The organism is Microbacterium sp. NPDC055357 (assembly GCF_053644835.1).
Genome location: NZ_JBSHLZ010000006.1, coordinates 54,788 through 166,566, shown reverse-complemented (window position 1 = coordinate 166,566; position 111,779 = coordinate 54,788). Strand labels below are relative to the sequence as shown.

Here is a 111,779-nt window from a genome sequence, read left to right as displayed (position 1 = left end):
AGACCGCGCAGGCCGGAGCGCTTGTTCAGCAGGGTGTCGAGATCGTCGATCGACATGCCCGCGCGACGCCCCAGCTGCAGCAGCACCGCCGGGTCGATGTCACCCGATCGCGTGCCCATCACGAGGCCTTCGAGCGGCGTCATGCCCATCGACGTGTCGACGGAGCGTCCGCCGTCGATCGCCGTGACGGATGCACCGTTGCCGAGGTGGAACACGATCTGGGTGAGATCGCCGAGCGGGCGACCGACGAAGGCCGCCGCGGCTTCGGAGGCGAACTTGTGCGACGTGCCGTGGAAGCCGTAGCGGCGGATGCGGTGCTCGGCGGCCAGTTCGCGATCGATCGCGTAGGTGTAGGCGGCGGGCGCGAGGGTCTGATGGAACGCCGTGTCGAAGACCGCGACGTGCGGGATGTCGGCGAACGCGAGTCTGGCGGCGCGGATGCCCTGCAGCGCCCCGGGGTTGTGCAGCGGCGCGAGCATGGACAGCTCGTCGATGTTGATCTCGACGAGCGGCGTGATGATGGTCGGCTCGAAGAAGCGCGCGCCCCCGTGCACGACCCGGTGACCGACGGCGACCGGCGCCCGCTCGTCGAGCGAGGGCCCGTGCTCGGCGAACGCGTCGAGCATGACGGCGAAGCCGGCGGTGTGGTCGGGGATGGCGAGTTCGCGTTCGTACGTCGCCTCGACGACGGTCGGTGCGGGACCGCGAGGGTCGGCCAGCGCGGCGGCTTCGACCGTGTGCACCGCGCGGCCGACGGCCTCGCCGATCCGCTCGACGAGGCCCGAGGCGAGAACCGACTCGGTCTGCATGTCGATCAGCTGGTACTTGAACGACGAGGACCCGCTGTTGACGACGAGCACCGTGCTCATACGGCATCCTCTCCCTGCGCCTGGATCGCCGTGATCGCGATCGTGTTGACGATGTCCTCGACGAGCGCGCCGCGCGAGAGGTCGTTGATGGGCTTGTTGAGCCCCTGCAGCACGGGGCCGATCGCGATCGCCCCCGCGGAGCGCTGCACGGCCTTATAGGTGTTGTTGCCCGTGTTCAGGTCGGGGAAGACGAAGACCGTCGCACGGCCGGCGACCTGCGAGCCGGGCATCTTGGCCGCCGCGACGGCGACGTCGGCCGCGGCATCGTACTGGATGGGGCCCTCGACGAGCAGCTGGGGCGCGCGTTCGCGCACGAGTCGCGTCGCGCCGCGCACCTTCTCGACGTCGGCTCCCGAACCGGACTCCCCCGTCGAGTACGACAGCATCGCGATGCGCGGGTCGATCCCGAACTGCGACGCGGTGGCGGCCGACGACACCGCGATGTCGGCGAGCTGCTCCATCGTCGGATCGGGGATGACGGCGCAGTCGCCGTAGACGAGCACGCGGTCGGCGAGCGCCATGAGGAACACGCTCGAGACGACCGAGACGTCGGGCCGCGTCTTGATGATCTCGAACGCCGGCCGGATCGTGTGCGCCGTCGTGTGGGCGGCGCCCGAGACCATGCCGTCAGCGAGGCCCAGATGCACCATGAGCGTGCCGAAGTACGACACGTCGGTCACCGTGTCGGCAGCTTTCGCGTACGTCACGCCCTTGTGCGCGCGCAGGCGCTCGTATTCGCGCGCGAACATGTCCACGTGGCCCGGGTCGAAGGGCGACAGGACGTGCGCCTGCTCGATGTCGACCCCGAGCTCGATGGCCCGCGAGCGCACCTCGGTCTCGTCGCCGAGGATCGTGAGGTCTGCGATGCCTCTCGAGAGCACGCGCGCCGCCGCTCGCAGCACGCGGTCGTCGCCGCCTTCGGGCAGCACGATGCGCTTGCGGTGACTGCGAGCGCGTTGGACGAGCTCGTACCCGAACATGAGCGGCGTCACGACCGTGGATCGCGCGAGGCCGAGCGATTCGGTCAGTTCGGCCGTGTCGACGTGCGTCTCGAACATCGCCAGCGCCGTGTCGTAACGCCGCTGCGAGTCGGCGGCGAGCCGCCCGCGCGTGCGCATGACGCGAAGCGCGGTCTCGTACGTCCCGAGGTCGGTCGTGATGATCGGCAGCGACGAGGCGAGGCCGTCGATGAGCCGGTTGATCGGGTCGGGCAGCGGGAACGGGCCGTTCAGCACGATGCCGGCGAGCGAGGGGAAGGTGCCCGAGGCGTTCGCGAGCAGCGTCGCCAGCAGCACCTCGGTGCGGTCGGCGGCGACCACGACGATCGCGCCCTCTTCCAGGCGCGGCAGCACGTTGACCATCGACATGCCCGCCACGACGACGCTCAGCACTTCGCGCGTCAGCAGGTCGGGGTCGCCCTTGACGAACCGGCCCGCGACCGACCGGAGCACGCCGCGCACCGACGGCGCGATGAGGAACCGGTCCTCGGGCAGCGCCCAGACGGCGGCGGGGTGCTCGGCGCTGGCGCGTCCGGCGTGCGGCGCCGTCTCGACGACGGCCTTCACGGCCTCGACGGTCTCGGCGAGGCGGTCGGGGTCGACGCGGTTCGCGATCACGGCGAGCAGACCCGCTCGCCCGTGCGCGAGCTCGGTGAGCGCGAGCGACGCGATCTGCCCGACCTGCTCGGGTGTCCGCGCCGTCGACGCGCCGAGTTGCTCGCCCTGGCCGGCGCGGCCGCTCAGCACGAGCAGCACGGGTGCGCCGAGGTTCGCGGCGATGCGCGCGTTGTAGGCGAGCTCGGCGGGACTGGCGACATCGGTGTAATCCGACCCGACGATGACGACCGCATCGCACCGCGCCTCGACGGCCTTGAACCGCTCGACGATCGTGGCGAGGGCGGCATCCGGATCGAGTCGCACGTCGTCGTACGTCACGCCGACGCAGTCCTCATAGGGCAGATCGACGCCGTCGTGATCGAGCAGCATCTGCAGCACGTAGTCCGGTTCGTCCGTCGAGCGGGCGATCGCGCGGAAGACTCCGACCCGGGGAGTCGCCCGGCTCATGGCATCCAGAACGCCCAAGGCGATCGTGGATTTACCCGAGTGACCTTCGGCCGACGTGATGTAGATGCTCTGCGCCACTCGTCCACCCTAGGCGCGCACCGGATCCACCGGGGAAAAGTAAGACTCTCCGCGAACCCGGCAGAGCCTGGTTACCCTTGCTACGTTTCCGTCCTGGGGGAGTTGGCCTGGATGCCGCCTCGCGGAGAGCTGGCTCCAGTGTACCCGCCTCGGGCGCTCACTCCGCCAACGGGATGATCCGCGGGCCCGCGGCATCCGCGATGACGAGCACACGCGGCGCGACGATGCCGCGGAGCGACTGCACGAGCTCGGACAGCGCGTCATGGGAGAACGCGGCCGGGTGCTCCGACGGGGCCGCATCGGCGGTGCGCCACAGTGTGACGGGCACCCCCAGACCGGTTCGGATCCCGGCCGCCAGCGACTCCCCTTCCGGACCGCCCGCGACGAGGAGGATCCTCCCGATCGTCGCTTTCGCAGTGTCGGCGGCGGTGCCGCGCGTGCGCCGCCACACGGCGAAGTGGTAGGCGAAGACCATTCCCGTCGCGACGAGCACGCCCAGCGGTGCGCGCAGGGCGTCGATGGCGCCGCCGGCAGAAGACGCGTCGAAGACGAGCGCGAGCAGCCGCGAGCCGATCATCAGCAGCGCGATGATCGCGACGATCGCGCTCGTGCCGAACACGATGACGAGATAGACGCGGCGCGCGCGATCGTCGACGGGTGCGTCGGCGGGCGGAGCGACAGCCGGTGGGCTCGGATGGGCGGGCCGCCACGCCAGCCACCACACCGGGGCGCCGATGACGAGGGCGCTGAGTCCGCCGAGCAGCAGGGTGAGGGGCGCGGTCGCCACGATCGGCGCCGTCAGCGAGGCCAGAAGGGCGTTCACCACGACACCGAATCCGCTCGCGGCGCCGATGACGGCGATCCCCGCCACGGCAAGCCTCGTCGCCTGTCGGACCCTCGATGAGGCCCGATGCGCGATACCCCCGTAGTAGGTGCTGATGATGCCGGCGACGAGCGCCGCGGCGAGGGCGACATCGACCGACGTCAGCACGCCGCGTGCATCCCCGTCTCCGAACAGGAGGCGCAGGATGCTCTGCAGCAGCACCCCCGCGCCGACGAGCGCGAGGGCCGCGAAGCCGGCGGTGACGGCCACGAGGACGATCTCGGCGAAGCCGCCTCCCGCCGTACGTGCACCCTCACCGTAGGTGTGCCATGCCCACGCCGCGGCGCCGAGGAACGCCCAGACGAGTCCCTGCAGCACGGCGACGGCGGTTCCGTTGGTCGCCACGAGCACCGACGCGCCATCGAGCGCGTCGGAAACGAGCGCCGCGATCGCCGCGATCGCCCCGGAGGCCCCCACGGCCAGCCCCCACACCGCCGACAGCGACACGATCGGGATCCCGAGCCGCATCGGCGACACCGACGGGCTGCGATGGAGGGCACGGTGGAGCACCCACACCGCCGCCCAGACGACGCCGGTCGCGAACGCCCCCGGACGCCACTGACCGGCGAGTGCGGCGGCCGCGGCATCCCCCATCCCCACCGTGGCGACGACGAGCGAGGTCAGCGTGACGACGAGCAGGTACAGGCCCCACCCGATGGAGGAGCGTTCCTCGGGATCGGTGCGCAGCCGACGTGCTTCCCACCACCACAGCGCCACGGCGAGCGGGGTGGCGATGAGGGTGAAGGCGAGCGAGCGGGCGATGTCGCCGCCGCCGACGTCGACGACGACCGTGCCCACGTCGAGCAGCCGGGCGAGAAGGCCGCTCAGGCCGATCGCGGCGACGGTGACGAGCGAGAACAGGACGAAGAAGACGATGACGCGGCGAACCACCGTCTGACCTCTCATTGCGCGCTCCGCATGCACTCGACGAAGGGCCAGGGCGCGGACACGATGAGCCAGTCCCCGTCGGCGCGCGTGAGTCGGAAGAGCTCCTCGGACTGCGACTCGCCCCCGCCGAAGAGGCCGCCGCTGTACGAGTAGGTGACCACGACGCGCACTCGGGCCGTGTCGCCGTCGACGGTGGTTCCCGCCAGAGTGACGCGGTACTCCGTTCCGTCGGGCATGAAGTAGCCGCAGTCGTCGTCGCCCGGAGCGAGCAGCTCGACGGCGGCCTCGACGTCGCCGTCGATGAGCGCCTGCGTGTAGCGCTGCGCCACGCCCTCGGGCGAGGTCTCGTCCAGCGCCGTGGGACCGCCGCGCAGCAGCACGGTGACGAGGGCGATCACCACGACGACCCCGACGAGCACGAGGAGGGTGATGAGGGCGGCACGCGGGCCGCGGCCCGGCGTCGGGGCCGGTGCGCTTTCTTCGCTCATGCGCTCATGGTGCCGCAAAATCCGGCGTTCGCCGCGCAGGCCCGCCCCCGGGTCTGCGCGGTTACCATCGTTGTGCGGGCGCCGCGGCCCGCTTCACCGCATCCCAGGGGGTCGCATGCCCGATGCCGAGGTCCTCACGGGCGACGAGTTCACGCGCATCACCGACGCCGTCGTGTCGTCGGTGACGACCGTGATCGACGGCAAGCCCGAGGCCGTGCGCTCGGCGCTGGTGTGCCTGCTCGCCGAGGGGCACCTGCTCATCGAGGACGTGCCCGGCGTCGGCAAGACGATGCTCGCCCGCGCCCTCGCGGCATCCGTCGACGCGAGCGTGCGCCGCATCCAGTTCACGCCCGATCTGCTCCCCGGAGACGTCACCGGCGTGAGCGTCTTCAACCCGATCGAGCGCGAGTTCGAGTTCAAGCAGGGCGCGATCTTCGCCAACATCGTCATCGCCGACGAGATCAACCGGTCCTCCCCCAAGACGCAGTCGGCGCTGCTCGAGGCGATGGAGGAGCGCCAGGTCACCGTCGACGGTCGCACGCACCTCGTCCCCCACCCGTTCCTCGTCGTCGCGACGCAGAACCCGCTCGAGATGGAGGGCACGTATGCGCTCCCCGAAGCGCAGCGCGACCGCTTCATGATGCGCATCTCGATGGGCTACCCCGATGCCCGCGCCGAAGCGCTCATGCTGCGCCAGAGAGAGACGGCCAACCCGCTCGACGCGCTCGCTCCGGTCACCTCGAGCGCGACCGTCGCACAGCTCATCGCGTCGGCGCGGGCCGTGCACGTCGCCCCCGCGATGGAGGAGTACGCCGTCGGGCTCGCCCACGCAACCCGTGGCCACGCCGACCTCCGCCTCGGCGCGAGCCCGCGCGCGACGCTGCAGCTCGTGCGCGCCGCCAAGGTGTGGGCGGCGCTGGATTCACGCAGCTATGTCATCCCCGACGATCTCACCGACCTCCTCGCTCCCGTCTTCGCGCACCGCCTCATCCCGGCGCGGTCGGCCGGACGAGCGCGCAACGCGACCGAGACCGTGACCGCCGTGCTCGAGCGCATCGCGGCGACCGTGCGGGTGCCGATCGCGGCGCGGCAGTGACGGCGAGACCATGAGACGCCTGTGGCCGCTCACCCCTCGGGGAACGGGCGCGCTCGTGCTCGCGATCGCGTGCTTCGTGCTCGCGAGCGAACTGGGCGTGACCGAGCTGCAGTACTTCGGGATGCTGCTCATCGCGGTGCTCGTCGCGAGCGTCGGCAGCCTGCACCTGCTGCGCCGCACCGACGCCGTCGCGCGCTCGCTGCACCCCGACGTCGTGACGGTGGGCACCCAGACGCACGTCGACGTGCGCGTCGGGCTGCGCAGCGTCGTCCCGACGCCGGCGGGAACCTGGCGCGACGAGCTTCCGGCCGGGCTCACGGGTCCCGCAGAGGGGGCTTTCGCGGCGCTCGGCTCGGGACTCATCGGCGGCGTGCACGGCGGCAACCGCACCCTGGAGCTGACGTATGTCGCGACGGGCGCGCGGCGCGGCATCCATTCGATCGGACCGCTGACGCTGCGCTGCAGCGACCCGTTCGGGCTGGCCCGGCGCAGCATCCGTCTGCGCGAGCGCACCGTCGTGACGGTGGCACCGGCCCTCGTCGATCTGCCGGCGCTGACCGACCTCGCCGGTGAATCGGGCGGGATGCTGCACACCGCGGTCGACCAGCTCGGGCAGGGCGCCGACAACCTCATCGCGCGGCCCTACGCGCCGGGCGATTCGATGCGGCGCATCCACTGGCGTGCGACGGCCCACCGCGACGAGCTCATGGTGCGGCAGGAGGAGCAGGAATCGACCCCCGAGGCGACCGTCGTGCTCGACCGGAGCGTGCTGCGCTGGTCGGCAGATGCGCTCGTCGAGACGGGAGCGGACCCGGGCTTCGAGACCGGCGTGTCGGCGTGCGTCTCGGTCGTCGCCCGACTCGTGCGCGACGGTTATGCCGTCGATGTGCTCGATTCCGACGGCGCCGTGCTCATCGAGCGGCTCGATGATGCGGACCCCTCCGACATCGAGGAACTGCTCACGCGCTTCGCGACGATCATGGCCCGGCGCGACGACCATCTCCCGCGCGTCGCGCAGCTGTTCGCGGGGGTCATGACGGGGCCCGTCGTCGTCATCGTCGGACGCCTCGATCCCGCGGATGCCACGGCCCTGGCCGCCGTCGCCCACCACAGCGCGCTTCCCGTGCTGCTCACGACGGCGCCGGTCGGAGACGCCCTCGAGCGGACCGCCGACGCGGGCTGGCACACGGGCGCGCTCGAGGCGGGTGGAGACGTCACCGACCCGTGGCGCGCCGCCGTCGGACGAGGAGCCGGCCGTGTCGGCTGAGGCACGACCCGTCGGCCGCGGCGACCTGCTCACCACGGTCGCGCTGCTCACCGCGCTCACCGCCGCGCTCGTGCCCGTGCTGCCCATGGTGCAGGGCAGCTGGTGGCTCGCGGCATCCGTCGGGGTCGCCGTCATCGTGCTCGGCGCGGGGCACGTCGCACGGCGACGTGGCCTGCCCGCCGTCGCCGTGTCGCTCATCGAGGCCGTTGTCTGGGTGCTCTGCCTCACGGGACTCTTCCTGCGCGACACGGCCTTCCTGTGGGTCATCCCCACGCCCGACACGATCGGGGTCGTGCCCTCGCTCGTCGCGCAGGCGTTCGAGGAGATCGCCGTCGGTGCCGCTCCGCTCCCGGCGACGCCTGCGCTCTCGTTCCTCATCGTGGGCGCCCTGGGGCTGCTCACGGTGCTCGTGGATCACGTCGTGCTCACGGCGCGTATGCCGCTGCTGGCATCCATCGGGATCATCGCGGTCTCGCTCATTCCGGCGATCGCCGTGCCGGGCCGCATCGATGTCACGGCCTTCGTGCTGCTGGGGGCGGCGGTGCTGTTCCTGCTGCGCGCCGAAACCCGTTCGCGCGAGGCGCCGGCCGAGCGCGTCGTCGAGCGACGGGCCGGTGTGCCCGCGACGGCGTTCAGCATCGCCGCCGTGGCCCTCGTCGTCGCCGTCGTCGCGGCTCCCCTGCTGCCGACGCCCGCGGTGCAGACCGGCGGCGGCCTGGGCGGCGGACCGGGCATCGACGCGAGCCTGCAGCTGGGCGACGACCTGCGCCGGCCGCAGGAGATCGAGGTGCTGCGGATGCGTTCGACGGAATCCACCGCGCCGTACCTGCGCGCCACGACGCTGTCCCGCTTCGACGGCGACGTGTGGCTGCCCGACCGCGTGCGGACCGTGCCGCTGGACAGTGCGTTCGGTCTGGGCGCACTCGGCGTCGGGGAGGACATCCGCATGGTCGAGACGACGGCGAATGTCGAGGTCGTGAACCTCGCGTCGGTGTGGGCGCCGATCACGTTCCCCGCGGTCGAGGTGAACGGGCTCGAGGGCGAGTGGGCGGCCGTGCCCTACAACCGCACCGTCGTGGCGCAGACCGGGTCGACGCAGGGGCAGCGGTATGAGGTCGTCGCGAGCGTGCCGCGCCCCACGCTCGAGCAGATCCGCGCGCGGTCGACGGGGTCGGGCGAAGCCTTCGAGGACGCCCAGGCGCTGCCGGGCGACGTGCCCCCCGTCGTCGCCGAACTCGCCGCCGAGATCACGGCGGGCGCGACGAACGACTACGACGCGCTCATCGCCCTGCAGCGCTGGTTCCGCGGACCCGACTTCCGCTACTCGCTCGATGCTCCCGTCGAGGACGGCTTCGACGGCACGGGGGTCGAGGCCGTCGAGCGGTTCCTCGAGGTGCGGCGGGGCTACTGCATCCACTTCTCGTCGGCGTTCGCCCTGATGGCACGCACGCTCGACATGCCGAGCCGCATCGTCGTCGGCTACCTGCCGGGCGCCGCGACCGATGACGCCGAGGACGACGAGACGGTGTATTCCGTGTCGAGTTCGTTGCTGCACGCGTGGCCCGAGGTGTACTTCGACGGCATCGGGTGGATCGGGTTCGAGCCGACGAGCGGTCTCGGCTCCCCCACGGCGTTCCTGTCGTCCGCGTCGAGTCCGACCGATGTCGACGCCGACGACGAGGCGGAGCCGCGGCCGTCGGCGTCGGCGAGCGCGTCGACGACACCCGCCCCCGATTCGCGCTTGGACCCGCGCGACGAAGCGCTGCCCGGGGCGGGCACCGGGGCGGCCGGCACCATCCCGACGGTCGTCGTCGTGTTCGGCGTGCTGCTCCTCCTCGCGATGCCCGCCCTCGCACGCGAAGTGCGCCGTCGTCGGCTGGTCGCCGCCTCGCGCGCGGGTGACACCGCCGCGGCGTGGGCGATGATGCAGGATGCCGCGATCGACGTCGGCGCGCCCGTTCCGGCGAGCGAGTCGCCGCGCGCGTTCGCCGCGCGACTCGTCGCGGAGTACGGCGCCCCCGCCGATGCCATCGAGGTGCTCGTGCGTGCGATCGAGCGGGCGAGCTACGCGCCCGCTCGCGTCGCCGGCTATTGGCACGGCGATGAGGTGACCGAGGCCGCCGCCGCCGTCCGCGCGGCACTGCTCGCGGCTGCGCCCCCGTCGCGGCGGCTGCTCGCCGTCGTGGCCCCACGGTCCCTCGTCGTGCGGCCGGGGAGCGTGTACGCATCAGGGGTCGCGCGCGCAGGGTAGGATAGCCCGTGGCCCTCCGGGGCCCTGGAGGATTCGCCTAGTGGCCTATGGCGCACGCTTGGAAAGCGTGTTGGGTGCAAGCCCTCAGGGGTTCGAATCCCCTATCCTCCGCCAGTGTGATGAGTCGCGACGCAGGCCTCAGTAGTGGTATCGGGCCTGCAAGATCGTGACGTGCTGCTCGTCGGCGACGTAAACGAGCCGATTGCTTTCATCGATTCGTCGCGACCAAGCGCCGGCCAGCGCGTACTTGAGGGGTTCGGGCTTACCGATCCCCTCGAAGGGGTCGTCTCGAAGGATGTCGCCGATCAGTGTGTTTATGCGTCTCAGCGTCTTTCGGTCCTGAGTCTGCCAGTAGAGATAGTCCTCCCAGCCTTCGGACGTCCAGACGAGTTTGCGCTCGGTCACGGCTCGAGCAGCTCGCGCTCTGCCACCTCACCCGAGCGAGCGCTCTCCATCGCGTTCAGCAGTCGGCGGGCGTTCTCCGGTGAACGCAGCAGGTAGCTGGTTTCCACCAGCGAGTCGTACTGATCTTTGGAGATCAGTACCGCGGAGCCGCGCTTCGAGATGATCTCCACCTCGCTGTGGTCCAGGTTGACGCGTTCAATGAGGCCGAACAGGTCCCGCCGCGCTTCGCTCGTCGTGATTGCCATGGCGCCTCCTCAAAGCCGTACCGGATATGGTACCACTCGGTCGATAGCGCACGCCCCGCCGTCGCTCCGGCCGGATAGCTTGACGGTAGAGTCCATTCGGCCGCACCGAGCCGGCCGCCATCTGCCCCTCAGCAGAACCACCCAGAACATGCGCAAGGGTGCGCTCCACCCAGTGAATCTCGTCTCGCACGCCCGAACGGAGCCCGCATGACTGCTGTCACGCCCGCGCAGGACCCGCCGAGCCGCTACCGGATCGAACCGACCGTGCTGCAGGCCCTGCGCAGCCCCCGCATCCTCACCCGCGAGGTGCTGGCCGGCCTCGTCGTCGCGATCGCACTGATCCCCGAGGCCATCGCGTTCTCGATCATCGCGGGCGTCGACCCTCGCCTGGGCCTGTTCTCCTCGTTCGTGATGGCCGTGGCGATCGCGTTCCTCGGTGGCCGGCCCGCCATGATCACTGCGGCGACGGGCGCGGTCGCCCTCGTCATCGCGCCCGTCGCGCGCGAGTACGGCATGGACTACTTCATCGCGACGGTCATCTTCGGCGGCGTCATCCAGATCGTCCTGGCCGTCCTCGGCGTCGCGAAGCTCATGCGGTTCATCCCGCGCAGCGTCATGGTGGGCTTCGTCAACGCGCTCGCCATCCTGGTCTTCGCGGCGCAGTTCCCGCAGCTCATCGACGTGCCGTGGCTCGTCTACCCCCTCGTCGTGGCGGGCCTGCTCATCATGTACCTGATGCCGCTCGTGACGAAGGTGATCCCCGCACCTCTCGTCGCGATCGTCCTTCTCACGGGCGCGACCGTCGTCTTCGGGCTCAACGTGCCGACTGTCGGTGATCAGGGCGAACTCCCCCAGAGTCTGCCCGAGCTCTTCATCCCGAACGTTCCTCTCACGTGGGAGACGCTCAGCATCATCTTCCCCTTCTCCGCCGCGATGGCCGTGGTCGGCCTGCTCGAGTCGCTCATGACGGCGAAGCTCGTCGACGACATCACCGACACGCACTCCCGCAAGACGCGCGAGGCGTGGGGCCAGGGTGTCGCGAACGTCCTCTCCGGTGCGTTCGGCGGCATGGGCGGCTGCGCCATGATCGGCCAGACGATGATCAACGTGAAGGCATCCGGCGCCCGCACCCGCATCTCGACGTTCCTCGCGGGTGTCTTCCTGCTGATCCTCGTGCTCGTCCTCGGCGACATCGTCGCCATCATCCCGATGGCCGCGCTGGTCGCGGTGATGATCGTCGTCTCGGTCGCGACGTTCGATTGGCACAGCATCCGCCTCGCCACCCTCAGACGGATGCCGAAGAGCGAGACCCTCGTCATGCTCATCACGGTCGCCATGACGGTCTGGACCGAGAATCTCGCGATCGGCGTCGGGGCGGGCGTCGTCGCCGCGATGATCCTCTTCGCTCGCCGCGTGGCGCACTTCGTCACGGTGACGAGGCGCGTCGCCGAGACGGACGGCTCCCCCGTGGCCCACTACACGGTCGACGGCGAGCTCTTCTTCGCCTCGAGCAACGATCTGACGACGCAGTTCGAGTACTCGCGCGATCCGGACCGCGTCGTCATCGACATGGCGCGCTCGCACGTGTGGGACGCTTCGACGGTCGCCGCGCTGGATGCCATCCAGACCAAGTACACCCACCTCGGAAAGACGGTCGTGTTCGAGGGCATGAACGAGGCGACGGCGCGCCTGCACCGCCGGCTCAGCAGCGGACCCGAGGCCTGAGCCCTCAGCGAGCGGGAAGCAACGTCGCCAACAGCGCTTCGATGCGAGCGCGGATGTCGTCGCGGATCGGGCGGACCGCCTCGATCCCCTGCCCCGCCGGATCGTCCAGTTCCCAGTCCTCGTACCGCTTGCCGGGGAAGATCGGGCACGCATCACCGCAGCCCATCGTGATCACGACGTCGGATTCCCGAACCGCGTCCACCGTCAGGATCTTCGGGATGCCGCCGGCGATGTCGATTCCTTCCTCGGCCATCGCCCGCACCGCGACGGGGTTGACGGCGTCCTTGGGCGCGGAACCCGCCGAGAGCACCTCGACGTCATCGCCGCCCAGGGCCCGAAGGTAGCCCGCGGCCATCTGGGATCGTCCGGCGTTGTGCACGCAGACGAAGAGGACGGTGGGCTTGCGTGTCATGAGGTCGTTCCTTCTCGTCGCGGACGGTTGACGGAGGGCTGCCCCCGACCGGTGGCGCGCACGCGCGATCCGTTCACGCGCAGCATCCGCCATCGATACCGGGGTCCGTCGAGCACACGCCGGTGGCCGGAAGCACCAGATCGACCTTCGCCGCGGAGGCCATGTCGCCGGCGAGCCACGCCGCGACGGATCGGACCTGCTCGTACCCCGTCGAGAGGAGGAATGTCGGCGCGCGTCCGTAGGATTTCATGCCGACGATGAAGAAGCCGTGCTCGGGGTGCGTGAGCTCGCCGAAGCCGTGCGGCTCGACCGTGCCGCAGGAGTGCATGTTCGGATCGATGAGCGGGGCGAGGCGCCGGGGAGCCTCGACGACCTCATCGAGGTCGAGTCGGATCTCGCGAAGCATGCCCAGGTCGGGACGAAAGCCCGTCGCGTTGACGACGACGTCGGCCTCGTGCACGGCGAGATCCCCGTGTCGACGGCCCCCCAGTTCGACGGTGTCCGCGACCCGTCGGGCCGTCATGATCTCGAAGCCGTCGAGCAACGCGATCTCCGAGCGCTCGACGGCCCGATCGACGCGGCGGCCGAGGTGCGCGCGTCCGATCAGCTCGTCATCGGGCGAGGAGGAGACCCGCACCGCTCGAGCCGTGCGGATGAGCCAGGTCACGCTGGTGTCCGGCTCCTCCCGCGCGAGGTCGATCAGGGCGAGGAGCGTGTTCGCGGCCGAGTGCCCCGCACCGACGACCGTGACCCGACGCCCGGCGAACTGCGCACGATCACGGCCGAGCACGTCGGGGAGCGCGGGGGTCACGAGGTCGGCGATCTCCGGCATCCCGAGCAGGTCGAGGCCGTTCGACGACAGCGGATTGGGCGACCGGTACGTGCCGGATGCGTCGATCACGGCGCGCGCAGGGACATCCTCGATGCCGCCGCCTCCCGTTCGGATGCGCACGTTGAACGGCGCATCCGCTCGTGCCGCACTGCGGGTGCGGTCCATTCCCTCACGTGTCACGCCCACGACTTCGACGCCCGTGCGCACACGCGCTGCGATCTCGTCGACCTCCGCGAGCGGGGCGACATAGCGCTCGACGAGCTCGGCGCCCGTCGGGGCGCGCTCGGGATCGGGAAGCTCCCACCCGCGCGCTTCGAGAAGTCGGCGGGATACCGGGTCGACGAGGTGCTTCCACGGAGAGAAGAGCCGCGTGTGCCCCCATTCGAGAATGCTGGATGCCGCGTGCTCCCCCGCCTCGAGGACGACGAAGTCGATCCCGCGCTCGAGCAGGTTCGCCGCGGCCGCCAGTCCGATCGGTCCCGCACCGATGATGGCCACGGGCAGCGTCGAGAGCCGACTCGTCTCGGTGACACGCGGCGTCAGGTCGAGCAGGGTCACGATGGCCTCCAGATATCGATGAGCGTCGATGCTGTCCGATTCTGGTCGCTCTATCGACGCCTGTCAATATCGATTACCCTCGATACATGACCACGATGCTCGAGCCGACCGACGTCCGCGCCGACGCGTGCTGCGCCCCTCTCGTACGCGAGCCGCTCACGGCGGCGGAAGCGGAACGGCTGGCGACGACGATGAAGGCGCTGGCCGATCCGACGCGGTTGCGACTGCTGTCGATCGTCGCCGCTTCGGAGGACTTCGAGGCGTGTGTCTGCGACCTCATCGAGCCGGTGGGTCTCAGCCAGCCGACCGTCTCGCACCACCTGAAGATCCTCACGACCGCGGGCTTCCTCACGCGGAGCAAGCGCGGAACCTGGGCGTATTTCCGGCTCGTCCCCGGAGCGCTCGATCGCGTGTCGCAGCTCCTCGTGGGGTCCTGAACGCGTGTCGCGCACACATCATCGCGAAGGGTCGGCGCGGAGCACGATGACACACGCCGTCGCGCCGGCGAGACTGTCCCGTCTCGATCAGCTTCTGCCGCTGTGGATCCTTCTCGCCATGGCCGCAGGACTCGCCCTGGCGGTATTCGCTCCCGCCTTCGGCGACCTGCTGCATGCAGCATCCATCGGATCGGTCAGCGTGCCGATCGCGCTCGGTCTGCTCGTGATGATGTACCCGGTGCTGGCGAAGGTGCGCTACTCCGATGTCGCCGTCGTCGCGCGGGACAGGCGCCTGCTCGTCTCGTCGCTGATCCTCAATTGGCTGGTCGGCCCCGCACTCATGTTCGCGCTGGCCTGGCTTCTGCTTCCCGACCTGCCGGAGTACCGCACCGGGCTGATCATCGTCGGACTCGCGCGGTGCATTGCGATGGTGCTCATCTGGAACGACCTCGCGTGCGGGGACCGCGAGGCGGCCGCCTTCCTCGTGGCCGTCAACTCCGTGTTCCAAGTGGTCGCGTTCGCGGGCCTCGGATGGTTCTATCTGCAGGTGCTGCCGACGTGGCTCGGCCTGTCGACGACGAGCGCCGAGTTCTCGGTCTGGGCGATCACGGTCAGCGTCCTGGTGTTCCTCGGCGTCCCGCTCATCGCGGGGTACCTGTCGCGCGTCATCGGCGAGCGGCGCCGGGGACGCCAGTGGTACGAGTCCGTCTTCCTCCCGAAAGTCGGCCCGTTCGCGCTCGGCGGGCTGCTCTTCACGATCGTGATGCTCTTCGCCCTGCAGGGCCAGCACGTCATCGACAGGCCGTTCGACGTGGCGCGGATCGCGCTCCCGCTCCTGGCCTATTTCGTCCTGATGTTCCTCATCGGCTTCCTGACGGGCAGGCTGATCGCCCTCTCGTACGAGCGCACCGTGTCACTGGCGTTCACCGCGTCCGGCAACAACTTCGAGCTGGCCATCGCGGTCGCCATCGGCACGTTCGGCGCCACGAGCGGACAGGCACTGGCGGGCATCGTCGGGCCGCTCATCGAGGTGCCCGTTCTGGTCGCTCTCGTCTACGTCGCGCTGTGGCTGCGCCCGCGGTACTCCGCGGCGAGATCGTATCCGCAGACCGGCAGTCCGCCGCAGGAGCGTGCTCCATCGGATGTGCGCCAGCTCAGTCCGTGAGGGCAGCGGTGTCCGCGCGGGACACCACGACCGGCGGCGGCGTTCGGGCTACTCCCGGCTTCGCCGGCCCGTGCCCGCGACCGCCTCGGGGATCGGCACGTCACCGGAGTTGAATCGGATCGTGCGCCCGATCGTCGAATCGTCGGCGAGCGCGGCCGCGACGACGGCCGCGACGTCCGCACGGGACACCGTGCCCGACTCGTCGGCTTCGACGTCGATGCGCCCCGTCGGCTCGTCGAGCGTCAGACCGCTCGGCGCGACGATCGTCCAGTCCAGTCCGCTCGCGCGCAGATGCGCATCGGCGGCGGCTTTGGCCTCGGCGTAGGCGAAGAACGAGTTGTCGGGGTCGACACCGTGATCAGCGCCCGCGCCGAAGTACGACACCATGACGTAGCGCCGGACGCCGGCGGCGACCGCCGCCTCGATCGATCGGATCGCGGCATCCCGATCCACAGCGTAGGTGCGGGCCGCGTCGCCGCCGCCCGCTCCCGCCGACCAGACGACCACGTCGTTGCCGCTCACGAGGTTCGTCAGCTGCTCGGTGTCGAACTCCTCGATGTCCGCGACGAGCGGCTGCGCACCGGTCGCGGCGACGTCGGCCTCATGATCGGGATTGCGAATGACCGCCGTGACGGTGTCGCCGCGATCGGCGAGGATCGGTTCGAGCAGGAGCGCGACCTTGCCGTGGCCGCCGATGAGCAGAATGCGAGTCGACATACCGCGAGCCTATGTCCCGGCACCGACGAACGGGGCGGGGTTGACACGCACCACCACCGACGTGCATTCACCGGAATGGATACCGCACAGGTGCGGTTGCATCCGTCATGCAGCGCTTCGGAACCCTCTCGTTCGGTCATTACGGTCCCCTCGGCGGCGGACGCCAGCTCACCGCCGCCGACTCGATGCACCAGGCCATCGATCTCGCCCAGGGGATGGACGACCTCGGTGTCAACGGCACCTACTTCCGCGTGCACCACTTCGCACGTCAGCAGTCCTCGCCGATGCCGCTCCTCGCCGCGATCGCGGCACGAACGGAGCGCATCGAGGTCGGCACCGGCGTCATCGACATGCGCTACGAAAACCCGCTGTACCTCGCTGAAGAAGCCGCGGCGGTCGATCTCATCTCACGCGGACGGCTGGCGCTGGGCGTGAGTCGCGGATCACCCGAGACCGTGGTTCGCGGATACGAGGCGTTCGGATACACGGGCTCGGCCGATCCGCGCGGCGCCGATATCGCGCGCGAGCACTTCGACCTGTTCCTGCGCGCGATCGACGGCGAAGGACTCGCCGAACGCGACGCGAACTCGCCGTTCGGCGGCGGCACGGGCATGCAGCGGATCGAGCCGCACTCCCCCGGGCTGCGTTCTCGGGTGTGGTGGGGTGCCGGCACGCGCGAGACGGCCGAGTGGGCGGGCAGCATCGGGGTGAACCTGATGTCCTCCACGCTGCTGACCGAAGACCGCGGCCTGCCGTTCGACGAGCTGCAGGCACAGCAGATCGACGCGTTCCGTGCCGCGTGGCGCACGGCCGGGCACGGCGGTGAGCCGCGCGTCTCGGTGAGCCGCTCGATCTTCCCCATCACGACGGCGGAGGATGCGCTCTACTTCGGGCGCACCCGAGAAGGAGATCAGGTCGGCGTCATCGACGGCATGCGGTCGACGTTCGGGCAGAGCTATGCGGCCGAGCCGGATGTGCTCGTGGAGCAGCTGCTCGACGATGCCGCGATCCGCTCGGCGGACACCCTCATGCTCACGATCCCCAGCCAGCTCGGGGTCGAGTTCAACCTGCGCATCGTCGAGTCGTTCGCGACGCACGTCGCCCCCGCCCTCAGCTGGGAGCCGGCCACCGCGGGCCGGACGCCGTCCACTCAGGACTGACCGGCCGTCACGCCGGGGTCGCGACGCGTCCGACGGCCTCGCGGTGGAGCCTCAGCCGCGGAAGTCGTCGGGGTCGACGTCGTTGAGGAACCTCTTGAACTCGTCCACGCTCTCTTCGGCATCGACCTCGTCGCTCATCAGATCGGGCACGCCCGCCTCCTCCATGACGGCGTCGGCGACCCACAGCGCCGCTCCGGCACGGGATGCCAGAGCGACGGCATCCGAGGGTCTCGCGTCGATGATGCGGATGCCGCCGGGCGTGACGAGCGTGATCTCGGCATAGTACGTGCCATCGTCGATGCGGGTGATCTCGGTGCGCTCGACGCTCGCGTCGACGGACTCGATCACGCCCTTCATGAGGTCGTGTGCGAGCGGCCTCGGCACGCTCGCGCCCTCGACCGCGATGAGGATCGAGGTCGCCTCGAGCGCCCCGATCCAGATCGGGAGCATGCGCCCGGCGCCGGGCAGCTGGTCGATCGGCTTCAGCAGCAAGACGTGCTGCCCCGACTCGTCGAGCGCGATGCCGGCAACGCGGACCTGGACCACGGGCGGCTCCTTCCGGTCGAGGTGCTCCTGCCATGGTAGGCAGACTGCGCGCGCGTGGGACGCGCAACGCAGTGGCAGACTCACCTGCATGTGGATCGGCTGGATGGAGTTCGATGTGCTGCTGGGCGACGTGCGGTCGCTCAAGGAGAAGCGCAGCATCCTGCGGCCGCTTCTGGCCGATCTGGGCCGGCGCACCGAGGTCGCCGTCGCCGAGGTCGGTGCGCACGACCTGCACCGCCGCACCGCGATCGGCGTGTCCATCATCGCGGCGGACGCGTCCCACGTGCGCGACGTGCTCGATCGCGCAGAGCACCTCCTCGCCGACGAGCACCCCGAGGTCACGGTGCTGTCATCGCGCCGCGGGCTGCACTCGAGCGACGACTGAATAGCACCGGGATGCGGCATCCGCAATCCCCGGGCGCACGTGCCGGCGAGCTCGTACCGTCGAAGGACAGCTCGAAGGAGACGACATCATGGCGACCACCACGAAGAACGGTTCGAAGAGCAAGACCGCGGGCGACGCGTCGAAGAAGTCCGCGACGAAGAACAAGCGGCGCCCCGCCCGCAGCGGCGCGATGCTCACGAGCGAGCAGAATGCCGAGAGCGGTTTCCGCGCCTCGGAGTCGCTGAGCGAGAACCTTCAGCGCGTGCTCGTCGATCTGCTCGAGCTCGCGAGCCAGGGCAAGCAGGCCCACTGGAACGTCGTGGGCAAGAACTTCCGTGACATGCACCGGCAGCTCGACGAGATCATCGAGGCCGCGCGCGGCTTCAGCGACACGATCGCCGAGCGGATGCGGGCGCTGCACGCTCTCCCCGATGGCCGCAGCGACACGGTGACCGAGACGACGACGCTGCCGGAGTTCCCCCAGGGCGAGATCGACACGGCCGACGTCGTCGACCTCATGACCGAGCGCCTCGACGCCGCGGTCGCGACCTGCCGCGACGTGCATGACGACGTCGATGAGGAGGACCCGACGAGCGCCGACATCCTGCACGCCATCCTCGAGTCTCTCGAGCAGTTCGCGTGGATGGTCAGCGCCGAGAACCGCACCGCGACCCGCTGAGGACGCTGTCATGACGAGGTTCGGCTACACGCTCATGACCGAACAGAGCGGACCGCGCGAGCTCGTGCGCTACGCACAGGCCGCGGAGGACGCGGGATTCGACTTCGAAGTGTCGAGCGACCATTTCTCACCGTGGCTGACCAGTCAGGGACACTCGCCCTACGCCTGGACCGTGCTCGGCGCGGTAGCCCAGGCGACCTCGCGCGTCGAGCTGATGACCTACGTCACGTGCCCCACGATGCGCTACCACCCGGCGGTCGTCGCGCAGAAGGCCGCGACGATGCAGATCCTCAGCGAAGGCCGGTTCCTGCTCGGAATCGGATCGGGCGAGAGCCTCAACGAGCACGTCGTCGGCGACGGGTGGCCGAGCGTCGACACGCGTCAGTCGATGCTCGTCGAAGCGCTGGAGATCATCCGTGAGCTGCAGACCGGTGACCTCGTCACCTACGACGGCACGTTCTTCCGCGTCGACTCCGCGCGCATCTGGGACGTGCCCGACACGGCGCTCGAGGTCGGTGTCGCCGTCTCGGGCGAGCAGTCGGTCGAGGCGTTCGCGCCCCTGGGCGACCATCTCATCGCCGTGCAACCCGAAGCGTCGCTGATCGAGGCGTGGGATGCCGCCCACGACGGGCCGTCGCGAAAGATCGGTCAGGTGCCCATCTCGTGGGATCCGGATCGGAACGCCGCGATCGAGCGCGCGCACGACCAGTTCCGCTGGTTCGGCGGCGGATGGGCCGTCAACGCCGACCTGCCGACTCCGGCCGGGTTCGAGGCGGCGAGCCGCTTCGTACGCCGTGAGGACATCGCGGAATCGATCGCGTGCGGACCCGACCTCGATGAACTCGCCCAGAGCGTGGTTCCCTACACCGAAGCCGGGTTCACCGACATCGCGGTGGTCCAGATCGGCGATGAGCGTCAGGACGATTTCCTCGCCGATGTCGCCGAGCCGCTGCTCGAGAAGATGCGCGCTCTCTCCTCGGGCGTTCGACGCGATTCCGGCGCGACCGGCCGATGACTCTCTGATCGCGCCTGATCGGGGCTGAAGCCTGCTGTGCGCCCGCCGGCGCGCTGATGGATCGGCGGCGGTCTGACCACGCGACACGACGACGCCGGATTCACAGCGGATGCTGAGAAATCGCTTGACCCCCGTGCATCCGAGCGATAGACATTGCGCAACGCGATGACCCGCTCGCGGATGAGTTCGGTACTCGCCGACGGGGTGGTGCACCGTTCGACCCGCACCACCTCGCTTCGTTGCCCGATGCTGTCTACGCACCCGAGGAGGGATGCTCGATGTTGTCTGTCAAAAAACGGAGGAAGGCGGTCGGAGGTGTCGCGGTCACCGCCGCGCTCGCCGGCCTGCTCCTGACCACCCTGACGCCGATCGGCGCAGTCGGATCCGAGGATGAGCTCGATCTGCTGCGTGAAGCCGACGAGGAAGTCAGCGTCATCGAGGTGACGGTCTCCGACCGTGACGAGCTCGACCGCCTGATCGCCACCGGGATCGACCTCGACCACGGCGTCGAGCAGCACGACAACGGGTCGCTCACCGTCGAAGCGATCCTCACGCCCGGCCAGGTGACCGCGCTGGAAGCACGCGGTTTCACGATGGGCGATGTGCTCTATACCGAGGAGGACACCGAGAACGTGCTCGCCGAGCGGGAAGCTTTCCGCACGCAGGCACTCGCTGAGAACCGGGCCTTCCGCATGGCCGTCCAAGAGGAAGGTGCCGACGATCTCGAAGTCCTGCGCGCCGACTATTACACGTCGTTCGGTGTGGGGTATCTCTCGGTCGAGGCGCGCTTCGCCGACGGACAGACGAACACGGCACCCATCGTCGTCCGGCGTGACAGCGGCCCCGGCACCGAGATCGGCAGCGGCGGATCGCAGAACATGACCCGCTTCGTCGACGCCGGCGTCTACATCAAGCACCGTGGTGCGACAGCAGTCACCACGCGTCCCGACATGATCAGCCTGACGAGCCCGAGCGGGAACGTCGTGACCGCAAAGGTCGACGACTGGCTGCCGATCGACGGCGACGATGTCTTCGGCCCGCACTACGAGACGGACTTCATCACGTCCTATCTCACCCCGACCGAGCTCTACGACCGCATCAAGGGTCTCGCCGCCGACTTCCCGCAGATCTCGGAAATCGTCGAGATGCCGTACCAGACCAATGGCTATCGTCGTCATGCCCAGGCGATCCTGGGAACGGCGACCCCCAGCCGTGTCGGCATCGACTCGCGGGCGTGGGGTCACGAGGGCGGCAACGGCGTCGTCGTCTCCATCGCCGCACCCACCGGTCCTGACGCCGCTCTCGCGGTGAACGTCTCGGGCACGGCGATCACGGTCACGCCGGCCACGAACGCCGAGGGCGCCATCACGAGTACGGCGGCACAGGTCGTCGCCGCGATCAACGGCTCCGAGCGCGCAGCCGAACTGGTCACGGCCTACACCTACCGCGGCAACGCGGGTGGTGGCGTCGTCGCCGCGGCGTCGGCCACGCTGACGGACGGGCTGTCGGCACCGGCATCCGTCTCGCGCGAGCCGCAGACCGTCTACGCGATCCGCATCGGCGCCGTCCGCGACGGATCGAAGATGGGTGTCCTGGCGTACGCACAGGAGCACGCCCGCGAGTGGGTCCCGCCGCTGGTCACGATCGAGACGGCCGAGCGTCTGCTGCGCAACTACGAGCACAACGACGCGGTCAAGGAGATCGTCGACAACCTCGACATGTGGATCATCCCGTCGATCAACCCGGACGGCGGCAACTACTCCTTCTACGACTTCGCCTCGCAGCGCCGCAACATGGTGAACTACTGCCCGACGACCGGCACCGGTGACTTCCTCGCCCGCAATTCGTGGGGTGTCGATGTCAACCGGAACTACGACACCTACAGCCTGTTCGACGGCTACAGCGGCGCCTCGACGTCGTGCAGCAGCGACACGCACGCCGGTCCGTCGGAGCTGAGTGAGCCCGAGTCACGCAACATCGACTGGCTCGCGGCGAACTACCCGAAGATCCGCTTCTCGATGAACCTGCACAGCTCGGGCGACTACTTCATGTGGTCCCCCGGTGCGTACAAGCTGCCCGGTCGCGAGACCGCGCCGCGTCCGAGCGCAGAGGACGAGGCGTACTTCTGGGAGGCATCCTCGCGCATCCTCACCGAGATCAAGCGGTACCGCGGACTGTCCGTGACGCCGGCCCGCACGGGACCGATCGTCGACGTGCTGTACTCGGCGGCCGGCAACTCCGGTGACATGTTCTGGTACAAGTACGGCATCTACGCGTGGAACTTCGAGGTCGGCCGGTCGTTCCAACCTCCGTTCACGAGCGCGAACCCGACCGCTGCGGCAGCTCACCCCGAGTCGCAGGAGTACGCGAATGGGCTCATGGAGCTGATGCGCGTCGCTCTCGACCGCAGCAGGGTCGGTCTCGACGCGGAGGTCGCCACGCGCTGCCTCGCCGGCAAGGTCTACACGTCGGTGTCGGTCACGAACAACGACACCGTCCCGGCGGACATCAGGGTCACCAGCGACCACGGCGGCAAGTCGTTCACGGCGGTGCAGCCGGGCAAGACCGTCTCGGTCTCGATCAACACCCGCACCGCGACGCTGACGGCAGGAGAGATCGGCATCACCGGCACCGCCGGTGACCGGACCGACCTGGAGACGAGCGTCACGTACGCCGCGACCAACTGCGGCTGACCCTTCGGAAGCCTGAGGCCCGTGACCGGTTCGGTCGCGGGCCTCACGCTTGTGTCCTCCTGCGCAGGATGCTGATGCAGGACGATATCTCGCCGCCAGTCTGACGGGTCTGGCTGCATCTCGCTGTGCGATCCGTTTACGCCGATTCACAGCGGATACTTAGAAATAGCTTGACCCCCGGTGCATACAACCGATAGACATTGGACAACGCGATGACCCCCGCTCGCGGATGAGCTTGGGACTCGCCCTCGGGGTGATGCACCGTTCGACCCGCACCACCCCGCTTCGCTGCACGATGCTGTTCACGCACCCAAGGAGGGGATGCTTGATGTTGTCCGCTGTGAGAAGAAGAAAAGCAGTCGGAGGTGTCGCGGTCAGTGCCGCGCTCGCCGGCCTGCTCCTGACAACCCTGACACCCATCGGTGCAGTCGGGTCCGAGGACGACCTCGATCTGCACCTCGAAGCCGACGACGCGGTCAATGTCGTCGAAGTGACGGTTCCCGACCGTGACGAACTCGACCGTCTGATCGCGACCGGCGTCGACCTCGACCACGGCGTGGATCAGCACGACAACGGCTCGTTGACCGTGCAGGCCGTGGTCTCCGACAGCCAGGTCGCAGCCCTCGAGGCACGCGGCTTCACCATCGGCTCGGTGCTGTACACCGAGCAGGACACCGAGGACGTGCTCGCCGAGCGCGAGGCGTTCCGCACGCAGACACTCGCCGAGAACCGGTCCTTCAGTCGGGCTGCCCAGGCGGACGACGTGTCGTCCATCGAGATCCTGCGCGTCGACTACTACACGTCGTTCGGTGTCGGCTACCTCTCGGTCGAGGCCCGCTTCGCCGATGGCCAGACCAACACCGCACCGATGGTCGTGCGTCGCGACAGCGGCCCCGGCACCGAGATCGGCTCGGGCGGACAGCAGAACATCACGCGCTTCGTGGACGCCAGCGTCTACATCAAGCACCGTGGCGCTGCCGCTGTCCAGACCCGTCCGGAGATGATCAGCATCACGAGCCCGACCGGTGAGGTCGTCACCGCAGAGGTGAACGACTGGCTGGCCATCGATGACGAGGACCCGTTCGGCCCCCTCGAGAAGGACTTCATCACGTCCTACCTCACCCCGACCGAGCTCTACACTCGCATCCACAGCCTCGCGGCTGAGTTCCCGGAGATCTCCGAGATCGTCGAGATGCCCTACCAGACCAACGGTTACCGTCGCCTCGCTCAGGGCATCGTCGGCACGGGCAACGCCAGCATCGTCGGTGTCGACTCGAAGGCGTGGGGCCACGAAGGTGGCAACGGCATCGTCGTCTCGATCGCCGCACCCACCGGCGCGAACGCCGCGCTCGGTGTCGCCGTCGACGGCACCACCGTCACGGTGACGCCCGCAACCGACGCCGAGGGCGCGATCACGACCACGGCCGCACAGGTCGTCGCCGCGATCAACGGCTCGGAGGCTGCATCCGCGCTCGTCAACGCGTACACCTACCGCGGCAACGCGGGCCTGGGCACGGTCGCCGCGGCGACCGCGACGCTCACCGACGGCCTGTCGGCACCGGCATCCGTCTCGCGCGAGCCGCAGACGGTCTACGGCATCCGCATCGGCACCACCCGCGACGGCTCGAAGATGGGCGTCATGGCGTACGCCCAGGAGCACGCTCGTGAGTGGGTCCCGCCGCTGGTCACGATCGAGACGGCCGAGCGTCTGCTGCGCAACTACGAGTCCAACGCCGAGGTCCGCAAGCTCGTCGAGAACCTCGACATCTGGATCCTGCCGTCCGTCAACCCCGATGGTGGTCACTACTCGTTCTACGACTTTGCGTCGCAGCGCAAGAACATGACGAACCACTGTGAGATCACGGGCACCGCGGACTACAACTCGCGCAACTCGTGGGGTGTCGACAACAACCGCAACTACGACACGTACAGCCTGTTCGACGGCTACAGCGGCGCCTCGCACTCCTGCACCAGTGGCTCGTATGCGGGTCCGGCGGAGCTGAGCGAGCCCGAGTCGGCCAACATCGACTGGCTCGCGACCAACCACCAGAACATCACGTTCTCGATGAACCTGCACAGCTCGGGTGACTACTTCATGTGGTCGCCGGGTGCGTACAAGGTCCCCGGCCGCGAGCCCGCCCCGCGTCCGAGCGCCGAGGACGAGGCGTACTTCTGGGAAGCCTCGGAGCGCATCCTCGGTGAGATCAAGCGCCACCGCGGCCTGTCGGTGACCCCGGCCCGCACCGGCCCGATCATCGACGTGCTCTACTCGGCCGCCGGTAACTCGGGTGACATGCTGTGGTACAAGCACGGCATCTACGCGTGGAACTTCGAGGTCGGTCGTTCCTTCCAGCCCCCGTTCACGAGCGAGAACCCGACGGCTGCCGCGGCTCACCCCGAGTCGCAGGAGTACTCGAACGGTCTCATGGAGATGATGCGCGTCGCTTACGACCGCAGCCTGGTCGACCTGGATGCTCAGGTCACCACGCGCTGCCTCGCAGGCAAGGTGTACACCTCGGTCACCGTCAAGAACAACGACTCCGTCCCGGCGGACATCACGGTCACCAGTGACCACGGTGGCAAGTCGTTCACGGCGGTGCAGCCGGGCAAGACCGTTTCGGTCTCGATCAACACCCGCACCGCGACGCTGACGGCAGGCGACATCGGAATCACCGGCACCGCCGGTGACCGTAACGACCTGACGACGAGCGTCACCTACGCCGCAACCAACTGCGGCTGACCCTCTGAAAGCGGAAGCCCGTGACCGATTCGGTCACGGGCTTCCGTGTTTTCATCGAGCGCGGGTTACTGCTTCGTCGAGCGTTCGATCGACATGACGAGGATCACGCGGTCGGCCTTGTCCGGCGGGGGCGTCGTGCTGGGGTTGCCGTACCGGTTCTGCAGCTGCACGTAGAACGCCCCCTCGGGGTCGGGCACGACCTCGACGAGACGCCCGGCCACCTCGAGATAGCGGAACGGGCTGTCCGGATCGAGGATGGACAGAGCCATCGACGGGTTGTGCTGCAGGTTGCGGTACTTCTGGCGGTAGTTCGTGTGCGTGAATCGGACATGTTCACCGTCGAACTCGAACCACATCGGAGTGACCTGCACGGTGTCGTTCGGTCGAATCGTGCCGAGGTGCCCGTACAGCGGCAACTCGAGCAGACGGCGGTATTCAGCGGGGACGATCTCGTCGACATGGGGCATGGTCATAGTCTGCCCCGAAGATTTCGGCAGCATGTCGATTCCGCGGCCGCCCGTTCGACGTCATAGTGAGAGGGGATGACCGATCCCCGCCGAACAGGGAGCACCCCATGAAGCACATGCTGATCATGCGCGCGACGTCGCAGGCCGCCGACGCGTACGCCGAGATGGATTTCGAAGCGGTCATCAACGCGATGGGCGCGTACAACGAGTCGATGATCTCCGCCGGGGTCCTCGTCGCCGGCGACGGGCTCGCACCCGAGCCGGGCTACGTCGTGGATTTCGACGGCGAAGCCCCCGTCGTGAGCGATGGGCCCTACGGCGAGGTGCACGAGCTGTTCAACGGGTTCTGGATCGTGCAGACCGCGACCGCCGAAGAGGCGCTCGAGTGGGCCAAGCGCTGTCCGCTCGGTCCCGGAGCGAAGCTCGAGGTGCGGCGCGTGACCGACGAGAGCGACTTCGCCGACTACTCCGACAACGAGTTCATCCGCAAAGAGAAGGAGTGGCGTGCCGAGCTCGGCACCGAATGACGTCCGCCGCACGGTCGAGGCCGTCTGGCGCATCGAAGGCGTGCGGATCGTCGCCTCCCTCGCCAAGATGACCGGCGACCTCGGCCTCGCCGAGGACGTCGCGCAGGAAGCCGTCGTCGAAGCGCTCGGGTCGTGGCCCGCAGACGGCGTGCCGTCGAACCCCGGCGCATGGCTCACGGCCGTGGCGAAGCGCCGAGCCATCGACTCCTGGCGCAGGCGAGAGCGCCGCGACGAGCGCTACGCCCGGATCGCGGTCACCCTCGACGAGGCGGCGGATGCCGAATGGGAGCCGATCGACGACGACATCGTGCGCCTCGTCTTCACCGCATGCCACCCTGTGCTCTCGCGGCAGTCGCAGGTCGCGCTCACGCTCCGCGTCGTCGCGGGCCTGTCGACCGACGAGATCGCACGGATGCTGCTGACGACCGTGCCGACCGTGCAAGCCCGCATCACCCGCGCGAAGAAGACCCTCAGCGCCGCCCGCATCCCGTTCGAGACTCCGGACCCCGCGGAATGGAAAGCGCGCCTGGGCACCGTGCTCGGCGTCGTCTACCTCGTCTTCACCGAGGGCTACGCCGCGACGACGGGAGACCGATGGCTGCGCCCCGATCTCGCCGACGAAGCCCTGCGTCTCGGACGTGTCGTGAGCGGATTGCTCCCCCGCGAGGCCGAGCCCCTCGCCCTCGTCGCCCTCATGGAGTTCCAGCGCTCGCGCTTCGCCGCGCGCGAGACCTCGTCGGGCGCCCCGGTGCTCCTGGCCGACCAGGATCGTGCACGCTGGGACCACGGCCAGATCGCCCGCGCGCGTGGGCTCCTGGAGAGAGCGGATGCCGCGGCCGCAGCGCGCCGATCCGGTCGCGGCCCGTACGCGCTGCAGGCGGCGATCGCCGAGTGTCATGCCGTCGCGCCGAGCGTCGACACGACCGACTGGTCGCGGATCGTCGTGCTGTACGAGGCCCTTGGCCGTGTCGCGCCGAGCCCGGTCGTCGAGCTCAACCGCGCAGTCGCGGTGTCGATGGCGACCGGTCCCGCGCAGGCCCTGCCGATACTGGACGAGCTGGAGGCCCGCGGCGCGCTGAACGGCTCGCACCTCCTGCCGAGTGTGCGCGGAGAACTGCTCGCCCGGCTCGGGCGCGTCGACGAGGCGCGTTCCGAGCTGCGAACCGCGGCATCCCTCGCACGGAACGCCGCCCAGCGCTCTGTCCTCGAAGCCAAGGCGGAGACGCTGGCGTGACGCGACGGGTCAGCGCCCGTTGTCGTCGCCGAGAGGCGGAAGAGGCAGTTCGCGGGCGGCATCCCAGGGCTCTGTCCACCCGAGCCTGTCGAACAATCCGTCCAGCAGCGCTCCCGTGAAGCCCCAGACCAGATGAGCGCCGGGCCGATCGGCGCGCGGCACGAGGAACCCGGGGCTGCGGAACCGCTGCTCACCCCGCGTGACCACGATCGACCCGCGATTCGCGGGGTCGAGGAGATCCGCGACGGGAGCGCGGAAGACGTCGGCGGATTCCCGCTCATCGACCACGCGGACCGCGCTGGGATGCCGCCACCAGCCCAGGACAGGCGTGACGAGATGACGCGAGAAGGTGAGCGGCACCGCCTCCAGCGTGCCGAGCACGTCGACGCCGTCGGGATCGAGCCCGGTCTCCTCCTGTGCTTCGCGCAGGGCCGCGCCGACCGGCCCGTCGTCGTGCGGATCGAGGCGCCCACCGGGGAACGCGATCTGACCGGGGTGAGCGCGCAGCGTCTCGGCGCGCGCGAGCAGCAGCACGTCGAGATCGCGGCTGACCGCCGACGCCTGCGCATCGTGATCGCTCGGAAGATCGTCGAGCACGCCGAAGAGGATGAGCACCGCCGCCGATCGGGCGTCCCGCAGTACAGGCTCGTCCGCGAAGGCGGTGAATCCTGACCCGCCACGCCCCGTCGCGACCGCGTCGGCCAGCGCTGCGAGCTGCATCCGCGCGCTCTGCGGATCGAGGTCGGTGGGCATCGATCCAGGCTATCGCCGTCCGGTGACGCCGCGGCGGACAGCCGCTTGCCGACGCTGCGCGAAGCTCCCGGCATCCATGTAACGCTCAGGTAACGCACCCGAATCGTCCAGAAACGGGGAGCAGACTCGCTGACTTGTGCCTGCGGAGACGGGCACCACGCGTCTGCCCGATGGCGCGAATACCCCGATACGGAACCAGAATTCATGCGCTCGAACACGTCTTTCTCTCCTGCCCGCCGCCTGCGCCGCCTCGCCGAACAGCGAGCGCGCCGCCGCCCCACCGTCATCGCCGCGACACTCGCCCTGGGCCTGGTCGCCACCGCGAGCATGACCGCCGCGAGTCCCGTGGCACAGGCCGAAGCCGCGGGACCCTTCGGGAGCTTCGTGCTCGCGTCAGCGGTCACTGCGCTCCACGACGCGACGACGACCGACGACACCCACGGCGACGTGCTGACCGAGGCGAACGACGCCCTCGCCGCCGCTGAGGCGACGATCGCCGCGGCTGAGACGGTGACCGCCGATATCGCCGCATCCGGTCTCGAGATCGATGCCCCCGTCACCGTCGTCGACACGACCGAGCTCGTCGAGGCCGTCGAGCGCCTCGACGCCGGCACCGAGGCGAGCGCGGTCGTGTTCCTGCCGACCGTGACCGACGAAGTGACCACGCTCATCGACCCCATCGAGGCCGAGGTCGCAGCGCTGCGCGGCAGCCTCGACGCCGCCATCGCGCTGAAGGCCGAGCAGGAGGCCGCCGAGCAGGCCCGCCTCGAAGCCGAAGCCGCAGCCGCGGCGGCGGCCGCTGCTGCTGCCGCTCCCGCCCGGCCCGCGGCATCCGCCCCCGTCTTCGCGACCGGCGGTGCCGTCGGCGACAACAGCCCGGCCGGCGCGCAGGCATCCGCGCGGGCGATGCTCGGCAACTACGGCTGGGGCGACGACCAGTTCGGATGCCTCGTCTCGCTGTGGAACAAGGAGTCGGGCTGGAACTACCAGGCCTACAACGCCTCGAGCGGTGCCACCGGCATCCCCCAGGCGCTCCCCGGCAGCAAGATGGCCAGCGCCGGTGCCGACTGGCAGACCAACGCCAGCACGCAGGTCGCGTGGGGCCTCGGGTACATCGCGGGGCGCTACGGCTCGCCGTGCAACGCGTGGGGCCATTCGCAGTCGGTCGGCTGGTACTGAGTCAGCGCTCACACCGCGATCGCCGCTTCACCGAGGTAGTCGTCGGGGGTCAGAATCCGCACACCGTCGTCGTGCAGACGGAACTGCCCGCGCAGCGGCACCTCGGCGTGGCGACACGCGTCTGACATGGCACGTGCCCATCTGAGCTCGTCGGAGCCGAACTCGGGCGGACCGGGCCGCTCCCAGACGAGCACGACGCTCGCGGCATCCGTCCACGTGCAGAGATCCCCCAGGTGCGCCGCGAGGACGCTCGCGTTCGTGACATGCCCGAGATCGGGTACTCGGACGATCTCGTCGGGGTCCTGCGGGTAGTTGTCGCACGGCATGATCGAGTCGGTCAATCGATCGCCCGCGTCGAGGAACAGCAGCCACAGCTGCCGTGGATTGATCGCCCGCTCGAGCAGCAGGCCGAGTTGATCGGTGAGGGCTTCGTCGCTCGTGAGGATCCGGTTGCGGTCGAGGTCTCGTCTGGTCGGTGTCATGCGTCCACCCTGACGGCGCCCCAGCGCCCCGCGACGTGCAGATCCCGGTCGGTGGAGAACGTCGGCGATCGCCCCGCCTGGGGAGGAAGCTCGCTACGAGATGACGAGCGCGACCGACGCGCTCTGCGCGCGACGGAGCTTCTGCGCCGCACGGAGCATCTTGTATTTCACGCCGTACTTGGCCGCGAGCGCGCGATCGAGACGACCCAGTGTCGCCGCGTCATCCCGCACGACGGCGGTCGCTTCGACGGAGTCCGCGTCGTCGGCGGGATTGCCGCGCGCATCGCACGGGGTCAGGGTGACACGCGGAGTGTGCCGGAGGCGCTTGACCTTGCCGGAACCGCCTCCGGTCGTGACGAGCAGCTCATCGCCGTCGCGGACGATCCACACGGGGGTGCCCACCGGCACGCCGGTCTTGCGGTAGGTCGTGAGCAAGACGTACTCGTGATCGGCGATCGGACTCGAAGGTTCGGGCATCCGTCCATTGTCGCCCGGTCAGCGCGGGGCGCCGACCCTCAGCGCGCGCGGGTCACGAGTCCGGCGATGAGCCGCCAGCCGACGAGCATGACCAGAAGCACGGATGCCGCGACGATGACGAATGCGAACTGCGTGCCCTGACCGCTCAGGATCCGAAGCAGCATGGCGCCCGCGACCGTGATGGCCCACACCGGCAGCCCCGTGCGCACCGGCGCCATCGGTGCTCGCCACGCCAGGCTCACGCCCCAGGCGATCACGAGGGCGAGGAGAAACGTCCACGCGGTGTCCCACAGACCGATGAGCGGATGGTCGTCGTGGCTCGCGCGCCCGATCGCCGCGAAGATCGTGACGAGTACGGCGTCGATCAGGAACGACAGGATGAGCGGCTTCGCGGGATAGCTCGGTGCCGCGTCGACGGCGCCGCCCGACTGGTTCGAGGTCACGGATCGAGGGTATCGCTCGTGCCTCGGGGCGACGTCGGGATGGCGTGGGAGTTCGCGCGCGTCGAAACCGCGCACGCGCACGTCAGCGGCATCCGCGACCGCAGGTTTCGTGCGCGCGAACGGCCAGGGCCGCCGGGCCTCGGGCCACCGGGCCGCCCGCCACCGGGCCGCGATCAGCCGGCGGCGAGCAGCGCGGCGGCGTCCTCGGCGATCGCGAAGAACGCCGTCGGGTCGGCGACGGCGGCCGGGTCGTCCGAGCGCGCGAACGCCGTCAGCACGACGGGTTCGGCGCCGTCGCGCTCGAGGTACCACGACCCGGCGAGCACGCCGATCGAGCTGCCGCCCTTGTAGCCGACGTACGACCACTCCTCGCCGAGGTCGAGCCCGGGATTGGCCGAGAGGATGCCGCGCACCGGCGCCCCGGCATCCGTCGATGCCCGCTCCTGCAGGGCGATGTGCGCCCGCGCGATGTCGTCGGGCGTCGCGAACCAGTCGACGCCCGACTGCCAGGCCGTCACCGCCCAGTCGCCGCTCGCGATGTCGGGCACGCCCGCGGGCACGTCGGCGAGGATCGCTTCGCGCTCGGCCGGGGTCGCGGCATCCGCCCACCGCTCGCGCAGCGACGGGTCTGCCCATCCGAGCCAGAAAAGCTCGCGCGTCGTCACGAAGGGCGTGTTGATCGCGGGGTCGTGGTGCCCCATCTCGGCGAGCGCCGCCTCGGCGGCCTCGCGGCCGACCGCACGGATGAGGGCGTCGGTCGCCGTGTTGTCGCTGATCGCGATCATCTTCTCGGCCGCTTCGAGCGCCGTCACGGTCGAGCCGTCGGGCAGATCCTGCAGCTCGCCGCTGGGCAGGCTCCGCACCTCGCCGTCGATCGTGAGCGGGGTCTCCCACGCGAGATCGCCGCGCTCGACGGCGTCGACGACCGCGCCGAGCACGTAGAGTTTGAAGATCGATCCGATCGGAGCGGCCGACGCATCGCCGATGAGCTCGTCGGGCGCGTCGGAGCCGACGGTCCGCACCTGCAGCGAGGCGTCGTACGGCAGGGCCTCGATCTCGGCGCGCAGTTCGTCCCAGCTCGCCGCGGGGACGCGGTCGGGCTGCGGCATCCCGAAGAAGAGCCCGTTCATGCGCCCGTCCGAGCCGACCGAGACGGTCATGTCGTACTCGGCCGCCGACGAGGCGATGCGCACGCGCGCCTGCTCGTCGCCGCCGTCGTACGTCTCGACGCGCCACGGCTTGGCGTCCTGCATCTGGCCGAGGATGGACCGCAGATCCTCGACGGAGACCTCCTCGAGCATGACGGGGTCGAAGCGCTCCTCGATCTCGGCCGCGTCGCTCACCGCGTCGGCGTTGATCTCGTCGAGCACCCACTGCGCCTGACTCCCCACGGCGGTGTCCGGGATCTCGAACGTCTCGGTCGGCGCGTCGGGCGTCACGGCGCACGCGGCGAGCGCGAGGGCGAGCACGGCGGCTGCGAAGCCGGCCGCCGCGCGGCGGATCGGTCGTTTGTCGGTGAAAGTGACCATCGTTCCAGCCTGCCTCATGTCGGGTCCGGCCCTCCTCCCCCCGTGGGCTGAGATACTGCTGGAGGACGCCCGCGCACCGCTCAGGAGAAGCCATGACCGACGACACCGGCACGATCACGCAGACCCCCGGCACCGAGACCGCCGTCCTCGCGGGCGGATGCTTCTGGGGCATGGAAGACCTCATCCGCCGGCAGCCCGGCGTGCTCGCGACGCGCGTCGGATACACGGGCGGCGAGAACGCCCACCCGACCTACCGCAACCACCCCGGGCACGCCGAGGCCATCGAGGTCGTCTTCGACCCGGCGCAGACGTCGTATCGCGACATCCTGGCGTTCTTCTTCCAGATCCACGACCCGTCGACGCTCAATCGCCAGGGCAACGACATCGGCACGAGCTACCGGTCCGCGATCTTCCCCGTGACGCCCGAGCAGGAGCAGGTCGCGCGCGACACGATCGCCGACGTCGACGCCTCGGGCCTCTGGCCGGGTGCCGTCGTCACGACGATCGAGCCGTCCGGCCCTTTCTGGGAGGCCGAGCCCGAGCACCAGGACTACCTGATCACGTACCCGAACGGGTACACCTGCCACTTCCCCCGCGCCGGGTGGGTGCTGCCCCGCCGCGACGCCGCCGCCTCGGCGTGACGCTGTGAGATGAGCGGATGCCGCCACCCGGCCGGCATCCCCGCCGCCGGCGGTGCCGGTCAGCGCCGGTCGGTCACGCCCGCGAGCAGGGCGTGCAGCAGCGGCAACGCGGACGCCACCATCAGCACGGTGCCGACCACCGGGACGACCGGGAGCAGGATCGCGCCGCCGATCAGCAGTCCCACGAACAGGATCGCCGAGACGGCCCGTCGCCCGACTTTCTCGATGCGACGGAGGCGCTGCTCGAGTTTCGAGGTGTCGACGGTGAGCCTGCCGCTCTCGAGCCGCGTCGTGAGCGCGTCCAGGCGGCGCGGGAGCCCTGCCGCCACCGACAGCGTCGACACGGCTTCTTGGGCGAACGCCTGCACGACGTTGCCGCTCTCGTCGCGGACGATCCGGGCAGCGTAGGGCTCGACGGCATCCCAGATGTTGAAGGCGGGATCGAGCGAGCTGCACATGCCCGATGTGAGGGACATCGCTCGGATGATGAGCAGGAAATTCTCGGGCAGCTGGAACGGCAGCGAGCGCACGACATCACCGAATTCGGTGGCGAACTCGCGGAATTCGCGAGGGTCGACCTCTTGCAGCTGTGCGAAGCCCATCCCGCCGAAACGCGCGAAGAGCTTGGTCATCGCCCGTTCGAGCTCTGCGGTGTCGGCCGTCGGCAGAAGCACCCCCACGTCGCGGATCCCATCGACCAGACCCGCTCCGTCCCGTGACGCGGCTGCGACGAGGATCCGACGGAGGCCCCGGCGCAGATCCTGGGGAACCTCGCCCATCATTCCGAAATCGATGAAGGTGAAGCACCACGAACGCCTCCCCTCAGGCGTCGGCGTGACGAAGACGTTGCCGGGATGCGGATCGGCGTGGAAGTACCCGTTGACGAAGAGCTGGTCGAACATCACGGCCGCGAACTCGGCCGCCACCTCGGCCGGGTCGATTCCCGCCGCCCGAAGCGCAGCGACGTCGTTGACCTTGATCGCCGTGACGTCCTCAAGAGTCAGCACGCGCCGCGTCGTGCGCTCCCACACGATCTCGGGCGAGCTCACACGATCGTCGCCCGAGAAGTCGTTCGCGAACCGCTCCGCGCCGGCGGCCTCGTGGACGTAGTCGATCTCCTCGAGGCTCGTGTGCGCGAACTCCTCCACGAGGGCGGGCGCATCCACGCGGTTCGCCACGACGCGCACACGGCTCAGCCACTGCGCGACGCGCCGCAGCGCGGTCAGGTCGACGTCGACCACCTGGTCGATGCCGGGGCGCTGGACCTTCACGACGACGTCGCGGATCCCCGCTTGGGCGGCATCCGCGTCCGAGAGCACGGCGCGATGGGCCTGCCCGAGGGATGCGGCCGCGAGCGGAACCTCGTCCACGAACGCGAAAGCCGTGCCGAGCGACACGCCCAGCTCCGCCTCGGCGAGCGCGCGGATCGCCGGGAACGGCACGGCGGGAACCTCGTCCTGCAGTCCTTCGAGCACCTTCGTGATCTCCGGCGGCAGCACGTCCAGGCGCGACGACATGAACTGCCCGACCTTGATCATGAGGCCGCCGAGCTCGACCGCCAGCACGTGGAACCGCTGTGCGATGCGTGTCATGCGCGCGGCGCGCGTGCGTTCCGCGATCCTGCCGAGCCCCACCCGGGGAAGCAGCAGCTCGAACCACCACGTCTGCACGAGGTAGCGCGCCGCGAACCGCAGGATCCTCCCCGCCGCGAACGCAGATCACCGGCGGCGGTCATCGAGCCTCCCCGGAGCCGACGTGCCGAGCCGCATCCGGTCAGTCCTGAGCGAGGATGGCGTAGAGCTTGCGGCGCGCCTCGTCGAGCACGGCGACCGCCTGCTGCACCTGCTCGGACGATCCGGTCCGCCCCACCTGGGCGGTCACCTGCGCGAGCTCGATGCCCGCCTTCGGCAGCGCCATGATCCGTGCGCTGTCCGCAGCGCCGGGGGTCTCCCACGGCGCCGTGCGCTCACCCGCGGCATCCGCGGCCTCTCGGCCCTCCTCGGTGAGCGAATAGGTCTTGCGGCCGCTGGACTCCTCGGCGCTCACGAGGCCCTCGTCGGTGAGCAGCTGCAGGGTCGGATACACCGAGCCCGGACTCGGCTTCCACGTTCCACCGCTGCGCTCGCTGATCTCCTGAATGATCTGGTAGCCGTGCATCGGCTGCTCGGCGAGCAACGCCAGAACCGCCGCGCGGACGTCGCCGCGGCCCATCCGCGGGCCCGCCTTCTGCTCGAAAGCACCGCGCAGCTGCTCCATCGCCTCCCAGATGCCGGCCGTCGGCCAGCCCTGACCTCGTCCGCGACCGCCGACCCCGTCGCCCATGAATGATCCGCTCATGACACTCCTCCTCGCGATTGCCCTACCGATACATGACGATATATCGCTGAACATCGGATGCCCGTCGATTCGGTCATCGCACGGTGGCATCCATGGCAAAGACTCAGGAGCGCTCGACGGGCTGGCGCAGGATGGTCCGCAGCTTGGCGGGGGCGACGCGACGCGGGTCGCTGAGATAGATCTCGTGGTGGCGGCCTGTCATCCGCAGGCCTTCGTCGGGGATGAACTCGTCGTGCATCGCGGCGAGGACGGGAGACTCGTCGTCGTACGAGCCGACGTGCAGCGTCTGGACACACAGCCCCTCATCGAGCACGGCGAAACGCAGCCGCTCACCGAGGGGCGCGTCGGCGGCATCGCGGGCCCGATCGACGAGGCCGGGCTCCACCCAGTCGGGCACGAGGTTCAGCAGGGTCCAGTGCCACCGCGACTTGTCGCGCGTCGCGGTGAAGCTGTCCATGTCGTCGGCCCACCACAGGGCCTCGAGCGGTGGCACGACGTAATCGCGATCGAGTTCGCGTTTGCTGAGGAACTTCAGCTTGTAGGCGACGCTGTAGATCGAGCGGACGGCATCCGCGTATTCGGGTGCGCTGTTCGGGTCGCCCTCCCCGTCGATCATGAGGTACGACATCGGGGGCACCTCGATGATCGCGAACGCGCCCGCGCGCGCCGAGTAGGTGGGCACCGTCTTCTTCAGGTCGATCTTCATGCTCTCGCCATCGTGGCCGATGCCGGCCCGCGGCGCCAGACCGGGGGGTCGCGCCGCCCTCCCGCCCGCCCCCTCGCCCGCCCTACCCCTGACCGCGAGACTGCACGTGCGTGCCGAGACTGCGGGTGTCACCCGCTGTCTCGGCGCGCCGTTGCAGTCTCGCGGTCAAAGGTCAGGCGTTGATGATCGTGCTGAAGGCGAGGACGATGATGAGCGCGTTGAGGAAGAAGCTCAGCGTCGTGTGCCAGACGACCGTCCAGCGCATGCGGCTCGAGGTCACCTGCACGTCCGAGACCGAGAAGGCGGTCGCGTTCGTGAACGAGAAGTACACGAAGTCGACCAGGCGCGGAGACGGCGTGCCCGGGAACACGAGCGGCGGATCGGCGGCACGTCGGTACCGGCGGTCGTAGATGCGCGCGAACCCCCAGTGGAACAGCGCCCACGAGACGAGCATCGCCCAGACGGCCACCGGCTCGACCCACCCGGCCCATTCGGGGTCGTTGCGCAGCAGCAGGATCGTCGCGACGGCGACGAGACCCACGACACTCGTGAGGAACGTCGCCGTGGTCGAGATCGCCGCGACGACCGGGTGCAGTTCCAGCCGGCGGAACCGATCGGATGCCGCCGGCCTGAGCCGCACGCTGATCCCGACCGCGATGGCCGAGGCGGCCCAGTACGCCGTCCCGAGCAGACACCACAGCAGGAGCAGAACGACCGTGAGCCCGTCGTCGCTCGGCTCGATGAGAAGCACCCCGATGGCGATGAGCGCCAGCTGCACGATGAGATCGACGACACGGACGATCACGCCTCCGACCACGCGCACCCCTTTCGACACGCGACCACGCTATCGCCGCGACGTCGGATGCCGCGTGCACGGCGGCGTGTCAAGCCCTGGGACCGACGCCGATCGCACCCGTAGCGTGCCAGGCAGACAGGAAGGATGCACCATGCTTCGCGCCCTCGCGCTCAACTGCACTCTCAAACCCTCCCCCGCAGCCTCGAGCTGCGACCTGCTCGCCCAGCAGATGCTCGATGCGCTCGCGGGGCACGACGTGCACGGCGAACAGCTGCGTGTCGTGGACTTCTCCGTGGCGCCGGGGGTCGACAAGGACATGGGGGAAGGTGACGAGTGGCCGCGCATCCGCGAGAAGGTGCTCGCTGCCGACATCCTCGTGTTCACCACGCCCACCTGGATGGGGCACATGTCGAGCGTCGCGCAGCGCGTGCTGGAGCGCCTGGACGCCGAGCTGTCCGAGACCGACGCGCAGGGCCGCCCGATCCTCTCGGACAAGGTCGCGCTCACGGTCGTGCTCGGCAATGAGGACGGCGCGCACGCCATCATGGCCGACGCGCACCAGGCGCTGGCCGACCTGAGCTTCACGATCCCGCCGCTCGGCGGCGTGTACTGGAACGGCGAGGCGATGCACACGACGGACTACAAGGATCTCGCCGAGACGCCCGAGAAGGTCGCGCAGACGACCGCGGACGCCGCGCGCAACGCGGCGCACCTCGCGACGCTGCTGAAGGAACGCCCCTACCCTGCCGGCTGAGGCCGCCCGTACTGCTCGAGCCAGCGCAACCACACTTCGCTCACGGTCGGGAACGCCGGCACGGCATGCCACAGACGGTCGAGGGGAACCTCGCCGACGACCGCGATCGTCGCGGCATGCAGCAGCTCGGCGATGTCGGGTCCCGTGAAGGTCGCGCCGACGATCGTTCCGCGATCGAGATCGACGATCACCCGCGCGTGCCCCGCGAAGTGGTCGGCGTGCGCCGTCGCGCCCGCGATCGCCGCGAGGTCCTCATCGAGCACCCGGATGCGCAGACCCGCCTCGATCGCGGAGGCCTCGGTGTGGCCGACCGATGCGACCTCGGGGTCGGCGAAGACGACCTGGGGCACGGCCGAGTGGTCGGCCGTCGCGACGTGGCGCCCCCACGGGTCGTCATCGAGCGTCTCGCCGCGGGACCGCGCCGCGATCGCGTCGCCCGCCGCGCGCGCCTGGTACTTGCCCTGGTGGGTGAGGAGCGCGCGGTGGGTGACGTCGCCGACGGCATAGAGCCCGTCGCGGTCGACGACCCGCATCGTGTCGTCGACCTTGATCCATTCGCCGGGCTCGAGGCCGACCGTCTCGAGGCCGATGTCGTCGGTGCGCGGCACGCGGCCCGTGGCGACGAGGATCTCCGCCGCCCGCACTTCGGCGCCGTCGGACAGCGTCAACACGACGTCGTCGCCGACGCGGGCGACGCGCTCGAGCTCGACCTGCGTGCGCACGTCGACCCCCGCGTCCTCGAGTGCCTTCTGCACCGTCTCGCCGACGAACGGCTCCCACGCGCCGAGCAGCCCGGATCGGGCGACGAGCGTGACGGCGCACCCGAGCGACGCGAAGGCCGTCGCCATCTCGGCCCCGACGACTCCCCCGCCGAGGATCGCGAGCGACGTCGGCACGTCGCGGACGGCCGTCGCCTCCCGGCTCGTCCAGGGCGCCGCATCGGCGAGCCCCGGGATGTCGGGAAGCAGCGCCGCCGAGCCCGTGCAGACGGCGACGGCGTGCCGAGCGACGAGCGTCGTGCTCTCGCCCGCGGCATCCGTCACGATCACCTCGCGCTCGCCGCCCAGCCGACCGTGCCCGCGCACGAGGTCGATCCCGGCGCTCTGGAGCCATTCGACCTGCGACGCGTCGTCCCAGTGACTCGCCATCTCGTCGCGCCGGCGAAGCACGCCCGGGACGTCGACGGAGCCCGACACGGCCTGCCGCGCGCCGTCGACATCGCGCGCCGCGCGCAGCGCGCTGCCGGCGCGCAGGAGGGCCTTGGACGGCATGCACGCCCAGTACGAGCACTCCCCGCCGACGAGCTCGCGCTCGACGATCGCCACCGACAGTCCTCCTTGCGCGGCTCGATCGGCGACGTTCTCACCGACGGGCCCTGCCCCGATCACGACGAGGTCGTATTCGCTTGTTCGCATGGCCGCCACGGTAGCCCCCGTCACCGACAGGGGCGAGGTCTTGACAGGCGCCGCGATCGCCCAGCACACGGAGCGCATCGCGTCAACCCCGCGCCCGGTACCACGCGATGTCCGAGGCGTGTGGTTTTCTGGAACCGGCCGAAAGGACCCCATGGCGATCGAGTTCCGCTCCGTCACGAAACGGTTCGCCGACGGCACGCTCGCCGTCGACGATTTCAGTCTCGTGATCCCCGCGCACCGCACGACCGTGCTCGTCGGCTCGTCGGGGTGCGGCAAGACGACCCTGCTGCGCATGATCAACCGCCTCGTCGAGCCCACGAGCGGTGAGATCACGATCGACGACGAGCCGATCAGAGACAGGGATGCCGTCACCCTGCGCCGCGGAATCGGCTATGTCCTGCAGAACGCGGGCCTGCTGCCCCATTTCTCGGTCCTCGACAACATCGCGACGGTCCCCGTGCTGACCGGCGTGCGCCGTCGGCGCGCGCACGAACGGGCCCTCGAGCTGATGGACGTGGTCGGCCTCGACCGCGCCCTCGCCGAGCGCTACCCGAGTCAGCTGTCCGGCGGTCAGCAGCAGCGCGTCGGCGTCGCGCGCGCTCTCGCGGTCGACCCCAACATCCTGCTGATGGACGAGCCGTTCGGCGCGGTCGACCCGATCGTGCGTCGCGAGCTGCAGAGCGAGACGTCCCGGCTGCAGCGCGAACTCGACAAGACGATCGTCTTCGTGACGCACGACATCGACGAGGCGTTCCTGCTGGGCGATCAGGTCGTGATCCTCGAGAAAGGAGCCCGGATCGCGCAGCAGGGCAGCCCGAGCGAGATCATCGAGAACCCCGCGAGCGACTTCGTCGCCGACTTCATCGGCGTCGAGCGCGGCGCCCGTGCCCTGCGCGCCAAGCGCACACCGCGCGGCATCGTGCTCGTCGACGGCGCGGGGCGCACGCAGGGCGTCCTCGTCGATGACCCCTCCGCAGAGGACCCGCCGTGAACTGGGTGATCGACAACCTCGACCTCATCGGACGGCTGACGATCGACCACCTGCGGCAGAGCGTCATCGCGATCGTCGCCGGCAGCATCCTGTCGCTCCCGCTCGGGTGGGCGGCGTTCCGCTACTCGCGCCTGCGGGGCGCCGTGCTCACGGCGGTGTCGCTGCTGTACACCATCCCCTCGTTCGCCCTGTTCGCGGTTCTGGCCGCCGTCTTCGGCGTACCCATGCTGTCCGAGATCAACCTCGTCGTCGCCCTCACGATCTATGCCGTCGCAATAATGACGCGCTCGGTGGCCGACGGGCTGGCGTCGGTCGATCCGATCACACGCAACGCAGCGGTCGCCGTCGGCTTCGGCTCCTGGCGGCGGTTCTGGACGGTCGACGTGCCGCTCGCCGGCCCCGTGTTCCTCGCGGGCCTGCGGGTGACGTCGGTCTCGACGATCTCGCTCGCGACCGTCGGAATCCTGATCGGCGTCACCAACCTCGGCTACCTGTTCACGAACGGCGCGCAGCGGCGCATCATCGCCGAGGTCGTCGCGGGGGTCGTCGCCGTCGTCCTGATCGCGCTCGTCATCGACATGCTGCTCCTGCTGCTGGGCCGCCTGCTCATGCCGTGGTCACGACGCACGACGGTCAGGCCCATGGCGACGGGACGGGCGGTCGCGGCATGAACCTCTTCTTCGACGCGTTCGCGTGGATCTTCTCCCCCGACCGGCTGACCGGCTCGCTCCCCCTTCCGACGGCGATCGCGCAGCACCTGGGGTTCACCTTCATCTCGGTGCTCATCGCGGCGGCTATCGCGATCCCCGCCGGCTGGGCGATCGGTCACACGGGCAGGGGGCGTGAGATCGCCGTCTTCCTGTCCGGCGGTGCACGCGCCCTGCCCTCCCTCGGGCTCGTGGTGCTGCTGTGGCTCGTGCTCGGCGTCGCGTTCAAGACCGAGGCCGCGATCGTGGCGTTCGTCGTGCTCGCGATCCCCTCGATCCTCGCGGGCGCCTATGCCGGCATCGAGGCGATCGACAGATCCGTCATCGACGCCGGGCGTGCCATGGGGATGACGCCGTGGCAGGTGCTGTGGAAGATCGAGGTGCCCCTCGGTCTCGCCCTGCTCATCGGCGGTCTGCGCTCGGCGACGCTCCAGGTCGTCGCGACCGTCACGATCGCGACCTACATCGGCCTCGGCGGTCTCGGGTTCTACATCCTGCAGGGCATCCCCCTGCAGCGCTTCGATCAGATCCTGGGCGCTTCGCTCGTCGTCGTGGCCCTCGCGCTCGTGCTCGACGCGGTCTTCGCCCTGCTCGCCCGATTCGCCGTACCGCGCACAGCCCTGCCCGTGCGCGCCGCGTCGAGACCCCGCACACCTGCATTCACCCCCTCACCCTGAGCCCCCACACAGGAGGAATCCCATGCTCACTTCACGAACTCGCGCCGCGCTCGCCCTCGGCAGCGCTGTGCTGGCCACCGTCGCGTTCGTCGGCTGCGCCTCGAGCGACCCGCTCGGCGGCGACACGGGCGATTCCGGCGGGTCCGGTGACACGTCGACGATCGTGATCGGCTCGCAGGCGTACTACTCGAACGAGATCATCGCAGAGATCTACGCGCAGGCCCTCGAGAACGCCGGCTTCGAGGTCGACCGCCAGTTCAGCATCGGCCAGCGCGACGCGTACATGCCGTCGCTCGAGAGCGGTTCGATCGATCTGTTCCCCGAGTACACCGGAAACCTGCTGCAGTACTACGACGACACCGCGACCGCGACGGCCACCGACGAGGTCTATGCGGCTCTGCAGGATGCGCTGCCCGAAAGCCTCACGGTTCTCGATCAGTCCCCCGCGACCGATCAGGACTCGTACAACGTCACGGCCGCGTTCGCCGCCGACAACGGTCTCACCTCGATCGCCGACCTCGCCGGTGTCGAGGGTCTCGTGCTCGGCGGGGCGCCCGAGCTCGAAGAGCGCCCGTACGGCCCGAGCGGCCTGTCCGAGATCTACGACGTCGACGTGCAGTTCCAGGCGACGGGCGACACGACCGTCGACGAACTGGTTGCGGGCAACATCCAGGTGGCCAACGTGTACAGCGCCGACCCGCGCATCGAGACCGAGGATCTCGTGACGCTCGAAGACCCCGAGGGGCTGTTCCTCGCGTCGCACGTCGTGCCTGTCGCGGGCGCCGAGATCGCCGACGAGATCGCCGACATCATCAACGCCGTGAGCGCCGCCCTCACTCCCGAGGCCCTCGTCGCACTGAACGTCGAATCGACCGTCGATCAGCGCTCCACCGCGGACATCGCCGCCGACTGGCTCGCCGCCGAGGGACTCGTCTGAGATCCGTCCACCTCGTGCGCGGCGGTCTAACGGGCGCCGCGCACGAGGTCAAGGGGCTGTCGGCCCGGCGGTGCCGGCACCACTCTGGAAAGGATCGACCGCCACGCCGATCCGTACCCCGAGGAGCAGCCATGAGCATGTCCACCCCACCCCCTCCCGGCGACCCGACGAGCCCCGAGCCCATGCCGCCGCACCCCGACGAGCCGCTCGCCCCGACTCCGGAGGAGCCCCTCGCGCCCACGCCCGACGAGCCGGGCTTTCCGACGCAGCCGCGCGCCGGGGGCGCCTGAGGCGGCCAGAGAGCGGACCGTCTCGGTCGTCATTCCCGTGAAGGACGACGACCGCGAACTCGCCCGCTGTCTGCGGGCACTCGCGGCACAGACCCGCCGGCCGGACGAGATCATCGTCGTCGACAACGGCTCCTCGGATGCTTCGGCTGATGTCGCCCGGGCGGCGGGGGCGCAGGTCGTGCGCTGCATCCAACCGGGCATCCCCGCCGCCGCCGCCCACGGCTACGACCACGCGACGGGTGACCTCGTGCTGCGACTCGACGCGGATTGTCTCCCCACCGAGGGCTGGGTCGAAGCGATGATCGACGCCTTCGCGGCCCGACCGCACGTCGACCTCATCACCGGCGGGGCGCGCTTCGACGACGGCCCCCGGATGCTGCGGGTTCCGCTCGCCGCGGTGTACCTCGGCGCCTACGTCGCGGTGCTCACGCCGACGCTCGGCCACCTGCCCCTCTTCGGGTCGAACCTCGGCTTCCGGCGCAGGGTGTGGCGCGGCATCCGCTCATCGGTGCATCGCGACGACCCTGACCTGCACGACGATCTGGACCTCGCCTTCCACGTCGGCGAACGGCACCGCATCCGCTACCTGCGCGACACGGGGATGGGCATGTCGATGAGGCCGTTCGCGAGTCGGCGCGCCTTCGCCCGGCGGCTGTGGCGCGGGGCCCGCACCGTCGTGGTCCACTGGCCGGCCGACTTCCCGCCCGTTCGCTGGGTCAAGCTCGCGCTGCGCCGTCTCGGCGTCGGCCAGCGGCCTCGACGGCCCCGGAGCGCCGCCGCATGACCGATCCGCTCATCGGCCCCGCCGCTCCTCCCGACCTGCACGTCATGACGTTCAACGTGCGCCGGCGGATCGACGCTCCGCTCGTGCGGCGCGCAGACCGGTGGGCGGCGCGTCAGCCTCGTCTGGCGGCGCTGCTCGCTGCGGAGCAGCCGACGCTCGTGGGAGCGCAAGAGGCCCTTCCCGATCAGGCGGCCGCGATCCGTGCGGCGCTCGGCGCGAACTACCGGTTCGTCGGCCGCGGACGACGAGCGGACGGCCGGGGCGAAGGCTGCCCCCTCTTCTACGACGCCACGCGGCTCGAGCTGCTCGAGCACTCGCAAGAGGCCTTGTCGACCACGCCCGCGCGGGCGGGATCCCGATCGTGGGGCGCGCCCCTGCCCCGCGTGCTCGTGCGCGCGACGCTGCGCGACCGCGCGACCGGCGCGTGCTTCGTCGCCGTCAACACGCACCTCGACCCCTTCTCACCCTGGGCGCGGATCCGATCGGCACACCGCATCCGTCGGATCGTCGCGGGCGGCGCTCTTCCGGCGATCGTGACGGGCGATTTCAACGCGACGCCCGGCTCCGCGGCCGTGCGCGAGCTCCTCTCGGGCGGCGCGCTGCGCGACACGTGGCCCGCTGCCGAGGAGCGCCTGACGCCGGCATGGGGGACGTTCGCCGACTACCGGCGGCCTCGTTCCGGCGGCGCGCGCATCGACATCGTCGCGGTGACGCCCGACGTGCAGGTCGTGGCAGCGGGCATCAACGCCCGTCCCATCGAGGGCGGCTGGCCCTCGGACCACCTCCCCGTGCAGACCCGCGTGCGCATCGGGGTGATGTCGTGATCGAGAGCTTCCTGCGCGTGCCGAGGACTCCCGGCGAGATCGCGGCCGACGCCGTGCGCGTCGCCGGCGCCCTCAGCATCGTCGTCGCCGCGATCTGGTTCTCGGCGACGGATGCCGGCATCCTCGCGCTCGCTCTGCCGGGACTGCTCCTGCCGAGGTTCGTCGGCGTGCGGGCGTGGTTCGACATCACGTACGGCCTCACCGTGCTGCTGGCGACATGGAGCAACGTGCTCGACCTCTACCGCTCCGTCCCATGGTGGGACATCCCCGCCCACGCCATCTGCACTGCGGTGATGGCCGCCGTGGCATACCTCGCGCTCGCGCGGCTGCGCGTCGTGCCGGAGCCGCGTAGCCCCGCCTTCTCGCGCCGCGTGCCGATCGTGCTCGTCACGGTCATCGGCCTCGCGCTGAGCGCGCTGTGGGAGATGGTCGAGTGGGCCGGCTACGCGTTCATCACCGATGAGATCTACGTGACCTACGTCGACACGATCGGCGACATGGCCGCGGGCGGTCTCGGCGCGCTGGCCGCCGGCATCCTGCTCGCGTACGTGCGCCTCGACCGCGATCTCAGCGCGGCGAACCCTGCAGGGCGGGTGCGAGCTCGGGCGTGAGCGATTCCCGCTCATCGAACACGAAGCACTCCCCCGCCCAGTGCTCCGCGCCGACGTGCTCGAAATAGCCGAGGATGCCACCCTCGAGCTGCCGCGCGTCGACACCCTGCTCGCGCAGATAGAGCGCCGCCTTCTCGCAGCGGATGCCGCCCGTGCAGAAGCTCACGACCGTCTTGCCCTCGAGGTCGGCGCGGGCTCGGGCAGCGGCATCCGGGAATTGCGTGAACCGTTCGATGCGCCAATCCAGGGCGCCGCGGAACGTCCCGTAGTCGACCTCGAACGCGTTGCGGGTGTCGAGCAGGACGACCTCCCGGCCGTCGTCGTCGTGACCGTCGTCGAGCCAGCGCTGCAGCGTCTGCGGGGACACCGCGGGGGCGCGACCGTGCTCCGGGCGGATCGTGGGGTGGTCCATGCGGATGATCTCGCGCTTGACCTTGACGAGCATCCTGCGGAACGGCTGATCGGCGGACCAGCTCTCCTTCGTCGTGAGCGCGGCGAAGCGCTCATCGGCGCGCAGGTCGGCGACGAAGCCCCGCACGGCGTCCGCGTCTCCAGCGAGGAAGAGGTTGATCCCCTCTTCGGCGAGGAGGATCGTGCCGGCGAGCCCGGCAGCGACGGCACGCTCACGCAGGGGTGCGCGCAGAGCCGTCGCGTCGTCGATCCTCGTGAAGAGGTACGCGGAGATGTTGAGAACGGATGCCACGGCCTCCAGCCTACGAGTTCGCGCCCGCAGCGGTGGGAGTCGTCGGTGTGAGAACGGGTGATCCGGCGCGGCCTCTCTCCGGGTTCCTGTCCACGCGAGCCCAAGCCGCACACCTGTTAGCGTGAGACCAAGACGAGGAGGAGGCGCATGTTCGACACGCTGCTGTCCTCCGTGCAGATTCTGCTCTCGGTCCTGGGGTTCGCGGGCGGAGTCGACCTCGCTTCCCTCGGCGGCATGACGGGCGCCCTCGCGCTCACCGTCGCGGTGCTCGCGGCGGCGGCGGTGCTGCTCACCGTCGTCGCGATGACGCACCCCGCAGCGGGCGGTGCCTCTCCGCCGCATCCGCTCCGCGCGATCGACATCTCCTCCCCGCTCCTGCAGAGCGATCCGGATGCCCCGGGGCACCCTCGCCCACGAGCACCACAGGTCGCGGCCTCGGCCGCGTAGCAGTCGAGGCCCGCGCACCGCGCACCGGCATCCCCTCGCGGCCGATCCTCTCCTGATCGGCCAACAGTGGCGGCATCCGCCGATGGCCGATCGATGACCCCGATCGACCTCTGCAGAACGGATACCGCCCGTGGACCTCTTCGCATTCCCGCCCCTCGCCGCCCTCCTCGACCTCGCCTCCTCCGGGCTCACGGGACTGTCGTCCCTGCTCGAACCCCTCGCCGGCGTCTCCGCCGCCGCGACCGCCGTCGTCGTCGTGACGCTCCTCGTTCGCGCGATCCTCATCCCCACCGGCATCGCGCAGGCGAAGGCCGAGCAGACCCGCGCACGCCTTGGGCCCAAGCTGCGTGACCTGCACAAGCGCTGGGCGAAGAACCCGGAGCGGCTCCAGCGCGAGACGATGCAGCTGTACCGCGACGAACGCACATCGCCCTTCGCGGGATGCCTTCCGGTTCTCGCGCAGGCACCGGTCGTGGGGATCCTCTACGCCGTCTTCCTGCATCCGGTCATCGCCGGGCATCCGAATGCGCTTCTCGACGAGACGCTGCTCGGCGTGCCGCTGGGCACGAGCCTCGCCGGCACGGCGGCGTCCGGCTCGCTCGACGTCGGGACGGCTCTCGTCTTCGGCGTCCTCGTCCTCCTCATCGCGATCGTCGGCGAGGTGACCAGACGCGTATTCCGGATGCCGCAGCCCTCGCGCGACGCGGAATCGCCCGTCCCGGCGATACCGAGCTGGCTCGTCGGCGGCCTGCAGTTCGTGACCGCGATCGTCGCGCTCTTCGTCCCGCTCGCCGCGGGGCTGTATCTGCTCACGACGGTCACCTGGACGCTCGCGCAGCGGGCCGTGCTGCGGCGCATCTATCCCCTCCCGGCCTCGTGAGCGCCGGGGATTCCTCCCCAGCGAGGTGTTCGGCCGCGGCATCCACCGAACTGCCGTGGCCGCGACGTCCGCGTCGGGCGCGACCCTAACGTCGTCGCATGCGCTCATCCGCCGTCCGCCATGTCACTCATCTGCGCCTGACCCTCGTCGGTCCGGTACCCGAGATCCGGCGTGATGTCGCCGTGGATCGCAACCTCTCCCTGGCCGATCTGCATCGCATCGTGCTCGCCGTCTTCGACCGACCGCCGTGCAGGCATCACCTCTTCACCGACACGCTCGACACCCGCGGATGGTCACGCGGGCGACGACGATGGGGCGACCGCTGGACGATGATCGATCTGCGCGATCCGAACGTCATCGACGAGGCGACCGCGTGCATCGGCAGCGTGCTGCACGACTCGCACACCATCTACCACGGTCACACGTGCACCTCCGAGTGGATCGTCGAGATCGAAGCGGGCATCGACGACATCGTCCCCTCTTCCGATCCTCCCGCGCGCGTTCTCGACGGTGCGCGACGCGCACCTCTCCCTTGCTGTCGCCGGCCGTACGAGCACGAGGTCCTCGTCGGAGTGCTCGCCGACACCGGCCACCCGGACCACGACGCCATGCGAGCGTGCCTGGCGTCGACGGTCGGTCCCTGGGCGCACTTCGATCCAGAGGAGTTCGATCTCGGTGCGCTCCAGCGCACCCTCGACGGGCTGTTCACGCGGTCCGAGAGCGCAGAACCGCTGCCGGGGCTCGTCGACAGGTTTCCGGCAGCGGCGCAACCAGGCCTGCGCGCCCATCTCGTCGCGGCGGGTCTCGATCTGCCCGCCGTCGTGACCGCGGACGAAGCCGACGAGATGCTGCGAAGCTTCCGATGGCTCATCGAGTACGCCGGTACCGCCGGCCTCCCGCTCGTCGACGGCGCTGCGGACCCGTCGGTCATCGTGGAGGCGATCCGGGAACTCGGCGGCGATGAAACGAGAATGCTCCAGGTCGTCACCTGGGCGCGGCGGCTGCGGCTGCTGTACCTGCGCGGTGGGCGCCTCATCGCGAAGAAGAGCGTCCTCGCGGCCGCAGGCTCACCGTTCGACCTCTGGACCCTCCTGATCCACGCCACGATGTCCGGCTCTCTGACCGGATCGTCCTCGACGACACAGGCGCTGCTCCTGCTCGCGATCGCCGACGGGAGCCTGGTCGACCCGAAGATCGGGGTCGACCACGCGGTGCGAGCCCTGCCGGCAGCACGGCACCGGTGGCCCGCGGTCTGGGACGAGGACGGGTACGAGTACGAGTGCGGCGTCCACGATGGTCGCTGCGACTGCTCCGATGCGCTCGGTGTGACGTGGCACGCCGTCGTCACGAAGGCGATCCGGGATGCTGCGGCAGAGGGGTCGCGCGACGGCGCCAGGACCGTGGCATCCGCTCTCGCAACAGAGGCCACGTACGAACTCGGTGTACCCCGCGAGTGGGTGGCAGGCGACATCGGTGCGGCGGCATCTGTTGCGACGAGGATTCGGGGGAACGCCGGGGCAGACGCTCGGGAGGATGCCTTCATGAGCGAGGTCGGCGACATCGTCGATCTTCTCTCGCTGTTCGGACTCGCGCGGACCGCCGACGGCGGCTGGCTCGTCCCGCCCACGCTTCGGGAGTTCGCCCGCGCGGCCCTCCAGAGCCGGTACGGGACCGGAAAGCCCCAACTCTTCTGAGTCGCGCGAACATGTTGAGCAGTACCTACGATCGAGACGTGACGAAGCAGACCCGCACACGGACCTTCACTCGACTCCGCATCACGCTCGAGGGCAGCGATCCTGAGATCTGGCGCACTCTCGACATCGACGCGGCGCTGAGCCTGCGCGACCTGCACGACGCGATCCAGCTTGCGATGGGCTGGCGCATGTCGCACCTGCACGCGTTCACCGACGTGGATCCGATGGAGATGAGTCGTGGCCTTCCGCGAATCGGCCGCGCCGCGCGCCGGTGGAGCGAGCCCGACCCGTTCGAGGAAGGCCCGCCCAGCGAGCCCGGTGAGGCGACGACGATCCTCGAGGCGTTCGCGTTCGATGGGCCGCTCTTCTACGAATACGACTTCGGTGACGGCTGGACGCATCGCATCGACCTCATCGAGCGCGGCGCCATGGATCCGCACGAACCTCCCGTCGCTCTCGTGCGCGGCGAGAATCGCGGACCGTTCGAGGATTCGGGCGGGGTGCCCGGGTTCTACGAGAAGCTCGACGCACTCGGCGATCCCACGCATCCGGAGCACGACGACACTGCTCGCTGGGTGCGCCTCACGGTCGGCCCGTGGACGCCCCTCGACCCCGCGCACTTCGATGCGGACGCCGTGCAGGCCGAGTTCAACCTGCGCTTCGCGCCCGCAGCGGCGGGGACGGCGGCCGCGGATATGTCCGGCCTCGTCCCGGCGCAGCCGACGGCAGATTCGGTCGATGAGTCGTCGCCGATCGTCGAGCTCACCTCGATGCTTCCTGTGCCATACCGCATCGAGCTCCGTGGACATCTGCACCGAGCGGGCGTCCTCGACGACACTCCGCCGGATGCCGACTCGGTGGAACGCATGATGGCGCCGTTCCGCTGGCTCATCGAGAGCGTCGGCAGCGACGGCCTCGCGCTCACGAAGGCTGGGTGGATGCCGCCCGCCACGGTCCTGGACGGCATGACGCGTCTCGGCTGGAGGGACCGATGGAGCGGCGAAGCGAACCGCGAGGACCTCACGTGGCCCATGCGCCACTTCCGCGCGAGCGCTCAGCGGATGGGAATCGTGCGCGTGTACAAGGGGCGCCTCATGCTCGGCGCCGAGGCGAAGAAGGCGCTCGCCCGTCCTGAGCTCACATGGCGGCTGGTCACGTCACGCCTTCTGCGAGGACTCGATGACGCGGAGCGCCATGCCTCGACCCTGTTGCTGCTGACGATCGCCGACGGCACGTACTCCGCGCGGGCCGCAGCGATCGCCGCGATCGGATTCGGCCTCGGGGCGATCGGGTGGAGGCCGCGCGACGAGGACGATTTCTCGGCCGACACGATCCACGCGCTCACCGCCCGCGCGAACCACGTCCTCGAGGATGTCGGTGCCTACACCGGATCGTGGCGCCGGTCGGCTGCGACGGACGACGGACGCGCGTTCGCGCGTGCGGCGCTGCGCTGAGCTTCCGGCTCAGGTTGCGCTTCCGACTCGGGTTGCGTTGACGGCTCAGGTTGCGCTGAGTTCCACAGCGCTGGGTTATCCACAGATTCATCGCTTCTTTGTTCGAATATCGGTGGCCACTGCCACACTATACACATGAATCTTTTGGCGAACATCGAAGGTCGGCTCACCCGGCTCGCGACGTTCGCTGAGCTGACAGCTCCGGCGGGCGATCTTCCGAGCACTGTGCTCGAGTTGAGCGACAGCTCCGTGATCGAGATCGCCAAAGATCTCGCGGGCATCGCCAACGACGTCGCACGGCTGCAGGCGCTCGTCGCCGGGGTCGCCGCGCACCGATCGCAGCGCACGGCCGGTCACAGAGGACTCGCCGCGACGCAGGGCCATGCGACTCCGGCGTCCCTCATCCAGGCGATCACCGGTGGCACGAAGGCAGATGCGACCCGCCAGGTGCGGGTAGGGGTGTCGCTACTTGAAGACGCCGTGGGCTCGGGGTCGGGTGCCAGCACCGAGACCGACACTGTCGGCGTCGTACCGCCACCGGTCGCGTGGCATACGCCGCTTCGTGAAGCGCTTCTGGACCGACGGCTGACATCCGCGCAGCATGACGCGATCCGCCGCGGTCTCGGTCAGCCGCTCGACGAGTCCGCGGACGCGAACGACGTGTGGAGCGTCGCCGCGTGCCAGTTGATCGACGAAGCCGGCGCCATGACCGTCGAAGACCTCGGCACGAGAGCGCGGGCGATGCGCGATGCGCTCGACACCGTCGGCGCTGAAGAGCGCTACGCACGCCGGTATTCCAACCGGTCGTTCCGCACCTGGGTCGACGGCGACGGACAGCACCATGGCCGCATCACGTTCGACGATGAGATGGGCTTGTGGGTGCAGGCGATGAGGGATGCCGCGCTGCGCCCGCGCCGCGGCGGGCCACGATTCCTCACCGAAGAAGAGCGCACGGCTGCCGCGAAGCTCGTCGACGACCCGCGCACCAACGATCAGCTTCAATACGACCTGTTCATGGCGGTCCTGCGCGCGGGATCGCTCGCGGAGGCGAAGGACGTCTTCGGTGCGCGGCAACCCGGTGTCCGGATGATCGTCGTGAAGGACCCGGGCTCCGGTGTCGATGCCGGCAGACGAGATGCCTTCGGCCGGTTGCTGGCCGTGGGCTACGCCGAAGAGGGCGGCCAGGCCCTCCCGGGATCGGTCATCGACCGCAACCTCTGCATGAACGGTTCGACCGAGATCACCGTCGACGCGTGCGGCAATCCCCTCGACGTCGGGCACGAGAAACGACTGTTCACCTCGGCCCAGCGGATCGCCCTCACTGCTCGCGACGGCGGGTGCATGTGGCCCGCGTGCGCGATGCCCGCGTCCTACTGCGAATCACACCACATAGACCACGTCGCCGACGGCGGCAGGACAGACATCGACCGCGGCATCCTGCTCTGTCGCTATCACCATCTCCTCCTCCACAACCGCGGATGGCGAATCCGCCGCGCGGAGAAGAGGCGATTCGTGCTGCATCCGCCGCCCGATGTGGGCGAGGAGCCGATCATTCTCGCGTCGAAGGCCTCGTGGAAGTGGGCGTGGGATCCGCCCCCACCGCCGACACGCTCGGGCTGGCGTGCCGCCTGAGCGGCGACCCAGGCCGCACCGACACACCCCGAAGCGACAGTCGTGCAACGACACGGGCCGGCAAGACACAGGCCGGCAACGACGCATCAGCGCCCGGCTGCTCCCTCACTCACGCGCCACCGCCAGGTGGAGGCCAACACCGTGCGCGGACACATCCTCCAGTTCATCGGCGCGGGACACGCCATCACCGCGATCGCGCGAGCCGGCAGCAGCTACACCGTGACGGGGCGAGAACCCTCGGCGGGATCGGTGCCCCGCTCGACCCGCACGATGAACTGCTTCGACGTCGGGGTGTTGCAGATGTCGGCGACCGCGCCGCGCGGCACGAGGACGTTCGCCTCGGGGAAGTACGCCGCGACGCATCCCTTGACGGTCGGATACGACACCGCGCGATATCCGCGCAGCACGCGGTCGGGCTCACCCGGCCACTCGCTGAAGATGTCGACCGTGTCCCCGTCGGCAAGGCCCCGCTCCGCGAGGTCGTCGGGGTGGATGAACAAGACGAAGCGACCCTTGTGGATGCCGCGATACCGGTCGTTCAGAGAGTAGATCGTCGTGTTGTGCTGATCGTGCGCGCGCATCGACTGCATCAGGAGCCGACCCTCGGGCGCCGTGACGTGCTCGACGTCCTGGATCGTGAACTCGGCCTTTCCGGACGCCGTCGGAAACGTGCGCGAGTCACGCGGCGGGTGCGGCAGAACGAACGTGAGATCCCTGCGGATCCGCTCGTCGAAGTCGTCGAAACCGGGCACGACGCGCGAGATCGAGCCGCGAATACGCGCGTAGTCCCGCTGGAAGTCCGCCCAGGGGATGCCGGGATGCGATTCCGCGAACAGGCGCTTGCCGAGCTCGCACAGGATCCACACGTCAGAACGCACGTCGTCGGACACGGGCGCGAGCTCACCATGGCTCATGTTGATGCGGCAGACGGTGTCTTCGCTCGTGACGAACTGCAGGCCCGCGTCGGTGACGTCGCGCTCGGCGCGCACGAGTGCGGGCAGCAGCAGCGACTCCTCGCCCGCCACGACGTGCGAGCGATTCAGCTTCGTCGCGACCTGAACGGTCATGCCGACCTTGCGCACGCCCTCCTCGGCGCGACCGGAGTCGCTCATCGCCGCGACGAGGTTGCCCGCGAGCGAGACGAAGACCTCTACGTCGCCCTGCTCCATCGCGTTCATGGCGTCGACGGAATCGAGTCCGTCGGCGTGCGGCACCGCGAAGTCGAACTCCTGCTCGAGCTGCGCCGCGAAGGCGGGGCTGATCTTCTCCCAGATCCCCATCGTGCGATCGCCCTGCACATTGCTGTGGCCGCGGATCGGCGATGCCCCCGCGCCGCGCTTTCCGATATTGCCGCGCAGCAGCAGCAGATTCATGATCTCGGCGATCGTCGCGACGGCCTTCTTGTGCTGCGTGATGCCGAGCGCCCAGGTGATGATCGTGCCGTTGCTGGCGATGTAGCGTTCGGCGAGCTCATCGATCTCGGCGCTCGTGAGCCCCGTCGCGACAAGCACTTCGGCTTCATCCACCTGCATGATGTGGTCGCGGTACGCGTCGAACCCGTTGCAGTGGGTGCGGATGAAATCGTGGTCGAGCACCGAGCCGGGCGCCTTCGCCTCGGCCTCGAGAACGCGCTTGGCAACAGCCTGCAGCAGATGCTGGTCGCCGCCGATCTTGATCTGCACGAACTGGTCGGCCATCTTGGTGCCCGTGCCCAGCTCGCCCGACACCTTCTGCGGATTCTTGTAGCGCTTGAGCGAGGCCTCGGGCAGCGTGTTGACGGCGACGATGGTGCCGCCGGCGGTCTTGGTGTCCTCCAGCGCATTGAGCATGCGCGGGTGGTTCGTGCCCGGGTTCTGTCCCATGACGATCACGAGGTCCGCCCATGCGAAGTCGTCGTAGTGCACCGTCGACTTGCCGATCCCGATCGCGGGGGTCATGCCCGACCCCGTCGCCTCGTGGCACATGTTCGAGCAGTCGGGCAGATTGTTCGTTCCCAGAGCGCGTGCGAAGAGCTGGAAGAGGAACGCCGCCTCGGTCATGATGCGCCCCGAGGTGTAGAACACCGCTGCGTCGGGGGTCTCGAGCCCGCGCAGCCTGTCGGCCAGCTTGTCGAGCGCGTCCTGCCACGAGATCGGCTCGTAGTGATCGCTGCCCGCGGCCTTGTACATGGGCTTCGTGATGCGGCCCTGCATCCCCAGCCAGTACTCGCTCTTGTCGAGCATGCTCGTGAGGCTGTTCTCGGCCCAGAAAGCGTCTTCGATGACGACGGGCGTGGCATCCCACGCGATGTTCTTGATGCCGTTCTCGCAGAATTCGAGAGCCTTGGAGTGGTCGGGATTCGCCCACGCGCACGAGGGGCAGTCGAACCCCTTCTTGTGATTGATCGTGAGGGACAGCTTGTCCGTGCGCAGCGTTCCGAGTCGCTCTTCGAGCGGCACCATCGCCTTCTCGACCGCCTCGATGCCGACCGCGTAGCCCATCGGCTCCTTCACCTCGAGATGCGCGTCGGTGAAGTCCTCGGCGAGCGGGTGATCGAACGGATCGTTCATGCGTGTGCTCCTTTCGACACGCCCGCCGCGAGGGCGTCGGTGAGGCGTTCGGGGTGCGAGTAGACGTTCATGGTGTTGCCGCGGACGAAGCCCACGAGGGTCAATCCCGACGCGACGGCGAGCTCGACGGCGAGCGACGACGGCGCCGAGACGGCGGAGAGAATGGGGATGCCGGCCATCACGGCCTTCTGTACGAGCTCGAAGCTCGCCCGGCCCGATACCTGCAGCACCGTGGCGCGCAGGGGCAGCTTGTCCTCGAGCAGCGCCCACCCGATGACCTTGTCGACGGCATTGTGCCGGCCGACGTCTTCGCGGAGCACGAGAAGATCTCCGGATGCCGCATCGAAGAGCGCGGCGGCATGCAGCCCGCCCGTCTTGTCGAACACGGCCTGCCGCTCGCGGAGCCGGTCGGGAAAGCCCGCCACATCGGCGGGCGCGACCGTCGCATGGTCGTTCGTGAGGTCGTACGACGAGACGGTCTCGACGGCGTCGATCGAGGCCTTGCCGCAGATCCCGCACGAGCTGGTCGTGTAGAAGGCGCGCGCGATGTCCGGCGAGGGCGGCTCGACCCCCGGGGCCAGAGTGACATCGAGGACGTTGTAGGTGTTCTCGCGCACCGTGCCGCCCCCGTCGGCCCCTAAGCCTGTTGAAGGGCCGCCGCAGTGGATCGCCGACCGGAACTCCTCACCACGCGAGAGAACACCTTCGGACACGAGGAAGCCGCCGGCGAGCTCGATGTCACTGCCGGGCGTACGCATCGTGACGGCGAGCGGCGTGCCGGCGACCCGGATCTCGAGGGGCTCCTCGACCGCGAGCGTGTCGGGCCGACGACGCACCGTCGCTTCACCCGAGGTCACCGTGATTCGCGTCACCGGTCGCAGCGCAGTGATCCGCCCCATGGCGCCATGCTAGCCGCGGCTGCGGTGCTTGTGGTCGAGCACGGATGTCGTTTCCGTGCCATTCTCGCGGAGCGGCTCAGCCGCCGATCGCGTTCATGCCGCGCGCGGGCTGCAGGAACGACGGATCATTGATCGCGTGTCCGGGGAGCTTGCCCCGCACGCAGGCGCGCAGCATGGCGTCGATGCGGTCATCGGCAGACGACCCTTCGGCAAGCTCAGGGACCGGGCCAAGGTCAGGGACCGGGCCGAGGTCAGAGACCGCGCCTTCGGCGAGCGGCCCCTGAACCTGCCGAAGGGTCGGGTCAAGGTCAGAGACCGCGCCTTCGGCGAGCGACCCCTGAACCTGCCGAAGGGACGGAACGAGGTCAGAGACCGCGCCTTCGGCGAGCGACCCCTGAACCTGCCGAAGGGACGGAACGAGGTCAGAGACCGCGCCTTCGGCGAGCGGTCCCTGAGCCTGCCGAAGGGTCGGAACGAGGTCGTACTCGGTCGTCGAGAACAGGCAGTTGCGCAGCTGTCCGTCGGCGGTGAGCCGCAGCCGGTCGCAGTCCCCGCAGAACGGCGCCGTCACCGACGCGATGACACCGACCGAGTGCGCGGAGCCGTCGAGCATCCACCGTTCGGCCGGGGCGCCGCCGCGACCGGGCAGCGGCGTGAGCGTCCAGCGCTCGGCGAGCCGGTCGAGGATCTCCTCTCGGGTCACCATGCGCGCGCGGTCCCACGTGTGTCCCGCATCCAGTGGCATCTGCTCGATGAAGCGCATCTGCGCGTCGTGCGCGATCGCGAACTCGACGAGGTCGACGAGTTCGTCGTCGTTGACGTCGCGCATCGCGACGGCGTTGATCTTGAGCGGTCGCAGCCCCGACCGCTGCGCCGCGGCGACGCCGGCGAGCACGTCGTCGAGGCGATCACGCCGCGTGAGCTCGCGGAACCGGTCGGCGCGCAGCGTGTCCAGCGAGATGTTCAGCCGCGCAAGACCAGCCGCCTGCAGCGCGGGAAGGACCTCGGGCAGCCGGATGCCGTTCGTCGTCATCGCGATGTGCACGGGTTCACCGTCGCTCGTGCGCAGCGCCGCGAGTCGGCCGACGACCTCGACGATGTCGCCGCGCAGCAGCGGCTCGCCACCCGTGAGCCGGAACGTCGAGATCCCTGCCGCCGCCGCAACACGCGCGACCCGCACGATCTCGTCGACGCTGAGGATGCTCGACCGTGCGAGCCACTCGTTCCCCTGCTCGGGCATGCAGTACGTGCAGCGCAGCGAGCAGCGGTCGGTGAGCGAGATGCGCAGGTCGCGGTGCGTGCGCCCGTGCGTGTCGACGAGCGGGGTCCCGGGAACGGCATGATCGACGGATGCCGCGGGGTGCGGCATCCGCACGCCGATCGTCACGGGCACGACGGTCATCCGTGCACCCCCGTCACACGCTCCGCCATACGCCGAGGGTAGCCCGCCCATGACATCGTCGGGCCTTCGGGCGACTGATCCGTGCCCATTTTCCCGCTCGGCGCTCGTCCGCCTGGGAGATTCCTGTGTACGGTGACGATCGAGTCGGTGAGATGACCGACACTGTGGTCAGACCATATGTATGCTCATGGTCAGACCACATGGACGGTACGAGCGATCGGAGAACACGACCGTGGATCTGCTGGACCCTCTGCTCCTGGCGCGATGGCAGTTCGGCCTGACGACGCTCTACCACTTCATCTTCGTCCCCCTGACGCTGGGCATGGCCGTCACGGTGGCGATCTTCCAGACCGCGTGGGTGCGCACGGGCAACCTCAAATGGCTGCACCTGACCCGGTTCTTCGGCAAGATCTTCCTGATCAACTTCGCGATGGGCGTCGTGACGGGCATCGTGCAGGAGTTCCAGTTCGGCATGAACTGGTCGTCGTACTCGCGATTCGTCGGCGATGTGTTCGGCGCACCGCTCGCGTTCGAAGGTCTCCTCGCGTTCTTCTTCGAGGCGACCTTCATCGGCCTGTGGATCTTCGGGTGGGACAAGCTGCCGCGCAAGATCCACCTCGCGACGATCTGGATCGCGGCAGCCGGCGCCTGGGTCTCGGCGTACTTCATCCTCGCCGCGAACGCCTTCATGCAGAATCCCGTCGGCTACCAGATGGCCGAAGACGGCGGCCGAGCCGAGATGGTGGACTTCTTCGCCGTCCTGTTCAATCCCGTCGCGCTCGCGGCGTTCCCGCACACGATCGCCTCGGCGTGCATGTTCAGCGCCGGCGTCATCATCGCGATCGCCGCCTGGCACCTCATGCGCCGCCAGCACGAGGACATGATGCGTCCGACCCTCAAGTACGGCGCCTGGATGATGATCATCGCGTTCGTCGGCACGGCGATCTCGGGCGACCAGCTGGGCCTGGTCATGGTCGACACGCAGCCGATGAAGATGGCCGCCGCCGAGGCGCTCTTCGACACGGCGTGCGGCGCCGAAGCATCCTTCTCGATCTTCACGCTGGGCACACCCGACGGCCAGACCGAGCTGTTCTCGATCCGCGTGCCCTACCTGCTCGCGTTCCTGTCGACGCACACGCTCACGGGCTGCGTCGAGGGCATCAACAACCTCAACGCCGAGTACACGACCGAGCTCTTCCCGCAGTTCGCCGATCAGCTGGACGGCAACTTCGCCCCCATCCTGTGGGTCACGTACTGGTCCTTCCGCTGGATGATGGGCTTCGGCTTCCTCGCGACCGCCGTCGCCGTCGTCGGCCTGTGGGTCACGCGCAAGGGCGCCAAGAAGCCGCCGGCCATGTGGATGTGGCGCATCGCCGTGTGGTCGGCGCCGCTGGGGCTGTTCGGCATCCTGGTCGGCTGGATCTTCACCGAGATGGGCCGCCAGCCCTGGATCGTGTTCAGCCTCATGCTGACCGAGGACGGCGTCTCGCCGAATGTGCCGGGCTGGAACGTGCTGCTGTCGCTCGTCTCGTTCACGCTCATCTATCTCATCCTCGCCATCGTCGAGTTCGGACTGATTGTGAAGACGGTCAAGAAGGGCCCCGAGCCCGTTCCCGAACCGGGCTCGGAGGCCGCCGGGCCGACAGCAGTCGAAGACACGCCCACCACGGTGTACTAGGAGCTGACATGGATCTCGCCTACCTCTGGTTCTTCATCGTCGGATTCCTCTTCGTCGGCTACTTCGTGCTCGACGGGTTCGACTTCGGCGTCGGCATGTCCCTGCCGTTCCTCGGCAAGAACGACGTCTCCCGCCGGCAGGTCATCAACACGATCGGTCCCGTGTGGGACCTCAACGAGACGTGGGTCATCGTCGCGGGGGCCTGCCTGTTCGCGGCGTTCCCGGAGTGGTACGCGACGTTGTTCAGCGGCTTCTACCTGGCGCTGCTGGTCATCCTGCTCGCCCTCATCGTGCGCGGCGTCTCGTTCGAGTACCGGCACCAGCGCGACAGCCTGCGGTGGAAGCGCAACTTCGACCGCATGATCGTCATCGGCTCGGCACTGCCCGCGTTCCTGTGGGGCGTCGCCGTCGCCAACATCGTGCAGGGCGTCCCCCTCGACGCCGACCACGAGTTCATGGGAAGCCTGCTGACCCTGCTGAACCCGTACGGCCTGCTCGGCGGCTTGACCACGCTCCTGCTGTTCTTCACGCACGGCGTGTACTTCGTCGCGCTCAAGACCGACGGGCAGGTGTCGGCCGACGCCCGAAAGCTCGCCGTGCGCTCGGGCCTGGTGACGATCGTCGTCGCGGCGGGCTTCCTGCTGTGGACGATCGCCATGGCCTTCGACCAGGACCGTGACCTCGCCTGGCTCACGGTGCTGTGTTCGGCCGTCGCGGCGGTGCTGCTGATCTCGTCATGGGTGTCGAACCTCCGCGGTCGCGAGGGATGGGCGTTCGGCTTCGGAGCGTTCACGATCGTCAGCGCCGTGCTGGCCCTGTGGTTCGCGCTGTTCCCGTACGTCATGCCGTCGACGGTCGACCTCGCCACCAACAGCCTCACGATCGAGAACGCCTCGAGCACCGACTACACCCTGACGATCATGTCGTGGGCCGCGCTCGTCTTCCTGCCGCTCGTGCTGCTCTACCAGGGCTGGACGTACTGGGTGTTCCGCAAGCGCGTGCGCCGCTCGACGATCGAGAAGGCCGCCGCCGAGGTGCACTGAGCCCCGGCCCCGACCGGACCCGCTGCGGCGGCGGTCGACCACACGCGGACTGGATTAGGGTCGAGAAGGCATGAACGAGACGGACACGGCTCCTCCGCCCGGCCGGGCTCGCCCGATCGATCCTCGCCTTCTGCGGTACGCCTCGGCATCGCGCGCGTTCTTCGTCGCGATCGGCGCGATCGCCCTCGCCCAGACCGCCGTCATCGTCGCCTTCGCGTGGCTGCTGACGCGGGCCGTCGTCGGAGCGGTCGAGGGGATGCCGCCGGCCGAGCTCACGACGACGCTCGCGGGCCTCGCCGGCGCGGCCGCGGCGCGCGCACTGCTCGTGTGGGCCCGCGACGCCGTCGCGGCGCGGGCCGCCGCGCGGGTGCAGACGCAGCTGCGGACGGCACTGGTCGCGGCGGTCGGCGCGCTCGGACCCGAGTGGCTCGCGACGCGCAACTCCGCCGCGCTCGCGGTGACGGCCGGCCGCGGACTCGATGCCCTCGAGGCGTATTTCGGCCGCTACCTGCCTCAGCTCGTGCAGACCGTCGTCGCGACGCCGCTCATCGTCGCCGTCATGTGGTGGCAGGACTGGATCTCGGGCCTGACGGTCGTGCTCACGATCCCCCTCATCCCGATCTTCATGGTGCTCATCGGCCTCGCGACGCGTGCTGTCCAGCAGCGCCAATGGGCGACGCTGCAGCAGCTCGCGGCACGCTTCTCGGACACCGTGCAGGGATTGTCGACGCTCAAGATCTTCGGGCGCCAGCACCGGGCCGCGGCATCCATCGAACGCGTCACCGACGACTATCGCCGCGAGACGATGCGCGTGCTGCGGATCTCGTTCCTGTCGGGGTTCGCGCTGGAGTTCCTCGCGAGCATCTCGGTCGCGATCATCGCCGTGTCCATCGGGTTCCGCCTCATCGACGGCTCGCTCACGCTCGCGATCGGTCTGTTCGTGCTGCTGCTCGCACCCGACGCGTACCTGCCGCTGCGCCAGGTCGGAGTGCAGTTCCACGCTGCGGCCGAGGGCGTCGCGGCGACCGACGACGTCTTCGGTGTCCTGGATGCCGCGCGCTCGCTCCGGGACGACGCGCCCGCGCGTCCGGCGACGGGGTCCGCAGCGCCGGCCCCCGCGGCCGCCGGGCCCGCCGGAGGGGCGCTGCTCACCCTGAGCGGTCTGCGCGTCCGGCGCGGCGACCGCATGCTGCCGCCGGTCGACCTGTCGGCCGCCCCCGGAACGGTCACGCTGATCGAGGGTCCGAGCGGTGCGGGCAAGTCGAGTCTGTTCGCCGCCCTGCGAGGAGCGGCCTCGTTCGACGGCGACGCCGCGTTCCGCGGCGTCGATGTGCGATCGCTCGCGCCGTCGCAGTGGCTGGCGTGGGCGAGGCAGAGTCCGGGCCTGGTGTCGGGCACGGTCGCCGACAACGTCACGCTCGGCGACGATGCACCCCTGACCGATCTCGTGTCGCGGTCGCTCGCGCTCGCCTGCGCCGACGACATCGATCCCGGCCTCGAGCTCGGCGTGCAGGGCGTGGGACTCTCCGGCGGCCAGGCGCAGCGCGTCGCCGTCGCGCGGGCGCTGTACCGCCACCTGCGCGGCCGGGCCGACGTGATCGCCCTCGATGAGCCGAGTGCGGCGCTGGATGCTGCGACCGAGGCGCGCCTGTGGAGCGGCATCCGCCGCGTGGCCGACGACGGTGCCGCCGTGCTGCTCGTGTCGCACCGCGAGAGCGCGCGCACGATCGCCGACGCCGTCGTGCGGATGAACGCGAGCGAGGTGATCGCGTGAGACGCGCGTCGACGGGCCTCGGCACCGCGGCGGTGCTGCGCGGCGCGCTGCCTCCCGCGCGACGGCTGTGGCCCGCGCTCGCGGCCGGTTTCGCCTCGGAAGCCTCGGCGGTGGCTCTCCTCGCGACGAGCGCGTGGCTCATCGTGCGGGCGAGCGAGATGCCGCCCGTCCTGTACCTGTCGGTCGCCGTCGTCGGCGTGCGCTTCTTCGCGCTCACCCGCGCCGTCTTCCGCTACCTCGAGCGCCTCACGGGCCACGACGCCGCACTGCGCCAGCTGGCATCGACGCGCGGCGCCCTCGTTCGTCGACTCGTGCCGCTGGCTCCCGATGGCCTCACCCGCGCGAAGCGCGGCAGCATCCTCGGCGCCCTCGTCGACGACGTCGACGAGCTGCAGAACCTTCCGCTGCGGGTCGTGCAGCCGCTCGTCTCGTCGGCGCTCGTCGCGATCGGGGCGGTCGTGCTCGTCGCGTTCGTGTGGTGGCCGGCCGCCCTGACCCTGCTCGCATGCCTGATCGCTGCGGGACTCGTCGCGACGCTGTGGGGATGGGCGTCCGGAGCGAGGGCCGATCGCGCGATCGCCCCGCTGCGGGCGCAGCTCGCCGATGCCGTGCTCGACCACATCGGGAGCCTCGACGTGCTCGCCGCCTACGGCGCGGAGCCGGCCAGCCGCGCCCGCATCGCGAAGGCCGACGCGGCCGTGCGCAAAGCCGTCGTGCGCCGCGCCGGAGCACAGGCGGCGACAGCCGGGCTCGTCTCTCTTCTCGCCGGCGCCGCCTCGATCGCGGCCGTGATCGTCACGGCCCCGGCCATCGGCGACCTCGACGGCCCGTGGCTCGCGGTCGCCGTGCTCGTGCCGATGGCGACCTTCGAGGTGTTCACCTCGGTGCCCCTCGCGGCATCGGCGTGGCGTCAGGTGCGCGCTTCGGCGGAGCGCGTCGCCACGGCGGTGCCCGCCCAGGCTCCCGAGGGCATCGTGCGCGAGCATGTCGCCCCCACCGGCAGCGCGCCGCCGCTCGGCTCGGGCGTGCGTCTCAGCGGCGCGACCGTGCGCTGGCCCGGTGCCGCCGAGCCCGCGCTGCACGACGTCGATCTGGCGGTGCGACCCGGTGAGCGGGTGCTGGTGGTGGGCTCGAGCGGGTCGGGCAAGTCGACGCTCGCGCACGCGCTCGTCCGCTTCCTCGAGACCGACGGCGGCTACGACATCGGCGGACGCTCGGTGCACGACCTGGCCGGCGACGACGTGCGGCAGACGATCGGCCTGTGCGAGCAGCATCCGATGCTCTTCGACGAGGACATCCGCCAGAACCTGCTGTTCGCGCGCGAGGGCGCCTCCGACGCAGAGCTCGAGAACGCGCTCGAGCGTGTCGGGCTGGGCGCGTGGCTGCGTGAGCGCGGGGGCCTCGATGCGCGGGTCGGTGAGCGCGGCGGCCTGGTCTCGGGCGGGCAGGCGCAGCGCATCGCCCTCGCGCGGGCGCTGCTGCGCGGTTTTCCCGTGCTCGTGCTCGACGAGCCGACCGCGGGAGTGGACCCCGCGGCATCCGATGCCCTGCTGACGGATCTGCTGAAGGCCATCGGCGATGACCGTGCGGTCGTGCTCATCTCGCACGTGACGGTCCCCACCGGCCTGGTCGACCGGGTCGTGTGCATCGAGCGCGGGCGAATCGTCGCCTGACGCACAAGAAGTGCGGTTCTTTCACACGAAGCCAGAAGGCGGAGGGTTTATCGCCGCGATCCCGGCGGGCCGGTGGAAAGATGAGCGACAGTGGAGGGAACTTCGCCCTAGAGGAGATCCCCATGCACACCACTGACACGCACGATTCGGACGCCTCCGACTTTCTCGCTGTGCCGGTCTGGTACGACCGTCACCCTTCGCAGGCCGAGGGCGAAGACTACTGACGCGCCCCTAGGACAGGCGCACATCCTCGGCAGCGACCCGCAGAACGACGTCGCGGCCTGACGCCAGGCCCAGATCGATCGCGCGATCGGTGGACACGTCGATCGCGACGTCCGGTCCGACTACCCGCACGCGCACGCCACCGGGCGTCTGCTCGAGCCGCGCCACCCGCGCGAGCCACTCCCCCGTCTTCGCCGGCGACCCGTCGGTGCGCGCGATCTGCACGCGCGACGGTGCGAAGACGGCCGCCGCCGGTCCGTCGGCGATTCCGGATGCCGCGAACTCGAGGCCTCCCGCGACGAACCGCCCGTCGCGCACCCGGCCGGAGACGCGGTTGACCCCGGCGACCGCGGCGGCGAACCGGGTCGCCGGCACGGCGAAGACGTCTCGCACGGCACCGGCCTGCGTCACCGCACCGGCCTCGAGGATGACAAGGCGTGTCGCGAGGGCGACGGCGTCGACCGCGTCGTGCGTCGCGATGATCGCCGTCGTGCCGGTCGCGGCGAGCTGATCGTGCAGCACCGTGCGGATGTCGCCCGCCGTCTCGGGGTCGAGCGAGGTGAGCGGCTCGTCGAGCAGGAGCGCCGCGGGAGCCGTGGCGAGCGCCCGGGCCAGGGCGACCCGTTGCTGCTGGCCGCCCGACAGCTGCGCGGGCCGACGGGCGCCCATGCCCTCGAGACCGACGCGCGCCAGCCATTCGTCGGCCTCCACGCCCGCCGCGGCGGCGGAGACGCCCCGCACCCGACGACCGAACGCGATGTTGGCGCGGGCGCTCAGGTGCGGGAAGAGCCGCGGGTCCTGCCCCAGCAGCACGACGCGCCGCTGCGCGGGTGTCACGTGCGTCCGTGGCCGAGGTGCGGCATCCAGCACCCGATCGTCGAGCGTGATCCGTCCCTCATCGAGCCCCACGAGCCCCGCGAGAACTCCGAGCAGGGTCGATTTGCCCGCCCCGCTCGGTCCCATGAGGGCGATGACCTCACCCGCCGCCGCGCGCACGTGCGCCTCCAGACGGAACCCCGCCCGCTCGACCACGACGCGCGCGTCGAGCGCCTCACCCGTCATCCGGGGGCCTCCGCACGCCACGCGCGGACGAGGAACAGCACCGCGACCGCCGTCACGAGCAGCAGCAGCGACAGCGCGACCGCCGTGCCCTGCGAGACGCCCGCGCCGTTGAACGCCGTGTAGATCGCGAGCGGCATCGTCTGCGTGACCCCCGGTGCGTTCCCGGCGAACAGCGCCGTCGCGCCGAACTCTCCGATCGCGCGCGCGAAGCACAGCACGATTCCGGCGACCAGCCCGGGCGCCGCCAGCGGCAGCGTCACGCGAGCGAGGATCGTCCACCGGTTCGCACCGAGCGCGGCGGCCGTCTGCTCGTACCCGACACCCGTCGTGCGCAGCGACCCCTCGAGCGCGAGCACGAGGAACGGCAGCGCGACGAAGGTCTGCGCCAGCACGACGGCGCCGGTCGTGAAGGGCACGCGCACGCCCCACTCGCCGAGCAGCCCGCCGAGCCAGCTCGTGCGACCGAAGAGGAACAGCAGCGCGACGCCGCCGACCATCGGCGGCAGGACGAGCGGCACCGTGACGACGGCGCGCAGCAGCGCCGCCGTGCGCCGGCCCGCCCGCGCGATGACGAGCGCGAGCGGAACCCCCAGCACGACGCACACGACCGTCGCGATGAGGCCCGTGAGCACCGACAGCCCGAGCGCCGACAGCGCTTCGATCGAGGTGATGTCGCTCCACAGCGTCGACCACTCGACGCGCAGCACGAGGGCGCTGAGGGGCAGGACGAGCAGCCCGGCCCCGATGACCGCGGGGACGGCGAGCACACGCGGAACGAACCCTCGCGCGTCGCGACGATGGGTCACGGCGATCCGAAGCCGCGCGCCGAGAGGACGGCGCGGCCGTCATCGCTCAGCACGAACGCGACGAACGCGGCCGCGGCGGCGGGGTTCGCGGCATCCGTCATCACGGCGATCGGATAGCGGTTGACCACGTCGTGCGCGCCCTCTGCGTCGACGACCTCGACGCCGGCGACATCGCGCACATCGCTCGCGTAGACGAGTCCCGCGTCGGCCTCGCCGATCCTGACCTTGGCGAGCACAGCGGTGACGTTCTGCTCGAGGCTCCCCGCGGACACCGTGACACCGGCGTTGCCGAGCAGCGTGCCGGATGCCGCACCGCACGGCACTTCGGCAGCGCACAGCACGACGGTGAGATCCGGGTCGGCCAGGCTCTGCAGCCCCGTGACGCCGCCGGGGTTGCCCGCCGGGACCGCGATGACGAGGGTGTTCGTCGCGAAGAGGGCGGGCGCCGCGGCGAGATCGCCGATCCTGTCCATCGTCACCTCGTCGGCCGAGGCGAAGACGTCGGCCGGCGCTCCCTCGATGATCTGCCTCGCGAGAGTGCTGGATCCGTCGTAGACGACCGGGCGCACATCCACGGACGGATGCCGCTCCTCGAAGCGCGCAGCGAGCTCGTCGAACGCCGTGCCGAGCGACGCCGCCGCGTAGATCGAGAGCTCGCCGGTCAGCTCGGGGCCGACGCCCTCGACCGGCGCCGAGGGAGCACGGGGGTCCTCGTCGGCGGGGCGGACGCCCCCGCTCGCCGCGCAGCCGGCGAGCGCCACGAGTGCCGCGACGGCGAGGACGACGGCGAAGCGGGAGCGCGCCACGTCAGACCTTCGGGGTTTCGACGATGACGTTCGTGGCCTTGACGACGGCGACCGCGAGGGAGCCGGGCTGCAACGCGAGGTCGCGCACCGCCTCGGCCGAGAGCAGCGAGACGACCCGATGCGGCCCCGCCTGGATGTCGACCTGCGCCATGACGCCGTCGACCTGCACGCGCGTGACGAGCCCGACGAAGCGATTGCGCGCACTGGAGAGCACATCGGTGGGGTCGGATGCCGCATGGGCGAGCTCGACCGCGAGCGCCGCGAGCTTGTCACCCGGCACGCGGGTGGGGGTGTCCCCCGTGGTGGGAAGAGTGCCCGCGTCGATCCACCGGCGAACCGTGTCGTCACTCACCCCCACGAGACGAGCGGCTTCAGAGACGCGATAGCTGTCCACGCGGTGAGACTATCACCGCATCTGCGGACGAATACTCCTGAATCATCCGCACTTGCGTGATCAGAGGCCTTCCGTGGCCTCGCCCGTCGCGACCGACTCCGGGATCTCACCCGGCCGGAACCGCGGCAGCCGGCTGGCGGGCAGGATCGCCACGGCGCTGACGCCCGCGAGCACGAGCAGACCGAGCTTGAGCGCGCGCAGGCGCGCCTCCTCGTTCACGACGATCGCGGCGTCGACCTGGGCGGGCGTCGCGTCGGTGGTCTCGAGCACGTCGCGCAGCCGATCGTTGCTCACGAAGTTGGTGCGATCGAGATCGACCTGCTCGACGAGCTGCGGCGGCAGCTCGGGATGCTCCGCGAGCGCCGAGACGACGTTGACGCTCAGGATGCCGACCAGCAGGGCGCCCGCGACGGCCGTGCCGACAGCGGACGCGAGATTCTGCGTCGTGCCGCGCACCGACCCGACATCGCCCGCGAGCTCCTTCGGCGACGCCGTCACCAGGACGTTGAAGACGAGGGTCACGAGGGCGCCCTGACCGACGCCGAAGACGAACAGCCCGAGGATCGTGGGCAGCGTCTCCCAGTTGTTGGTGACGACCACGGCGAGCCACACGAGCGCGATCGTGGTGAGGCCGAACGAGAACATGCCGATCGTGCGCGGCGGGAACCGGCGATAGAACCGCACGACGAGCATCGCCGTGACGAACACCGTGAGGTTGAACGGCAGCATCGCGAGCGACGTGTCGAAGGGCGTGCGACCCTGCACGATCTGGATATACAGCGGGATCGCGAAGTTCAGCGCCGCCTCGAGTCCGACCACGACGAACATCGCAGCCACGGCCGCGCGCTCACGCGACGAGGCGAACACCGACAGGCTCACGAGCGGGACCTTTCCGGCCTTCGTCCGGCGGCGCGTCCACACGAAGAACAGCTGCACGAGCACGATGCCGACGACGACCAGCACGGGTGCCGGTGACAGACCGACGACGTCGAACGGGGCGTCCGCCTCGGCCGTCACGAGGCCCCAGGCGTTGAGGTTGTTGACCCCGAGCGTGAGGGCGACGATGCCCAGGCCGATCAGCAGCGCCCCGACGACGTCGATCGTGATGTCCCGGTTGCCCCGTGCGCTGCGCAGGCGGAAGCTGAGCGCGAACACCGCCACGGCGAGCACGAGCACGACGACGAACACCTGCCGCCAGCCCACGAACGTCGCGAGCGCTCCTCCGATGAGGAACGCGCTGACGCCGGCGAGCGCGCGTGCCGACCCGAGGGACCCGATCGCGGCCTCCTGCTGCCGGCCGCGGTAGTTCTCGGCGATGAGCGCGACGAGCGACGGGACGATGATCGCCGCCGATGCGCCCGCGAGCGCCTGCGCGAGGATGACCCACTCGACGGAGGGCGCGAACACCATGAGCGCCGCCGATATCGCGAAAAGCGCGACGACGACGCGGAACATGACGACCCAGCCCACGCGCTGCCCGATCTTCGCCCCGACCATGACGAGCGCCGCGACGACGAGTCCGTACGTGACGATGGCGGTGCTGACGTCGGTGGGTGGGACGCCGAACGTGTCGACCATGCCGCCCAGCGACACCGGGAGCGCCGAGACGTTGTACGACATCAGGATCTGCGCGAGGAAGAGGCCGATCATCGGCACCCACGATGCGCGGGTCTCGTTCGCGGCATCCGTCTTCATCGTGCGCTTCCCTCCGCGCTGCGGGCGGACCGGTGCGGGTCGGACGCGAAGACGTTCAGGCCCAGCGCGCGGGACAGGTACGCCGTCGCGATCTGCCCCCGTACGCTGTTGCCCGCGCTGTCGAGGGGCGGTGAGAACGCGCCGATGCCGACCTTGCCCGGTGCGATCGTCACGAGGCCGCCCGAGACGCCCGACTTGCCCGGCAGGCCGATCTCGAACAGCCACTCACCCGATCGCTCGTACAGGCCGCTCGCCGCGAGCACCGCGAGGGTGTCGCGGCAGACGTCGGCGGCGACGACGCGTTCGCCCGTGATCGGGTTCACGCCGCCGTCGGCGAGAGTCGCGCCCATGACGGCGAGGTCTCGCGCGTCGATCAGGACGGAGCACTGGCGCGTGTACACGTCGACGACCTCGAAGGGGTCCTCCGTGATCCGGCCGTAGCTTTCGAGCAGCTGCGCGATCGCGCGGTTGCGGTGGTTCGTCGCCGTCTCGGACCGGTACACCTCCTCGTCGACCTCGAGAGGCCGGCCGGCGAAGCGCGACAGCCCCGTGAGGATGCCGGCCCACTTCTGATCGGCGCTCTCCCCCGGCATGAGCGCCGTCGTCGCGATCGCGCCGGCGTTGACCATGGGATTGCCGGGGTGTCCATCACCGAGCTCGATCGCGAGCAGGGAGTCGAAGGCGGCGCCGGTGTTGTTGACGCCGACGACGTCGAGCACCTTGTCGTGACCGAGCTCGTCGCACAGCAGCGCGTAGACGAAGGCCTTCGAGATCGACTGGATCGAGAAGAGCGCGCGGGTGTCGCCCGCCTCGTGCGTGCCGCCGTCGACATCGACGACGCACACTCCGAAACGGCGCGGATCGGCAGCCGCGAGCGCGGGGATGTAGTCGGCGACGTGCCCCTCATCGTGGCCGGCGGCCCGCTCGTGCGCGGCAGCGAGCACATCGTCGATGCGGCGCCCCGCGGGCACCTCGCCGGTGTCGACGACCTGCTCGACGTCGGCGACATCCAGTTCGCTCTCGCGCACGATCCCGAGACTAGCGGCGCTGTTCGCGCGCCGGAACGGCCTTCGTCGCAGCGGATGAGCCGTACCCTGGCTGCTATGGCGATTCCTCCCCTCGTCGAGCCCGTCGACGTCCTCGACGATGCCGAGGCCCTTCGCACCGCACGTCACCGCGTGCTCGCGGGATTCGGCGACATCGCACAGCGGCGGCTCGCCGCGGCGCACGTCGCCGTGGTCGGCGCCGGAGGCCTGGGCTCTCCCGTCGTGCTCGCCCTCGCCGGCGCCGGGGTGGGCACCATCTCGATCGTCGACGACGACCTCGTCGAGGCATCCAATCTGCAGCGTCAGGTCATGCACCGGGTCGCCGACATCGGGGCGCGCAAGGTCGACTCGGCCGTGCGCATCGCCGCAGATCTGTCCCCCACGACGCGCGTGCGTCCGATCCACGAGCATCTGACCCTCGCCAACGCCGCGGAGCTGCTCGCGGGCGCCGATGTCGTGATCGACGGAACGGACACGTTCGAGACACGCGAAGCCGTCGCCGCCGGATGCGACGCGCTCGGCGTGCCGCTCGTGTGGGGCGTCGTGCAGGAGTTCCACGCTCAGGTCACGGTGTTCTGGTCGCGTCCGCCCGAGGGCGTGCCGACCGTCGGCCTGGCGGACCTGTACCCGCCGGGCTCCATGGGCGGCGTCCCCAGCTGTGCGGCCGTCGGTGTGCTCGGCACCCTGTGTCTGCAGACGGGCAGTCTGCTCGCCACCGAGGCGATCAAGCTCCTCACCGGCGTCGGCGAGCCGGCCCTCGGGCGCGTGCTCGTCGTCGATGCCCTCCGCGGCCGCGTCGACGACGTGCCGCTGCGGCCCGCGCGGTCGACCGCCGCACCGGTCGCCGCCGATCCGGCGCACCCGGGCCGCGTCCCGCCCGCGATCCCCCAGCTCGATCCCGAGCAGACGCGCGCCGCGCGGGCCGCGGGGGCCACGCTGGTCGACGTGCGCGAACCGCACGAGACGGCGCTGGGCACGATCGACGGCAGCATCGAGGTGCCCTTGGCGACGCTCCTGTCCGAACCGGCGCTCGCGGGCGCCGGTCCCGTCGTCGTCGTGTGCCAGGTCGGGGCGCGCGCGCAACGCGCCGCGCACACCCTCGTCGCCGCCGGCATCCCCGCGTCGGTCCTCGCGGGCGGCATCGAGGCGTGGCAGCGCGAGGAGCCGGTGTGAGCGCGCTGCGGTCGATCGCCGACCACCTCGCCGCCGTCCTGACCGCGGTCACGCCCGTCGACGCCGGGATCCACCCGGTGAGCCGGGCTCACGGGCGGATCCTGCGCGAGCCGGTGCGAGCGGCCGTCGACATCCCGGTGTTCGACAACTCGGCGATGGACGGGTTCGCCGTGCGCCACGAGGACGTCGCCGCCGCATCCCCGGAGTCTCCGATCACCCTGCGCGTCGTCGCCGATGTCCCCGCCGGAACCGCCCTGGATCCGCCTCTCGCACGCGGCGAGGCGGCGCGGATCATGACGGGCGCTCCCCTGCCCGCCGATGCCACGGCGATCGTGCCCTTCGAAGACACCCGCGGCGGGCTGGCCGACTCCCTGCGCGAGATCACCGTCCTGAAGGCTCCGAAGGCGATCGGCGCGCACATCCGGCGTCGCGGCGAAGACGCCCTCGCCGGCGACGAGCTGATGCCCGCCGGAGTGCGGGTGGATGCCCTGCAGGCCGCGGCTGCGGCCGCCGCCGGGGTCGCCATGGTCGCCGTGAGCCGGCGTCCGCGCGTGGCTGTCGTCTCGACGGGTTCCGAACTCGTCGCGCCGGGCTCCGTCCTCTCGCGCGGGCAGATCCCCGAGTCCAACAGCGAACTGCTCGCCGGCCTCACCGCCGAAGCCGGCGCCGACGTCGTGCTGCGAACGAGCGTGTCCGACGACGGCGACGGACCGCGTCACGCGATCGCCGAGGCCGAACGGCTCGGCGCCGACGTCGTCGTCTTCTCGGGCGGAGTGAGCGCGGGAGCATACGAGGTCGTCAAGAATACGCTGGGCGACGTCATGACCTTCACGAAGATCGCGATGCAGCCCGGCAAACCGCAGGGTTTCGGCCGCACACCGTCGGGAATCCTGCTGTTCGGGCTGCCCGGCAATCCCGTGAGCGCCGCCGTGTCGTTCGAGGTGTTCGTCAGGCCCGCCCTGCTGGCCCTGCAGGGTGCCGCCGCTCTCGCGCGCCCCGTCCTCACGATCGCCGCCGCGAACGGATGGCGCACGCCACCGGGCCGAACCCAGTACCTGCCCGTCGCGATCGATCGCACCGACCCGCGAGCCTGGCGCGCCGTGCCCGTCACCCGTGGCGGCTCGCACCTGGCGGGTGGTCTCGGGCGCGCCGACGCGTACGCGGTCGTGCCCGCGCACGTCGGGGCAGTCGAGGCGGGAGACCTCGTCGATGTCATGCTGATCTCATGAGCTTCACGCACCTCGATGCCGCGGGCCACGCCCGCATGGTGGACGTCACCGAGAAGCAGCCGACCATCCGCTCCGCGACGGCGCGCGGGCTGGTGCGGTGTGCGCCCGAAGTCGTCGCGGCCCTGCGCGACGGCTCGGTCCCGAAAGGCGACGTGCTCGCCGTCGCCCGGATCTCGGGCATCCAGGCGGCCAAGCGCACGCCCGACCTGCTGCCGCTCGCGCACGTCATCGGCGTGCACGGCGCGACCGTGGACCTCGCCATCACCGATGAGGGCGTCGCGATCGAGGCCAGCGTGCGCACCGCCGACCGCACCGGCGTCGAGATGGAAGCGCTCACGGCCGTGACGGTCGCGGCACTGGCCGTCGTGGACATGGTGAAGGCGCTCGACAAGGGCACGTCGATCGAAGCCGTGCGCATCGTGCGCAAGACGGGCGGGAAGAGCGGCGACTGGGTGCGGCCGGGCGAAGAATGACCCGTCCGGCGGTGCGCCGAGCACAACGGCGTCGCCGACGAATGGTCCCTACACGATGACCACGTTCGGCGCCATCCTCGTCGCGGGCGGACGCGCCTCACGCGTCGGCGGCGCGACCAAGCCGCTCTTCGAGGTCGGCGGACGCACACTCCTCACGACGGCCGTCGAGGCCGTGCACGCGATCGACGCCGACCCCGTCATCGTCGTCGCCCCCGTGCTCGACACGGCTCTGGCCGTCACGTGGGTGCGCGAGGACCCGCCCTTCGGCGGACCCGCCGCGGGCATCGTCGCGGCGCTCGAGACGTGGCCGGAGGGGAGCGACCCCGACTGGACGGTGCTGCTCGCATGCGACCTCCCCTCGGCCGACGCCGCCGTGCAGCGGCTCGTGACGGACATGATGCTCCTCCCCGCCGACATCGACGGCGTGTGCCTCGCCGACGCGTCGGCGCGTCCGCAGTGGCTCATCGGCGTCTACCGCACGGCGAAGCTGCGCGCGGCGGCATCCGCTCTTGCGGACCGCGGGCGGGACGCCCCCGTGCGCGCCCTGGTCGACGATCTCGCGCTCGCGGTGATCAGCGTCGCTGACGCGCTCACCCGCGACGTGGATACGTGGGAGGATCTTGCCCGAGCCCGATCCGAGCGCACACCGACCGAGGAGGCACCGTGAGCGAGTCCCGCACCCTTCCCCCCGAAGCCCTCGACGACTGGGCGACGGCGCTGCGTGCGCAGTTCGATCTCGCGCCCGAGGATCTGCCGATCGCGCTCATCCTCGACCTCGCGCGGGATGTCGCGGTCGGTGTCGCGCGCCCCGCCGCTCCGTTCAGCGCGTTCGTCGCGGGCCTCGTCGCGGGACGCGCGGGCGGTTCCCCCGCCGACACGCGCGCGGCCGTCGAGACCATCACGGCCCTCGCCGCGGACTGGGAGGCATGATGTCGCGCGTGCGCTACTTCGCCGCCGCCGAGGAGATGGCAGGCGTCGCGGAAGAGACCCGTGGCGAAGCGACCCTCGGCGACCTGCGCGCCGCCCTCGCGACCGAACGGCCCGGGCTCGGCGGCATCCTTCCCCGCTGCGCCGTGCTCGTCGGCGGCTCCCGCGTCGACGACGACACGCCACTCGGCGCCGACGACCTCATCGACGTGCTGCCGCCCTTCGCGGGCGGCTGACCGGCGACCGGCGCGCGTCGCCCGTCGCCCCTGACGTCGAGCCGTACCGTTTCCGCCGAACCCGACGTCGACGACGTTCGGTTCGACGGGAAGGGTCAGGTTCGATGAAGCGACCGAGCGCCCGAGCGACCGAGCGACCGAGCGACCCAGCGTCCGAGCGCCCGACCGACCGAACGCCCGCACGACCCAGCGACCGAGCGCCCGAACGACCCAGCGCCGAGCGCCCAGCGCCCAGCAGCAGAGACGCCGCCCGGAGCGCACCGACGGTCAGCCGCCGATGCCCTTCCACGCGGTCGTGCCGTCGGACTCGACCTGGCGCTTCCACACCGGCAGCTCGCGCTTGATCGCCTCGATGACGTCGCGGCAGACGGCGAACGCCTCGGCCCGGTGGGGCGATGCGACAGCGATGACGACCGCGAGGTCTCCGACCTCGAGCCGGCCCACCCGATGCGACACGGCGACGATCGCCTGCGTCGAGCCGATGCACGATGAAGCGATGCCGTCCAGCGTCGCCTCGGCGTCGGGATGCGCGCTGTATTCGAGGGCGACGACGGCGGTTGCGGCATCCGGATCATGATCGCGCACGCGGCCGATGAAGGTCGTCACGGCACCCGCGGTCGGGTCCTCGACAGCGTCGAGGTGCGCGGCGATGTCGAGAGGATCGGCGCTGATGCGCGCGAGACGGACAGCGCTCATGCGTGGTCTCCTCCGGCGAGCTGGTCGATGACGTGCCGCGCGACGGAGAGCACGACGGGGATTCCGGATGCCACGGCCCCCGGCGACCCGGGAAGGTTCACCACGAGCGCCCCGGCCGACACCCCCGCCCGGCCGCGCGAGAGCATTCCGGCCGGCTTCTCGAGGACGCCGATGCGGCGGATCTCCTCGGCGATCCCCGGCACGTCGCGCTCGATGACGCGCGCCGTGCCCTCGGGAGTCTCGTCGCGGGGCGAGAGGCCCGTGCCGCCCGTCGTGACGACGAGTGCGGCGCCGTCGGCGAGCGCTGCGCGCAGCGCCGCCTCGACGGTGTCGGCGCCGTCCGCCACGACGACGGCGTCGCCGCACGCGAACCCGGCGTCGCGCAGCGCCGCGACGGCGATCGGTCCGCTCGCGTCGTCCCGGACGCCGGCCGCCGAACGATCCGAGACGGTCACGACGACGGCGAGGTGCGGCATCCCCTCAGCCTACGATCCACGTCGCTGAAGTCGCACGACGACCGACTTCGAGGTCGGCGTGCCACTGACGTCGGCGACCGAGTCGAGCGGCACGAGGACGTTCGTCTCGGGATAGTACGCCGCCGCGTTGCCGCGCGGCGTCGGATACGCCACGATGCGGAAGGCCTCGGCCGTGCGCTCCTCGGTCCGCCCCGCGGCATCCGTCCACTCGGACACCAGATCGACGATCTCACCGTCGGCGAAGCCGAGGTTGCGGATGTCGTCGGCGTGCACGAGCACGACGCGGCGGCCGCCGTGGATGCCCCGGTAGCGGTCGTCCTTGCCGTAGATCGTGGTGTTGTACTGGTCGTGCGAGCGCAGCGTCTGCAGCAGCAGGCGCCCCGGCGGGATGCGGGGATACTCCAGCGGATTGACGGTGAACCGGGCGCGCCCATCGGCCGTGTCGAACCGGCGGGCATCGCGCGGACCGTTCGGCAGCCGCAGCGTCGCCCCCTTCGCGATGCGCGCCTCGTAGTCGTCGAACCCGGGCACGACGCGCTCGATATGCGTGCGGATGCGCGCGTAGTCCGTCTCGAGCGCGGCCCAGTCCGCTCGGGGCGCGTTGGCTCGCACCGGCCGGCTCCCCTGCGCCCGTGGCGCCTCATCGCGCGCGCCGAACAGCAGCTCGCACAGCCGCGCGACGATCGCGACCTCGCTCAGCATGTCGTCGGCGGGCGGCGCGAGGCGCCCGCGCGACGCGTGCACGGCGCCCATCGAGTCCTCGACCGTGACCCGCTGCTCGCGCCCCGCCCGCCGGTCGCGGTCGGTGCGGCCCAGCGTCGGCAGGATGATCGCCCGTCGACCGGTCACGACGTGGGAGCGGTTGAGCTTCGTCGACACCTGCACGGTGAGGTCCACCCGCGCCATCGCCTCCTCCACGACCGCCGTGTCGGGCGTCGCCGAGATGAAGTTGCCGCCCATCGCCATGAAGAACCGCACGCGTCCGTCGCGCATCGCGCGGATCGCCTCGACCGTGTCGTAGCCGTGCTCGCGCGGGGCGCTGAAGCCGAACTCCGCGTCGAGGGCGTCGAGGAAGGACGCCGAGGGCTTCTCGTAGATGCCCACCGTGCGATCGCCCTGCACGTTGGAGTGACCGCGCACGGGGCACACTCCCGCGCCCGGGCGCCCGATGTTGCCCTGCAGCAGCAGGACGTTCACGACGTCGCGCAGCATCGGCACGGAGTGCTTGTGCTGCGTGAGCCCCATCGCCCAGCACACGATCGTCGCCTTCGAGGCCCGTACGGCCTCGCCGACGCGGCGCAGCTCGGCTTCGGACAGGCCCGTCGCGGCGACGAGGTCGGGCCACGCGGCATCCGTCATCGCCTGTCGGTACGCGTCGAAGCCGCTCGTGTGCTGCGCGATGAAGTCGTGGTCCAGCGCATCGGTCGCCGGGTCCGCCGAAGCCTCGAGCAGGTGCTTGCCGATCGCCTGGAAGAGCGCCTGATCACCGCCGAGCCGGATCTGCACGAACTCGTCGGCGAGCTTCGTGCCGCCGAGGATCATCCCCTGCACGGTCTGCGGATTCTCGAACCGGACGAGACCTGCCTCGGGCAGCGGGTTGACGGCGATGATCGTCGCGCCGCGCTTCTTGGCCTTCTCGAGCGCCGACAGCATGCGCGGATGGTTGGTGCCGGGATTCTGGCCCGCGATGATGAGCAGATCGGCCTCGTGGACGTCTTCGATCGAGACGGTGCCCTTGCCGATCCCGATCGTCTCGGTGAGCGCCGAGCCGCTCGACTCGTGGCACATGTTCGAGCAGTCCGGCAGGTTGTTCGTGCCGATCCCGCGCACGAGCAGCTGGTACAGGAACGCCGCCTCGTTCGAGGTGCGACCCGACGTGTAGAACGCCGCCTCGTCCGGGTCGTCCAGCGCCGCAATCGCGTCGGCGATCTCGCGCAACGCGTCATCCCACTCGATCGGCCGATAGTGCGTCGCACCCTCGTCGAGGATCATCGGATGCGTCAGTCGCCCCTGCTGCCCCAGCCACCAGTCGTCGTGCCCGGCGAGCTCGTCGATCGAGTGCGCCGCGAAGAACTCCGGCCCCACGCGGCGCAGCGTCGCCTCCTCGGCGACGGCCTTCGCGCCGTTCTCGCAGAACTCGGCGAGATGGCGCTTGTCCTCTTCGGGCCATGCGCACCCCGGACAGTCGAACCCGTCCTTCTGATTCACCCGCAGGAGCGTCTGCGCCGAGCGCACGACACCCATCTGCTCGGCGGAGATCTGCAGCGCGTGCAGGACGCCGGGTATGCCGACGGCCACGCGCTTGGGCTTCGAGACGCGCACGCGCGATTCGTCGATGTCGGACACCGGGGGCTTCTTCACCATGCCCCCAGGCTAGGACCTCCCGGGAGCGTCGGGCTCGCGCTCAGCCGGCGGGTGCCCGCGCGGGAGCGCGCCCCGGGATCGGCACGGTTCGGGGCCGTCAGCGGCGGCCCGTGCCGAAGATCCCGCGGATGACGCCGTCGAGGACGGTCCGCGTCGACCGCGATCCGAGGATCTGCTCGAGCCCGGATTTCGGCGCCCGGCTCGAGGTGCGGGCCGAGCCGCTCGTCTTCTTGAGGAGCCGCTCGTACTCCTTCTGGGCCCTGCGGTCGGCATCCGCCTGCGCTTTGTCGATCGCCGCCCGCTGCCTGGCGAGCTCGGCGTCGATCTTCGCCTTCTCCAGCTCAGCCTCGGCTGCGGCGGCCGCGTCGTCGGCGGCGCGCATCTTGGCGGCGAGGATCTCGCGCGCCGATTCCCGGTCGATCGGTGTGCCGTAGGCCGCGAGCAGCGGCGACGCCTTCACGGCCGCCTCGATCGCGGGATCCGGCGTGGGCGACATGAGTCCCTGCGGTGCGCGCAACCGAGTCCAGGCGACGGGCGTCGGTGCGCCCTTCTCGCTCATCACCGTCACGATGGCCTCGCCCGTGCCGAGCTCTTGCAGCACGCGCTCGAGGTCGTAGCCGGACTTCGGGTAGGTGCCGACCGCCGCGCGAAGCGCTTTGGCGTCGTCGGGCGTGAACGCGCGCAGCGCGTGCTGGATGCGCGACCCCAGCTGCGCGAGCACGTCGGCCGGCACGTCCTTCGGGGTCTGCGTCACGAAGAAGACGCCGACGCCCTTCGAGCGGATGAGCCGGACGGTCTGCGTGATCGCGGCGATGAAGTCCTTCGAGGCATCCCTGAACAGCAGGTGCGCCTCGTCGAAGAAGAAGACGAGCTTCGGCTTGTCGAGATCGCCGACCTCGGGGAGGATCTCGAAGAGCTCGGCGAGCAGGTACATCAGGAACGTGGAGAACAGCGCGGGCTTGTCGATGACACCGGGCACTTCGAGCAGGCTGATGACACCGCGGCCGTCGGGCGCCGTGCGCAGGAAGTCGCGCACGTCGAACTCGGGTTCGCCGAAGAAGACGTCCGCGCCGTCGTCGGCGAACGTGATGAGCTGGCGCAGGATGACACCCGCCGTCGCCGCCGAGAGGCCCCCGAGCCCCTTGAGCTCGGCCTTGCCGTCGTCGCTCGTGAGATAGCTGAGCACGGCCCGCAGATCAGACAGGTCGACGAGGGCGAGCCCGTTCTGATCGGCGTAGTGGAAGACGAGGCCGAGGCTCGACTCCTGCGTCTGATTGAGCCCGAGCACCTTGCTCAGCAGCAGGGGGCCGAATCCGCTCACGGTCGCGCGCACCGGAACGCCCTTGCCGACACCGCCGAGGGCGAAGTACTCCGTGACGGATGCCGCGGGGGTCCAGTCCTGGCCGATGGCCCGGGTGCGCGCGAGGAGCTTGTCGCTGGCCTCGCCCGGCGTCGCGACGCCGGACAGATCCCCCTTGATGTCGGCGGCGAACACGGGGACGCCCTTCGCCGCGAGCTGCTCGGCGAGGCCCTGGAGCGTGCGCGTCTTTCCTGTCCCGGTCGCGCCCGCGACGAGGCCGTGACGGTTCGTCATGGCGATCGGGATGCGGATCTGCGCCGATGCGACGGGGTCGGTGTTGACGAGGGCGCCGAGCTCGAGCGTCTCGGCGTCGAACGTGTATCCCTGGACGATGGCAGCGACGGCTGCGTCATCGAGCGGGCCGGTCGCCGCCGGTTGCGGTGGGGCGCCCTCGGCGACCGTCGACAACTCAGGAGAATCCGGCGGTTTCGGCGCCCGCGGCTCGTGGGCGGTCGATTCATCCGGAGCACCGCGCACCGGCGACTCGGCGGGAACCCCCGCCCGGGCCTTCGCGGCCTCGGCCTCGGCCGCGGCGAGCGCGGCCCTCGCCTGGGCGACCTTGAGCTGGGCCTCGGCGGCTTCCGCCTCGGCCCGCAGGCGTGCGAGTTCGGCTTCGGCGACGGCGTCCGGCTCGGTCATGCGCACAGCCTAGCGACGCGCCGCATGCGTCCCCCGGCCTACCGCCCGACCGCGAGGCTCGGCCGCGGTTCTTCGCGTGCGAGGAGCCGCCACATCGCGGCAGCGACGATGAGCGCCGCCCCCGTCCCGAGGAGCGCGCCGCCGGCGGTGTCGCTGAGCCAGTGCGCGTGCAGCACCGTCCGGCTGAGCGCCATGAGCAGCACCCACGCCACCCCCAGAATCAGGACAGCCACGCGCGGGAAGAGCACGACGAGCGCCGTCGCGAGCGTCGCGGCACCGGCCACGTGCCCCGACGGGAACGAGCCGAAATCGGTGATGATGATGATGTCCTCGGGCCGGTCCCGGCCGAACACGCGCTTGAGCACCTGCACGAGCGCCGCCGACGCCGCCTGCGCCAGGATGAAATACGCGGCCGACCAGGGTCGTCGCAGCAGAAGCAGCACGAGGGCGCCGCCCAGCGGCACGACGAGGACGGCGAACCACCCCCCGCCGAGAAACGCCATGACGAGCGAGAAGCTCGACAGCGCTGAGCCCTCGGCGCCCGCGAGGACGCCGTTCCACCACGCGTCGACGGCGAAGGGTCCGTTGCCCTGCGCGAGCACCCACGCGCCGAGCGCGCACGAGAGCGACACGAGCACGAGTCCCCACACGAGGAACGGCACCGTGGGCGAGGCGACGTTGCGTTGCTCAGCCGGCATTACCCCATTGTGCCGGGCCGGATGCGAGGATGCTGCCATGATCCGCGTGCTCGACATCGTCCGCGCCATGATCGCCCCGCTCACACGCACACGTGCGTTCCGCGCCGCCGGGCCGCGGCTCATGCCCCGGCTCGAGCGCGCCTTCGCCCGGATCACGGGAGGCCGCGTCCCGATCAGCGGGCTGCTCGTCCCGTCGCTCGTGCTGCACACGACGGGCGCGCGTTCGGGCGAGCCCCGCGAGGCGGCGCTCATGTACACGCCCGACGGCGAGGGCCGTGCGATCGTCGCGGGCACCAACTTCGCCGGCGGACGCCACCCGGCCTGGACGACGAATCTCCTCGCCCACCCCGACGCGGCCATCACCGTGCGCGGCAGACGGATGCCCGTTCGAGCCGCGCCGATCCCCGATCACGAGAAGGATGCCGCGTGGGCGCGGATCGAAGCGCAATGGCCCGGATACCGCTCGTACGAGCGCAGCTCGGGTCGCGTCGTGCGACTGTTCCGGCTGCAGCCCGTCCGCCGCTGACTACGGAGCGAGCTGCCCGACGGTGCGGGGACGCACGATGAGCCACAGCGCCAGAACGGCGATCGCCGAGCAGCCGACCATGACGGCGGCCATCGTCGTGGCCGTGATTCCGGCGTCGTTCGCGATCCACCCCACGAGCGGCGAGACGAGACCCGCAACGCCGAAGTTGGTCGCTCCGATGATCGACTGCGCCGTGCCCGCGGCTTTCCCGTGCCGGTCGAGCGCGAGCACCTGCACGCACGGGAACGTGAAGCCGCACGCCGTCATGAAGACGAACAGCGGCACGACCGTGCCCCACAGTCCGAGCCCGAGCTGATCGGTGACGACGATGGCGGATGCCGCGGCCAGGAGCACGACGGTGGACCACGCCATGACCCACTGCGGCCCGAAGCGTGCCGCGAGGCGCGACGCCGTCTGCACGCCGATCACGACGCCGACGGAATTGGCGGCGAAGAGGAGCCCGTACTGCTGGGGGTCGAAGCCGTACGTCCCCTGGAACAGGAACGACGATGCCGACAGGTACGAGAACAGCCCGCTGAAGGTCATGCCCCCGATGACGAGGACGCCGAGGAACACCCGGTCGCCCAGCACGCTGCGATACCGCTGCCACACGGTCGTCGTCCCCTTCTCGCTGCGCCGCGCGGGCGGCAGCGTCTCGGGGATGAACACGACGGCCGAGATCAGCATGAGCGCGCCGTAGGCGGCCAGCACGATGAAGATGCCGCGCCACGGCATGACGAGCAGCAGCGCAGACCCGGCGAGGGGCGCGAGCACGGGGGCGACACCCGACACGAGCGCGAGCCGCGACAGCATCACGACCAGCCGCCGTCCGCCGAACAGGTCGCGCACGACAGCGGCTGCCACGACGCCGCCCGCGGCAGCGCCGGCTCCCATCAGCACGCGCGTGACGGCGAGCAGCTCCAAAGTCGGTGCGAAGGCGGCCGCGGCGCTCGCCACGACGTGCAATGCCGTGACGGCCAGCAGCGGGATGCGCCGGCCGACCTTGTCGCTGAGGGGCCCGACGATGAGCTGGCCGAGGGCGAAGCCGATCATCGTGCCCGTGAGAGTCAGCTGGATGGCGGCCGATGTCGTCTGGAAGTCGGCCTCGAGCACGGGGAAGGCGGGCAGGTACAGGTCGATCGTGAACGGCCCGAGAGCCGTGAGCGCGCCCAGCAGGATGATGTAGAGCACGCGGCGACGCGTCGAGATCGCGTCGCCGGGATGCAGGACGACCGGCGCGGTAGCAGGATTCGACCCGAGGGTGCGGATCGCGCCGGTCGTGGGTGGCGGCGTCGAAGGGACGACGGGAACGGACGCGGTATCGAGCAAAGTTCTTCGTTTCAGAGGCAGCGGCGCGGCGTCCGGGATCCGGCAGGGGCGCGAGGGCATCGTCGGTCGGCTGTCACAGCGATGGCGACAACGTCGATCGAATCGATTCGAGCTTTCATGATATCGGATGCCCACCGGCCGACCGTGCATACCCCGCGATCGGACTCAGACGATCTGCGGCCGGTTCCCAGGACTTCCATCACATGCACCCGCATAGGATTGACCCGTCCGCATCCCGCGCCAGACCCGGCGCCGAGCCGAGAGCACTCGCATGTCCCCGACTCCCCCGTCCCCGTCCGAGAAGCGCACGAGCGGGAACCCCGCGACTCAGGCGAAGATCGACCTGACCGTCAAGCAGCAGCGTGAGCAGAAGCGGCAGGAGAAGCTCGCCGAGTACCAGAAGCAGCTCGCGAAGCGCAAGCGCGGCAAGGTCGTGTGGTGGACCGTGGGATCTGTCGGAGCCATCGCCGTGATCGGCGCGATCGTGGCGTCCTTCGTCTTCGCTCCGCCCCCGCCTGCGTCTTACACCGCAGGCAGTGAGGGCGCCGAGATCGAGGGCGTCGAGACCTTCACCAACACGACGACGCACGTCGAGGGCGTGGTGGAGTACGAGCAGAACCCGCCGGCCGGCGGCCCGCACAACGCCGTCTGGCTCAACTGCGGCATCTATGACGAGCCGCAGCAGAACGAGAACGCCGTGCACTCGCTCGAGCACGGTGCGGTGTGGATCACGTACGACGCCGACCTCGTGCAGGGCGAGGACCTCGACCTGCTCAAGAGCAAGCTGCCCTCGAGCTACGTCGTCCTGTCCCCCTACGAAGGTCTCGACACCCCCATCGCGCTCAGCGCGTGGAACCACCAGCTCAAGGTCGACGAGGCCGCCGATCCCCGCATCGAGGAGTTCCTCGAGGAGTACTGGCGCTCCGACCTCGTCCCCGAGCCCGGAGCACTGTGCTCGGGCGCGATCGACGGCCCCGGCAAGCAGTAGCCGTGACCGGCACGGCGGAGCCCGCGAGGGGAGCGAGACGCTGGGTGCTCATCGCCCTGGCGGTCATCGCGATCGCGGCCGTCGCCTTCGCGATCGGTCGATTCTCGACCTTCGGGCAGGCGGCATCCGTGGCCCTTCCCGATACCAACTCGCCCGAGGCGGGATTCTCTCGCGACATGCAGGCGCATCACACTCAGGCGATCGAGATGGCGATGGAGATCTACCGCAAGACCGACGACGACGAGTTGCGCATCCTGTCGTACGACATCGCGACGGCGCAATCGGCGCAGCGCGGGGAGATGTACGACTGGCTCGTGAAGTGGGGGCTGTCGCAGTCCGACGGCGCCATGATGGTGTGGATGGCGCCGCTCGGCGACGGCCACGTGCACGGCGACGGGTCGCCGCTGAGCCCTCAGGAAGCGGATGCCGCGATGGGGATGGCGACCCCCGAGCAGCTGACCGCCCTGCGCGATGCGACAGGGACCGAGGCCGACTGCCTGTTCCTCGAGCTCATGATCCGACACCACGAGGGTGCCGTGCCGATGGCGCAGGCCCTGCTCGACCTCGGCTCCGAGCCGCGCGCGCTCGCCGTCGCGCAGAGCATGAAAGATGGCCAGACGGCCGAGCTCGACGCCATGCGGTCGATGCAGGCCCGCCTCGGCTGCTCCTGACCAACCGGCGACCGGTCATCGAGTAGCGCGGAGCGCCCGACCGGTCATCGAGTAGCGCGGAGCGCGTATCGAGATGTGGGGGAGAGCATTGACGCTGCTGCGCAGCGTCAATGGCTTGCTTGCATCTCGATACGGCCGCTGCGCGGCCTACTCGATGATGAGTCACCGCGGATCAACGCTGCTTCGCAGCATTGATCCGCGGTGACTCATTTCTGCGAGCCGGCGAGGAGAGCTTGCACGAAGTAGCGCTGGAACGCGAAGAAGACGATGAGCGGCACGATCATCGACAGGAACGCCCCCGAGCTCAGCACGTCGATGTTCGATCCGAACTGGCGCAGCTGAGACTGGATCGCGACCGTCAGCGGCTGCGACTGGGAGTTGGTGAAGATGAGGGCGACGAGCATGTCGTTCCACGTCCAAAGGAACTGGAAGATCGCCAGTGAGGCGATCGCCGGCAGTCCCAGCGGCAGGATGAGCTGGAAGAAGATCCGCCAGTCCCCCGCGCCGTCGATACGCGCGGCTTCGAGCAGTTCGGCGGGCACCTGCGTGAAGAAGTTCCGCAGCAGGAAGATCGCGAACGGCAGCCCGAAGGCGACGTGGAAGAGGATCACCCCGAGCACGCTGCCGAAGATCCCGAGCGTGCCGAACAGGCGCGCGAGCGGGATCAGCGCCACCTGCACGGGAACGGCGAGCAGGATGATGACGACGATGAGCAGCCAGTCGCGACCGGGGAACTGCATCCACGCGAACGCGTAGGCGGCGCACGCCCCCAGCAGCACGACGAGCAGCGTCGAGGGCACGGCGATCACGATCGTGTTCCAGAACGAGCCCGTGATGGTGGGGTTCGAGAGCAGGTTCGCGTAGTTCTCGAGCGTCAGCTCGGCGGGCTTGGTGAAGACGGTCCACCACCCCGAGGAGGCGTTGTCTCCCGAGCTGCGCAGCGACGTGAGGAACAGGCCGATCGTCGGAATGAGCCAGAACAGCGCCACGATGATGAGCACCACGTTGACGATGCTCGAGGTGAACACACCGACGATCTTCTGCGCGGTGGTCTTCTTGCCGCGGACGATGCCGAGATCCGCTGAGGCCGCGCTCATCGACTGCGCTCCTCACGGAAGCGGCGCACGTTGATGATCATCGACGGCAGCACGAGGATCAGCAGCAGGATCGCCAGCGCCGAGCCGAGACCCTGGTTGCTGCCGCCGCCGAACGAGACGGTCCACATCTCGACGGCGATGACGTTCGCCGCCGGTTTGGAGACGCCGGGCGGTATGACGTAGACGAGGTCGAAGATCTTCAGGACGTTGATGATGAGCGTCACGATCACGACGACGAGCACGGGAGCGAGCAGAGGTGCGGTGATCTTCGTGAACACCTGCCATTCGTTCGCGCCGTCCATGCGCGACGCCTCCTGCAGCGACCGGTCCATGGCAGACAGACCCGACGCGATCATGACCATCGCGAAGCCCGCCCAGATCCAGATGTACGACAGGATGATGACCGCGTTGATGAGCGAGGGACCGAGCCAGGAGACGCCCTGGAAGCCCTCGTCGAAGTTCGTCGCCGGCAGCGCGACACGGTAGGTCTCCCCCGCCGTGAGTCCTTCGATGAGGAAGGTCCCGTCGGCTCCCGTCGTCGCGTAGCCGTGGATCGAGCCGTCGGGTGCCACGGCGTCCACGCGCACACCCGGAAGGCCGCTCTTGCCGTCGCCGATCTCGCCGTTGACGCCCCCTCCGCCCGAGACGACGTCCAGGAACACCGTTCCGGCGAGTTCGGTGTCGCCCGGCGCCGCCGCCGCGACCGCTTGCGTCGCGTCGGGCGGGATGTTCGACTGACGGATGCCGGTGAGCGGGAAGTCCTGCACGCTCCCCGGCGACAGCTCCTCTTCGGAGGCGATCGTCCCGCGGTCGGCGATGACGCCGAACCCGTCGCGCGGGGTCGCTCCCGGATAGCCCGCCTCGTTCGAGAACGCCCTGTCGACGCCGACGACGACGGCGTTGACGACGCCGAGGTTCGGGTCCTCCTGGAACATGCCGCGGAAGATGACACCCGCTGCGAGCATCGAGATCGCCATCGGCATGAAGATGATGAGCTTGAACGCCGTCTTCCACTTCAGCTTCTCCAGCAGCACGGCGAAGATGAGCCCCAGGATCGTGCACGCCAAGGGCGCCACGATCACCCACATGACGTTGTTGCGGATCGCGGTGAAGGTGCTCTCGTTCGTGAACATCGTCACGTAGTTCTCCCAGCCCACGAACGCGTCACCGCGCTGGCTGTAGAAGGACCGGATGACGGTGTAGACGATGGGATACACCACAAGCGCGCCGAGCACGACGAGCGCGGGCCCGAGGAACGACGCGAGGATGAGGGTGCGCCGCAGACGCCCCTTGCCCGGGTCACGAGCAGTCTGCTCGCTCCCCGGGCCCGGGTCCGCCGCGGTCTCGACGAGAGCGGTCACGGTAGGTCCGATTCCCAGTGGCGGGGCGTCAGTATGCCGCGACGGCCGCCGCTTCCAAGGCTTCCATCGTGCCCTGGATGTCAGAGGGATCGGCGTAGAAATCGATCATGATCTGCCAGAACCCGGCACCGACCGTGCCTCCGAAGGCGCTCGGCGTGAGATCGGACATGTCGAATCGGAACGTCTCGGCACCGGTCAGGGCCTCGGCGATCTGGCGCGCCGTGTCGTCGGGATACAGCGACGTGTCGACGTTGTTGTTGGGCGAGGTGAGACCACCGTTGGGCACCCAGATCTCGGCCGCCCCGGGCGACGCCAGGTACTGCATGAGTGCGTCGGTCGCTTCGTCGTCGACGAACTGGATGGCGACATCGCCGCCGCCCACGACGGCCGGAGTCGAACCGTTGATCGACGGGAAGTCGTAGAAGAGCGCGTTCTCGCCGACGACCGAGTTCCCGTCATCGGTGATGTTGCCCGCGACGAAGTCACCCTCGTAGACGGTGCCGGCCTGCGGGTCTGCGCCGAAGACGGCCGTGACGCTCTCGGGGAAGGTCCGCTGGGCGCCGCCGGGCTGCAGCACATCGCTCGACCACAGCGTCGCCATGACCTCGAGGGCCTCCGCGACCGACGGATCGGTCCACGGGATCTCGTGGTTCGTGAGCTGGTCGTACTTCTCGGCACCGGCCGTGCGCAGGTAGACGTTCTCGAACCAGTCGGTCAGCGGCCAGCCCACGTCGGCGCCGACCGAGATGCCCGAGTATCCGGAATCCTGCACGAGCTGGAGCTGCTCGAGGAAGCCGTCCCAGTCCTCGGGCTCGGATGCTCCCGCTTCGTCGTAGATGTCGGCGTTGTACCAGACGGTCGACTTGTTGGCAGCCTTGAACCACACCCCGTACAGCTCGCCGTCGACCGATCCGAGGTCGATCCAGCTGTCGGAGTAGTTCTCTTCGACGGCGCTGCGGGCTGCGTCGCTCAGCGGGATGAGATCACCGGCGGACGCGAGCGACTGCATGAGCGCCGGCTGCCCGATGACCGCCACATTGGGCGGCGAGCCGCCCTCGAGCTGGCCCTGCAGATACGTCGGTCCGTTGTCCCCGAAGCTCGTGTAGTCGACCTGGGCGCCCGTATCCTCCGAGAACTTCTGCAGCACCGCTTCGAAGTTGGACTGTTCAGCTCCCGACCACGCTGCGGCGACCGTGAGGGTCTGCCCCGAGAAATCTCCCTCGACGGTTTCTCCGCCACCGTCCCCTCCACCGCCGGCGCATCCGGCGACGAGAAGACCGGCGGCTCCGAGTGCGACGACGGAAACGGCACTGCGAGTACGGCTGCGTGCGTTCATCTGCGATCCCCTTCGGTGTTGCGGTGTGCGTGCTGTGTCGCGGGAGCGATGCGAATCCCTCCCACGTGGGTCACCGTAGGACTCCACGTCGCGCGCGGCAAGCCCCCCGCCGCCAGCGCGATCACATCGATATACTCCCGCACACGCACGAAGACCCCCGGGCGAACCCGGGGGTCTTCGATGTCGCATCAGACGACGGGGAGATCTCGACTCGGCCGCTGCGCGGCATCCGGGATCTCTTCGTCGGTCGTGATTACTTGAGGGTGACGCTCGCGCCGGCCTCTTCGAGCGAAGCCTTCGCCTTCTCAGCGGCTTCCTTGGTCGCGCCCTCGAGCACGGCCTTGGGAGCGCCGTCGACGACGGCCTTGGCCTCGCCGAGACCGAGCGAGGTGAGCTCGCGAACGACCTTGATGACCTGGATCTTCTTGTCACCGGCGGCCTCGAGGACGACGTCGAACGAGTCCTTCTCTTCGGCCTCTTCGGCGGGTGCGCCACCGGCCGGTGCGCCAGCGGCGACGGCGACGGGAGCGGCAGCGGTGACGTCGAAGGTCTCCTCGAAGGCCTTGACGAACTCGCTGAGCTCGATGAGCGTGAGCTCCTTGAACGCGTCGAGCAGCTCGTCAGTGCTGAGCTTTGCCATGATGTGTCTCCTTGTATCTCGATACGGCCGCTTCGCGGCCTACTCGATAACCGATTGATACGGCCGCTTCGCGGCCTACTCGATAACCGATTGTTTGTTTATGCCGAAGCCCGATGTCAGGCCGCGGACTCCTGCTTCTCGCGCAGCGCGTCGACCGTGCGAACGGCCTTCGACGGGAGCGCGTTGAAGACGTATGCCGCCTTGGTCATCGTGGCCTTCATCGCGCCGGCGAGCTTCGCCAGCAGGACTTCACGGCTCTCGAGCTCGGCGAGCTTGTTGACCTCATCCGCGGTCAGAGGGTTTCCGTCGAAGAAACCGCCCTTGATCACGAGAAGAGGGTGTGCCTTGGCGAAGGCGCGCAGACCCTTCGCGACGGCGACCGGGTCACCGTGCACGAACGCGATGGCCGACGGACCCTTGAGGTCGTCGTCCAGCGACGTGATCCCCGCGTTGTTCGCGGCGATCTTGGTCAGCGTGTTCTTCACCACGGCGTATTCCGCGTCCTGACGAATGCTGTTGCGCAGCTCCTTGAGCTGGGCAACCGTCAGACCGCGGTACTCGGTCAGCAGAACGGCGGTCGAGTCCTCGAAATTCTTCGTGAGCTCGGCGACCGATGCATCCTTCTGCGCCATGGCCACTCCTTGTGTGTACGAGACGCTCCGCGATGACGGTGCGCCGGCCGCAGACATCTGGTTCTTCCCGCAGGGAAATGAAAAGAGCTCCGGCGCAAGCGCACGGAGCTCTGGAAGAAGTTCGTGTCACCTGCGCGGGCCCCTGCATTTCGCAGAGCTTCGATCGATGTGCGCTCACACGCACGCCGATGACCGGCGGTCTTTGGCTTCGACCAGAGTACGTGAGGACGCGTCGCTCACCAAATCGGAGCTTCCTCCCCACCGCGGTGCCGCGACGCCCTGTCCACCGACGTTGCTCTCACACACGGTGGACACGCGCCGCACGTCGGATGCCCGCCGTACCGTCCCGGCATGCTCCGACTCATCGGCCCAGACGAACATCCCGCAGATCCCGCGTATCGCGTGCCCTGGCGGGTCGATCGATCGAATCCGCCGTGGTGCCGCGTCGTCAACGAGGGACCCGACGAGCTCACGCACGTCTCGACGCAATTCTTCGGCGACGGGTGGATGGAGCCCGCCATTCCGCGCGCGTCGATCCGACCCGGGCAGAGCCTGCGGATCGCCCTGTGGCCGAACACCGTCGACTCTGCACGCATCACGGTGCACTGGCGGGTGGGGCCCACTGCCGAGTACGCTTGGACCTTCGTGATGTAGTCAGGCGATCCGGTCGCGCGGCCGCCAGAAGCGCGCGTCGACCTCGGACACGCGCGTGGGCCGGTCCTCCCCCGTGAGGGCGTACGGATCGATGCCGCGGAACAGCTCCCCCAGGTCGACCTCGAGGACACCCGCGATCTTGAGCACCGTGAGCAGTCGCGGATTCGACCCCCTCTCGATCTTGCGGATGTTCGACACGTCGAGGTCGGCGACGGCAGCGAGGCCCTCGGCCGTGAGCTTGCGTGCCATCCGGTGGGCCGTGAGGCGACGACCGAGCTCGACACGAGGGTCGATGTTCTTCGAGGGCACTCTTCAGTGGTACCGAGCGTCGAGTGTAAAGGCGAAGGTTCACAGACAAGGGGTTATAAACCTCCGCGGGTTCCGCCCTCCGGGATCGCCGGCGGAGCACTCACCCCGACTCGGTCGCGAGCCCGGTTTCGAGATACAGCGCCGTCGCCTCGGCCCGACTGCCCACGTCGAGCTTGCGGTAGATCTTCGCGACGTGGAACTTGACGGTGTTCTCGCTGATGGCCAGCGCTGTGGCGATCGCACGGTTGCGACGGCCGGTCGCGAGGTGCGCGAGCACTTCGACCTCCCGCGGGCGCAGGCCCCACTGGGTCACCGCCGCCACGGCGCGCGGAGGATCGAGCGGAAGGACGATCGCGATCTCCGTCCCCCATCCCGGTGTCGCCTCGACCGACAGCCGGCCGTCGAGCGCATGCACGCGGTGCCGGATGAGCTTCAGCTGCGACGAGGCGTCCGACAGATCCCCCGGTCCGTCGTCGCGCATGTCGATGAGCAGGTTGGTCCCGTCGCAATCCCACTGGACGCGCACGCGGCCCACCCGCGGACGATCGATGAGCGCGAGGATCGACCCCCGCACAACGGCACGGGCTCCCTGCGCGACTTCGCTCGGCAGGGGCCGCCCATCGGCAGGCGGCTCGACGAACTGTACGTCGATCTCGCGATACCGCACGAGCGGCCGCAGATCGTCGCGGAGGCGCTCGAACGCCGTCGTCACGGGCTCCTCGGTGGCGGTCCTGACGCGATCGCTCGCGGTGCGCAACTGCACGAGCCCGGATGCCGCGATCCCCGTCGCCGTCTGCCGCGCCGATCGATCGTCGAGCGATGCCGACCGAAGCGCCGCGAGGACCGATTCCAGCGTCGTGGAGTACTCGTCCGCGAGCTCTGTCAGCGCTTCCATCCGCTCGCCCGCGCTCGCCCGCGCGAGCGTGAGGTAGTCAGGGGTCGCCGCATCAGCGAGCTCCTGCACGCGCAGCGCGACGACGTTCCACAGCTGGAGGACCGTCGCGGCGCGGTCGTCGGCGGAGCCGGCCCCGTTCTGCGGGTTCGCCATGACCATCAGCGCACCGTTTCGCGAGACGACCTGCAGCACCGGGACCGCTGTGCCGGCGGCATCCATCTCACCCACCGCGACGGTGTCGGGGTGCTGGGTCCGGCGCAGATCGTCGAGGGCGAGGAAGGACACGCGCTCGACGAAGGCGGGGTCTCCCACGCCCCGTCGATGCCCTCCCCCGGCGTCGGCGGCGAGGATGATGAGCCCGTCGTGCGGCACGAAGGCGGCGAGCAGTTCGGACAGCCGCGCGGGGAGCGCCGTGGCGGGTACCCCCACGACATCGGCGAGATCTCGCAACGTGTGCTCTGTGCAGGCGTGTCCTCCGTCGGGCATGACCTCACGGTACGCGCCGCCCACCCGTTCGGGTAGTCCTGACAGTTCGCCCGGCGGATCGCGCCACCCGTCCCGATGGGCGAATCTGGACACACAGCGGGTGATACCGAAGAAGAAGGAGGACGACGATGTCAGCCAACAGAGCAGTGGCCTACAAGGGTCCCGGCATGGTCGAGGTCATCGACACCGATTTCCCCGAGTTCGAGCTCAAGGACGGGCCGGGGGTCAACCCCGCGAACGTCGGGCGCAAGGTTCCGCACGGCGCGATCCTGCGTACGGTCGCGACGAACATCTGCGGCTCGGACCAGCACATGGTGCGCGGTCGCACGACGGCACCGGCGGGACTCGTCCTGGGGCACGAGATCACGGGCGAGGTCGTCGAAGTCGGTCCCGACGTCGAATTCATCAGCGTCGGCGACATCGTCTCGGTCCCCTTCAACATCGCGTGCGGGCGGTGCCGCAACTGCAAAGAGGGCAAGACGGGCATCTGCCTCAACGTCAACCCGGACCGTCCGGGCAGCGCATACGGCTACGTCGACATGGGCGGGTGGGTCGGCGGACAGGCGGAGTACGTGCTCGTGCCGTACGCGGACTGGAACCTGCTGCGCTTTCCCGATCGCGACCAGGCTCTCGAGAAGATCCTCGACCTGACGATGCTGTCCGACATCTTCCCGACCGGCTTCCACGGCGCTTACACGGCGGGAGTGGGCCCGGGCTCCACCGTCTACATCGCGGGTGCGGGTCCCGTCGGCCTCGCCGCCGCCGTCGGCGCGCAGCTGCTCGGTGCGGCCGTCGTCATCGTCGGAGACCTCAACGCCGATCGGCTCGCCCAGGCGCGCTCCTTCGGCTGCGAGACGGTCGACGTGTCGCAGGGCGACCCCGCCGCGCAGATCGAGCAGATCCTCGGCGTGCCCGAGGTGGACTGCGGCGTGGACGCGGTCGGATTCGAAGCACGAGGACACGGATCGGATGCCGCGCACGAGGCGCCGGCGACGGTGCTCAACTCGCTCATGGACATCACCGCGGCGGGCGGCGCGCTGGGCATCCCGGGCCTGTATGTCACGGGGGATCCGGGTGGGATCGACGAGGCCGCGAAGGTCGGGTCGCTCTCGATCAACCTCGGTACCGGCTGGGCGAAGTCGCTGTCGTTCACGACCGGGCAGTGCCCCGTCATGAGATACAACCGGCAGCTGATGATGGCGATCCTCCACGACAAGGTGCAGATCGCGAAGGCCGTGAATGCCACGCCGATCTCGCTCGAGGACGCACCGAAAGGCTACGCCGAGTTCGACCAGGGCGCCGCGAAGAAGTACGTCCTCGATCCCAACGGCTACATCAAGACCACCTGAACGCACACCAACGAAAGGACCACCCCATGACGAACGTCACTCTCGCCGACGCGCGCCGCGTGATCGAGGCCGCCGAGAAGCGGGCCGTCGAGATCGGTCAGCCCATGAACATCGCCGTCGTCGATTCCGGCGGCAACCTCGTCGCCCACGTCCGCCAGGACGGCGCCTGGATCGGCAGCGTCAACATCTCGATCAACAAGGCCTGGACCTCGAAGGCCTTCGACATCTCGACGAAGGACCTCGGCGACAACTCTCAGCCGACCCAGCAGTTCTTCGGCATCCAGAACACCAACGGCGGCAAGGTGGCGATCTTCGCCGGCGGCATCCCGCTCTCCAAGGACGGCGTCGTCGTCGGCGCGGTGGGAGTCTCGGGCGGCTCGGGAGAGCAGGACCACTCGGTCGCCGAAGCGGGCGCTGCAGCGTTCTGACGCCGCGGCACCGGCCTCATACGCCGCGGACGTGACGTCGGCGCATGAGGCCGTGCTCCGCGCCGACGGCGGAATGCGGCGGTCAGCGCGTGCCGGGTCATGCCCGTCGCCGGGTCGGCGTAGGGTCGAAGCCGTGACCCCCGAACTCGCCGCGCGCATCGTCGCGGACTCCCGTGACCGGGTGGCGTGGGTGCGGGCTCGCTCGCGGGGGATCACGGCGACGGACGTCGCCGCACTCACGTCAGAGCGTGCGATCCCTCGCGCGGCAGACGCGAAGCTGCTCGGCTCCGGCTTCTCGGGCAACGCCTACACGGCGCATGGTCGTCGGCGCGAACCCGAGATCGCCGCATGGGTCGCCGCGACGCACGGCATCCAGCCCTCTTCCGCGCTGTTCCACGCCGCCGTCGAGAAGCGCCATCTGGCCACACCCGACGGCGTCGCGGTGGACGGCCGTGGGCGCGTGACCCTCGCCGAGATCAAGACGACGAACAAGCCGTGGCGCAGCATCCCGCGCACGTATCTGCGTCAGATCTTCTGGCAGCAGCACGTCCTCGGCGCCGAGCGCACTCTCGTCGCCTGGGAGCAGCACGACGATTTCGTGCCCGTCGCCGATGAGCCCCGCTGCGCGTGGGTCGATCGCGACGAAGACGAGATCGCCAAGCTCGTGCAGCTGGCGACGTCGCTCATCGACGAATTGCACCGGCGTCACCTGCGCGGACGGCCCGAGAGCGATCGGATGCCGCAGCCCGCTGCCCCGCGTCACCCGTTCCGCGCGCTCGCCCTCGCCGACTGACCGCCGCCATACGCCTACCCCGTGAGGTCGGCGTCAGCGTGATCAATAGTTGACAGAAGTCAACGACATGCATATCGTTGACCTTTGTCAACTTTCGCGCCAGTGCTGCCGCGGTTCTCCTCGACGAAGGACGCCCATGGCAGCCAAGACCCCCGCGCTCACCGAATCCGGCATGACGCACCGCCAAGTGCTCCAGGCCCTTTCCGGCCTGCTGCTGGGCATGTTCGTGTCGATGCTCGCCTCGACCGTCGTCTCGACCTCGCTCCCCGTGATCGTCCACGATCTCGGCGGGGATCAGGCCGCCTTCACCTGGGTCGTGACGGCGACCCTGTTGACCACGGCGATCTCGACCCCGATCTGGGGCAAGCTCGCCGACCTGTTCAACCGCAAGCTCCTCATCCAGCTCGCGATCGCACTCTTCGTCCTCGCGACCGCGGCGGCCGGATTCGCCCAGGATCCCGGCACGCTCATCGCGTTCCGGGCCGTGCAGGGCCTGGGTGCCGGCGGTCTCGCGGCGCTCAGCCAGATCATCATGGCCGACATCATCAGCCCGCGCGAGCGCGGCCGGTACATGGGACTCTTCGGCGCCGTCATGGCCCTCGCGACGATCGGCGGCCCGCTCCTGGGCGGCGTCGTCACCGACTCGCTCGGCTGGCGCTGGAACTTCTACATCGCGATCCCCTTCGCGATCGTCGCGCTGATCCTGCTGCAGGTGACCCTGCACGTGCAGCAGACGAAGCGGAAGGCGCACATCGACTATCTCGGCATCGTCCTGCTCTCGGCGGCCGTCTCGCTCCTGCTCATCTGGATCACGAACGCCGGCACGGACTACGAGTGGTGGAGCCTGACGACGATCCTCATGGTCGGCGGTGCGCTGATCTCGACGGTGGTGTTCGTCGTGGTCGAGCTGCGGTCGCGCGAGCCGCTCATTCCGCTGCGCATGTTCCGCAACCGCACCTTCACGCTCTCGGTCCTCGCCTCGATCGCGACCGGCATCGCGATGTTCGGCGCGTCGGTGTTCCTCAGCCAGTACATGCAGATGGCACGCGGCGCGACGCCGACCGAAGCCGGGCTCATGACGATCCCCATGATCGGCGGACTCCTCGTCTCATCGGTCGTCGTCGGCCAGCTGATCAGCCGTTTCGGCAGGTGGAAGAGCTACCTCGTCGTCGGATCGATCCTGCTCATCGCGGGTCTGTGGCTGCTCACGACGATCGAGTACGACACGAACTTCGTCCTCGTCTCGATCTACATGTTCCTCATGGGCGCCGGCGTCGGCATGACGATGCAGAACCTCGTGCTCGTCGTTCAGAACACCGCCCGACCCGAAGAGATCGGCGTCGCCTCATCCGGCGTCACCTTCTTCCGCAGCCTCGGCGGCACGGTCGGCGTGTCGGTCATGGGTGCGGCTCTGGCCACGACCGTCGCCGACCTCTTCACATCGAGCAAGGAGGCCCTGGCCACGGCCATCGAGAGTCTCGGTCCCGAGGGGGCCGCCGTCGCGGAGCAGCTGCAGTCCGGCGCACTCCCCGCCGTCCACTCGCTCCCCGCGAGCGTGCAGGTCATCGTCGAGGACATCTACGCGCAGGGGATCTCGAACTCGTTCCTGATCGCCGTGCCGTTCGCTCTCCTGAGCCTCATCGCGGTCATCTTCCTGCCGAACACGCCCCTCACCCGCATGACGACGAAGGAGCGCCTGGAAGCCGGCGAGGCCGATCTGGCGACGGTGTCGGCAGCCGAAGGGATGAGCTCGATCACAGCGACAGGTCCGATCCCGACGACGGATGCCACGGCTCGCCGCTCGCGCCGCGGCCGCCGCTGATGTCGACCCCGATGACCGGGCCCGACGCGTCTGACACCCGCGCAGACGCCGTGCGGGCGCTCGAGGCCGAGTTCGGCGAGCTGTTCACCCACGTGCGCCGACTCCTCGCCGGCAACGCCGACCGGATGAGCCCCGGCATGCTGCCCGGCGAGTACAAGGTGTTCACGACGATCGTGCGGCGCGAGCAGGTCACGCTGTCGGCCCTCGCCGACGCCCTCATGGCGGACAAGGGCCAGATCAGCCGCACCGTGCGCGGACTCGAGAAGCAGGGCTTCATCCAGCGCACACCCGATCCCGCCGACGGCCGCTCGAGCCTCCTCTCGCCGACACCGCTCGGCCTCGAACGACTCGCCATCGCCCGCGCGCCGCAGGAGGGCGGCATCCTCACGGCGCTCGAGGCCTGGTCGGTGGACGACATCCAGGATCTGACGCGCCTGCTGCACGCCCTCACGCAGGGAGGACCGCCGGCTCGGTGACGCGCACGGGCCGCCCGACGGCCCGGGAATCCGATTGACTGGATGCTGCGCATCGCGCGCGCACGAAAGGACCCGTCATGACCTCGGCCTCAGCCACCGCCCCCCGCCTTCCGGAGCGCATGCGGGCGATCGTGTTCGACGCGCCGGGCGATCCGTCGGTGCTGCGCGAGACGACGCTCCCCGTCCCCGCTCCCGCGCTCAGCGAGCTGCTCGTGCGTGTCGTCGCCGCCGGCATCAATCCGATCGACGCGAAGACGCGCGGCGGCACGGGCGTCTCGGGACTCATCGAGTCGTTCCCGTCGACGCTCGGCTACGACGTGAGCGGCGTCGTCGTGCGAGCGCCGTACGAATCCCACCCGATGCAGCCGGGCACGCCCGTCTTCGGCATGGTGCCCTTCCCCCGCTCGGGCGGCACATACGCCGAGTACGTCGTACTCCCCTCGCTCTCTGCGGCGCTCAAGCCCGAATCGCTGTCGCACGCCGAGGCGGCCGGGGTGCCGCTCGCGGCGCTCACCGCGTGGGGTCTCGTCGTCGACACCGCCCGGGCGCACGCGGGTCAGCGCATCTTCATCCACGCCGGGGCGGGCGGCGTGGGCCACGTCGCCGTGCAGCTCGCGGCGCATTTCGGAGCGCACGTGACGGCGACCGGATCGGAGCGCAATCTCTCATGGTTGCGCGAGCTCGGTGCATCCGAGGTCGTCGACTACCGCACGACGCGCTTCGAAGACGTCGTGAGCGACGTCGATGTCGTGATCGATCTCATCGGCAACGTGCGCGACGACACCGGCACGCGCTCGCTGGGCGTCCTGCGTCCCGGCGGCCTCTACATCCCCGTCGCGACGGGGTCCTGGCCGGACTACGCCGCCGCGGCGCATGCGGCGGGGGTTCGTGCGACCTCGTACAAGGTCATCCCCGACGGGCGCGCCCTCGCGACGATCGCCGGGCTCATCGACAGCGGCAGCCTGCGGATCCACGTCGACGACGTCTTCGATCTGTCGGATGCCGCCGCGGCCCACGCGCTCCTGGAGCAGGGTCACGCGCGCGGGAAGATCGTCCTTCGCGTCAGCGACGACTGATCACGCGTCAGGCGGGGCGGTAGGTCGAGACCATCGGGCAGTCGAACGGGTCGCGCGCGGCCAGCCCCACGCGGTTGAGGTACTCGATCACGATGCCGTAGGACTGCAGGATCGTCGTCTCGGTGTAGGGCACGTTGAGCGTGCGGCACTGCTCCATGACGATCTCGCGCGTCTTGGCGAGGTGCGTGCGCGGCATGCTCGGGAACAGGTGGTGCTCGATCTGGTAGTTGAGTCCGCCCATGAGCCACGTCGCCCACCAGCCGCCCGAGACGTTGCGCGAGGTGCGGACCTGCTTCGTGAAGAAGTCGAGCTTCGCATCGGGCGCGATGACGGGCATCCCCTTGTGGTTCGGAGCGAACGACGCCCCCATGTAGACGCCGAAGACGGCGAGCTGCACGCCGAGGAACGCGAACGCCATTCCGAGCGGGAGGAAGAAGAAGACGGGACCGACGAAGACGGTGAACCGCAACGCGATGAGGCCGAGCTCGCGCCAGCGGTCCTTGACGGGACCGCGGCTCAGCAGGTGCTTCAGGCCCAGGTAGTGCAGGTTGAGTCCCTCGAGCGTGAGGAGCGGGAAGAACAGCCACCCCTGCTTGCGCGTGATCATGCGGCGCAGGCCGCGTGCCGTCGCCGCATCCTCGTCGAGGAACGAGATCGTGTCGATCTCGATATCGGGGTCCTTGCCGACGCGGTTCGGGTTGGCATGGTGGCGCGTGTGCTTGGTCGTCCACCACGACAGGCTGATGCCGACGATGCCGTTCGCGAGCAACCGGGCGAGCCGGTCGTTGGCGGGCCCGGCCGTCAGGATCTGTCGGTGGGCGGCTTCGTGCGCGAGGAAGGCGACCTGGGTGAACAGAATGCCGAGGGCACCCGCGATCAGCAGCTGGAACCAGCTGTCTCCGAGCAGCACGAAACCGGTGATGGCGCCGCCGAAGCCCAGAGCGATCAGGACACCGACGAAGGCGTAGAACCAGGGCGCACGACGCAGCAGACCGCTCTCGCGCACCACCTGAGCCACATCCGTGTATGCCCGCGCCATCGGCGGGAAGTCAGCGGTGCCGGCGTAGGTCTGCCGAACAGGACCGAGCCGAGGCTCGAGGGTGGTGGCGGAGATGAACGCACCTGCTCTTTCGATCGGGACCAGTCGGCCGCAAAAGCCAAAGGCAGTCGCCGATCGCTGAGGTCTACGCTACGCGGCCCACATGTCGCGGACGGCATGTTGAGCGGGTCAGATCACGCGGTCGTTGCCGCCGTCGACGCTCAGGTGCGCGCCCGTCGTCGCGGGGAACGATTCGCAGAACGCCACGACCGCCTCGGCCACCGTCGCACTGCGCACCTCGACGCGCAGCAGGTTGCGCGTGCGGTACTGGTCGACCGTCAGGCCGTAGTGCGCGGCTCGCGCCTCGAGCAGCTCGGGGCTCCAGATGGCGGTGTCGAACACCGCATCCGGTTCGACCTGGTTGACGCGAATGCCGTCCTCTGCCCACTCCAGTGCGGCGACCCGCGCCAGCTGTGCCGCGGCGGTCTTGCTCGCCGAGTAGGCCGCGACGCCCGGGCCGGGCGCTGCGACGTTCTTCGTCGACACGAGGACGACGCGACCGCCGCGCGGCGAGCGCGCGAGGAGCGGATGCACCGCCCTCAGCAGTCGCGCCGGGGCGGTGACGTTGACCCGGAAGGCCCGGTCCCACACGTCGTCGTCGAGCTCGGCGATGGGCTGCGAGGGCGGGAAGATACCCGCCGCGATCACGACGATGTCGACTCCGCCGAACTCGCGCACGGCGAGATCGAGCGCTTCGTCGATGACCGCGGAATCGCTCACGTCTCCGACGACGCCGCGCCATGCGTCACCGGCCACGACCGAGGTCACGTCGGGCGAGAGGTCGATGCCGACGACGGCGGCGCCCTCGGCCGACAGCTGCTCGGCGACGGCGCGGCCGATGCCCGACGCGGCGCCCGTCACGATGGCTACTTCGCCCGTGAGCGGCTTGCGTGTGCGCCCGGCGAGCTTGGCCTGCTCGAGGCTCCAGTACTCGATGTCGAACGAATCCGCTTCGTCGAGCGAGCGGTACCCACCCAGCCGGTCGGCGGCGTCGATGACGTCAATCGTGTGCAGCGCGACATCGGCGGTGACACGAAGCGCCGCGACGGACTCCCCCGCGAAGAGGCAGCCGAGGGCGGGGTCCATGATGACGCGCGGCGCCGGATCCAGCGGCGTGATCCCGGTCGTCGCGCGGGCGCGATTGCGGTCGACGTACGCACGGTAGGCCGCCGCATACGCGTCGACATCGCGCCCCACGAGGGGGCTGCGCTTCGTATACAGAACGTGCTCGGGCGTCGCCGTGCCGCGACCGGTGAGCTCGGTGAGATCGGCTCGGCGCGCGAACGCGTCGGCGCGCGCCGAGGCGGACTGCCGCAGCAGCATCGGACGCCCGGCCGCCTCGGACACCGCCTGACGCAGCGACGCGATCTCCGCGGAGTCGCCGGTTCGGGCGACCGTCGCGCCCGGGTCGCCCCAGTTCGCCACTCCGACGGCGGCCGACGCACGGTCGACGAGCTCGCGGTGCCGCGCGAGAACGGCGTCGGCGTCGTCACCGAAGGTGAAGAGTCCGTGGTTGGACAGCACGACGGCGTCGGCTCCACTCACATCCGTGTTCGCGATGAGGCGGGCGAGCGGGAATCCGGGCATGACGTACGGCAGCACGAGGACACCGTCGCCGAGAGCTTCGGCGATGTCCGCGGCCGCGACGTCGCGGTTGGTGAGCGACACGATCGCGTCGGCGTGCGAGTGCAGAACCACCCTGCCCGGCAGATACGCGTGCAGCAGCGCCTCGATGGAGGCCGTCGGCGCCGACGCGTCGAGCGAGGCCTGGCGCAGCTCGTTGACCATCGTCGCGTCATCGAGCTCGTCGAGCTGCAGGATCTCGTCCAGTCGCGCGCGACGCAACGGCGCGAACCCGGCCGCCTCGATCGTGCCGAGGTTCCAGCCGCTGCCCTTGACGAGCACGAGATCGACGGGCGCGCCCGTCACATCCACGCCGACCGTCTTGATCGAGGTGTTCCCCCCGCCGTGGAGCACGTACGAAGGGTCACCGCCGAGGTCGCGACTGACGCGCACGATGTCGTCGAGGGCGGTCCGGTGGTCGATCGAAGTCATGCTGAGGCCTCCCAGACCGCATCCATCGCCGCGAGCACGCGGTCGAACGTCGCCGCCTGCCGCTCGTAGTCGACCGCGCACTCGCCGGGGACGACGACGAGCGCGGGGTCGGGTTCGGTGTTCCACGCGCCGGTGTCCATGCCGACGCCACGCGCTGCCAGCCAGGCGACGCCACGCGCGCCGAGCTCGGTGCCGAGCTGTCGCCGCATGGGGTGGCCCACGACATCGGCGAACATCTGCGCCCACAGCGCGTTCTTCGCGCCGCCTCCGGCCAGTGTCCACGGACCGTCCGAGACGGCGGCACCGCTCGAGCGCACCTTGTCGAGCTGGACACGGTGGTATTGGGTGATGCCCTCGGCCACGGCGCGCGCGACGTGCGCGTACCCGTGACTGCCCTTGATGCCGATGAACGTGCCCGAAGCGCCGAGGTGCTCGGGAGCGCCGTGGATGAACGGCAGGAAGAGCAGCCCGTCGGCGAGCGGCGGCGCCTTGTGGCCCGCGTCGAGCAGGTCGCGGGGAGTGACGGGAATAGTCGCGCTCGCGCCGAGCAGCCCGGCGGCCCACTCGATGCTGGCAGCCGATGTCGGGGCGACCTCCATCGCGAGCATCGCGGTCGGATCGGGCAGGAGGGCGTTGATCGTCACGCGCGGCGGCTCGGTGTCGGCGGGCACGACGACGCTGTTGATCGCCCAGGTGCCCACGATGACCGTGACGTCGCCGAGTGTCGTCGAGCCTGCTCCGAGCGGGCTGGCGACGCAGTCCATGCAGCCGGCGACGACGGGCGTGCCGGCGGGGACACCCGTGCGAACCGATGCCGCCTCGGTGACCGCGCCCGCGATGTCGTCCGAGCTTCGCAGCTCGGGGAACAGGCGCGCCGTGTCGGCGGGAAGGCCCAGCAGATCGAGCACGGCCGGCTCGTAATCGCGGGTCTTCAGGTTGACCAGGCCGCATCCCGACGAATCGGACAGGTCAGCGCTCGCCGTTCCCGTCAGACATGCCGTGAGCCAGTCCTTGCACGTGAGAGCCCAGCGGGCGCGAGCGAGCGTCTCCGGCTCGTTGTCGTGCAGCCAGCGCAACACGACGGCAGGCTGCGCGGCCCAGGGCATCGATCCCGTCAGCAGGCGCACCCGCTCGACCTCGTCGGCATCGAGCGCCGCCACGACGCCCTCGGCTCGGTGGTCGGTCGACGCGATCGCGGCGCGCACGGGACGAAGATCCTCGTCTGCCAAGTACAGTCCGTTGCCGTGACCGGTCGCGCCGATCCCGGCGATGGTCCAACCCTCGCGTTCCAGCTCCGCCGTGAGATCGCGCAGCACGTCGGCGACGACGTCCCACAGCGCGTCCATGTCGACTTCCTGGCGTTCGCGCGACACCGCGACACGCGGATTGGGGGCCGACACGGTGCGGATCTCACGCCCGGACTCGTCGAAGGCGGCGGCCTTCGCCGAGGTCAGCCCGACATCGATGCCGATGACACAGGTGCTCATGATGGTTGTCGTCCTCTCCGCGCTCAGGGCGTTCCGGCCACGGCGGGCCGCGTTCGCAGCGCCCTCGGCACGAAGCGGCGAGCCGATTCACGGTAGCGCGCGATCTCGGACTCGGCGTGCTCCGGCGTCCACCCGGCGTAGGCGACGAGCACGGCGGCGGCTCGCGGCGCGCACGCGAGGCCGACGTCGCCGTTCAAGGCGATCACCGTTCGGCGCAGCAGGACGTCTTCGAGGCTCAGAGCCCCCTCCTCGCGCACGGCGTGCACGATCTCGGCGGCGATCGCGCCCGTTTCGTCGTCGATGACCTCTGCGAGGGTGGGATCGGATGCCGCGAGCATCTCGATGTCGCGAGCGAGCGCTCCGTAGACGTCGGCCAGTCGCGCGGCGCTGCGTGCGGGAAGCGCACTGCGCGCGACGAACGAGGCACGGAAGCGGGCGACGCTCTCGGCGGGAGCACCGGGGAAGCGCGCCTCGCGTGTCGGCGACGCTTCGCGCGGCATCCCGAGCTGCTTCTCGATCTTGCGCAACACCTGCTCACCGAGGGCACGGTGCGTCGTGTACTTGCCGCCGATGACAGTCAGAAGCCCCGCGGAGTCGCCGTCGTGGGTGACGATCTCGCTGTCGCGGCTGACCGACGAAGGGTCGGTGAGGTCGGCGACATAGGGCAGCGGGCGGACACCCGAATACGACCAGAGCACGTCGTCGGGGGTGAGTCCCGCGTCGGGGATGATCGCGTTCACCGACTCCAGCAGGTACGCCACTTCGTCGTCGTCGATCGCGATGTCCTCGATCGATCCGTCGTACGGCAGGTCGGTCGTGCCGATCATGAACCGACCGTCCCACCAGGGCAGCACGAACATGGGCCGGCCGTCCTTCGGGGAGTCGAAGAAGACGCACGTGTCGGGAACGCCGGGGAAGGCGTCCACGATGAGGTGACTGCCCTTGGTCGGACCGATCCGGCGAGCGTGGGAACCGGCGAGGTCCAGCACGGAGTCGACCCAGGGTCCGGCCGAGTTGACGACGACGGGCGCACGCAGTTCGAGGTGCTCCCCCGTCTCGCGGTCGCGGTAGACGACACCGGCGATGCGGCCGCGTTCGCGCAGGAGCGCGGTGACGGGCGTGTGCGTGAGGATCGTCGCGCCGCGCCGGTCGGCGTCGATCGCGAGCTCGAGCGCGAACCGCTCCGTGACGGGGACGTGTGCGTCCTGGAAGAGCCCACCCCAGCGCACGCCCGCACGTGCGACCGACGGCCAGTCGCGCTTGAGTCGACCCGGCAGCACGATGCGGTTGAGCGGCAGGCGCTTGCCGATCGCGAGCACGTCGTGCAGGATCAGCCCGCACGACATGAGCCACCCGGGGGTCTTGTTCCACTTCGCGAACGGGATGAGCATGGGGTACGGCAGCACGAGGTGCGGCGCCGTCTTCAGCAGGATGTTGCGCTCGCGGATCGACTCGAACACGAGCGGGATCTCCAAGCGCGGCAGGTACTTGAGCCCCCCGTGGATGAGCCGGGTCGAGATGGCCGAGGTGCGGGCGGCGATGTCGTCGCGATCGATCATGACGACGTGCAGGCCGCGCGCGGCGGCTTCCCGGGCGATGGCCAGGCCGTTGATCCCCGCGCCGATGACGACGACGTCCGCCGTCCGGGGCGCGCTGTGGGTGCGCAGAGTGGGCATGTGGATCCTTCGACGCTGCGGGCGCCCCGAGGGGCGCCCGCAGACCGGTTCAGTGGGAGAGGGACTGGAAGAGGTCGAACGCCTCGGCGGGGGTGAGCCCGTCGTGCACGACCCCGCGCACGGCCGAGAGCATCGCGGCGGGGTGCTCGGACTGGAACACGTTGCGGCCCATGTCCACACCTGCGGCGCCCTCCTGGATCGCCTGGTACGCGACGCGCAGTGCCTCTTGCTCTTCGACCTTCTTGCCGCCGGCGATGACGATCGGCACGGGGCACGCGCTCGTGATCGTCTCGAAGCCCTCTTCGACGTAGTAGGTCTTCACGAAGGCCGCGCCGAGCTCGGCGCTGATGCGGGTCGCGAGACGGAAGTAGCGCGCGTCGCGCACCATGTCGCGCCCGACCGCCGTGACGGCCAGGACGGGGATGCCGGCAGCCTGGCCCTGGTCCACGAGAGTCGTCATGTTCTTGACCGACTTCGTCTCGTTCTCACCGCCGATGAACACCTGTACGGCCAGCGCGGCGGCATCCAGACGCACGGCGTCGTCGATCGAGACCGCGATCTCTTCGTTCGAGAGGTCGTTCAGCACGCTCGGCCCACCCGAGGCGCGCAGCACGATGCCCTTGCCGTTGTCGGCGGGGATCGTCGTGCGCAGCGCGCCGCGCGTGCACATGAGGGCGTCGGCCTGCGGGACGAGCGGCAGGATGGAGCGATCGAGTCGTTCCAGTCCCGACGTCGGGCCCTGGAAGTACCCGTGGTCGAAGGCGAGCATGACGGTCTTGCCGTCGGCGGGGTCGAAGACACGCGAAAGCCGTGCGCGCATGCCCCAGTCCTGGCCCGCCTGCCCCTTGAGGTGGAAGCCGTCGTGCGTCGCGATCGCGCCCGAGAAGTCGGTTCCGTCGCGGAGGTCGTCGAGGTCAGCCATGAATGGGCTCCTTCTCTGTTGTGGTGGTGGGCGTCGCGGTGCGCGAGCCCGGGGTCATCGATGCACGCAGGCGTCGGATGCTGCTTCTGCCTGTGCCGGTCGCGGTTGACGCGACGACGACGACGAGCACGACCAGGACGCCCTTGAGGACGTTCTGGGCCCCGACGGACCACCCGACGAGGTTGAGCAGGCCCGAGAGCAGCACGAAGAACAGCGCACCCGTCCACGCGCCGACGGGCACGGGCCGGCCGCCCGAGATGAGCGTGCCGCCGATCACGACGACGGCGATCGAGTCGAGCATGTAGGAGGTGCCGAGAACGGTGCTCGGTGAGATGAAGGCAGCGAGGAGACCGCCGACGAGGCCCGCGAAGCCCGCGCTCAGCAGGTACGCCGTCGCCGTGACGGCGGCGACCTTGAGGCCCGCGCGCTCCGCCGCGCGCTCGCTCTGACCGACGGCGACGATGGACAGGCCGAGACGCGTGTGGCGCAGCACGAACCAGATGACGATCGTGACGAGCACGACGAGGATCGCGATGAGCGGGACGCCGAGGACCTTGGCGTTGACGAACGCGCGCAGCGCCGGATCGGCCGAGCTTCGTGCCGAGTCGGCGAGCAGCAGCGTCGCGCTGGTCACGACGAGACTCGTCGCGAGCGTCGCGATGATGGGCGGGACGCGCAGCAGAAGGATCGCCGCGACGCTCACGAGCCCCGCGACGACCCCCGCGCCGGCCGCCGCGACGAGTCCGACGAGGGGGCCCGCCGTGGCTCCGACGGCGACCGAGACGTACGACGACATCGAGACGATCGTGCCGACCGAGACGTCGATGTTGCCGGGCCCGAGCGTGATGACGAGCATCTGCCCGAGCGCGACGAGCACGAGGAAGGGCGCGAGCGAGAGCGCCTGCGTCAGCGGGTCGAAGGGCGCGCCCGGGCGCACGGCGACGATGAGCGCCCATACCGCGAGCACGCCGATGAGCGACCAGCCCCACGCCGGCCAGCTGAATCCGCGACGAGCGCGCGGGGCGGAGTTGTCGATCGCGGTCATCGTACGAACCTCTCGGTGATGATGCGGCCGGCCAGCACGGCGATGACGATGAGTCCCTGTGCGGCGGACTGCAGGCTGGAGGGCAGGTTGATGAGACTGAGCAGCACGGTGATGAGGCCCAGCGTGACGGCGCCCAGCGTCGTGCCGATCGGCATCGCGCGGCCTCCGGCGAAGGTGCCTCCGCCGAGGATGACCGCGGCGATCGTCATGAGCGTGTACTCGCTCGCGGCGTTGATGTCGCCGGACCAGGTCTGCGAAGCGAGCAGGAGACCCGCGACGATCATGAAGGCGGCGGCGATCACGTAGGCCGTGACCCGGGTGCCGATGAGGGAGACACCGGCCTTCTCGAGCGTCGGCGCCTGCGAGCCGAGCGCCCGCATCCTGGTGCCCACCTGGGCCCGGCGCGTCACATACCAGGCCACGAGCGTCGCGATCACGATGAAGATGATCGGCGCGGGGAACCATGTCGGACGCCACGTCGAGATGACGGAGAGCCATTCCGGCGTCGCACCGCCGGGCGTCGGCCGGATCTGCAGGCCCACCCCCAGCCATACGAAGGACATCCCGAGGGTGATGATGATCGACGGCACACCGCGGCGCTGCACGACGTAGGCGATCAGGGCGTACGCGACGAAGATGCCGACGATCGACAGCACCGCCATGACGGGCGCTTCCAGGAAGAGCGTTGCGGCGATCACCGTCACGAGACCGACGAGATAGCCGACGCTCAGGTCGATGTCGCCGACGCTCATGATGATCATCTGGGCGTGCGCGGCGAGCACGAGCGGCACCGACGACATGAGCATGAGCGTCAGGCCGGGAACGCTCAGGATGCCGGGCTGGAGTGTCGCCGTCACGATGAAGATGGCGATGAGGGCGACGAGCGACAGCAGGGCCGGCGAGCCGTTGACAGCGCCGACGCGCAAGCGCTGCGCGGTCGTGGGGAAAGAAGCGGTGGCGGTGCTCATCGTGCGTGCTCCTGAGTGCGATCGTCGCTGCCGAACGAATCGGCGATGATGCGGTCCTCCGTGATGTCCTCGCCGGCCAGCTCGCTCACGATGCGGCCGGAGCGGAAGACATAGACGCGGTCGCAGTGAGCCATCTCGCCGTTCTCGGTCGAATACCAGACGATCGAGCGTCCCCGCGACGCTTCGACGCGCATCAGGGCGTAGAGCTCGTTCTTGGTCGAGACGTCGACGCCGCGGAACGGGTCGTCCAGCAGCACGAGCGTCGCGTCGGTCGCGAAAGCGCGGGCGACGAGCACCTTCTGCTGGTTCCCGCCCGACAGCGACATGATCGGGGCGGGTGCCCCGCCCTTGATCTTGAGCCGCTGCACCCACTCGCCGGCGAGTGCGCGTTTCGCGCCGGATCGGATGACGCCGGCCACCGCGAGGTCGCGCGAGGCCGAGACGGTCAGGTTGTCGGCGACGCTCCACAGGGGGAAGACGCCGCTGGTCTGACGATCGCCGGGCACATAGGCGCGGCGTTTGGCGACGGTGACTCCGCGGGCCCGCGTCCACAGGCGCCGCAGGAGCGCATCCTGTCCGTGGCCGGCGAGACCCGCGAGGCCGACGATCTCGCCGGGCTGGACGACGAACGGGACCGAGCCGTCGTCGCGCAGTCGCGCGACGGTTCCTTCGTGGGCGATGTCGGTGGGCTCACTCGTCGTGACGCGCCGCATCGTGGCGGTGTCGGCGTGGACCTCGCCGCCCATCGTCGTGAGGAGGCCTTCCTCAGTGGCATCCGCTGCCGGAAGCGTCTCGACGATGCGGCCGTCCTTCATGACGGCGATTCGGTCGGCGTTGGCGAGGACCTCCTGCATGCGGTGCGAGATGAGCACCATGCTGACGCCGGATGCGGTCAGCTCGCGCAGGTGCGCATAGAGCTGTCGCGTCGCATCGACGCTCAGCGACTCGGTCGGCTCATCGAGGATCAGCATCGCGAGTTTCGGCGTGCACAGCGCGCGGGCGATCTCGACCATCTGGCGCTGCGCCATCGTGAGATCGCTCGTACGGCGCAGAATCGCGACGCCGTGACCGGGGAAGACGTCGTCGAGCTTCTCGGCGACGCGGTGCTCGGCGGTGCGCTTCCAGGAGAGGCCGCGCGCTGCGCCATCGGACAGCGCGATGTTCTCGGCGACCGTCAGGTCGGGGCACAGCGCCAGCTCCTGATAGATCATGCGCACCCCCGCCCGGGCGGCGGCGCGCTGATCCCACGCACCGCCGCCGCGCCAGGAGACGAGGCCGGTGTTCGGCTGCTCGCGGCCGGCGAGCACGCGCATGAGGGTGCTCTTTCCGGCGCCGTTGTGGCCGACCAGACCGAGGATCTCTCCCGCGTTGACGGTGACGTCGATCCCCGTGAGGGCCGTCGTGCTGCCGTACCGCTTGGACACGTCCGTCGCGGTGAGGACGATGCCGGCCGCTCGGGGCGGTGCGGCGCTGTCGCGCCGTGTCGCGGATGTCATCGAGTGTGCTCCTTCGGACTGGTCGGCCGTCGACTACTTCTGCAGCGCCGGGGCTTCGACGCTCTCCCCGGCCGCGAGGGCTGCGAGGGCCGCTTCGATCGAGGCGTCGTCCCAGGCGTTGGCGGCGTACTCGTCGGTGCTGAGCTCGGCGACCCAGTAGTCCAGGTCCTCCTGCGCGATCTTCACGAGCGGCAGCACGACCTCGGCCGGAACCTCTTCGCCGCGCTCCTTCGCGAGGGCGACGTAGATCGCGGCGACGACCTGACCGGGATCGGTCAGCGCGGCGAACGAGCCGTTGTCGAGGCCGCTCTCCTGCCAGAAGGCCAGCGACTTGCCGTCGGTGTCGAAGACGACGACCGGCGCCTCACGGCCCGCCGACTCGAAGGCCTGCACGATGCCCATGCCGCCGATGCAGCCCGGGACGGCGGCGATCTCGGGCAGCGAGCCGATGATCCCGACGATCTCCTTCTGAGCCGTCGCCGAGTCGCAGAAGCCGTTGATCTCGGCAGCGACGGTCACATCGGGGTAGTCCGCGAGGATCTCCTGCTGGCGAGCGTGGAACGCCTCTTCGGGCTGAGAGCCCACGACACCGCGGTTGATGACGATGTTGCCGGTGCCGCCGATGGCCTCCAGCGCCGGCTCCAGCGAGTCGGCACCCCACTGGCCGTACTCGTTGCGCACGACGGTGCCGCAGCTGGTGTCCATGTCGGCGTCGAGGATGATGACGTTGATGCCTGCGCTGCAGGCTTCTTCGATGACCGGCACGAGCGCACTGGAGCTCGCCGGGATGACCATGAGCACATCCGGGTTCTGCAGCATGAGGCTGCGGATCTGCGAGGCCTGCTCGGTGGCGCTGTTTTCGCCCGGGGCGTTGACGACGGAGTACTCCGACACGACACCCTCGGCCTTGAGCTCTTCGGCGACGGTCTCGAACTTGTCAATGAGCGTCAGACGCCATCCGTTGACGAAGCCGTTCGACAGGGCGATCTTCAGCCCTTCGGGCTCGCCGCCGGCCGTCGTGTCGCCCGCGTCGCCCGTGCCGCCGGCGCAGCCGGCGATCAGCAGGGCAGCGGCTGCCGCTGCGGTCACCGCGGTGGCCGCGCGGCGGATTCCGGTGAACTTCATTGTCATTGCCTCCTGGTTTCGCTTCGTCGCGATATGACGAGCGCTCTGTATCTTGGCGCCAGGTCTGTCAACCTGTTACAACCAACCTGTCATGATGAGTTGGTGATGACTAACATAGGCATGAGCGAGGAAGCTGTCAATCGCGCGCGATACGCTCTCATCACTGCGCGTGCCGGATCGAAGGAGCCCCGCTATGCCGACACCTGCCACCTATGTCGCCCTCGACCGCGAAGCCGATATCCCGCTGTGGCAGCAGCTCGCTCGCGTCCTGCGCGAAGAGATCGAGCAGGGTCTGCTGCGGGCTGACCAGGCCCTCCCCTCCGAATCGGAGCTCATCGACCGCTACGCCGTGTCGCGAACGGTCGTGCGCGAGGCGCTCGCGGATCTCGTGCGCGGCGGGCTCATCTACAAGGTCCGCGCGCGCGGCTCCTTCGTCTCACCCCGGCGGCCCGACCTGAAGTTCATCGGGTCGATGACCGGGTCCTCCGATGACCTGTCCTCCACCGGACGCAGCGTCACGACCCGGGTCATCGACTTCGAGGTCGGGACCGCCGATGCGAGCGACGCCGAAGCACTCCGGATCACCGAAGGCTCTTCCGTCGTGCGCCTGCGACGACTGCGCAGCGTCGACGGCACCCCCTGGCTGCTCGTGGACACCGTGCTGCCATACGACCGCTTCCCCACTCTCGGTCGGGCGAACCTCGAGAACCGCTCGCTGTACGAGCACCTGCGGCGGCACTTCGGCGTGCAGCCGAGCGGTGCCGACCGATGGATCAGCGCCGTCATGCCCTCACCCGAAGACGCCGACCTGCTGCAGCTGGGGACGGGCCAGCCCGTGCTGTCGATCGAGTCGGTCGCGTGGGATGCCGACGGCGTGCCGTTCGAGAGGTACAGCGCCCTGCACCGCAGCGACGAGTCCCGGTTCTACGTCGGCATCCGGTAGCCGCTCACACGGTCGCGAGCACCCGCCGCCCCTCGGCCACGATCTCATCGGCGATCGCGCCGAGCAGCGGTGAGCGCAGGTTCCACTGCTGCCAGTGCAGCGTCACGTCGACGGGCGGGCCGCCGAGCGGCACGAGGTCGCCCGCGGCCAGCGGTCCGCGCGACTGGAACGTGGGCAGCAGCGCCCATCCGAGCCCGAGCAGCGTCGCCGCGGCGAAGTCGCTCGATGCCGGGACGTAATGCCGCGGCGGGGCGGCCGGAGCGACGCCCCGCGCCGCGAGCCACTGCGCCTGCAGGTCGTCTCGGCGGTCGAAGTCGATGAGGGGTGCGGCGGCCAGGGCCGCGGCATCCGGTCCGTCCGGAAACCACCGCTCGACGTACGCGGGGGTCGCGACGGCCTCGTAGCGCATGGCACCCAGCGTCGAGACGCGGCACCCCGCGACGGGCTCGGCGCGCGACGTGACAGCACCCATGACGGTGCCGGATTCGAGCAGGGCGGCCGTGAAGTCCTGATCGTCGCGGTGCAGATCGAACACGACGGGATGCCGCGGGGCCAGCCGCGCGAGCGGTTCGAGGAACCACGTCGCGAGCGAATCGGCGTTGACCGCGAGCGGCACCGAGGTGCGCACGTCGCCGTCGGGGTCGGCGCCCAGTGCGGCGATGGTGTCGTGCTCGAGCAGGGCGGCTTGACGTGCGAGCCGCACGACGGCGACGCCCGCCTCGGTCGGCCGCGCCGGCTTGGAGCGGATCAGCACCGTGCGCCCGAGCATCTCCTCGAGCGCCTTGATGCGCTGGCTGACGGCGGAGGGGCTGACGTGCAGTCGCCGCGCCGCGGCATCCAGCGTGCCTTCGTCGAGCACGACAGCGACGGTCTCGGCGAGCTCGAAGGGAATCCTCATCATCAGTCACACTAATGCTCCTGAAGAATCATGAGCTGGACTGAGCCGCGCGTCGGCCATAGCGTCGAAGACGTGCTCACCTCGATCCTCGCCGGCCTCGGCCTCGGTCTCTCCCTGATCATGGCGATCGGGGCGCAGAACCTCTTCGTGCTGCGGCAGGGGCTGCGTCGTGAGCATGTCTTCGTCGTCGCCGCGATCTGCGCCGTGTCGGATGCGACGCTCATCGTGCTCGGAGTCTCAGGTGTCGGCCTCGTGCTGCAGGCGGTTCCCTGGCTCGTCGACGTCGTGCGCTGGGCGGGCGCCGTCTTCCTCGTCGCCTATGGCCTCCTCGCGGCCAAGCGCGCCTGGCGCCCGAGCGGCGAAGCGTTCGTCGCGGCCGAGACCGAACGGCGCGACGGCCCGGGCACGATCACGACGCGCACGCGCCTGGCGCCCGTCGTGCTCACGACGCTCGCACTGACGTGGCTCAACCCGCACGTCTACCTCGACACGGTCTTCCTCCTCGGCTCGATCGCCAGCACCCACGGCGACGGCCGCTGGTGGTTCGCGTTCGGCGCCGTGCTCGCGAGCATCGTCTGGTTCTTCGGGCTCGCGTACGGGGCTCGCTTCCTCGGCCGCTGGCTGTCGACGCCCCGCGCCTGGCGCGTCGTCGATGCCGTCATCGCGGTCGTCATGATCGCGCTGGGCATCTCGCTCGTCCTCCCCCGCTGACCCACCCGCTGCGCGGATTCGAGGGCGTCCGGCACGATAGGGGGATGAAGCGTGTGCAGGTCGTTGTCCGCGGCACGGTCCAGGGGGTCGGCTACCGGTACACGATGCGCATGATCGCGAGGGACGCCGGCGTCTCGGGCTGGGTTCGCAATCGTCGCGACGGAAGCGTCGAGGCCGAGGTCGAGGGCGAGGACGCGCAGGTCGACGACGTGCTCGAGTGGATGGCGGAGGGACCGCCCGGCTCGCGCGTCGAGTCGGCCACCGTGACGGAGTCCGCACCCACGGGCGCGACCGGTTTCGAGGTGCGCGCGACCGCGTGAGCGGACGTCATCCCGGCACGCCGGCCGCGAGCTCGGCGAAGACCTCGTCGGCGCGCTCGCGCGTCGCCAGCGGCGCCCCCTGCCCCGCCCACAGCGACAGCAGGTCGCCGCCGTCGCGGCGTGCCGCCTCGGCGCGGAAGACGCCCGTGAGCCAGTTCTGCGCCGGGAATGGTGCGATGGCCCCCGAGGCTTCGATGTCGCGCATCGCACGATTGGGGATGCCGCGGGCGAGTCGGCCGCTCATCGCCCGGGTCAGCACGGTGTCCTCGGCCGCGGCTCGCGCGATCGCGCGCCGGTGCGCCTCGGTCGCGGCGGATTCGCGCGTGCGCAGGAACGCCGTGCCCACCTGCACCCCCGACGCGCCGAGCGCGAAGGCCGCCGCCACGCCGCGCCGGTCGGCGACGCCCCCGGCCGCGATGACGGGCACGCCCACCGCGTCGACGACCTGCGGCACGAGGGCGAACGTTCCCACGAGCGAGTTCTCGGCCGCACGCAGGAACGACACGCGGTGCCCCGCAGCCTCGGCCCCCGTCGCGACCACCGCATCGACGCCCGCCTCGTCGAGCGCGACGGCCTCGGCGACCGTCGTCGCCGTGCCGACGATTCGGATGCCGCGGCGATGCGCGGCACCCACGAGCTCCCGGCTCGGGGCGCCGTAGACGACGCTCACGACCGCGGGTGCGGCATCCATCACCGCCTGCACCTGGTCGGCGATGTCGGGCAGGAACCTCTCCGGGAGCGTCGGCGGCGCGACGCCGACGGCGTCGTAGAGCGGAGCGAGCGCAGCCAGCGCCGATGTGAGTTCGACATCGGCGGGCGTCACCTCGTCACCGGTGGGCAGCCACAGGTTGACCGCGAACGGCTTCGGGGTCGCGGCC

108 protein-coding genes, 1 tRNA gene and 1 other RNA gene (2 of these 110 running past the window's edge) are annotated in these 111,779 nt (G+C 69.9%); 54 read left to right on the top strand and 56 right to left on the bottom strand.

Annotated elements, in window-relative coordinates; translation table 11 throughout:
• The 5 genes from ACWICD_RS10220 to ACWICD_RS10200 form a co-directional block, all read right to left on the bottom strand.
• Window positions 1–869: the 5' portion of an acetate kinase gene (locus ACWICD_RS10220; RefSeq protein ID WP_454140083.1), read on the bottom strand. It extends 367 nt beyond the left edge of the window; 869 of the gene's 1,236 nt are visible here — the first part of the coding sequence; it begins with the start codon at window positions 867–869; its stop codon lies off the left edge, out of view.
• On the bottom strand, window positions 866–3,010 hold the full coding sequence (pta, locus tag ACWICD_RS10215; protein ID WP_454140082.1) for a phosphate acetyltransferase: 2,145 nt from the start codon (window positions 3,008–3,010) through the stop codon (window positions 866–868). Before pta ends, ACWICD_RS10220 begins: the two co-directional genes overlap by 4 nt.
• Before the next feature lie 37 nt (window positions 3,011–3,047).
• Window positions 3,048–3,144: signal recognition particle sRNA small type (gene ffs, locus ACWICD_RS10210), an RNA gene on the bottom strand.
• Between the two features lie 23 nt (window positions 3,145–3,167).
• The gene (locus tag ACWICD_RS10205) at window positions 3,168–4,799 is read right to left on the bottom strand and encodes a DUF5671 domain-containing protein (protein ID WP_454140081.1); all 1,632 of its coding nucleotides are present in this window, start codon (window positions 4,797–4,799) and stop codon (window positions 3,168–3,170) included.
• Entirely contained in the window at window positions 4,796–5,269 is a 474-nt protein-coding gene (locus ACWICD_RS10200) for a hypothetical protein (RefSeq protein WP_454140080.1), read from the bottom strand. Before ACWICD_RS10200 ends, ACWICD_RS10205 begins: the two co-directional genes overlap by 4 nt.
• Window positions 5,270–5,384: 115 nt before the next feature.
• On the opposite strand from ACWICD_RS10200, the gene ACWICD_RS10195 reads away from it, so the two are divergent.
• The 4 genes from ACWICD_RS10195 to ACWICD_RS10180 all read left to right on the top strand — a co-directional run bounded on the left by ACWICD_RS10195 (window position 5,385) and on the right by ACWICD_RS10180 (window position 9,997).
• Window positions 5,385–6,365 carry an AAA family ATPase gene (locus ACWICD_RS10195; protein WP_376125560.1) on the top strand — a complete coding sequence of 327 codons (981 nt, stop codon included), beginning with the start codon at window positions 5,385–5,387 and terminating at the stop codon, window positions 6,363–6,365.
• Window positions 6,366–6,375: 10 nt separating this feature from the next.
• A complete protein-coding gene (locus ACWICD_RS10190; protein WP_376125558.1) occupies window positions 6,376–7,632 on the top strand; it encodes a DUF58 domain-containing protein in 1,257 nt (418 codons plus the stop codon).
• On the top strand, window positions 7,622–9,883 hold the full coding sequence (locus tag ACWICD_RS10185; RefSeq protein ID WP_454140079.1) for a transglutaminase TgpA family protein: 2,262 nt from the start codon (window positions 7,622–7,624) through the stop codon (window positions 9,881–9,883). Before ACWICD_RS10190 ends, ACWICD_RS10185 begins: the two co-directional genes overlap by 11 nt.
• A gap of 26 nt (window positions 9,884–9,909) precedes the next feature.
• A tRNA-Ser gene (locus tag ACWICD_RS10180) sits at window positions 9,910–9,997 on the top strand.
• Between the two features lie 24 nt (window positions 9,998–10,021).
• Here ACWICD_RS10180 and ACWICD_RS10175 read toward each other — a convergent pair.
• Together ACWICD_RS10175 and ACWICD_RS10170 are read right to left on the bottom strand one after the other, a co-directional pair.
• Window positions 10,022–10,288, bottom strand: coding sequence for a Txe/YoeB family addiction module toxin (locus ACWICD_RS10175; RefSeq protein WP_376125554.1), 267 nt, complete (start codon window positions 10,286–10,288; stop codon window positions 10,022–10,024).
• Complete coding sequence (locus ACWICD_RS10170) at window positions 10,285–10,533, bottom strand: type II toxin-antitoxin system Phd/YefM family antitoxin (protein WP_376125551.1); 249 nt, start codon at window positions 10,531–10,533, stop codon at window positions 10,285–10,287. Before ACWICD_RS10170 ends, ACWICD_RS10175 begins: the two co-directional genes overlap by 4 nt.
• Window positions 10,534–10,740: 207 nt before the next feature.
• On the opposite strand from ACWICD_RS10170, the gene ACWICD_RS10165 reads away from it, so the two are divergent.
• On the top strand, window positions 10,741–12,258 hold the full coding sequence (locus ACWICD_RS10165; RefSeq protein WP_454140078.1) for a SulP family inorganic anion transporter: 1,518 nt from the start codon (window positions 10,741–10,743) through the stop codon (window positions 12,256–12,258).
• A 4-nt stretch (window positions 12,259–12,262) separates the two neighbouring features.
• Here ACWICD_RS10165 and ACWICD_RS10160 read toward each other — a convergent pair whose 3' ends face one another.
• Window positions 12,263–12,670, bottom strand: a complete 408-nt coding sequence (locus ACWICD_RS10160; RefSeq protein ID WP_376125546.1) for an arsenate reductase ArsC — start codon at window positions 12,668–12,670, stop codon at window positions 12,263–12,265.
• A gap of 73 nt (window positions 12,671–12,743) precedes the next feature.
• Entirely contained in the window at window positions 12,744–14,060 is a 1,317-nt protein-coding gene (locus ACWICD_RS10155) for an NAD(P)-binding domain-containing protein (RefSeq protein ID WP_376125543.1), read from the bottom strand.
• 86 nt (window positions 14,061–14,146) lie between these two features.
• On the opposite strand from ACWICD_RS10155, the gene ACWICD_RS10150 reads away from it, so the two are divergent.
• Both ACWICD_RS10150 and arsB read left to right on the top strand, forming a co-directional pair.
• Window positions 14,147–14,497, top strand: a complete 351-nt coding sequence (locus ACWICD_RS10150; RefSeq protein WP_376125541.1) for a metalloregulator ArsR/SmtB family transcription factor — start codon at window positions 14,147–14,149, stop codon at window positions 14,495–14,497.
• A 46-nt stretch (window positions 14,498–14,543) separates the two neighbouring features.
• On the top strand, window positions 14,544–15,662 hold the full coding sequence (gene arsB, locus ACWICD_RS10145) for an ACR3 family arsenite efflux transporter (protein WP_454140077.1): 1,119 nt from the start codon (window positions 14,544–14,546) through the stop codon (window positions 15,660–15,662).
• Window positions 15,663–15,710: 48 nt separating this feature from the next.
• Here arsB and ACWICD_RS10140 read toward each other — a convergent pair whose 3' ends face one another.
• Window positions 15,711–16,379 (bottom strand): NAD(P)H-binding protein, encoded by a 669-nt coding sequence (locus ACWICD_RS10140; protein ID WP_376125536.1) that lies wholly within the window; start codon window positions 16,377–16,379, stop codon window positions 15,711–15,713.
• 107 nt (window positions 16,380–16,486) lie between these two features.
• Between ACWICD_RS10140 and ACWICD_RS10135 the strand changes: the two genes are divergently transcribed.
• Window positions 16,487–17,539, top strand: a complete 1,053-nt coding sequence (locus ACWICD_RS10135; RefSeq protein WP_454140076.1) for an LLM class flavin-dependent oxidoreductase — start codon at window positions 16,487–16,489, stop codon at window positions 17,537–17,539.
• A gap of 51 nt (window positions 17,540–17,590) precedes the next feature.
• Here ACWICD_RS10135 and ACWICD_RS10130 read toward each other — a convergent pair whose 3' ends face one another.
• On the bottom strand, window positions 17,591–18,085 hold the full coding sequence (locus ACWICD_RS10130; protein ID WP_376125532.1) for a bifunctional nuclease family protein: 495 nt from the start codon (window positions 18,083–18,085) through the stop codon (window positions 17,591–17,593).
• Between the two features lie 88 nt (window positions 18,086–18,173).
• Here ACWICD_RS10130 and ACWICD_RS10125 point away from each other — a divergent pair, with 88 nt between their 5' ends.
• The 5 genes from ACWICD_RS10125 to ACWICD_RS10105 all read left to right on the top strand — a co-directional run bounded on the left by ACWICD_RS10125 (window position 18,174) and on the right by ACWICD_RS10105 (window position 25,597).
• Window positions 18,174–18,470, top strand: a complete 297-nt coding sequence (locus tag ACWICD_RS10125; protein ID WP_376125530.1) for a DUF503 domain-containing protein — start codon at window positions 18,174–18,176, stop codon at window positions 18,468–18,470.
• Between the two features lie 88 nt (window positions 18,471–18,558).
• Window positions 18,559–19,149: a Dps family protein gene (locus tag ACWICD_RS10120; protein ID WP_454140075.1), complete on the top strand. Its 591-nt coding sequence runs from the start codon at window positions 18,559–18,561 to the stop codon at window positions 19,147–19,149.
• A 10-nt stretch (window positions 19,150–19,159) separates the two neighbouring features.
• On the top strand, window positions 19,160–20,164 hold the full coding sequence (locus ACWICD_RS10115) for a TIGR03557 family F420-dependent LLM class oxidoreductase (RefSeq protein ID WP_454140074.1): 1,005 nt from the start codon (window positions 19,160–19,162) through the stop codon (window positions 20,162–20,164).
• A 278-nt stretch (window positions 20,165–20,442) separates the two neighbouring features.
• The gene (locus tag ACWICD_RS10110) at window positions 20,443–22,857 is read left to right on the top strand and encodes a M14 family zinc carboxypeptidase (RefSeq protein ID WP_454140073.1); all 2,415 of its coding nucleotides are present in this window, start codon (window positions 20,443–20,445) and stop codon (window positions 22,855–22,857) included.
• A gap of 328 nt (window positions 22,858–23,185) precedes the next feature.
• Window positions 23,186–25,597, top strand: a complete 2,412-nt coding sequence (locus ACWICD_RS10105; protein WP_454140101.1) for a M14 family zinc carboxypeptidase — start codon at window positions 23,186–23,188, stop codon at window positions 25,595–25,597.
• Between the two features lie 65 nt (window positions 25,598–25,662).
• On the opposite strand, the gene ACWICD_RS10100 is transcribed toward ACWICD_RS10105, so the two are convergent.
• Complete coding sequence (locus ACWICD_RS10100) at window positions 25,663–26,064, bottom strand: PPOX class F420-dependent oxidoreductase (protein ID WP_376125526.1); 402 nt, start codon at window positions 26,062–26,064, stop codon at window positions 25,663–25,665.
• A 107-nt stretch (window positions 26,065–26,171) separates the two neighbouring features.
• Here ACWICD_RS10100 and ACWICD_RS10095 point away from each other — a divergent pair, with 107 nt between their 5' ends.
• Together ACWICD_RS10095 and ACWICD_RS10090 are read left to right on the top strand one after the other, a co-directional pair.
• On the top strand, window positions 26,172–26,591 hold the full coding sequence (locus ACWICD_RS10095; RefSeq protein ID WP_376125523.1) for a YciI family protein: 420 nt from the start codon (window positions 26,172–26,174) through the stop codon (window positions 26,589–26,591).
• Window positions 26,569–27,825 (top strand): RNA polymerase sigma factor, encoded by a 1,257-nt coding sequence (locus ACWICD_RS10090; RefSeq protein WP_376125522.1) that lies wholly within the window; start codon window positions 26,569–26,571, stop codon window positions 27,823–27,825. The genes ACWICD_RS10095 and ACWICD_RS10090 overlap by 23 nt, the downstream gene beginning before the upstream one ends.
• Window positions 27,826–27,834: 9 nt before the next feature.
• Here the strand turns inward: ACWICD_RS10090 and ACWICD_RS10085 are convergent, their stop codons facing one another.
• Window positions 27,835–28,578 (bottom strand): NUDIX hydrolase, encoded by a 744-nt coding sequence (locus ACWICD_RS10085; RefSeq protein WP_376125520.1) that lies wholly within the window; start codon window positions 28,576–28,578, stop codon window positions 27,835–27,837.
• 204 nt (window positions 28,579–28,782) lie between these two features.
• Here ACWICD_RS10085 and ACWICD_RS10080 point away from each other — a divergent pair, with 204 nt between their 5' ends.
• Window positions 28,783–29,757 (top strand): aggregation-promoting factor C-terminal-like domain-containing protein, encoded by a 975-nt coding sequence (locus tag ACWICD_RS10080; protein WP_454140072.1) that lies wholly within the window; start codon window positions 28,783–28,785, stop codon window positions 29,755–29,757.
• A gap of 8 nt (window positions 29,758–29,765) precedes the next feature.
• Here the strand turns inward: ACWICD_RS10080 and ACWICD_RS10075 are convergent, their stop codons facing one another.
• The 4 genes from ACWICD_RS10075 to ACWICD_RS10060 form a co-directional block, all read right to left on the bottom strand.
• Window positions 29,766–30,239, bottom strand: coding sequence for a hypothetical protein (locus ACWICD_RS10075; protein WP_454140071.1), 474 nt, complete (start codon window positions 30,237–30,239; stop codon window positions 29,766–29,768).
• A gap of 93 nt (window positions 30,240–30,332) precedes the next feature.
• Window positions 30,333–30,716: a PPOX class F420-dependent oxidoreductase gene (locus ACWICD_RS10070; protein ID WP_376125512.1), complete on the bottom strand. Its 384-nt coding sequence runs from the start codon at window positions 30,714–30,716 to the stop codon at window positions 30,333–30,335.
• 38 nt (window positions 30,717–30,754) lie between these two features.
• Window positions 30,755–31,159, bottom strand: coding sequence for a DUF3054 domain-containing protein (locus ACWICD_RS10065; RefSeq protein ID WP_376125509.1), 405 nt, complete (start codon window positions 31,157–31,159; stop codon window positions 30,755–30,757).
• A 173-nt stretch (window positions 31,160–31,332) separates the two neighbouring features.
• Entirely contained in the window at window positions 31,333–32,688 is a 1,356-nt protein-coding gene (locus ACWICD_RS10060; RefSeq protein ID WP_376125506.1) for a serine hydrolase, read from the bottom strand.
• Between the two features lie 92 nt (window positions 32,689–32,780).
• Here ACWICD_RS10060 and msrA point away from each other — a divergent pair, with 92 nt between their 5' ends.
• A complete protein-coding gene (gene msrA, locus ACWICD_RS10055) occupies window positions 32,781–33,329 on the top strand; it encodes a peptide-methionine (S)-S-oxide reductase MsrA (protein ID WP_454140070.1) in 549 nt (182 codons plus the stop codon).
• A 59-nt stretch (window positions 33,330–33,388) separates the two neighbouring features.
• Here the strand turns inward: msrA and ACWICD_RS10050 are convergent, their stop codons facing one another.
• The 4 genes from ACWICD_RS10050 to ACWICD_RS10035 form a co-directional block, all read right to left on the bottom strand.
• Window positions 33,389–34,999: an ABC1 kinase family protein gene (locus tag ACWICD_RS10050; protein WP_454140069.1), complete on the bottom strand. Its 1,611-nt coding sequence runs from the start codon at window positions 34,997–34,999 to the stop codon at window positions 33,389–33,391.
• Window positions 35,000–35,102: 103 nt separating this feature from the next.
• Complete coding sequence (locus ACWICD_RS10045) at window positions 35,103–35,666, bottom strand: PadR family transcriptional regulator (RefSeq protein WP_376125446.1); 564 nt, start codon at window positions 35,664–35,666, stop codon at window positions 35,103–35,105.
• 103 nt (window positions 35,667–35,769) lie between these two features.
• The gene (locus tag ACWICD_RS10040; RefSeq protein WP_454140068.1) at window positions 35,770–36,372 is read right to left on the bottom strand and encodes a GyrI-like domain-containing protein; all 603 of its coding nucleotides are present in this window, start codon (window positions 36,370–36,372) and stop codon (window positions 35,770–35,772) included.
• 172 nt (window positions 36,373–36,544) lie between these two features.
• On the bottom strand, window positions 36,545–37,207 hold the full coding sequence (locus tag ACWICD_RS10035; RefSeq protein ID WP_454140067.1) for a DUF1345 domain-containing protein: 663 nt from the start codon (window positions 37,205–37,207) through the stop codon (window positions 36,545–36,547).
• Between the two features lie 112 nt (window positions 37,208–37,319).
• Here ACWICD_RS10035 and ACWICD_RS10030 point away from each other — a divergent pair, with 112 nt between their 5' ends.
• Window positions 37,320–37,922 (top strand): flavodoxin family protein, encoded by a 603-nt coding sequence (locus tag ACWICD_RS10030; RefSeq protein ID WP_376125439.1) that lies wholly within the window; start codon window positions 37,320–37,322, stop codon window positions 37,920–37,922.
• Here ACWICD_RS10030 and ACWICD_RS10025 read toward each other — a convergent pair.
• Window positions 37,907–39,337: a dihydrolipoyl dehydrogenase family protein gene (locus ACWICD_RS10025; RefSeq protein ID WP_454140066.1), complete on the bottom strand. Its 1,431-nt coding sequence runs from the start codon at window positions 39,335–39,337 to the stop codon at window positions 37,907–37,909. The genes ACWICD_RS10030 and ACWICD_RS10025 overlap by 16 nt on opposite strands.
• Window positions 39,338–39,488: 151 nt before the next feature.
• Here ACWICD_RS10025 and ACWICD_RS10020 point away from each other — a divergent pair, with 151 nt between their 5' ends.
• The 8 genes from ACWICD_RS10020 to ACWICD_RS09985 all read left to right on the top strand — a co-directional run bounded on the left by ACWICD_RS10020 (window position 39,489) and on the right by ACWICD_RS09985 (window position 45,158).
• On the top strand, window positions 39,489–40,328 hold the full coding sequence (locus ACWICD_RS10020; RefSeq protein ID WP_376125434.1) for an ABC transporter ATP-binding protein: 840 nt from the start codon (window positions 39,489–39,491) through the stop codon (window positions 40,326–40,328).
• Window positions 40,325–40,999, top strand: a complete 675-nt coding sequence (locus ACWICD_RS10015) for an ABC transporter permease (protein WP_376125431.1) — start codon at window positions 40,325–40,327, stop codon at window positions 40,997–40,999. The genes ACWICD_RS10020 and ACWICD_RS10015 overlap by 4 nt, the downstream gene beginning before the upstream one ends.
• Window positions 40,996–41,712, top strand: a complete 717-nt coding sequence (locus ACWICD_RS10010) for an ABC transporter permease (protein ID WP_376125618.1) — start codon at window positions 40,996–40,998, stop codon at window positions 41,710–41,712. Before ACWICD_RS10015 ends, ACWICD_RS10010 begins: the two co-directional genes overlap by 4 nt.
• Before the next feature lie 22 nt (window positions 41,713–41,734).
• Window positions 41,735–42,649, top strand: coding sequence for an ABC transporter substrate-binding protein (locus ACWICD_RS10005; RefSeq protein WP_454140065.1), 915 nt, complete (start codon window positions 41,735–41,737; stop codon window positions 42,647–42,649).
• Window positions 42,650–42,780: 131 nt separating this feature from the next.
• Window positions 42,781–42,939: a hypothetical protein gene (locus ACWICD_RS10000; protein WP_454140064.1), complete on the top strand. Its 159-nt coding sequence runs from the start codon at window positions 42,781–42,783 to the stop codon at window positions 42,937–42,939.
• A 31-nt stretch (window positions 42,940–42,970) separates the two neighbouring features.
• Entirely contained in the window at window positions 42,971–43,723 is a 753-nt protein-coding gene (locus tag ACWICD_RS09995; RefSeq protein ID WP_376125615.1) for a glycosyltransferase family A protein, read from the top strand.
• The gene (locus ACWICD_RS09990) at window positions 43,720–44,547 is read left to right on the top strand and encodes an endonuclease/exonuclease/phosphatase family protein (protein WP_454140063.1); all 828 of its coding nucleotides are present in this window, start codon (window positions 43,720–43,722) and stop codon (window positions 44,545–44,547) included. Before ACWICD_RS09995 ends, ACWICD_RS09990 begins: the two co-directional genes overlap by 4 nt.
• Window positions 44,544–45,158 (top strand): hypothetical protein, encoded by a 615-nt coding sequence (locus ACWICD_RS09985; protein ID WP_376125423.1) that lies wholly within the window; start codon window positions 44,544–44,546, stop codon window positions 45,156–45,158. Before ACWICD_RS09990 ends, ACWICD_RS09985 begins: the two co-directional genes overlap by 4 nt.
• On the opposite strand, the gene ACWICD_RS09980 is transcribed toward ACWICD_RS09985, so the two are convergent.
• The gene (locus ACWICD_RS09980; protein ID WP_376125420.1) at window positions 45,115–45,861 is read right to left on the bottom strand and encodes a sulfurtransferase; all 747 of its coding nucleotides are present in this window, start codon (window positions 45,859–45,861) and stop codon (window positions 45,115–45,117) included. The genes ACWICD_RS09985 and ACWICD_RS09980 overlap by 44 nt on opposite strands.
• Window positions 45,862–46,008: 147 nt before the next feature.
• Between ACWICD_RS09980 and ACWICD_RS09975 the strand changes: the two genes are divergently transcribed.
• The 5 genes from ACWICD_RS09975 (at window position 46,009) to ACWICD_RS09955 (ending at window position 51,968) form a co-directional block, all read left to right on the top strand.
• Window positions 46,009–46,308, top strand: a complete 300-nt coding sequence (locus tag ACWICD_RS09975) for a DUF6412 domain-containing protein (protein WP_376125418.1) — start codon at window positions 46,009–46,011, stop codon at window positions 46,306–46,308.
• Between the two features lie 130 nt (window positions 46,309–46,438).
• A complete protein-coding gene (locus ACWICD_RS09970; protein ID WP_454140062.1) occupies window positions 46,439–47,188 on the top strand; it encodes a YidC/Oxa1 family membrane protein insertase in 750 nt (249 codons plus the stop codon).
• 98 nt (window positions 47,189–47,286) lie between these two features.
• Window positions 47,287–48,882, top strand: coding sequence for an IS1096 element passenger TnpR family protein (locus tag ACWICD_RS09965; protein ID WP_454140061.1), 1,596 nt, complete (start codon window positions 47,287–47,289; stop codon window positions 48,880–48,882).
• A 38-nt stretch (window positions 48,883–48,920) separates the two neighbouring features.
• Window positions 48,921–50,336, top strand: a complete 1,416-nt coding sequence (locus ACWICD_RS09960) for a plasmid pRiA4b ORF-3 family protein (protein WP_454140060.1) — start codon at window positions 48,921–48,923, stop codon at window positions 50,334–50,336.
• A gap of 135 nt (window positions 50,337–50,471) precedes the next feature.
• Window positions 50,472–51,968: a DUF222 domain-containing protein gene (locus ACWICD_RS09955; protein ID WP_454140059.1), complete on the top strand. Its 1,497-nt coding sequence runs from the start codon at window positions 50,472–50,474 to the stop codon at window positions 51,966–51,968.
• Between the two features lie 212 nt (window positions 51,969–52,180).
• Here the strand turns inward: ACWICD_RS09955 and ACWICD_RS09950 are convergent, their stop codons facing one another.
• From ACWICD_RS09950 to moaA, 3 genes are all read right to left on the bottom strand, one after another.
• On the bottom strand, window positions 52,181–54,517 hold the full coding sequence (locus ACWICD_RS09950) for an FdhF/YdeP family oxidoreductase (RefSeq protein ID WP_454140058.1): 2,337 nt from the start codon (window positions 54,515–54,517) through the stop codon (window positions 52,181–52,183).
• Window positions 54,514–55,416, bottom strand: a complete 903-nt coding sequence (fdhD, locus tag ACWICD_RS09945; protein ID WP_454140057.1) for a formate dehydrogenase accessory sulfurtransferase FdhD — start codon at window positions 55,414–55,416, stop codon at window positions 54,514–54,516. Before fdhD ends, ACWICD_RS09950 begins: the two co-directional genes overlap by 4 nt.
• A gap of 76 nt (window positions 55,417–55,492) precedes the next feature.
• Window positions 55,493–56,818, bottom strand: coding sequence for a GTP 3',8-cyclase MoaA (gene moaA / locus ACWICD_RS09940; RefSeq protein WP_454140056.1), 1,326 nt, complete (start codon window positions 56,816–56,818; stop codon window positions 55,493–55,495).
• 232 nt (window positions 56,819–57,050) lie between these two features.
• Between moaA and ACWICD_RS09935 the strand changes: the two genes are divergently transcribed.
• The 4 genes from ACWICD_RS09935 (at window position 57,051) to cydC (ending at window position 62,986) form a co-directional block, all read left to right on the top strand.
• Window positions 57,051–58,496 (top strand): cytochrome ubiquinol oxidase subunit I, encoded by a 1,446-nt coding sequence (locus ACWICD_RS09935; protein WP_454140055.1) that lies wholly within the window; start codon window positions 57,051–57,053, stop codon window positions 58,494–58,496.
• Between the two features lie 8 nt (window positions 58,497–58,504).
• Window positions 58,505–59,539, top strand: coding sequence for a cytochrome d ubiquinol oxidase subunit II (gene cydB, locus ACWICD_RS09930; protein ID WP_376125390.1), 1,035 nt, complete (start codon window positions 58,505–58,507; stop codon window positions 59,537–59,539).
• A 70-nt stretch (window positions 59,540–59,609) separates the two neighbouring features.
• On the top strand, window positions 59,610–61,313 hold the full coding sequence (cydD, locus tag ACWICD_RS09925; protein WP_454140054.1) for a thiol reductant ABC exporter subunit CydD: 1,704 nt from the start codon (window positions 59,610–59,612) through the stop codon (window positions 61,311–61,313).
• Window positions 61,310–62,986, top strand: coding sequence for a thiol reductant ABC exporter subunit CydC (cydC, locus tag ACWICD_RS09920; protein WP_454140053.1), 1,677 nt, complete (start codon window positions 61,310–61,312; stop codon window positions 62,984–62,986). The genes cydD and cydC overlap by 4 nt, the downstream gene beginning before the upstream one ends.
• A gap of 231 nt (window positions 62,987–63,217) precedes the next feature.
• Here the strand turns inward: cydC and ACWICD_RS09915 are convergent, their stop codons facing one another.
• Genes ACWICD_RS09915 through glsA form a run of 6 tightly spaced genes read right to left on the bottom strand, consistent with a single transcriptional unit; the run spans window position 63,218 to window position 68,999 of the window.
• On the bottom strand, window positions 63,218–64,270 hold the full coding sequence (locus ACWICD_RS09915) for a sulfate/molybdate ABC transporter ATP-binding protein (protein WP_454140052.1): 1,053 nt from the start codon (window positions 64,268–64,270) through the stop codon (window positions 63,218–63,220).
• On the bottom strand, window positions 64,267–65,076 hold the full coding sequence (locus ACWICD_RS09910) for an ABC transporter permease (RefSeq protein ID WP_376125381.1): 810 nt from the start codon (window positions 65,074–65,076) through the stop codon (window positions 64,267–64,269). The genes ACWICD_RS09915 and ACWICD_RS09910 overlap by 4 nt, the downstream gene beginning before the upstream one ends.
• A complete protein-coding gene (gene modA, locus ACWICD_RS09905) occupies window positions 65,073–65,882 on the bottom strand; it encodes a molybdate ABC transporter substrate-binding protein (RefSeq protein WP_454140051.1) in 810 nt (269 codons plus the stop codon). The genes ACWICD_RS09910 and modA overlap by 4 nt, the downstream gene beginning before the upstream one ends.
• Window position 65,883: 1 nt before the next feature.
• Entirely contained in the window at window positions 65,884–66,276 is a 393-nt protein-coding gene (locus tag ACWICD_RS09900; protein ID WP_376125376.1) for a TOBE domain-containing protein, read from the bottom strand.
• A gap of 60 nt (window positions 66,277–66,336) precedes the next feature.
• Window positions 66,337–67,971 carry an MFS transporter gene (locus ACWICD_RS09895; RefSeq protein ID WP_454140050.1) on the bottom strand — a complete coding sequence of 545 codons (1,635 nt, stop codon included), beginning with the start codon at window positions 67,969–67,971 and terminating at the stop codon, window positions 66,337–66,339.
• Window positions 67,968–68,999: a glutaminase A gene (gene glsA, locus ACWICD_RS09890; protein ID WP_454140049.1), complete on the bottom strand. Its 1,032-nt coding sequence runs from the start codon at window positions 68,997–68,999 to the stop codon at window positions 67,968–67,970. Before glsA ends, ACWICD_RS09895 begins: the two co-directional genes overlap by 4 nt.
• A 75-nt stretch (window positions 69,000–69,074) precedes the next feature.
• Here glsA and ACWICD_RS09885 point away from each other — a divergent pair, with 75 nt between their 5' ends.
• Genes ACWICD_RS09885 through ACWICD_RS09860 form a run of 6 tightly spaced genes read left to right on the top strand, consistent with a single transcriptional unit; the run spans window position 69,075 to window position 73,055 of the window.
• Complete coding sequence (locus ACWICD_RS09885; RefSeq protein WP_376125369.1) at window positions 69,075–70,190, top strand: ThiF family adenylyltransferase; 1,116 nt, start codon at window positions 69,075–69,077, stop codon at window positions 70,188–70,190.
• Window positions 70,187–71,419: a molybdopterin molybdotransferase MoeA gene (locus ACWICD_RS09880; protein WP_454140048.1), complete on the top strand. Its 1,233-nt coding sequence runs from the start codon at window positions 70,187–70,189 to the stop codon at window positions 71,417–71,419. The genes ACWICD_RS09885 and ACWICD_RS09880 overlap by 4 nt, the downstream gene beginning before the upstream one ends.
• Window positions 71,416–71,892, top strand: coding sequence for a cyclic pyranopterin monophosphate synthase MoaC (gene moaC / locus ACWICD_RS09875; RefSeq protein WP_376125363.1), 477 nt, complete (start codon window positions 71,416–71,418; stop codon window positions 71,890–71,892). Before ACWICD_RS09880 ends, moaC begins: the two co-directional genes overlap by 4 nt.
• Window positions 71,893–71,947: 55 nt before the next feature.
• Window positions 71,948–72,559 carry a molybdenum cofactor guanylyltransferase gene (mobA, locus tag ACWICD_RS09870; RefSeq protein WP_376125360.1) on the top strand — a complete coding sequence of 204 codons (612 nt, stop codon included), beginning with the start codon at window positions 71,948–71,950 and terminating at the stop codon, window positions 72,557–72,559.
• A complete protein-coding gene (locus tag ACWICD_RS09865; protein ID WP_376125357.1) occupies window positions 72,556–72,822 on the top strand; it encodes a DUF6457 domain-containing protein in 267 nt (88 codons plus the stop codon). The genes mobA and ACWICD_RS09865 overlap by 4 nt, the downstream gene beginning before the upstream one ends.
• On the top strand, window positions 72,822–73,055 hold the full coding sequence (locus ACWICD_RS09860) for a MoaD/ThiS family protein (RefSeq protein ID WP_376125355.1): 234 nt from the start codon (window positions 72,822–72,824) through the stop codon (window positions 73,053–73,055). Before ACWICD_RS09865 ends, ACWICD_RS09860 begins: the two co-directional genes overlap by 1 nt.
• 267 nt (window positions 73,056–73,322) lie before the next feature.
• Here the strand turns inward: ACWICD_RS09860 and ACWICD_RS09855 are convergent, their stop codons facing one another.
• The 5 genes from ACWICD_RS09855 to ACWICD_RS09835 form a co-directional block, all read right to left on the bottom strand.
• Window positions 73,323–73,751: a molybdenum cofactor biosynthesis protein MoaE gene (locus ACWICD_RS09855; protein WP_376125352.1), complete on the bottom strand. Its 429-nt coding sequence runs from the start codon at window positions 73,749–73,751 to the stop codon at window positions 73,323–73,325.
• Complete coding sequence (locus ACWICD_RS09850) at window positions 73,748–74,227, bottom strand: MogA/MoaB family molybdenum cofactor biosynthesis protein (protein ID WP_376125351.1); 480 nt, start codon at window positions 74,225–74,227, stop codon at window positions 73,748–73,750. Before ACWICD_RS09850 ends, ACWICD_RS09855 begins: the two co-directional genes overlap by 4 nt.
• A 9-nt stretch (window positions 74,228–74,236) precedes the next feature.
• Window positions 74,237–76,591: an FdhF/YdeP family oxidoreductase gene (locus tag ACWICD_RS09845; RefSeq protein WP_376125348.1), complete on the bottom strand. Its 2,355-nt coding sequence runs from the start codon at window positions 76,589–76,591 to the stop codon at window positions 74,237–74,239.
• Window positions 76,592–76,688: 97 nt separating this feature from the next.
• Complete coding sequence (locus tag ACWICD_RS09840; protein ID WP_454140047.1) at window positions 76,689–78,590, bottom strand: helicase HerA-like domain-containing protein; 1,902 nt, start codon at window positions 78,588–78,590, stop codon at window positions 76,689–76,691.
• 38 nt (window positions 78,591–78,628) lie between these two features.
• Window positions 78,629–79,288, bottom strand: coding sequence for a phosphatase PAP2 family protein (locus tag ACWICD_RS09835; RefSeq protein WP_454140046.1), 660 nt, complete (start codon window positions 79,286–79,288; stop codon window positions 78,629–78,631).
• A 37-nt stretch (window positions 79,289–79,325) separates the two neighbouring features.
• Here ACWICD_RS09835 and ACWICD_RS09830 point away from each other — a divergent pair, with 37 nt between their 5' ends.
• Window positions 79,326–79,814: a nitroreductase family deazaflavin-dependent oxidoreductase gene (locus ACWICD_RS09830; protein WP_454140045.1), complete on the top strand. Its 489-nt coding sequence runs from the start codon at window positions 79,326–79,328 to the stop codon at window positions 79,812–79,814.
• Here ACWICD_RS09830 and ACWICD_RS09825 read toward each other — a convergent pair whose 3' ends face one another.
• Window positions 79,815–81,143 (bottom strand): multidrug effflux MFS transporter, encoded by a 1,329-nt coding sequence (locus tag ACWICD_RS09825; protein WP_454140044.1) that lies wholly within the window; start codon window positions 81,141–81,143, stop codon window positions 79,815–79,817.
• Between the two features lie 271 nt (window positions 81,144–81,414).
• On the opposite strand from ACWICD_RS09825, the gene ACWICD_RS09820 reads away from it, so the two are divergent.
• Complete coding sequence (locus ACWICD_RS09820) at window positions 81,415–82,131, top strand: DUF3105 domain-containing protein (protein ID WP_376125335.1); 717 nt, start codon at window positions 81,415–81,417, stop codon at window positions 82,129–82,131.
• Window positions 82,132–82,133: 2 nt separating this feature from the next.
• Window positions 82,134–82,802, top strand: a complete 669-nt coding sequence (locus ACWICD_RS09815) for a DUF305 domain-containing protein (RefSeq protein ID WP_376125332.1) — start codon at window positions 82,134–82,136, stop codon at window positions 82,800–82,802.
• A gap of 206 nt (window positions 82,803–83,008) precedes the next feature.
• Here ACWICD_RS09815 and ACWICD_RS09810 read toward each other — a convergent pair whose 3' ends face one another.
• From ACWICD_RS09810 to rplJ, 5 genes are all read right to left on the bottom strand, one after another.
• Window positions 83,009–83,899 carry a carbohydrate ABC transporter permease gene (locus tag ACWICD_RS09810; protein WP_454140043.1) on the bottom strand — a complete coding sequence of 297 codons (891 nt, stop codon included), beginning with the start codon at window positions 83,897–83,899 and terminating at the stop codon, window positions 83,009–83,011.
• Window positions 83,896–85,260 carry a carbohydrate ABC transporter permease gene (locus tag ACWICD_RS09805; protein ID WP_376125327.1) on the bottom strand — a complete coding sequence of 455 codons (1,365 nt, stop codon included), beginning with the start codon at window positions 85,258–85,260 and terminating at the stop codon, window positions 83,896–83,898. Before ACWICD_RS09805 ends, ACWICD_RS09810 begins: the two co-directional genes overlap by 4 nt.
• 28 nt (window positions 85,261–85,288) lie before the next feature.
• A complete protein-coding gene (locus tag ACWICD_RS09800; RefSeq protein WP_376125324.1) occupies window positions 85,289–86,596 on the bottom strand; it encodes an ABC transporter substrate-binding protein in 1,308 nt (435 codons plus the stop codon).
• Window positions 86,597–86,849: 253 nt separating this feature from the next.
• Window positions 86,850–87,236: a 50S ribosomal protein L7/L12 gene (gene rplL, locus ACWICD_RS09795; RefSeq protein WP_376125322.1), complete on the bottom strand. Its 387-nt coding sequence runs from the start codon at window positions 87,234–87,236 to the stop codon at window positions 86,850–86,852.
• Window positions 87,237–87,352: 116 nt separating this feature from the next.
• Window positions 87,353–87,868 carry a 50S ribosomal protein L10 gene (gene rplJ, locus ACWICD_RS09790; protein ID WP_376125320.1) on the bottom strand — a complete coding sequence of 172 codons (516 nt, stop codon included), beginning with the start codon at window positions 87,866–87,868 and terminating at the stop codon, window positions 87,353–87,355.
• 351 nt (window positions 87,869–88,219) lie between these two features.
• Between rplJ and ACWICD_RS09785 the strand changes: the two genes are divergently transcribed.
• A complete protein-coding gene (locus ACWICD_RS09785; RefSeq protein ID WP_376125317.1) occupies window positions 88,220–88,522 on the top strand; it encodes a hypothetical protein in 303 nt (100 codons plus the stop codon).
• Here the strand turns inward: ACWICD_RS09785 and ACWICD_RS09780 are convergent, their stop codons facing one another.
• Together ACWICD_RS09780 and ACWICD_RS09775 are read right to left on the bottom strand one after the other, a co-directional pair.
• On the bottom strand, window positions 88,523–88,831 hold the full coding sequence (locus ACWICD_RS09780; protein WP_376125314.1) for a helix-turn-helix domain-containing protein: 309 nt from the start codon (window positions 88,829–88,831) through the stop codon (window positions 88,523–88,525). It lies immediately after the preceding gene.
• 100 nt (window positions 88,832–88,931) lie between these two features.
• A complete protein-coding gene (locus ACWICD_RS09775; protein ID WP_454140042.1) occupies window positions 88,932–90,212 on the bottom strand; it encodes a LuxR C-terminal-related transcriptional regulator in 1,281 nt (426 codons plus the stop codon).
• Between the two features lie 128 nt (window positions 90,213–90,340).
• On the opposite strand from ACWICD_RS09775, the gene fdhA reads away from it, so the two are divergent.
• The 6 genes from fdhA to ACWICD_RS09745 all read left to right on the top strand — a co-directional run bounded on the left by fdhA (window position 90,341) and on the right by ACWICD_RS09745 (window position 96,156).
• A complete protein-coding gene (fdhA, locus tag ACWICD_RS09770; RefSeq protein WP_376125311.1) occupies window positions 90,341–91,561 on the top strand; it encodes a formaldehyde dehydrogenase, glutathione-independent in 1,221 nt (406 codons plus the stop codon).
• Window positions 91,562–91,587: 26 nt separating this feature from the next.
• Complete coding sequence (locus tag ACWICD_RS09765; RefSeq protein WP_376125308.1) at window positions 91,588–91,989, top strand: GlcG/HbpS family heme-binding protein; 402 nt, start codon at window positions 91,588–91,590, stop codon at window positions 91,987–91,989.
• Between the two features lie 133 nt (window positions 91,990–92,122).
• Window positions 92,123–92,782 carry a YqaJ viral recombinase family protein gene (locus ACWICD_RS09760; RefSeq protein WP_376125306.1) on the top strand — a complete coding sequence of 220 codons (660 nt, stop codon included), beginning with the start codon at window positions 92,123–92,125 and terminating at the stop codon, window positions 92,780–92,782.
• Between the two features lie 136 nt (window positions 92,783–92,918).
• Window positions 92,919–94,604 carry an MDR family MFS transporter gene (locus tag ACWICD_RS09755; RefSeq protein ID WP_454140041.1) on the top strand — a complete coding sequence of 562 codons (1,686 nt, stop codon included), beginning with the start codon at window positions 92,919–92,921 and terminating at the stop codon, window positions 94,602–94,604.
• 11 nt (window positions 94,605–94,615) lie between these two features.
• Complete coding sequence (locus ACWICD_RS09750) at window positions 94,616–95,080, top strand: MarR family winged helix-turn-helix transcriptional regulator (protein ID WP_454140040.1); 465 nt, start codon at window positions 94,616–94,618, stop codon at window positions 95,078–95,080.
• Between the two features lie 77 nt (window positions 95,081–95,157).
• The gene (locus ACWICD_RS09745; RefSeq protein ID WP_376125298.1) at window positions 95,158–96,156 is read left to right on the top strand and encodes an NADP-dependent oxidoreductase; all 999 of its coding nucleotides are present in this window, start codon (window positions 95,158–95,160) and stop codon (window positions 96,154–96,156) included.
• A 7-nt stretch (window positions 96,157–96,163) separates the two neighbouring features.
• Here the strand turns inward: ACWICD_RS09745 and ACWICD_RS09740 are convergent, their stop codons facing one another.
• The 9 genes from ACWICD_RS09740 to ACWICD_RS09700 form a co-directional block, all read right to left on the bottom strand.
• Window positions 96,164–97,195, bottom strand: coding sequence for a fatty acid desaturase family protein (locus ACWICD_RS09740; protein ID WP_376125295.1), 1,032 nt, complete (start codon window positions 97,193–97,195; stop codon window positions 96,164–96,166).
• Window positions 97,196–97,384: 189 nt separating this feature from the next.
• Window positions 97,385–99,310 carry an SDR family NAD(P)-dependent oxidoreductase gene (locus ACWICD_RS09735; protein WP_454140039.1) on the bottom strand — a complete coding sequence of 642 codons (1,926 nt, stop codon included), beginning with the start codon at window positions 99,308–99,310 and terminating at the stop codon, window positions 97,385–97,387.
• Window positions 99,307–100,797, bottom strand: coding sequence for an FGGY-family carbohydrate kinase (locus ACWICD_RS09730; RefSeq protein ID WP_376125290.1), 1,491 nt, complete (start codon window positions 100,795–100,797; stop codon window positions 99,307–99,309). Before ACWICD_RS09730 ends, ACWICD_RS09735 begins: the two co-directional genes overlap by 4 nt.
• A 23-nt stretch (window positions 100,798–100,820) precedes the next feature.
• A complete protein-coding gene (locus tag ACWICD_RS09725) occupies window positions 100,821–102,473 on the bottom strand; it encodes an FAD-dependent oxidoreductase (RefSeq protein ID WP_454140038.1) in 1,653 nt (550 codons plus the stop codon).
• Between the two features lie 49 nt (window positions 102,474–102,522).
• Complete coding sequence (gene lsrF, locus ACWICD_RS09720) at window positions 102,523–103,395, bottom strand: 3-hydroxy-5-phosphonooxypentane-2,4-dione thiolase (protein ID WP_376125286.1); 873 nt, start codon at window positions 103,393–103,395, stop codon at window positions 102,523–102,525.
• Window positions 103,388–104,440: an ABC transporter permease gene (locus ACWICD_RS09715; RefSeq protein ID WP_376125284.1), complete on the bottom strand. Its 1,053-nt coding sequence runs from the start codon at window positions 104,438–104,440 to the stop codon at window positions 103,388–103,390. The genes lsrF and ACWICD_RS09715 overlap by 8 nt, the downstream gene beginning before the upstream one ends.
• The gene (locus tag ACWICD_RS09710; RefSeq protein WP_376125282.1) at window positions 104,437–105,408 is read right to left on the bottom strand and encodes an ABC transporter permease; all 972 of its coding nucleotides are present in this window, start codon (window positions 105,406–105,408) and stop codon (window positions 104,437–104,439) included. Before ACWICD_RS09710 ends, ACWICD_RS09715 begins: the two co-directional genes overlap by 4 nt.
• The gene (locus tag ACWICD_RS09705; protein ID WP_376125280.1) at window positions 105,405–106,904 is read right to left on the bottom strand and encodes a sugar ABC transporter ATP-binding protein; all 1,500 of its coding nucleotides are present in this window, start codon (window positions 106,902–106,904) and stop codon (window positions 105,405–105,407) included. The genes ACWICD_RS09710 and ACWICD_RS09705 overlap by 4 nt, the downstream gene beginning before the upstream one ends.
• A 33-nt stretch (window positions 106,905–106,937) precedes the next feature.
• The gene (locus ACWICD_RS09700; RefSeq protein ID WP_376125278.1) at window positions 106,938–108,029 is read right to left on the bottom strand and encodes a substrate-binding domain-containing protein; all 1,092 of its coding nucleotides are present in this window, start codon (window positions 108,027–108,029) and stop codon (window positions 106,938–106,940) included.
• Between the two features lie 193 nt (window positions 108,030–108,222).
• Here ACWICD_RS09700 and ACWICD_RS09695 point away from each other — a divergent pair, with 193 nt between their 5' ends.
• Window positions 108,223–108,972, top strand: a complete 750-nt coding sequence (locus tag ACWICD_RS09695; protein ID WP_376125276.1) for a GntR family transcriptional regulator — start codon at window positions 108,223–108,225, stop codon at window positions 108,970–108,972.
• A 4-nt stretch (window positions 108,973–108,976) separates the two neighbouring features.
• Here ACWICD_RS09695 and ACWICD_RS09690 read toward each other — a convergent pair whose 3' ends face one another.
• A complete protein-coding gene (locus ACWICD_RS09690) occupies window positions 108,977–109,873 on the bottom strand; it encodes a LysR family transcriptional regulator ArgP (RefSeq protein WP_454140037.1) in 897 nt (298 codons plus the stop codon).
• A gap of 27 nt (window positions 109,874–109,900) precedes the next feature.
• Between ACWICD_RS09690 and ACWICD_RS09685 the strand changes: the two genes are divergently transcribed.
• Both ACWICD_RS09685 and ACWICD_RS09680 read left to right on the top strand, forming a co-directional pair.
• Window positions 109,901–110,581 (top strand): LysE/ArgO family amino acid transporter, encoded by a 681-nt coding sequence (locus tag ACWICD_RS09685; RefSeq protein WP_376125270.1) that lies wholly within the window; start codon window positions 109,901–109,903, stop codon window positions 110,579–110,581.
• Window positions 110,582–110,625: 44 nt separating this feature from the next.
• On the top strand, window positions 110,626–110,901 hold the full coding sequence (locus ACWICD_RS09680) for an acylphosphatase (protein WP_376125269.1): 276 nt from the start codon (window positions 110,626–110,628) through the stop codon (window positions 110,899–110,901).
• Window positions 110,902–110,908: 7 nt separating this feature from the next.
• Here the strand turns inward: ACWICD_RS09680 and ACWICD_RS09675 are convergent, their stop codons facing one another.
• A protein-coding gene (locus tag ACWICD_RS09675) for an NAD(P)H-dependent flavin oxidoreductase (protein WP_376125266.1) crosses the window boundary here: on the bottom strand, window positions 110,909–111,779 show its 3' portion. Its footprint extends 176 nt past the window's final position; only the last 871 of its 1,047 coding nucleotides appear in the window; its start codon lies beyond the right edge, outside the window; it ends in the stop codon at window positions 110,909–110,911.

What these genes read in the sequence shown, in the direction of transcription:
- ACWICD_RS10140 (WP_376125536.1), bottom strand. Translation starts at nt 16,379, where the DNA reads ATGTCGACTCGCATTCTGCTCATCGGCGGCCACGGCAAGGTCGCGCTC.
- ACWICD_RS09715 (WP_376125284.1), bottom strand. Translation starts at nt 104,440, where the DNA reads ATGACCGCGATCGACAACTCCGCCCCGCGCGCTCGTCGCGGATTCAGC.
- ACWICD_RS09975 (WP_376125418.1), top strand. Translation starts at nt 46,009, where the DNA reads ATGTTCGACACGCTGCTGTCCTCCGTGCAGATTCTGCTCTCGGTCCTG.
- ACWICD_RS09915 (WP_454140052.1), bottom strand. Translation starts at nt 64,270, where the DNA reads ATGACGGGTGAGGCGCTCGACGCGCGCGTCGTGGTCGAGCGGGCGGGG.
- ACWICD_RS09885 (WP_376125369.1), top strand. Translation starts at nt 69,075, where the DNA reads ATGGCGATTCCTCCCCTCGTCGAGCCCGTCGACGTCCTCGACGATGCC.
- ACWICD_RS10095 (WP_376125523.1), top strand. Translation starts at nt 26,172, where the DNA reads ATGAAGCACATGCTGATCATGCGCGCGACGTCGCAGGCCGCCGACGCG.
- ACWICD_RS10085 (WP_376125520.1), bottom strand. Translation starts at nt 28,578, where the DNA reads ATGCCCACCGACCTCGATCCGCAGAGCGCGCGGATGCAGCTCGCAGCG.
- ACWICD_RS10075 (WP_454140071.1), bottom strand. Translation starts at nt 30,239, where the DNA reads ATGACACCGACCAGACGAGACCTCGACCGCAACCGGATCCTCACGAGC.
- ACWICD_RS09685 (WP_376125270.1), top strand. Translation starts at nt 109,901, where the DNA reads ATGAGCTGGACTGAGCCGCGCGTCGGCCATAGCGTCGAAGACGTGCTC.
- cydD (WP_454140054.1), top strand. Translation starts at nt 59,610, where the DNA reads ATGAACGAGACGGACACGGCTCCTCCGCCCGGCCGGGCTCGCCCGATC.
- lsrF (WP_376125286.1), bottom strand. Translation starts at nt 103,395, where the DNA reads ATGGCTGACCTCGACGACCTCCGCGACGGAACCGACTTCTCGGGCGCG.
- ACWICD_RS10000 (WP_454140064.1), top strand. Translation starts at nt 42,781, where the DNA reads ATGAGCATGTCCACCCCACCCCCTCCCGGCGACCCGACGAGCCCCGAG.
- ACWICD_RS10120 (WP_454140075.1), top strand. Translation starts at nt 18,559, where the DNA reads ATGGCGACCACCACGAAGAACGGTTCGAAGAGCAAGACCGCGGGCGAC.
- ACWICD_RS09845 (WP_376125348.1), bottom strand. Translation starts at nt 76,591, where the DNA reads ATGGTGAAGAAGCCCCCGGTGTCCGACATCGACGAATCGCGCGTGCGC.
- ACWICD_RS10040 (WP_454140068.1), bottom strand. Translation starts at nt 36,372, where the DNA reads ATGAAGATCGACCTGAAGAAGACGGTGCCCACCTACTCGGCGCGCGCG.
- ACWICD_RS10080 (WP_454140072.1), top strand. Translation starts at nt 28,783, where the DNA reads ATGCGCTCGAACACGTCTTTCTCTCCTGCCCGCCGCCTGCGCCGCCTC.
- ACWICD_RS09990 (WP_454140063.1), top strand. Translation starts at nt 43,720, where the DNA reads ATGACCGATCCGCTCATCGGCCCCGCCGCTCCTCCCGACCTGCACGTC.
- ACWICD_RS10200 (WP_454140080.1), bottom strand. Translation starts at nt 5,269, where the DNA reads ATGAGCGAAGAAAGCGCACCGGCCCCGACGCCGGGCCGCGGCCCGCGT.
- ACWICD_RS10110 (WP_454140073.1), top strand. Translation starts at nt 20,443, where the DNA reads ATGTTGTCTGTCAAAAAACGGAGGAAGGCGGTCGGAGGTGTCGCGGTC.
- ACWICD_RS10045 (WP_376125446.1), bottom strand. Translation starts at nt 35,666, where the DNA reads ATGAGCGGATCATTCATGGGCGACGGGGTCGGCGGTCGCGGACGAGGT.
- ACWICD_RS09730 (WP_376125290.1), bottom strand. Translation starts at nt 100,797, where the DNA reads ATGAGCACCTGTGTCATCGGCATCGATGTCGGGCTGACCTCGGCGAAG.
- ACWICD_RS10170 (WP_376125551.1), bottom strand. Translation starts at nt 10,533, where the DNA reads ATGGCAATCACGACGAGCGAAGCGCGGCGGGACCTGTTCGGCCTCATT.
- ACWICD_RS10160 (WP_376125546.1), bottom strand. Translation starts at nt 12,670, where the DNA reads ATGACACGCAAGCCCACCGTCCTCTTCGTCTGCGTGCACAACGCCGGA.
- ACWICD_RS09895 (WP_454140050.1), bottom strand. Translation starts at nt 67,971, where the DNA reads ATGAAGACGGATGCCGCGAACGAGACCCGCGCATCGTGGGTGCCGATG.
- rplL (WP_376125322.1), bottom strand. Translation starts at nt 87,236, where the DNA reads ATGGCAAAGCTCAGCACTGACGAGCTGCTCGACGCGTTCAAGGAGCTC.
- ACWICD_RS09755 (WP_454140041.1), top strand. Translation starts at nt 92,919, where the DNA reads ATGGCAGCCAAGACCCCCGCGCTCACCGAATCCGGCATGACGCACCGC.
- ACWICD_RS09955 (WP_454140059.1), top strand. Translation starts at nt 50,472, where the DNA reads ATGAATCTTTTGGCGAACATCGAAGGTCGGCTCACCCGGCTCGCGACG.
- ACWICD_RS10150 (WP_376125541.1), top strand. Translation starts at nt 14,147, where the DNA reads ATGACCACGATGCTCGAGCCGACCGACGTCCGCGCCGACGCGTGCTGC.
- ACWICD_RS09835 (WP_454140046.1), bottom strand. Translation starts at nt 79,288, where the DNA reads ATGCCGGCTGAGCAACGCAACGTCGCCTCGCCCACGGTGCCGTTCCTC.
- msrA (WP_454140070.1), top strand. Translation starts at nt 32,781, where the DNA reads ATGACCGACGACACCGGCACGATCACGCAGACCCCCGGCACCGAGACC.
- arsB (WP_454140077.1), top strand. Translation starts at nt 14,544, where the DNA reads ATGACACACGCCGTCGCGCCGGCGAGACTGTCCCGTCTCGATCAGCTT.
- ACWICD_RS09680 (WP_376125269.1), top strand. Translation starts at nt 110,626, where the DNA reads ATGAAGCGTGTGCAGGTCGTTGTCCGCGGCACGGTCCAGGGGGTCGGC.
- ACWICD_RS10100 (WP_376125526.1), bottom strand. Translation starts at nt 26,064, where the DNA reads ATGCCCCATGTCGACGAGATCGTCCCCGCTGAATACCGCCGTCTGCTC.
- moaA (WP_454140056.1), bottom strand. Translation starts at nt 56,818, where the DNA reads ATGACCGTCGTGCCCGTGACGATCGGCGTGCGGATGCCGCACCCCGCG.
- ACWICD_RS09745 (WP_376125298.1), top strand. Translation starts at nt 95,158, where the DNA reads ATGACCTCGGCCTCAGCCACCGCCCCCCGCCTTCCGGAGCGCATGCGG.
- ACWICD_RS09765 (WP_376125308.1), top strand. Translation starts at nt 91,588, where the DNA reads ATGACGAACGTCACTCTCGCCGACGCGCGCCGCGTGATCGAGGCCGCC.
- ACWICD_RS09735 (WP_454140039.1), bottom strand. Translation starts at nt 99,310, where the DNA reads ATGACTTCGATCGACCACCGGACCGCCCTCGACGACATCGTGCGCGTC.
- ACWICD_RS10125 (WP_376125530.1), top strand. Translation starts at nt 18,174, where the DNA reads ATGTGGATCGGCTGGATGGAGTTCGATGTGCTGCTGGGCGACGTGCGG.
- ACWICD_RS10105 (WP_454140101.1), top strand. Translation starts at nt 23,186, where the DNA reads ATGTTGTCCGCTGTGAGAAGAAGAAAAGCAGTCGGAGGTGTCGCGGTC.
- mobA (WP_376125360.1), top strand. Translation starts at nt 71,948, where the DNA reads ATGACCACGTTCGGCGCCATCCTCGTCGCGGGCGGACGCGCCTCACGC.
- ACWICD_RS09855 (WP_376125352.1), bottom strand. Translation starts at nt 73,751, where the DNA reads ATGAGCGCTGTCCGTCTCGCGCGCATCAGCGCCGATCCTCTCGACATC.
- rplJ (WP_376125320.1), bottom strand. Translation starts at nt 87,868, where the DNA reads ATGGCGCAGAAGGATGCATCGGTCGCCGAGCTCACGAAGAATTTCGAG.
- ACWICD_RS09695 (WP_376125276.1), top strand. Translation starts at nt 108,223, where the DNA reads ATGCCGACACCTGCCACCTATGTCGCCCTCGACCGCGAAGCCGATATC.
- ACWICD_RS09860 (WP_376125355.1), top strand. Translation starts at nt 72,822, where the DNA reads ATGTCGCGCGTGCGCTACTTCGCCGCCGCCGAGGAGATGGCAGGCGTC.
- ACWICD_RS10020 (WP_376125434.1), top strand. Translation starts at nt 39,489, where the DNA reads ATGGCGATCGAGTTCCGCTCCGTCACGAAACGGTTCGCCGACGGCACG.
- ACWICD_RS09740 (WP_376125295.1), bottom strand. Translation starts at nt 97,195, where the DNA reads ATGGCGCGGGCATACACGGATGTGGCTCAGGTGGTGCGCGAGAGCGGT.
- ACWICD_RS10135 (WP_454140076.1), top strand. Translation starts at nt 16,487, where the DNA reads ATGCAGCGCTTCGGAACCCTCTCGTTCGGTCATTACGGTCCCCTCGGC.
- cydB (WP_376125390.1), top strand. Translation starts at nt 58,505, where the DNA reads ATGGATCTCGCCTACCTCTGGTTCTTCATCGTCGGATTCCTCTTCGTC.
- ACWICD_RS10070 (WP_376125512.1), bottom strand. Translation starts at nt 30,716, where the DNA reads ATGCCCGAACCTTCGAGTCCGATCGCCGATCACGAGTACGTCTTGCTC.
- ACWICD_RS09820 (WP_376125335.1), top strand. Translation starts at nt 81,415, where the DNA reads ATGTCCCCGACTCCCCCGTCCCCGTCCGAGAAGCGCACGAGCGGGAAC.
- ACWICD_RS10025 (WP_454140066.1), bottom strand. Translation starts at nt 39,337, where the DNA reads ATGCGAACAAGCGAATACGACCTCGTCGTGATCGGGGCAGGGCCCGTC.
- ACWICD_RS09700 (WP_376125278.1), bottom strand. Translation starts at nt 108,029, where the DNA reads ATGAAGTTCACCGGAATCCGCCGCGCGGCCACCGCGGTGACCGCAGCG.
- ACWICD_RS10195 (WP_376125560.1), top strand. Translation starts at nt 5,385, where the DNA reads ATGCCCGATGCCGAGGTCCTCACGGGCGACGAGTTCACGCGCATCACC.
- ACWICD_RS09785 (WP_376125317.1), top strand. Translation starts at nt 88,220, where the DNA reads ATGCTCCGACTCATCGGCCCAGACGAACATCCCGCAGATCCCGCGTAT.
- ACWICD_RS09950 (WP_454140058.1), bottom strand. Translation starts at nt 54,517, where the DNA reads ATGAACGATCCGTTCGATCACCCGCTCGCCGAGGACTTCACCGACGCG.
- fdhA (WP_376125311.1), top strand. Translation starts at nt 90,341, where the DNA reads ATGTCAGCCAACAGAGCAGTGGCCTACAAGGGTCCCGGCATGGTCGAG.
- ACWICD_RS09830 (WP_454140045.1), top strand. Translation starts at nt 79,326, where the DNA reads ATGATCCGCGTGCTCGACATCGTCCGCGCCATGATCGCCCCGCTCACA.
- ACWICD_RS09965 (WP_454140061.1), top strand. Translation starts at nt 47,287, where the DNA reads ATGCGCTCATCCGCCGTCCGCCATGTCACTCATCTGCGCCTGACCCTC.
- ACWICD_RS10030 (WP_376125439.1), top strand. Translation starts at nt 37,320, where the DNA reads ATGCTTCGCGCCCTCGCGCTCAACTGCACTCTCAAACCCTCCCCCGCA.
- ACWICD_RS09775 (WP_454140042.1), bottom strand. Translation starts at nt 90,212, where the DNA reads ATGCCCGACGGAGGACACGCCTGCACAGAGCACACGTTGCGAGATCTC.
- ACWICD_RS09690 (WP_454140037.1), bottom strand. Translation starts at nt 109,873, where the DNA reads ATGATGAGGATTCCCTTCGAGCTCGCCGAGACCGTCGCTGTCGTGCTC.
- ACWICD_RS09725 (WP_454140038.1), bottom strand. Translation starts at nt 102,473, where the DNA reads ATGCCCACTCTGCGCACCCACAGCGCGCCCCGGACGGCGGACGTCGTC.
- fdhD (WP_454140057.1), bottom strand. Translation starts at nt 55,416, where the DNA reads ATGGGGCGGATCACTGCGCTGCGACCGGTGACGCGAATCACGGTGACC.
- ACWICD_RS09710 (WP_376125282.1), bottom strand. Translation starts at nt 105,408, where the DNA reads ATGAGCACCGCCACCGCTTCTTTCCCCACGACCGCGCAGCGCTTGCGC.
- ACWICD_RS10165 (WP_454140078.1), top strand. Translation starts at nt 10,741, where the DNA reads ATGACTGCTGTCACGCCCGCGCAGGACCCGCCGAGCCGCTACCGGATC.
- ACWICD_RS09810 (WP_454140043.1), bottom strand. Translation starts at nt 83,899, where the DNA reads ATGAGCGCGGCCTCAGCGGATCTCGGCATCGTCCGCGGCAAGAAGACC.
- ACWICD_RS09840 (WP_454140047.1), bottom strand. Translation starts at nt 78,590, where the DNA reads ATGACCGAGCCGGACGCCGTCGCCGAAGCCGAACTCGCACGCCTGCGG.
- ACWICD_RS09850 (WP_376125351.1), bottom strand. Translation starts at nt 74,227, where the DNA reads ATGCCGCACCTCGCCGTCGTCGTGACCGTCTCGGATCGTTCGGCGGCC.
- ACWICD_RS10005 (WP_454140065.1), top strand. Translation starts at nt 41,735, where the DNA reads ATGCTCACTTCACGAACTCGCGCCGCGCTCGCCCTCGGCAGCGCTGTG.
- ACWICD_RS10205 (WP_454140081.1), bottom strand. Translation starts at nt 4,799, where the DNA reads ATGAGAGGTCAGACGGTGGTTCGCCGCGTCATCGTCTTCTTCGTCCTG.
- ACWICD_RS10010 (WP_376125618.1), top strand. Translation starts at nt 40,996, where the DNA reads ATGAACCTCTTCTTCGACGCGTTCGCGTGGATCTTCTCCCCCGACCGG.
- ACWICD_RS09800 (WP_376125324.1), bottom strand. Translation starts at nt 86,596, where the DNA reads ATGAACGCACGCAGCCGTACTCGCAGTGCCGTTTCCGTCGTCGCACTC.
- ACWICD_RS10190 (WP_376125558.1), top strand. Translation starts at nt 6,376, where the DNA reads ATGAGACGCCTGTGGCCGCTCACCCCTCGGGGAACGGGCGCGCTCGTG.
- ACWICD_RS09750 (WP_454140040.1), top strand. Translation starts at nt 94,616, where the DNA reads ATGACCGGGCCCGACGCGTCTGACACCCGCGCAGACGCCGTGCGGGCG.
- ACWICD_RS10115 (WP_454140074.1), top strand. Translation starts at nt 19,160, where the DNA reads ATGACGAGGTTCGGCTACACGCTCATGACCGAACAGAGCGGACCGCGC.
- ACWICD_RS10060 (WP_376125506.1), bottom strand. Translation starts at nt 32,688, where the DNA reads ATGGTCACTTTCACCGACAAACGACCGATCCGCCGCGCGGCGGCCGGC.
- moaC (WP_376125363.1), top strand. Translation starts at nt 71,416, where the DNA reads ATGAGCTTCACGCACCTCGATGCCGCGGGCCACGCCCGCATGGTGGAC.
- ACWICD_RS09705 (WP_376125280.1), bottom strand. Translation starts at nt 106,904, where the DNA reads ATGACATCCGCGACACGGCGCGACAGCGCCGCACCGCCCCGAGCGGCC.